General features: G+C 41.8%; 72 protein-coding genes. 59 read left to right on the top strand and 13 right to left on the bottom strand.

Features of this window, described 5'->3' with window-relative positions; genetic code table 11:
- The 12 genes from R2S57_RS17590 to R2S57_RS17535 form a co-directional block, all read left to right on the top strand.
- Window positions 1–479, top strand: a 479-nt coding sequence (locus tag R2S57_RS17590) for a DUF5004 domain-containing protein (RefSeq protein ID WP_316846262.1), incomplete at its 5' end; no start/stop codon positions are given.
- Between the two features lie 9 nt (window positions 480–488).
- Window positions 489–1,490 (top strand): DUF4961 domain-containing protein, encoded by a 1,002-nt coding sequence (locus tag R2S57_RS17585; RefSeq protein ID WP_316846261.1) that lies wholly within the window; start codon window positions 489–491, stop codon window positions 1,488–1,490.
- 164 nt (window positions 1,491–1,654) lie between these two features.
- Entirely contained in the window at window positions 1,655–4,780 is a 3,126-nt protein-coding gene (locus R2S57_RS17580) for a SusC/RagA family TonB-linked outer membrane protein (protein WP_316846260.1), read from the top strand.
- A 17-nt stretch (window positions 4,781–4,797) separates the two neighbouring features.
- Window positions 4,798–6,564, top strand: coding sequence for a RagB/SusD family nutrient uptake outer membrane protein (locus R2S57_RS17575; RefSeq protein ID WP_316846259.1), 1,767 nt, complete (start codon window positions 4,798–4,800; stop codon window positions 6,562–6,564).
- Between the two features lie 48 nt (window positions 6,565–6,612).
- A complete protein-coding gene (locus R2S57_RS17570; RefSeq protein WP_316846258.1) occupies window positions 6,613–9,657 on the top strand; it encodes a TonB-dependent receptor in 3,045 nt (1,014 codons plus the stop codon).
- Window positions 9,658–9,694: 37 nt separating this feature from the next.
- Entirely contained in the window at window positions 9,695–10,612 is a 918-nt protein-coding gene (locus R2S57_RS17565) for a prolipoprotein diacylglyceryl transferase (RefSeq protein WP_316846257.1), read from the top strand.
- 43 nt (window positions 10,613–10,655) lie between these two features.
- The gene (locus R2S57_RS17560) at window positions 10,656–12,110 is read left to right on the top strand and encodes a DUF5005 domain-containing protein (protein WP_316846256.1); all 1,455 of its coding nucleotides are present in this window, start codon (window positions 10,656–10,658) and stop codon (window positions 12,108–12,110) included.
- 158 nt (window positions 12,111–12,268) lie between these two features.
- Window positions 12,269–13,495, top strand: coding sequence for an L-fucose:H+ symporter permease (fucP, locus tag R2S57_RS17555; RefSeq protein WP_316846255.1), 1,227 nt, complete (start codon window positions 12,269–12,271; stop codon window positions 13,493–13,495).
- A 25-nt stretch (window positions 13,496–13,520) separates the two neighbouring features.
- Window positions 13,521–14,540 carry a LacI family DNA-binding transcriptional regulator gene (locus R2S57_RS17550; RefSeq protein WP_316846254.1) on the top strand — a complete coding sequence of 340 codons (1,020 nt, stop codon included), beginning with the start codon at window positions 13,521–13,523 and terminating at the stop codon, window positions 14,538–14,540.
- A gap of 69 nt (window positions 14,541–14,609) precedes the next feature.
- Window positions 14,610–15,476: an ROK family protein gene (locus R2S57_RS17545; protein WP_316846253.1), complete on the top strand. Its 867-nt coding sequence runs from the start codon at window positions 14,610–14,612 to the stop codon at window positions 15,474–15,476.
- Between the two features lie 11 nt (window positions 15,477–15,487).
- Complete coding sequence (locus R2S57_RS17540) at window positions 15,488–16,240, top strand: SGNH/GDSL hydrolase family protein (RefSeq protein ID WP_316846252.1); 753 nt, start codon at window positions 15,488–15,490, stop codon at window positions 16,238–16,240.
- A gap of 65 nt (window positions 16,241–16,305) precedes the next feature.
- Window positions 16,306–18,663 (top strand): alpha-L-rhamnosidase C-terminal domain-containing protein, encoded by a 2,358-nt coding sequence (locus tag R2S57_RS17535; protein WP_316846251.1) that lies wholly within the window; start codon window positions 16,306–16,308, stop codon window positions 18,661–18,663.
- Between the two features lie 166 nt (window positions 18,664–18,829).
- On the opposite strand, the gene R2S57_RS17530 is transcribed toward R2S57_RS17535, so the two are convergent.
- From R2S57_RS17530 to R2S57_RS17520, 3 genes are read right to left on the bottom strand one after another with little or no spacing between them, the layout of a single operon-like run.
- Window positions 18,830–19,753, bottom strand: a complete 924-nt coding sequence (locus R2S57_RS17530; RefSeq protein ID WP_316846250.1) for a helix-turn-helix transcriptional regulator — start codon at window positions 19,751–19,753, stop codon at window positions 18,830–18,832.
- Window positions 19,754–19,770: 17 nt separating this feature from the next.
- On the bottom strand, window positions 19,771–20,700 hold the full coding sequence (locus tag R2S57_RS17525; protein WP_316846249.1) for an SDR family oxidoreductase: 930 nt from the start codon (window positions 20,698–20,700) through the stop codon (window positions 19,771–19,773).
- Between the two features lie 5 nt (window positions 20,701–20,705).
- The gene (locus tag R2S57_RS17520; RefSeq protein ID WP_316846248.1) at window positions 20,706–21,599 is read right to left on the bottom strand and encodes an SDR family oxidoreductase; all 894 of its coding nucleotides are present in this window, start codon (window positions 21,597–21,599) and stop codon (window positions 20,706–20,708) included.
- 249 nt (window positions 21,600–21,848) lie between these two features.
- On the opposite strand from R2S57_RS17520, the gene R2S57_RS17515 reads away from it, so the two are divergent.
- The 4 genes from R2S57_RS17515 to R2S57_RS17500 all read left to right on the top strand — a co-directional run bounded on the left by R2S57_RS17515 (window position 21,849) and on the right by R2S57_RS17500 (window position 25,275).
- On the top strand, window positions 21,849–22,448 hold the full coding sequence (locus R2S57_RS17515; protein ID WP_316846247.1) for an HD domain-containing protein: 600 nt from the start codon (window positions 21,849–21,851) through the stop codon (window positions 22,446–22,448).
- Between the two features lie 41 nt (window positions 22,449–22,489).
- On the top strand, window positions 22,490–23,167 hold the full coding sequence (locus R2S57_RS17510) for a response regulator transcription factor (RefSeq protein ID WP_316846246.1): 678 nt from the start codon (window positions 22,490–22,492) through the stop codon (window positions 23,165–23,167).
- A complete protein-coding gene (locus R2S57_RS17505) occupies window positions 23,164–24,417 on the top strand; it encodes a HAMP domain-containing sensor histidine kinase (protein ID WP_316846245.1) in 1,254 nt (417 codons plus the stop codon). The genes R2S57_RS17510 and R2S57_RS17505 overlap by 4 nt, the downstream gene beginning before the upstream one ends.
- Window positions 24,418–24,483: 66 nt before the next feature.
- Window positions 24,484–25,275 carry a phosphatase PAP2 family protein gene (locus R2S57_RS17500; RefSeq protein WP_316846244.1) on the top strand — a complete coding sequence of 264 codons (792 nt, stop codon included), beginning with the start codon at window positions 24,484–24,486 and terminating at the stop codon, window positions 25,273–25,275.
- Here R2S57_RS17500 and R2S57_RS17495 read toward each other — a convergent pair.
- From R2S57_RS17495 to R2S57_RS17480, 4 genes are all read right to left on the bottom strand, one after another.
- Window positions 25,252–25,605: a hypothetical protein gene (locus R2S57_RS17495; RefSeq protein ID WP_316846243.1), complete on the bottom strand. Its 354-nt coding sequence runs from the start codon at window positions 25,603–25,605 to the stop codon at window positions 25,252–25,254. The two genes, R2S57_RS17500 and R2S57_RS17495, sit on opposite strands and share 24 nt — an antisense overlap.
- Before the next feature lie 141 nt (window positions 25,606–25,746).
- The gene (locus R2S57_RS17490) at window positions 25,747–26,043 is read right to left on the bottom strand and encodes a hypothetical protein (protein ID WP_316846242.1); all 297 of its coding nucleotides are present in this window, start codon (window positions 26,041–26,043) and stop codon (window positions 25,747–25,749) included.
- A gap of 497 nt (window positions 26,044–26,540) precedes the next feature.
- Window positions 26,541–26,951, bottom strand: a complete 411-nt coding sequence (locus R2S57_RS17485; protein ID WP_316846241.1) for a hypothetical protein — start codon at window positions 26,949–26,951, stop codon at window positions 26,541–26,543.
- 430 nt (window positions 26,952–27,381) lie between these two features.
- Window positions 27,382–27,900 carry a hypothetical protein gene (locus R2S57_RS17480; protein ID WP_316846240.1) on the bottom strand — a complete coding sequence of 173 codons (519 nt, stop codon included), beginning with the start codon at window positions 27,898–27,900 and terminating at the stop codon, window positions 27,382–27,384.
- A gap of 451 nt (window positions 27,901–28,351) precedes the next feature.
- Between R2S57_RS17480 and R2S57_RS17475 the strand changes: the two genes are divergently transcribed.
- The 30 genes from R2S57_RS17475 (at window position 28,352) to R2S57_RS17330 (ending at window position 75,615) form a co-directional block, all read left to right on the top strand.
- Window positions 28,352–29,599 carry a TolC family protein gene (locus R2S57_RS17475; protein WP_316846239.1) on the top strand — a complete coding sequence of 416 codons (1,248 nt, stop codon included), beginning with the start codon at window positions 28,352–28,354 and terminating at the stop codon, window positions 29,597–29,599.
- A 2-nt stretch (window positions 29,600–29,601) separates the two neighbouring features.
- A complete protein-coding gene (locus tag R2S57_RS17470) occupies window positions 29,602–30,528 on the top strand; it encodes an HlyD family efflux transporter periplasmic adaptor subunit (protein WP_316846238.1) in 927 nt (308 codons plus the stop codon).
- Window positions 30,529–30,530: 2 nt separating this feature from the next.
- Window positions 30,531–33,563: an efflux RND transporter permease subunit gene (locus R2S57_RS17465; RefSeq protein ID WP_316846237.1), complete on the top strand. Its 3,033-nt coding sequence runs from the start codon at window positions 30,531–30,533 to the stop codon at window positions 33,561–33,563.
- A gap of 57 nt (window positions 33,564–33,620) precedes the next feature.
- The gene (locus R2S57_RS17460) at window positions 33,621–34,628 is read left to right on the top strand and encodes a YncE family protein (RefSeq protein ID WP_316846236.1); all 1,008 of its coding nucleotides are present in this window, start codon (window positions 33,621–33,623) and stop codon (window positions 34,626–34,628) included.
- Between the two features lie 168 nt (window positions 34,629–34,796).
- Window positions 34,797–35,336 carry an RNA polymerase sigma factor gene (locus R2S57_RS17455; protein ID WP_316846235.1) on the top strand — a complete coding sequence of 180 codons (540 nt, stop codon included), beginning with the start codon at window positions 34,797–34,799 and terminating at the stop codon, window positions 35,334–35,336.
- Between the two features lie 52 nt (window positions 35,337–35,388).
- Complete coding sequence (locus R2S57_RS17450; protein ID WP_316846234.1) at window positions 35,389–36,378, top strand: FecR family protein; 990 nt, start codon at window positions 35,389–35,391, stop codon at window positions 36,376–36,378.
- Window positions 36,379–36,495: 117 nt separating this feature from the next.
- Window positions 36,496–39,702: a TonB-dependent receptor gene (locus R2S57_RS17445; protein ID WP_316846233.1), complete on the top strand. Its 3,207-nt coding sequence runs from the start codon at window positions 36,496–36,498 to the stop codon at window positions 39,700–39,702.
- 17 nt (window positions 39,703–39,719) lie between these two features.
- A complete protein-coding gene (locus tag R2S57_RS17440) occupies window positions 39,720–42,224 on the top strand; it encodes a phosphocholine-specific phospholipase C (RefSeq protein WP_316846232.1) in 2,505 nt (834 codons plus the stop codon).
- 9 nt (window positions 42,225–42,233) lie between these two features.
- Window positions 42,234–45,512, top strand: coding sequence for a TonB-dependent receptor (locus tag R2S57_RS17435; RefSeq protein ID WP_316846231.1), 3,279 nt, complete (start codon window positions 42,234–42,236; stop codon window positions 45,510–45,512).
- 150 nt (window positions 45,513–45,662) lie between these two features.
- Window positions 45,663–45,899, top strand: a complete 237-nt coding sequence (locus R2S57_RS17430; RefSeq protein WP_316846230.1) for a hypothetical protein — start codon at window positions 45,663–45,665, stop codon at window positions 45,897–45,899.
- Between the two features lie 174 nt (window positions 45,900–46,073).
- Entirely contained in the window at window positions 46,074–46,637 is a 564-nt protein-coding gene (locus tag R2S57_RS17425; protein ID WP_316846229.1) for a sigma-70 family RNA polymerase sigma factor, read from the top strand.
- A 43-nt stretch (window positions 46,638–46,680) separates the two neighbouring features.
- Window positions 46,681–47,697 carry a FecR family protein gene (locus R2S57_RS17420; protein WP_316846228.1) on the top strand — a complete coding sequence of 339 codons (1,017 nt, stop codon included), beginning with the start codon at window positions 46,681–46,683 and terminating at the stop codon, window positions 47,695–47,697.
- Window positions 47,698–47,728: 31 nt separating this feature from the next.
- Window positions 47,729–51,262, top strand: a complete 3,534-nt coding sequence (locus R2S57_RS17415) for a SusC/RagA family TonB-linked outer membrane protein (protein ID WP_316846227.1) — start codon at window positions 47,729–47,731, stop codon at window positions 51,260–51,262.
- Between the two features lie 8 nt (window positions 51,263–51,270).
- Window positions 51,271–52,671, top strand: a complete 1,401-nt coding sequence (locus tag R2S57_RS17410; RefSeq protein ID WP_316846226.1) for a RagB/SusD family nutrient uptake outer membrane protein — start codon at window positions 51,271–51,273, stop codon at window positions 52,669–52,671.
- Between the two features lie 134 nt (window positions 52,672–52,805).
- Window positions 52,806–54,254 (top strand): TlpA disulfide reductase family protein, encoded by a 1,449-nt coding sequence (locus tag R2S57_RS17405; protein ID WP_316846225.1) that lies wholly within the window; start codon window positions 52,806–52,808, stop codon window positions 54,252–54,254.
- Between the two features lie 20 nt (window positions 54,255–54,274).
- Window positions 54,275–55,387, top strand: coding sequence for a TlpA disulfide reductase family protein (locus R2S57_RS17400; protein WP_316846224.1), 1,113 nt, complete (start codon window positions 54,275–54,277; stop codon window positions 55,385–55,387).
- The gene (locus tag R2S57_RS17395; protein WP_316846223.1) at window positions 55,380–55,949 is read left to right on the top strand and encodes a hypothetical protein; all 570 of its coding nucleotides are present in this window, start codon (window positions 55,380–55,382) and stop codon (window positions 55,947–55,949) included. The genes R2S57_RS17400 and R2S57_RS17395 overlap by 8 nt, the downstream gene beginning before the upstream one ends.
- Window positions 55,950–56,067: 118 nt before the next feature.
- The gene (locus R2S57_RS17390) at window positions 56,068–56,643 is read left to right on the top strand and encodes a Crp/Fnr family transcriptional regulator (protein ID WP_316846222.1); all 576 of its coding nucleotides are present in this window, start codon (window positions 56,068–56,070) and stop codon (window positions 56,641–56,643) included.
- A gap of 67 nt (window positions 56,644–56,710) precedes the next feature.
- Complete coding sequence (locus tag R2S57_RS17385; RefSeq protein WP_316846221.1) at window positions 56,711–57,379, top strand: hypothetical protein; 669 nt, start codon at window positions 56,711–56,713, stop codon at window positions 57,377–57,379.
- A 452-nt stretch (window positions 57,380–57,831) separates the two neighbouring features.
- Window positions 57,832–58,443 carry an RNA polymerase sigma-70 factor gene (locus tag R2S57_RS17380; RefSeq protein WP_316846220.1) on the top strand — a complete coding sequence of 204 codons (612 nt, stop codon included), beginning with the start codon at window positions 57,832–57,834 and terminating at the stop codon, window positions 58,441–58,443.
- A 78-nt stretch (window positions 58,444–58,521) separates the two neighbouring features.
- Window positions 58,522–59,544 (top strand): FecR family protein, encoded by a 1,023-nt coding sequence (locus R2S57_RS17375; protein WP_316846219.1) that lies wholly within the window; start codon window positions 58,522–58,524, stop codon window positions 59,542–59,544.
- Between the two features lie 165 nt (window positions 59,545–59,709).
- On the top strand, window positions 59,710–63,273 hold the full coding sequence (locus R2S57_RS17370) for a TonB-dependent receptor (RefSeq protein ID WP_316846218.1): 3,564 nt from the start codon (window positions 59,710–59,712) through the stop codon (window positions 63,271–63,273).
- Complete coding sequence (locus tag R2S57_RS17365; protein ID WP_316846217.1) at window positions 63,273–65,006, top strand: hypothetical protein; 1,734 nt, start codon at window positions 63,273–63,275, stop codon at window positions 65,004–65,006. The genes R2S57_RS17370 and R2S57_RS17365 overlap by 1 nt, the downstream gene beginning before the upstream one ends.
- Complete coding sequence (locus R2S57_RS17360; protein WP_316846216.1) at window positions 65,006–66,241, top strand: hypothetical protein; 1,236 nt, start codon at window positions 65,006–65,008, stop codon at window positions 66,239–66,241. Before R2S57_RS17365 ends, R2S57_RS17360 begins: the two co-directional genes overlap by 1 nt.
- Window positions 66,242–66,255: 14 nt before the next feature.
- Window positions 66,256–67,365 carry a fasciclin domain-containing protein gene (locus R2S57_RS17355; protein WP_316846215.1) on the top strand — a complete coding sequence of 370 codons (1,110 nt, stop codon included), beginning with the start codon at window positions 66,256–66,258 and terminating at the stop codon, window positions 67,363–67,365.
- Between the two features lie 15 nt (window positions 67,366–67,380).
- Complete coding sequence (locus R2S57_RS17350) at window positions 67,381–68,715, top strand: fasciclin domain-containing protein (protein ID WP_316846214.1); 1,335 nt, start codon at window positions 67,381–67,383, stop codon at window positions 68,713–68,715.
- Between the two features lies 1 nt (window position 68,716).
- Window positions 68,717–69,724 carry a fasciclin domain-containing protein gene (locus R2S57_RS17345; protein WP_316846213.1) on the top strand — a complete coding sequence of 336 codons (1,008 nt, stop codon included), beginning with the start codon at window positions 68,717–68,719 and terminating at the stop codon, window positions 69,722–69,724.
- A gap of 27 nt (window positions 69,725–69,751) precedes the next feature.
- Window positions 69,752–73,063 carry a TonB-dependent receptor gene (locus tag R2S57_RS17340; RefSeq protein WP_316846212.1) on the top strand — a complete coding sequence of 1,104 codons (3,312 nt, stop codon included), beginning with the start codon at window positions 69,752–69,754 and terminating at the stop codon, window positions 73,061–73,063.
- A 17-nt stretch (window positions 73,064–73,080) separates the two neighbouring features.
- A complete protein-coding gene (locus R2S57_RS17335; protein ID WP_316846211.1) occupies window positions 73,081–75,249 on the top strand; it encodes an IPT/TIG domain-containing protein in 2,169 nt (722 codons plus the stop codon).
- Between the two features lie 57 nt (window positions 75,250–75,306).
- Window positions 75,307–75,615: a hypothetical protein gene (locus R2S57_RS17330; RefSeq protein WP_316846210.1), complete on the top strand. Its 309-nt coding sequence runs from the start codon at window positions 75,307–75,309 to the stop codon at window positions 75,613–75,615.
- Between the two features lie 229 nt (window positions 75,616–75,844).
- Here R2S57_RS17330 and R2S57_RS17325 read toward each other — a convergent pair whose 3' ends face one another.
- Together R2S57_RS17325 and R2S57_RS17320 are read right to left on the bottom strand one after the other, a co-directional pair.
- The gene (locus R2S57_RS17325) at window positions 75,845–76,414 is read right to left on the bottom strand and encodes a hypothetical protein (RefSeq protein WP_316846209.1); all 570 of its coding nucleotides are present in this window, start codon (window positions 76,412–76,414) and stop codon (window positions 75,845–75,847) included.
- A gap of 48 nt (window positions 76,415–76,462) precedes the next feature.
- Entirely contained in the window at window positions 76,463–76,732 is a 270-nt protein-coding gene (locus tag R2S57_RS17320) for a hypothetical protein (protein WP_316846208.1), read from the bottom strand.
- A 335-nt stretch (window positions 76,733–77,067) separates the two neighbouring features.
- Between R2S57_RS17320 and R2S57_RS17315 the strand changes: the two genes are divergently transcribed.
- The 6 genes from R2S57_RS17315 (at window position 77,068) to R2S57_RS17290 (ending at window position 84,702) form a co-directional block, all read left to right on the top strand.
- Entirely contained in the window at window positions 77,068–77,733 is a 666-nt protein-coding gene (locus R2S57_RS17315; protein ID WP_316846207.1) for a response regulator transcription factor, read from the top strand.
- Window positions 77,708–78,991, top strand: a complete 1,284-nt coding sequence (locus R2S57_RS17310) for a HAMP domain-containing sensor histidine kinase (protein WP_316846206.1) — start codon at window positions 77,708–77,710, stop codon at window positions 78,989–78,991. Before R2S57_RS17315 ends, R2S57_RS17310 begins: the two co-directional genes overlap by 26 nt.
- A gap of 75 nt (window positions 78,992–79,066) precedes the next feature.
- Window positions 79,067–79,504: a PepSY-like domain-containing protein gene (locus R2S57_RS17305; protein ID WP_316846205.1), complete on the top strand. Its 438-nt coding sequence runs from the start codon at window positions 79,067–79,069 to the stop codon at window positions 79,502–79,504.
- Between the two features lie 74 nt (window positions 79,505–79,578).
- Window positions 79,579–80,562, top strand: coding sequence for a hypothetical protein (locus R2S57_RS17300; RefSeq protein ID WP_316846204.1), 984 nt, complete (start codon window positions 79,579–79,581; stop codon window positions 80,560–80,562).
- A gap of 215 nt (window positions 80,563–80,777) precedes the next feature.
- Window positions 80,778–82,106, top strand: coding sequence for a putative sensor domain DACNV-containing protein (locus R2S57_RS17295; RefSeq protein WP_316846203.1), 1,329 nt, complete (start codon window positions 80,778–80,780; stop codon window positions 82,104–82,106).
- Window positions 82,107–82,239: 133 nt separating this feature from the next.
- Window positions 82,240–84,702: a PAS domain S-box protein gene (locus R2S57_RS17290; RefSeq protein ID WP_316846202.1), complete on the top strand. Its 2,463-nt coding sequence runs from the start codon at window positions 82,240–82,242 to the stop codon at window positions 84,700–84,702.
- Window positions 84,703–84,995: 293 nt separating this feature from the next.
- On the opposite strand, the gene R2S57_RS17285 is transcribed toward R2S57_RS17290, so the two are convergent.
- From R2S57_RS17285 to R2S57_RS17270, 4 genes are all read right to left on the bottom strand, one after another.
- Entirely contained in the window at window positions 84,996–85,973 is a 978-nt protein-coding gene (locus R2S57_RS17285) for an MlaD family protein (protein WP_316846201.1), read from the bottom strand.
- A 2-nt stretch (window positions 85,974–85,975) separates the two neighbouring features.
- Window positions 85,976–86,749: an ABC transporter ATP-binding protein gene (locus R2S57_RS17280; RefSeq protein ID WP_316846200.1), complete on the bottom strand. Its 774-nt coding sequence runs from the start codon at window positions 86,747–86,749 to the stop codon at window positions 85,976–85,978.
- A 12-nt stretch (window positions 86,750–86,761) separates the two neighbouring features.
- Window positions 86,762–87,568: an ABC transporter permease gene (locus R2S57_RS17275; protein WP_316846199.1), complete on the bottom strand. Its 807-nt coding sequence runs from the start codon at window positions 87,566–87,568 to the stop codon at window positions 86,762–86,764.
- Window positions 87,569–87,868: 300 nt separating this feature from the next.
- Entirely contained in the window at window positions 87,869–88,591 is a 723-nt protein-coding gene (locus tag R2S57_RS17270; protein WP_316846198.1) for a class I SAM-dependent methyltransferase, read from the bottom strand.
- Between the two features lie 90 nt (window positions 88,592–88,681).
- Between R2S57_RS17270 and R2S57_RS17265 the strand changes: the two genes are divergently transcribed.
- The 7 genes from R2S57_RS17265 to R2S57_RS17235 all read left to right on the top strand — a co-directional run.
- Complete coding sequence (locus tag R2S57_RS17265) at window positions 88,682–89,560, top strand: LysR family transcriptional regulator (protein WP_316846197.1); 879 nt, start codon at window positions 88,682–88,684, stop codon at window positions 89,558–89,560.
- Between the two features lie 311 nt (window positions 89,561–89,871).
- The gene (locus R2S57_RS17260) at window positions 89,872–90,465 is read left to right on the top strand and encodes an RNA polymerase sigma-70 factor (protein ID WP_316846196.1); all 594 of its coding nucleotides are present in this window, start codon (window positions 89,872–89,874) and stop codon (window positions 90,463–90,465) included.
- A gap of 106 nt (window positions 90,466–90,571) precedes the next feature.
- Window positions 90,572–91,744, top strand: a complete 1,173-nt coding sequence (locus tag R2S57_RS17255) for a FecR family protein (RefSeq protein WP_316846195.1) — start codon at window positions 90,572–90,574, stop codon at window positions 91,742–91,744.
- Window positions 91,745–91,881: 137 nt separating this feature from the next.
- Window positions 91,882–95,439, top strand: coding sequence for a SusC/RagA family TonB-linked outer membrane protein (locus tag R2S57_RS17250; RefSeq protein ID WP_316846194.1), 3,558 nt, complete (start codon window positions 91,882–91,884; stop codon window positions 95,437–95,439).
- A 27-nt stretch (window positions 95,440–95,466) separates the two neighbouring features.
- Window positions 95,467–97,410, top strand: a complete 1,944-nt coding sequence (locus R2S57_RS17245) for a RagB/SusD family nutrient uptake outer membrane protein (RefSeq protein WP_316846193.1) — start codon at window positions 95,467–95,469, stop codon at window positions 97,408–97,410.
- A gap of 28 nt (window positions 97,411–97,438) precedes the next feature.
- A complete protein-coding gene (locus tag R2S57_RS17240; protein WP_316846192.1) occupies window positions 97,439–97,888 on the top strand; it encodes a DUF5018-related domain-containing protein in 450 nt (149 codons plus the stop codon).
- Window positions 97,889–98,022: 134 nt separating this feature from the next.
- Window positions 98,023–98,885 (top strand): metallophosphoesterase family protein (locus tag R2S57_RS17235; RefSeq protein ID WP_316846191.1); only part of this gene is annotated, 863 nt, incomplete at its 3' end.

The following is a 98,885-nucleotide window of genomic DNA, read 5'->3' as shown; positions in this document are numbered from 1 at the left end:
AGTTTTTTTTTTATAAAATATTGATTGTTAACGTTATGAAGAATTTTACAAAAGTACTGGTAAAAACATTTCAACTGTGCCTGGTGATACTGGTGTTTTCTACCTGTAAAAAGACAAGCGTGCCCGTTGCTTTAGAAAGCAATAAAAGTTTAGTGGGCAATTGGAAAATCATCAAAGTATTACAGAACAGTACCGATATCACCACCCAGTTAGACATCAGCAAATTTGCGGTAAAGTTTACCGCCGATAGCTACGTACTCGAAAATCAGCAGGTGCCTTTTATCGTTGCTAAAAATGGCAAATGGGCATTCAACGATCCCAGTTATCCTTTTACGGTAAGTTTTAACCAGGATGGAAGCTCAACTGCGGTAAAATCTGATCTGTTTTTTCCGATAGTGGGCGATAGCAGACAGCTCACCATCACCTTCAATGCCGGATGCGAGAAAAATATCTATCAATACACTTTGGCCAAATTTTAAGCGCAGGATATGAAAAAGAGTTACAAAACAAAAGTGAATTTCAAAAAATGCGTTTTATATAGTTTGCCACTGTGTTTTCTATTTGTATATAACGTATGTATGTACCAGCCTACAGGTGGGGTTATCCAACCCAGTACCATCAAAGCTGGTGAGGTAATGAACATTAAAATCGCGGGTGGACATGCCACGCTGAGGTACGACAAACCTTATCGTTTGGTTATCGGGTTTCTGGTTCCGAAAGGCTGGAGCGCAGATCAGGCAGGCAATACCACCATGACTTATACTTCGCCACAGGTGGGAAGCGGAAGCTTAACCCTTGTGCCTGCAGGTACAAAACCAGATGGTTCTCAACTGGATTATCCAACAGCATTAAAAGGATTGCTCAAAAGTGTTGACCCCAATCTGATCGACGATAATGAATGGGTGGTTTTCTGGTCAGACTCTAAAAACTACAATGCCAATCAGGACGTCACTTTTGATGTAAACATCAAAACCAAGGTTGGTCCTGAAAATATGCTGGTCAAATTAGGCTATTATATCGGTGGTTATCCTGATGGAAGCTGGAACAATGCTGCAGAGAATTATGTATCCCTGTTTTCGAGCTGTTTAAGTGTAACTGATGGAACAGGCGATGGGATCGATTTCTGCAACAAGCCATTGGCCTCGATGTTGCCATTAGCGGGAGTGGATAACGATATCTACAAGGTGGATTTTGATAACGACCTATACACTACAGATATCAGTAACGCTACAGATATCTATATCTGCGGAACGGGTACCACCACTACCGGAGAAACAGTTACCCATTGTACGCCAGATGAAATATCGAAAATGCGTCCGCTAGATCAGAAAAAATTTACCAAGATGATCTGGCCCCGACAGTTTTTCAGCTTAAAAGACGGGCAGGTGCTGGCCAAAATGGAATATTATTTTACGGATGCAGCGGGTCATAAAGTCGGATTTGGCGGATTGTCAAATGTTCCGTTCAAACATCCATTTAAATGTTTATAGAACCATTTAACTAACCGTAACCTGTAAAAAAAAAACTTTCTTGAAATGGGGTAAGGCAAATAAAAATTATTTCCTATCGGGACATTTTTTGCGCTAAATATCGCCATTTGAATAAAGGAATGGGTTACAAAACAAACCAACAAACTATTACTAAATCTGAGTTTATGTTTTATAATTACTTTAAGAAAAGCATTTCAGCATTCGTTCTCCTCCTTTTTCTGGTGCCCCTAACTCTGGTGGCGCAGATAAAAGCAAAGCAGGTTAACGACAAATCATTTGGCCGAAAAGCGATATCGGTTACAGGTACCGTGGTTGATCCCTTTGGCAGGGGTTTGGCGAATGCCCAGGTTACCGTTGCCGGAAAATCAGGCTTAACCGCAGTTTCTGATCAGGAAGGTGCATTCACTATTTCGGTTGAAGAAGGTGATAAACTGATCGTGAATTATCTGGGTTATTATCCTTACGAGAAACGCATTGGTGCCACTGATGCTAAACTGATGGTGCGTTTGGATGAGCGTTATCTTACGGTTACCGATACCACCAAAGTGCTTTATGGAGCTGTAAAAACCGAAGATAACCTGGCATCAATATCAACCATTCATACCAAACAGCTTTTGGGTACACCGGCAAGCAGTTATTCGGCGGCATTGGCCGGTCGATTGGCAGGTTTACATGTAAAACAAAATTCAGGTTACCGTAACCCTTATATAGGGGGATTAACACGAATTGTTGATCAGTTTATAGGTATTGTATCGCCAGATGGCAAATTTGGAAGCAATTTTACCAGTACCGAAAGTTCTGATTTTAGCTTAACCTCTCATTCCCGCACACCAATAACCATCATTGATGGTGTGCAACGCGATTTTACCTCGATTGATTTTGATAATATCGAATCCATCAGCATTTTAAAAGATGCCATGTCTACCATCATGCTGGGCCAAAGAAGTTCGAGCCCGGTATTGTTGATTACCACCACGCAACCCAGTAAAGGTGCACCAAGGATCAGTTTTTCCGCACAATATGGTGTGCAAGAATCATTAAGCGATCCAAAGCCATTAAGCGCTTACGAATATGCCTATTTATATAACGAAGCTTTGTTGGGCAGCGGAAATGCAACCATTTACAAACAGGCGGATTTTGATGCCTACCGGAACAACAGTGATCCGATAGGCCATCCTGACAACAATTGGAAGGATATCCTGCTTAAAAAAACAGCGCCGATTTCGCGTTATAGTTTTAATGTTAATGGCGGGAACAATATCGCTAGGTATGTGGTTTCGTTAGGTTACCTCAGTCAGGATGGTTTGTTTAATGAGTCTACCGTAAAGGATTATTCTACCTCACTTACCTCGAAACGTTATACGGTAAATTCGAGTATCGATGTAAATGTAAACAAGAACTTTAACGTTGCGCTGCAATTGTTTGGACGTATACAAGATGGGAACCAACCAGGCTTGGGTTACTCCAGTTTATACAGCTCAATGATTACTACGCCTTCAAATGCTTATCCGATTAACAATCCGAATGGCACTTATGGCGGAAACAAAAACTTTACCTCAAATCTTTATGCCCAAACCTTTGCGTCGGGTTATACTTTAGACAATGCCCGCGATGTTTTGGCCAACCTGAACATGGTATACAAGTTCGATAATTTTGTAAAAGGCCTGTATGCGCGGATTCAGGGGAATACCACCGCCGGAACTACATCAACCATTATCCGGACTGAAAATTCGATCGTTTATGAACGTGTAGTTGGTGCTACCGGTACCGTAGCTTACAATCCTTTTGGCGGTTCTACTGCACAATCGAATGATTTTAATTTATCCAGTAACTACCAAACTACTTATGCCCAGGCAGCAATTGGTTTAGACAAAACTTTTGGCGACCACTCGCTTAAAAACCTCATACTGGCCGATCAAAAAAATGTAATTACCAATTTTGATTTGCCTTTTAAACACACCAACATTGCAGCCAAAAGTTCTTACAACTATAAAGGAAAATATTTCGCCGAAGCGGCTTTAACCTATAGTGGTTACGACAGGATCCAGAAAGGTTCGCAGTTCGGGTTTTTCTATGCGGGTAGTTTAGGGTATAAAATTTCGGAAGAAAGTTTCATCAAAGACAATGCAAAATGGATTGACCTTTTAAAGGTTAGGCTTAATTATGGTAAAACCGGTGGCAATGATAACATTGGTTATTTTGGCTACAGGGGGTTTTATACCCAAACAGGTGCAGGTTCGTATAATTTTGGAACAGGGGTAGTGAATATCCCTGGCTTAACAGAGCAACCTAACCTCACTACGGTTAATGCTACCTGGGAGAAAGCCCACAAACTGAATTTAGGTGTAGATTTTAATATTCTTAAAAACGCCTTAAACTTTACGGCCGATTATTACAGAGACCGTTTTTACGATCTCAGTATGCAGCGGGGTCAAACCAGTAGCCTGATCGGTAATACCTATCCGAACGAAAATATTGGCATTACGCGTTATACCGGAGCCGATTTCCAGCTTACCTACCAAAACAACAAAAATAGTTTAAATTACTTTATAACGGCCAATGCCTCTTTAGAACAGTCGAAGGTTATTTTTAAAGATGAAGTCATCCAGAAATATGCGTACAACGTAAGCACGGGATATCCTGCCGATGCCATATTCGGTTTTGTTGCCGATGGCCTTTTACAAACCAATGCACAGGCTGCGGCAGCACCAACTTTTCAGGGTGTCCGCCCGATTGCCGGAGATATTAAATATATCGACCAAAATGGCGATGGCATCATCAGTGATTACGACCAGGTATTGATCGGCAACATTAAACCCAAGGTTTATTATGGAACTACTTTAGGTTTCAATTACAAAGGACTCGATTTCAGCGTAATGGTTCAGGGTGTTCTCAACAACCAGATCGCTACAAATGATTATACCGCCTTCCTTGCCAATAACGGACAGGGTTATGAACGCTTACTGGGCAGATGGACGCCAGAAAACGGTGCAAATGCCACCTTGCCAAGGTTAAGGATAGATGGCCAGAATACCATTGATGGTTCTCCTTACGTGATGTCTACCTACTGGTTAAAAGACAATAATTACATCAGGATAAAAAATGTTGAGCTTGGTTACAGCATTCCACGTAACCTGCTGGCCAAAATCCATGTGTCGGGTTTAAGGGTATTTGTGAGTGGTTTAAACTTGTTTACCATCGCTCAATATAAAGATGCAGATCCTGAAATCGGAATAACAAGTTACCCGATCCAAAGGGTGTATAATGCAGGCGTTAGTTTAAAGTTGTAGAATTAGAATTAAAGAACATGAAAAGATATATTGTTAAACTATTGTTTTTTACAGTAACGGCATTAGTTGTTCTTAGTGGTTGCAAAAGATCCTATGAATTAGAGCCGCTTGAGCGCTTATCAGATGATTATGTGTGGGATACCAAAGATTCGTTGGGAACAAATGCAGAGAAATTCCTGGTCAATATTTACAGTAACCTGCCTAACGGCTTTAACCGTGTTTCGAATGATTATCTGGATGCGGCAACCGATGATGCGATATCATCGGCCATCAACCTGGTTCCGGTTACCAACGTGCAATTGGGCGGTGGTTACGATATTTTTGATAATTTCGACGGTACCTGGGCTGCAAATTACAAGGCGATCCGCGCGGCGAATATTTTTTTAAACAATATCGAAAAAGTTCCGGTTAAGGGAACCATCCCTACCGGAGTGCCACTGAGAAAGGCCTGGAGGGCAGAAGCCCGGTTTTTACGCGCTTTTTTCTATTTCGAACTTGTAAAAAGATATGCCGGTGTTCCACTGGTAGGCAATTCGGTTAAAGATATTACCAGTGAAGATGTACTGATTCCCCGCAATACCTTTAGCGATTGTGTAGAATATATTGTGGGCGAATGCGATAAAGCGACTGATAGTTTACGGACAGATCCGGTTGATGATGGCAACTTTGGCAGGATAACCAAAGGCGCTGCATTGGCCCTAAAAGCGAGGGTATTACTTTACGCGGCTAGCCCTTTGTACAATCATAACGGAGACGTTGGTTTGCCAGGCGGTGCCGCGGCACAAAAAGGTTTGTCGGGTTATACCGATTATTCAAAAGACAGATGGAAAAGAGCATCTGATGCCGCAAAGGCACTGGTTACCTACGGCCGGTTTTCTTTGGAAGCAAAATTTAAGGATGCCTTTATCAAACAAAACAGCCCCGAAGTTATTCTTTCCCGCAATGGCGGTGCAGGTTCGTCTATAGAAGTAACCAATGGCCCCATTGGTTTGGGTAATCCTACCGGAAATGGCCGTACCAGTCCGACACAGGAATTTGTGGATGCTTTTTTAACCATTAACGGAAAACCGATCAGCGAAGATCCGATCTCCATTGCCAACCCAACGGGATATGATGTAAACAACCCTTACCTCAACCGCGATAAAAGGTTTGATGCTTCCATTTTCTATAACGGTAAGCAGTGGTTAAATACGCAGGTACAAACTTTTGAGGGTGGGGTAAGTAAACCCGGAACAGGCGTACAACAAACCAAAACAGGTTATTATTTAAGAAAATTCATGGGCGATTACGAAACCGCAGGCAACTACGGCAGTACCTACCACAATTTTAATTATTTCAGGTATGCTGAGGTGCTGTTAAACTTCGCCGAAGCCGAAAACGAATATTTGGATGCACCATCTGCTGAAGTATACAATACCATTGTACAGATCAGGAAACGGGCAGAAATTATCCAGAACAGTACGCCAGCCACAACTTATGGTTATGGTTTAAAGGATAATATGACCAAAGATGAAATGCGTACGGTGATCAGAAACGAAAGAAGGATAGAACTGGCATTTGAAGAACATCATTTTTGGGATATCAGACGCTGGTTAACTGCAAAACAGGTACTTACCGGAACACTACATGGTAAAAAAATCTTACGCGCCAACTCAGGTTTGGTTAGTTACGAAACCAGGGATGTGCAACAGGTAAGTTTTGGCAATGCGAACCGTTACCTGTTTCCGATACCAAATAGCGAAATGATCAGGAACGGAAACCTGGTACAAAACCCGGGCTGGTAAGCTTTGCCGATCTCAAAAAAATAAAACCATCAACAAAATATAACACTGATGAAAAGAATTATTCTACTCTTTATATTATCCGTTGCAGCGCCCTTCATGTTATTTGCACAACAAAGAGTTACTGGAACGATAAGGGATAGCCAGGGACCAATACCAGGTGCCACAGTTACCGAAAAAAATGTGCCCAATAATGCCACAGGGACCAACTCTGATGGAAAATTTACCATTGTACTGCGGGGGAAATCCAACGTATTGGTAATCAAAAGCATTGGGTATAGAACCCAGGAAATAAGGGTTACGGGCGATGTTTTGTCCGATACCTATCTGCAATCAGAAAGCAAGGGCCTGGATGAGGTGGTGGTACAGGGATTTTCGAACAAAACCAAAATTACCAGTACGGGTTCTGTAAGTACTATTTCAGCCGAAAAAATCAGGAATATTCCAACCTCAAGTGTTCAGAATACCTTGCAGGGACGTTTACCGGGTTTCACCTCTCAGCAAAGATCGGGTCAGCCGGGTAAAGATGCATCCGATTTCCAGATCCGGGGGATCAGTTCATTAAACAGCAATGGCAACAAACCTTTGATCATTGTGGATGATATCGAATATACTTACGAGCAGCTATCGCAGATCAATGTAAACGAAATTGAAAGCATTTCACTGTTAAAAGATGCAGCAACCACTGCCATTTATGGTATTAAAGGTGCCAATGGCGTTTTGGTGGTGCAAACCAGAAGGGGAGAAGTGGGTAAACCGACCGTTAATTTCAGGATCGAAGGTGGAGTACAGAATCCTGTTAAAACACCAAAATTTTTAAATGCCTATCAAACCGCCCTTTTAAGAAACGAAGCATTAAAAAATGATGGCCTGCAACCTGATTTTACGCAGGCAGATCTCGACCTGTTCCAAAACGGAAGTGACCCATACGGACACCCGGATGTAAACTGGTACGATGTTGTTTTTAAACCCGCTTCGCTACAGGCCAATACCAATATCGATATTTCGGGCGGTACACCCAATGTGAAGTATTTTATCTCTGCTGGTGCATTAACCCAAAATGGTTCTGTACGCGATTTCTCTGGTCCGCAAAGCGAAGTAAACAGCAATTTCTTTTACCATAAATACAATTTCAGGACAAACTTAGACTTAAAGGCAACCAAAACCCTCGATTTAAGGATCGATTTAACCGGAAGATTTGGCGATATTAATGCACCAAAGGCAAACAGCGGGCTGCTTGGCGAAATTTATCAGTATAACCGGATTTCACCTTATGCCGCTCCGGTACTTAATCCAAATGGCAGCTACTCTTACAACCCTAAATCGTTAGGGGCCGATAACCTGCCTACGATTAACTCAAGACTGGCCACACAAGGATATAACAGAGAAAGAAGTACCGATTTTAATATTTTGGTACAGGGTACGCAAAAACTCGATTTCCTTACCCAGGGATTATCATTTAACGGGAAGGTAGCCTATGCCAGCACCACGAAATTAGAACGTGGTTTGCAAAGGTTTGATGATCCTCCGGTTTACCGTTATAATCCAACAACAGATACCTATGCCATGCGCCCGGGTACGCCAAGATATGTACTTTCACCACTAAGTCTGATCGCCAGACCAGGTTCTACCTATAAATCGGTAACTGTACAGGGAATTTTAAACTACAATAGGGATTTCGGCAACCATAACATCAACGGATTAGCCGTATTCAATCAAAATACCACCAGCGATCTTGCTATCCTGCCTGCCAATTATCGTGGCTATAGCTTCAGGGTGGGTTACGGTTATAAACGTAAATACCTGATCGATTTTAACAGTGCCTACAATGGTACCGATAGGTTTTTAAAACATTATGGATATTTCCCAGCCGTATCTGCTGCTTGGAATATCTCAGAAGAAAATTTTATCAAGGATAAAGCAAAATTCATCGATTTTATCAAGCTAAGGGCCTCTTATGGTCTGGTTGGATCGGATGTGGTTGACGGTAATAAATACCTGTACATCCAGCAGTACGATCAGTCTAGCAGCTATAATTTTGGCGTGAGTCCGGTAAAATATCCAGGGTTTTCAGAGGGAACTCTGGGCAATCCTGATGTTACCTGGGAAAAATACAAAGAGCTGAATATCGGTCTCGAATCTAACTTCCTGAAAGGTAAATTTGCTTTAACCGTTGAATATTACCGCAACATCAGGGATGATCAATTGATCAACAGAAACTCCGTTTCGGCCATTTTAGGTGTTGGTTTGCCAAAAGATAACCTGGGCAGTGTGCTTAACCAGGGGGTTGAGGGTACCTTCAATTATCGCCCGAAAATTGGGAACCTCTTAATGGATTTTGGTTTGGTATTTACCTATAACAAAAACAAGGTATTGTTTAAAGATGAGCCTTTCCCTGATTATCCATACCTGTTAGAAACCGGTAAACCGATTGGCCAGCCATTTGGTTATACCTGGATCGGTTATTATAAAGATCAGGCCGATATCGCAAATAGTGCCAAACCGCTTGGAACGGTGCCGATACAGCCCGGCGATTTAAAATATGCCGATTTAAACAACGATGGTGTAATTAACGATAAAGATAAATCAGCTATTGGAAAACCAAACTTTCCACCGAACCTCACTTTAGGTTTGCCGATCAATTTTACCTATAAAAACTTCTCGGTAAACATACTATTTCAAGGCCAGTTGGGTTACAGTTTAATTTTGGGCAGCAACGCGATAGAGCCTTTCCAAACACAGTTACAGGACATTCACCTGCAAAGATGGACACCAGCGACTGCCGAAACGGCTAAATTCCCAAGATTGTCTACCCTGAATAATTCGGTAAACAGTCCGAGTGCTTTCCCTTCCGATTTTTACCTTGTTGATGCAAAATACATCAGGTTAAAAACGGTCGAGCTGCATTATCAGCTGCCAAGCAAATGGCTTCCATTCGGAATCAATAAGTTAAATGCTTATGTGAGTTCGTATAACCTGGCCACATGGACCAATTATTCGCTCTATCAGCAGGATCCGGAGGTGGCGAGTGGTTCGCAGGGCGATTCGTATCTGAACCAAAGGGTGATTAATCTTGGCGTGCAGATCGGTTTTTAAGTATAAATTTGAAGATATAATTTAAGAAAGGTACAAAATGTTCCCTACGCTTTCCGACCTGTTTGAATATGTATTTGGCTTTGGGATCCCGCTTCCCATTCAAACTTTCGGTCTTTTTGTAGCGTTGGCTTTTGTACTTTCTTATTTTGTTTTTAAGTCGGAATTTAAGCGGAAGGAAAAAGAAGGTTACATCAAACCTTTTATGCGCAAGGGGGTGCTCACACATCCATACCAGTTAATGGATACCCTGATTTTTTGGTGTGCCGTATGTGGATTTGTGGGCGCAAGGTTGTTCAGTTTCTTCGAAAATATAGAATTATTTATTGCCGACCCGATGCCGCAGTTGTTATCGGCAAATGGATGGACATTTTTGGGTGGCCTTGTATTTGGGGCCTTAATTTATCTATACATCGGGCATAAATACGGGATGAAACTGATCGTTCTGGCCGATATTGGTTCACCTGGCATGCTCGTGGCTTATGCTGTTGGAAGAATGGGTTGTCAGTTATCAGGAGATGGCGACTGGGGAATTGTAAATCAACATCCCAAACCCGGCTGGCTATCTGCCCTGCCCGATTGGATGTGGTCTTTTAATTTTCCGCACAATGTATTAAACAGCGGAGTGCTCATTCCAAACTGTACAGGTAAGCACTGCAGGGTATTGGTAGAGGCTGTTTATCCGACATCATTTTACGAAATCATGATCATCTCCACCGCTTTTTTAATCCTTTGGCTGTTCAGAAAAAAGATAAAAAGATCTGGAGTGGTGTTCTGCCTGTTTCTTATCATCAATGGTTTAGAAAGGTTTTTTATCGAAAAAATAAGGGTAAACCATTTTTACCAGATCCTGGGTTTTAACCTTACCCAGGCACAAATCATATCGTTGTTAATGTTTACTGGCGGGCTTTTGGGATTGATTGCTATTTACAGGAAGGCATTAGTAACATCAAAATAAGCTAACCATATACGGGATAATTTTTCCATTCAAAACAAAACCCATGAAAAAAATTCTATTCGCTGCACTTGTGTTTTTTTGCTGCACTTCATGCCGTAAAACCGATGTTGATAACCCACCAAGTCCGGGAAGGGTAATTAAATCTTTTAAAATTGGTAATGCCCAGATCGGGAATGAAGCCATTACTTTTACCAACGATTCATCGAAAGTTTTGGTCACGGTACAAAGAGGAACCGATATATCAGCCATTGCACCTCAAATTACGGTTTCAGATGGTGCCACAATCAGTCCGGCAAGTGGCGTGAAAATTAACCCCACCCTGAGCAATAACAAGGTGGTTTATACGGTTACGGCACCTTCAGGACAAAGCATGAGCTGGTACGTTGAGTTTAAGTTTTTTTCTAATCCTGATATTGATGCAGGCCTAAAACTGATCCCCAACACCGGAAACTGGGATGCAAAGGTTAAGGCCTATCAGGATTTGGCCTACGACAATTTTCTAACCTGTTATACCGGCTGGAATGGTGGAGATGGATGTTTTAGTTTGAAGATGCCCGATGGAAATATTTTCTGGTCATTTCAGGACAGTTTTTATGGTATTGTAGAGGCCAACCGGAACAGAGATCCTGCTAAGAATACCTTTGTACGCAATGCCGCTTTTATGCAGGAGGGCAGCTTACCAACGTCTGCAAAACAGCAACTAAACCCATTGGACGGGGCAGGGAAGGGCAAAACATGGATTACCGTGCCCGGTGCAGCAGATGGCGACAAAGATTTATATTGGCCGGGCCCTGCACAAATTGTTAATGGCGAGGCGCAAATGTTGTTAGACCGTTTAAAGCTCGATGGCAGCGGAAACCTCTACCATTATGCAACCGAAATCGGTGTATTTTCGCTTCCGGATATGAAATTGAAACGCATTTACCAGAACGCTTATATTGGTGCTTTCAGTTTCGATTCCAGCCTGTTCAACTGCTCTGATGGTTACAGTTATATTTATAACAGCAAAAGCACCGGCATCTGTGGCGCAAAAATATTTGTGGCTCGTGTGGCCAATCACGACCTTACCTCGCCTTGGCAATATTACACAAAAACGGGCTGGGTAACTACTGCACCAACAAATGAGGATGATTTTGTGACCATTGCCGAAAATAATGCATCTATGCCAACCGTGTTCGAAGAAAACGGTAAAACTTATATGGTTTCGCAAGGTACCTGTTTAGGTTTAACCATCGATTTATGGGAAGGTACCAGTCCGCTGGGCCCATTCATAAACAAAAGAACTATTTATAAAATACCCGACCGTTATTCTGGTTCATCAGGTCAGAACCCCGAATTTTTAACCTATAATTCATTTGTTCACCCCAGTTTATCGAAAGACGGCGAATTGGTGATCACCTATAACATCAATCCGGTAGGTTTTGGTAATAACTTTAATGCCCCGGGTACAGCCGATAATTACCGCCCGCACGTGGTACGACTGTACAACTGGAAATAACCCTAGATATGTAACATTTATAAATTATTGAATAAACACTTGCTAAATCGATTTAATATATAGATATTAGAATTGTCTTTTTAACAAAAGCAACAGTTAACCAAATATAAAATAGCCGTAAAATATCTTGTTTTCGGCAAAGACCAAAAAACGACCACATGCAAAAGGTTCCTTTTACCGACAAGAAATTTCTGACCACACTGATTTTTGTGACTTCATTATTTACCCTATGGGGCATCTCGATGACTATGGGCGATGTACTGAACAAACATTTTCAGGAAGTATTAAATGTATCCAAAGCCCAGTCGGGACTGGTGCAATTTTCGATATTTGGGGCCTATTTTGTAATGGGCATCCCTGCCGGATTGTTTATGAAAAGGTTTGGCTATAAAAAAGGCGTGCTTTTGGGACTTTCCTTATATGCAATAGGTTCATTTTTGTTTTACCCTGCGGCAAATGCCGAATCGTTTGGGTTTTTCAGGTTTGCACTTTTTATACTGGGCTGCGGCATGTCGACACTCGAAACCGTTGCGCACCCCTTTATGGCCTCGCTTGGCGATCAGCGCACCAGCGATCAGCGGGTAAATTTTGCACAGTCGTTTAACGCCGTGGGTACCTTAATTGGTCCGGCATTAGGCGCTTATTTTTTATTTGGAAACAAAGATGCCAGCGGTGGATTAGGATCTGTAAAGGTACTTTATGTAGCCATTGCCATTGTAATTACCATAATAGCCATTTCATTTTCATTCGTTAAAGTACCCGATACCACGGATCCTCACGTTGTAGCGAGTTTACCCGATGATGCTGTAAATGTAGATCCTACACCTCAAAAATCTTTATTTGCCCATACCCATTTTAAATGGGCTGTTGCGGCGCAGTTTTTTAATGTGGCCGCACAAGGCGGAACCTGGGCCTTTTTCATCAATTATGCCCACGAGAAAATGGGCTTTAGCAACGAAAAAGCAGGGTATTTTATGGTTATTTTCATGGCGATGATGCTTGCCGGTCGCTTTTTAGGTACCTATTTAATGACATTTATCGCGCCCAATAAATTGCTCGCTACTTTTGCTGTAGGCAATATTGTAATGTGCCTCATCGTTGCCCAAAGTTTTGGCCTTTTTTCTTTTATCGCCCTGTTAATGATCAACTTCTTCTTTAGCATCATGTTTCCAACCATATTTACCCTCGGGATCAAAAACTTAGGCAAACATACGCAGCAGGCTTCCTCCTACATATCGATGGGGGTAGTTGGTGGTGCAGTATTGCCGTTTTTAATGGGATTGGTTGCCGTACATGATGTGGCCACGGCCTATTATCTTCCAATTGTTTGTTATATTGTTATTTTCCTCTTTGCCGCAAAGTTTAGTTCGCCTATAAAACGCTAAATTAGCCCCCATTAAAAACCTACCCGTGGAAAAGAAAATATCAATAATTGAAGTTGCAAAACGCCTGGATGTATCGCCAACTACCGTGTCGTTTATTTTAAACGGACGGTCGAAAGAAAAACGCATTAGCGATGAGATCAGGGATAAAGTATTAAAATTTGTAGAAGAAATCGGTTACAAACCCAACTCACTAGCCAGAAGTTTGCGTACAGGTAAAACCAATACCATCGCACTGATGGTAGAGAGTATTTCAGATCCGTTTTTTGGTCATATTGCACGGAATATTGAAGAAAAGGCCTATAAAAGTGGTTATAAAATCCTGTATAGCAGCACCGGGAACAATACCGAAAAGACAAAGGAATTTCTGAAAATGTATGAAGAAAGGCATGTTGATGCCTATATCATCGCCGCACCGGAAGGGATTGAAGGGGAGTTACAGGCCATCATTGATTCTGGAAAACCGGTTCTACTTTTCGATAGGTACCTGAAAGACCTGAAAACAGATACCATCCTGGTCGATAATTACCAGAGCACGGCGAAGGCAGTGGAAGAACTGATTCAATCGGGTTTTAAGAATATTGCGTTTATCACCTTAGATTCGCTGCAATCGCAAATGAACGACAGGCTTTTGGGGTATGAAGAAACACTCAAAAAACATAAACTGCCTCAATACCTGAAAGAGATATCATATGATTTCCCGCCAGAAAAAGTGACGGCACATATTGAAGCATTTTTGCAGCGTAGGGGAGAGATAGATGCCGTGGTATTTGCAACCAACTATTTATGTGTTTATGGATTAAAGGCAATAGAAAAATTGGGATTAATCATTCCAAAAGACCTTGGTATAGTTGTATTCGATGATCAGGATCTTTTCGAACTGTATAAACCACAGATTACCGCAATCGCCCAACCCATTGAAGAAATTGCTAATCAGATTATATCCCTGTTGCTCAATAAACTGAATAACCCTGTTAAAACGAAGAAGATACAAACCATTATACTCAATGCTGAGATGATTATCAGAGGATCATCATCGAGGGCATAATAAAAGGAGTAAAACGGGATAAAAATATTATGAAAATGCTAAAACGATTTAGCTAAAAAAGATCTAAAAATGATTAAAATAGTATTAGGAGTCGATATTGGCGGCTCGCACATTACCTCAGAACTGGTTGATCTAGAAAAGAAAGAGGGCATCAAATCAAGCTGGTACCGGAACAAGATCGATACCAACGGATCTGTAGCGGAGATTATTGATGCCTGGGCAGAAAACATCGAAAAGTCGATCGAAAGTAGTGCGATTAAACCTCAGCGTATCAGCATTGCCATGCCAGGCCCTATGGATTATAAAACGGGTATCTGTAAAATAAAAGACCAGAATAAATACGAAAACCTTTACGGTCAGAATGTAAAGGTTTTATTGGCGCAAAGACTTGGTTATGAGGAAGGAGTGTTTCATTTTATTAATGATGCGGCTTCCTTTCTTCAGGGCGAATTGTTTTCGGGCAGCATCAGTGAGTTCGACGAGGCCATTGGCCTTACCCTGGGTACAGGCCTGGGCACCTCGCATACCGTTAAAGGAGCCGCGCAGGATTCTAACCTTTGGAAAACACCTTTTTTAAAAGGAATCGCTGAAGATTATATCTCAACCAGGTGGTTCATTTCGAGGTTTGCCGAATTGAGTGGAATCAAAGTAGAAGATGTAAAGGATCTGGTAGAAAACCATCATCTTTCACCCAGTTTTCAGCTGGTGTTTGATGAGTTCAGTAAAAACCTGGCTTCCTTTTTATACCTCTTTATCAAAAAGAAAAGGCCTTTAGCAGCTGTAATTGGGGGCAATATTGCCAAAGCAGAACACTATTTTTTAGATAATACCCGTAAATACCTTACTGAAATTATGGGCTATAGTTTTCCGGTGCGCACTTCACTTTTAGGAGAGGAAGCTGCTATTTTGGGCGCTGGTGCCAGTTTTTATAACTAAATTTAATTGCTATGGGATATTTAAGACTTATGATTTGCGGAATATTGTTGGCCGCCTGTTCGATGGGATATGCACAGCAAACCGACGAACAGAAAAAAGCAGAAGACTGGGCCAATTTCCAGAAAATGGTAGAGAAACGTTACCACGAAGACTGGCCCTGGATCAAACGTTACGAAGGTGATAATGAAAAATTGCCCGCACCCGCAAAAGGTGAAAAACGGGTGGTATTTATGGGCAATTCGATTACCGAAGGCTGGATCAATACGGATGCCGATTATTTTAAAAAACACTCTTACATTAACAGGGGCATTGGCGGACAAACTACCCCTCAGATGCTGGTGAGGTTTAGGGAAGATGTAATCAACCTCAAACCAAAAGCTGTAGTCATTTTAGCCGGAATAAACGATATCGCCGAAAATACCGGTCCATCAAAAATCGAAAACGTTGCCGGGAACATCTTCTCTATGGCCGAACTGGCAAAAAACGCGAATATTAAGGTGATCCTATCATCCGTTTTACCAGCCTATGCTATTTCATGGAAACCAGGTCTCGACCCAAAAGACTCCATTGCTAAACTGAATAAAATGCTTAAAGATTACGCTACGAAACATAAATTGGGTTATATCGATTATTTTACCGCAATGGTAAATGCCGATCGGGGACTTAAAAACGAATTGGGGACCGATGGTGTTCACCCTAATCTGGCAGGATATAAGGTGATGGAACCCCTTGCAGACAAAGAAATTGCGAAAGTTTTAAAATGAAAAAAGCTGATCCAATTACCCCCTTAAAATAAACAATACTTTACTAACCAAAATATAAACCATTGATGAAAAAGCTCTACATATTTCTGTTTTCCTTGTTCTTAGTCACTGCCATAGTGCCTTCAAAGGCCCAGGTGATTACTCCTTCCGCAACTTTAAAACCCTGGAATGCCAAATGGATATCTGCCAGGGGCGACGAAGGCAGGGAGTATGGTGTTTACCATTTCCGTAAGAACATCAACCTAACTTCGAAACCAGCTACGTTTAAAATACATGTATCGGCCGATAACCGCTATAAACTTTATGTAAATGGCACTTTGGTTTCGTTAGGCCCTGCCCGTGGCGATACCTATTTCTGGAATTTTGAAACCATTGATCTTGCACCATACTTAAATGTAGGAAAGAATTTAGTTTCGGCACTGGTCTTTAATGAAGCCGAGTACCGTCCCGAAGCACAGCTTACCGTCCGTACCGCGTTTATTCTACAGGGGAATTCTGCCGATGAAGAAATCCTGAATACCAATAAAAGCTGGAAATGTATCAAAAACCGCGGACGTAAGCCAATTCCGGGTTTCTTCTTTGCGGCAACTAAAGGCGAAATGGTCGACATGAACGAAAGTATCAAAGGAGATTGGACCAGTGTTGATTTCGACGACAGCACCTGGCCTGGCGTAAACGAAATGTTCGACGGAAAACTTAAAGGCAGTGGCGATGGTTTCGGCTGGTCGCTGGTACCTTCATCTATACCTCAGATGGAAATGACCAATCAAAGGATTGCAACGGTAAGGAGTGCTACAGGTATGAGTATCCCTAAATTATTTCCTGCCCAAAAAGCACCGTTAACCATTCCGGCCAATACCACAGTGAGTTTATTGCTCGATCAAACCTTCCTCACCAATGCATACATTACACTTGCACTGTCAAAAGGAAAAGGAGCGGGTTTATCCTTAAGTTATGCAGAAACGCTTTACGATAAAGTGAGCGATGGTTACCGTAAAAGCAACCGGAATGATGTAGCCGGAAAAGAATTTATCGGCCGGAAAGACAGCATACTCACCGATGGTAGTGATGCACAGGTTTTTACTACACTTAACTTCCGAACCTACCGGTATATCAAATTGGTGGTGCACACCAAGGCCGAGCCCTTAATTATCGAAGATCTGTACGGCACATTTACAGGCTATCCTTTCAAACAAACCGCTGTGCTGAATACGAACAATCCGGAAATTAAACAGATTCTCGATATTGGCTGGCGTACGGCAAGGTTAAATGCATGGGAAACCTATACCGACTGCCCTTACTACGAGCAGTTACAATACATAGGCGATACCCGTATACAGGCAATGGTTTCGTATTATTACAGTGGTGATGACCGGTTGGCGCGTAATGCCATTAACCTGATGGACCATTCGCGATTGGCGGAAGGCGTTACCTTTAGCCGATACCCCACACACAGCAGCCAGATTATTTCTACCTTCTCTTTGTGGTATATCGGTATGCTCCACGATTATTGGATGTATCGCGATGATAGTAATTTTATCAAAAGCAAGCTAACAGGCGAACGGGCGATCCTCGATTTTTTTAGTCAATACCAACAAGCCGATGGTTCGCTGAAAGATGTGCCTTACTGGACATTTGTAGACTGGGCAGGTAATATGGGCTGGGGACCAAAAGGATCCGACGGCAGTGCAGCGATATACGATCTGCAGTTGCTTTTGGCTTATCAATGGGCGGCGAAAATGGAAGCTAAAATGGGCTTGCCTGTTTATGCAACGTTATATAACCAGAAAGCGAAACAGCTGGCAGAAACCATACAACGGAAATATTGGGATCCGGCTAAAAAAATGTATGCCGATACAAAAGATAAAAACGAATTTTCGCAACATACCAATTCGCTCGCCATCCTTAGCGGAATTGTAAAAGAAGGGGATATCACTCCATTGTGCAATATGATGCTGAGTGATAAATCATTAACCCAGTGTACGGTTTATTTCAAATATTACCTGCACCAGGCTTTGCTAAAAGGTGGTTTGGGCAACGATTTTATGAGCTGGCTGGATATCTGGAGAGAAAATATCAAAATGGGGATGACCACCTGGGCAGAAGATTCGAGTTTATCAACCGTTCGTTCGGAGTGCCATGCCTGGGGAAGTAGTCCGAATATCGAATTTTTCAGGATGGTATTGGGTATCGATAGCGATTCGCCAGGTTTTAACCGGGTTAAAATCGCGCCAAATTTAGGCAGTATGACCGAAATTAGTGGGGAAATGCCCCATCCGCATGGAAAAATAGCTGTAGCCTATAAAATGGAAAACAATAAATGGAAGGTTGATATCAATTTGCCAGAGGCCATAAACGGTGAGTTTATCTGGAAAGGAAAGACTTATAAATTAAAGGCTGGAAAAAATTCATTCCTGATTTAATTGAGATTATACCTTAATGTCGTTAGGTTTAAACAAAGATAATTAGATGCTATCTGTCCCGTTTTTCGGGCGATAAAAAATCTGCACCCAGAAAGTTAGGCAGGAATATGAAATCTGTGTTTATCTGTGTGCATCTGTGGTTATTTAATGCCTTTAACAAAAATTTTCAATTAAAGGAATGTCGGAATTCGATTGGCGAGAGATTGGTTTTGGTTTTGAACAGTTTACTGAACGACTGAAGGTGTTCGAAACCCAGTTCGTAAGCAATTTCGCTCACGGATAGGGTAGTGGTGGAAAGTTTTTCTTTCGCCAGCTCGATCAGTTTATTGTGCAGATGCTGTTGCGTATTTTGTCCGGTAAGCGATTTGAGCAGGCCGCTCAGATAGCCCGGCGAAATATTAAGGTTTTCTGCAATGTAAGTTACGCTGGGCAGACCTTTTTGCGCAAGCAAACCGCTGTTAAAGTAATTGCTAAGCAGATCCTCCAGTTTGATCAGGATTTCATGATTGGCAATTTTACGCGTAATGAACTGGCGTTGGTAATACCTTTCCGAATAGGTAAGCATTAGCTCCAACTGGGCGATGATTACATTCTGACTGAAGCGATCGATATTGGCATGGTACTCTTGCTCGATATTGGCGGCAAGCGCATTGAGTATCGTTTCTTCTTTATCCGATAGGTAGAGCGCCTCGTGGACTGAGTAATTGAAGAATTCGTATTGTTTGATGCTTTTTGCCAGGGGGGTATTCCACAAAAAATCAGGATGGATCAGGATCATCCATCCTTCCGGGCGGTGCAACTCCGCACCCTTTTCAAATTCGACGCCAAACACCTGGCCTGGCGACATAAAGAACAATACCCCTTCATCGAAATCGCTGGCCTGCTGACCATATTTAAATTTGGCGTTTTTCACCCGCTTCATCGAAATCGAATAAAAGTCATAGATCAAACTGAACGAACCTTCGGCCAGCGGCCGGGTCAGGTCGTCCATATGTACCACACTGATCAGTGGGTGCGCCGGTTTAGGCAAACCCGCTGCACGGTGATATTCGGTGATGCTACTGAAACGAAAAAGCTGTTGATTGTTCATAACTATACTAAAGTTCGTTATTTTTTATGATAAGCTTCCGCAAACTCCTTTGCAAAATCAACCATTTTTATCCTACCCATTTTGGGACTGTTCTTGTGGAAGTTTTCCAGTGTTTTGCCACTATGCATCGCTGCCTGCATTTCCACTAAGGTTTCTGCCAGCTTTTCTGGTAATTTAGCCATTTTCAGTCCCTGCAACATTTCCTTGTCGGATAACAATACCCATTTTAACCAGGGTTTGCCCACCGCAGTGCCAATGATTTTTGCGGCTTCGTTACAGGTCATTTCTTCGCTGCCTACATAACGGATGCTTCTTTGCGCGGGTGATTGTAATAACAGTTCCTCTGCAACGGCCTCTGCGATATCGGTTGGCGACACAAAAACAATCTGGTCTTCGCCGCCATAGTTCCCCATCAAAAGACCTGTTTTTCCTGTAAGCAAGGCCCAAAGACCAGAATAGCGCAAGGTGAGAAATTTCCCAATAAAACCTTTGCCTTTGATCAGATCCATCGATTGATAAAAATTGGTGTAAAAGGCCGCAGGGCGCATGATCGTAATGGAGGTTTGTATACCATCAAACAAATACTCCAGGTTTTCAGCTTTAACCAGGTCTGCGGCCCAGCCACTTAACAGTACAATCCGCTTAATATTGGCTTCGGTAAGTGCCTGTTTATAGTTTAATGCGATGCGGTGCATATATTCCCCCAGATCGGGTTCGGTAAAACTCAGGGGAATCATGGCATAAACCGCATCCGCACCTTTAAACGTTTGGGTTAAAAAGGCTACGTCGGCAATGGAGCCTATCGCCGCAGTAGCCCCTAATTTTTCAATAGCTGCCGATTTTTTGGCATCGCTGCTAACAACGGTTACCGTATGACCCTGGGCAATTAATATTTCGGTTAAGGGTTTACTGATGTTCCCTAAAGAACCTGTTACTATAATTTTCATCTTGTTTATGATTGCGTATAAATGCCGTTTTCAATGTCGGTAAGCAAGGTATTGTGTGAAGGGTGCCAGTTCAATTGGTCCTGTGTCCATTGGCTGGATGCCGGACAATCAATCGCAGCCATGTGCGAGAACCAGCCAAAATGTTCGGCAGCTGCTTCAGGGCTTATGGATACGACTGGGAGATTAAGTTGTTTGCCAATTGCCCCGGCTATGGTTTTAACCGTTATCGCTTCTTCTGCAGCAGCATGAAAGCGGGTTCCAGGAGTATTATTTTCTAAAGCCAAGCGGAATAAAAGCGCAGCATCCAGGCGGTGTACCGCGTTCCAGCGGTTTAATCCCTCGCCGATATAGGCAGAAACTCCTTTTTCGCGGGCGATGTTAACCAATATGGGGATAAATCCATGTAAATCATCTTTACCATGTACCGATGGAGATAACCGGATCGCAGCCGTGCGTACACCTAGTGCGGCTACCGCATCAGCAGCTTGTTCCGAAGCCCTTGGCCATGCCGGGTTAACAGGAGGGGTGATATCTTCTGTAGCCAGTTTGCCTGGACTTACCAGTGCTGTACCCGAGGTAACAATGAAAGGACGGTTAGTACCTGAAAGCACCTCACCAATGGTTTCAATGGCTTGTTGATCCACCTTGCACACTTCTGCAAACCGGGTAAAATCGTGGATAAAGCCGGCATGGATTACACCATCTGCAGCTGCTGCACCGCTTCGCAAACTGTCAAGATCTTCCAGGTCGCCGCGGTGAACTTCTGCACCGGCAGTAAGTAATTTTTGAGCGGATGCATCCGAACGGGCCAAACCCAATACCTGATGACCATTATTGATTAATTCCTGCACAATGGCAGTACCAACGAAGCCTGTGGCTCCTGTAACAAATATGCGCATAATTGATTTTCTTTTGTTGATACAAATATCAACAGCTTCAATCAACAGGGTTTATCCAAATCTGCTTTTGATTTAGCCGAAACCACTGATGTGCAAATAAGTCTTTAGAAAAATATAGCGCTATCTGGTAATTTCTGATCAGCCTGGTAATAACCGCGAAAACTTTTGTTTGTGTAAAGTATAATTATGCCCACTACAGATTTTCTCCAGAATTGATTTTTATTATTGCGTTAGATTAACTTAATCTAAATGCATAATATAGTCGATCAATTATTAATTAAGGTAGCCTCGTTTGTGGAAGACCGTTTAAAAAACAGGCTTTCGCAAAAAATGTATTTTCATAACCTGGAGCATACCTTACTGGTGGTAGAAGGGGTACAAGTGATCGGTAGCCATGCCGGGCTTTCGAAAGAAGACCACCTGGTAGTGGTTCTTGCTGCGTTTTTACACGATTTGGGTTATACCGAAAAATATATCGGACATGAAGAGGCCAGTGCAGCTATTGCTGCGGAGTTTCTTTTAGAAAATGGTTTTGATCAGGAAAGAATAACACTGGTACGCGGATGCATTATGGCCACGCGTTTTCCACAATACCCCAAAAATGAACTAGAAATGGTGATCTGCGATGCCGATTTCTATCATTTTTCTTTAAACGATTATCAGCGTTATGCCGAAAAACTAAAAGCAGAATGGGAAGAAAATCTGGGTATTGTATATAACAACATGACCTGGGATACACTGAACCTGGAAATGCTCAGGCGGCACGAGTACTTTACCGCTTATGGCAAAAAGACTTTGCAGGAAAAGAAAATGCTGAATATTCAAAAACTGATGAGCCGTATCACCTAAGCTTTACTTTCAAATCCCGGCATAATTTAATAATTTACACTATGAAAATTTTGGTTGTTGAAGATGAGCAGGCACTCTATGAGAGTATTCTTTCCTATTTTACGGGCGAGGGCAATATCTGTGAGTTGGCAACCAACTTTGCTTCGGCATCCGAAAAAATATCGCTTTACCATTACGACTGCATTTTGTTAGACCTCGGGCTGCCTGATGGTGAAGGACTGGAGTTATTGACCCAACTGAAAAATACCAACAAAAAAGATGGGGTATTGATTATTTCGGCCAGGCACTCGCTGGATGACCGTTTGGCCGGCCTTGATCTTGGTGCCGATGATTATCTGGTAAAACCTTTCCACCTTTCGGAGCTAAAAGCCAGGGTAAGTGCCATAGTAAGACGGAAAAATTTTGAAGGGAATAATCTGATTATTTTCAACGAAATCAAGGTTGATGTAGCCGCAATGAAAACCACCGTAAATGAGCAACCTGTTGTATTAACCAAAAAGGAGTTCGATCTCCTGGTGTATTTTTTTTCCAACAAGAATAAGGTGGTCACCAAAAACGCCATGGCCGAGCACCTTTGGGGCGATGAGATGGATCTTTCTGATGATTTCGACTTCATTTATACCCATGTTAAAAATTTAAAAAAGAAGCTTAGTGAGGCTGGTGCAAAAGATTACCTGCGTTCTGTTTATGGTATCGGTTATAAATTCAGCAGCCAATGAAACTCTCTACCCGTTACAACAGGGTAAACATCATCACCTCCATTATCGTGCTGATTATTACCGGAATTATCTATTACCTGGTGATCCACCTCATTCTGACGAACAAACTCGATAAAGACCTTGCGGTTGAGGAAAACGAGATCAGGCAATACACCAATACCTACAATAAGCTTCCGCTCCCTGCAACTTATCTCGACCAGCAGGTTGCTTACAGCAGCCCGAAGGGCGATACGACCGATGTGCGCGAATTTAACTTCACCACTTATTTTAATCCCAAAGAACAGGAACAGGAGCCGGGGAGAAGCCTGATCACCACCGTTAATCTAAACGGAAAAACGGTGGTAGTGACCATTACCAAATCGCGTGTCGAATCAGAAGACCTTGTACGGATTATCCTCTTAATTACCCTGGGCATTACCATGTTACTGCTTTTTTCGTTATTGCTGATCAACCGTTTTGTACTGAACAGGCTTTGGAAGCCCTTTTATGTAGTACTTAACCGGATGAAGGCTTTTGAGGTAACCCGTATGGATAACATCAAAGAGGAGCCCACACGGATTGACGAATTTAACGAACTCAATAAATCGGTAAATGCCATGGCCGAGAAAGTGAAACAAGACTACAAAGAATTGAAGAGTTTTACCGATAACGCCTCACACGAAATGATGACCCCTTTAGCGGTGATCAATTCTAAACTGGATACGCTCTTGCAAACAGAGTCCTTCACCGATCAGCAGGGCGCATTGCTACAAGATATCTATCAGGCCACAGGCAGGCTTTCGAGGCTGCACCAATCGCTATTGCTTTTGGCGAAGATCGAAAATAACCTGATTTCGGATACTGAGGAAATCGATCTTGAAGAAATGATCAAAGCAAAAATCCGTCAGTTTCAGGAACTGTTTGAACGTGATGGATTAAGTGTAACGGTAAAATTATCGGAGCGGAAAGTAACCATGAGCCGTTACCTGGCCGATATCCTGTTGAACAATCTTTTCAGCAATGCGGTAAGGCACAATATAAACGGCGGAAAGATATTAATTGAATTGACCAGTGAAAAACTTACCGTTTCCAATACCGGAAAAATTCTGAATATCCAAAACCGTATGTTCGACCGTTTTTCAAAGTCGACAGCTTCAGAAGGGTTGGGGCTGGGCCTGGCCATCAGCAAACAGATCTGTAACCTCTACGGATTCAGCATTGAATATACCCATACCGATAAACTTCATTTTTTTTCAATTTATTTAGGCTAAGGAGGATAACTACAGAATTCCTCCATAATTGACTAATAGTTTTGATTAAAATTAAGACTATAGACCATGCGTAGCGTATCCCTTTTTATCCTGATTTTTATCAATACGATCGCGATTTGTTCGGCACAGCTGATCGATTCTACTGCAAGCCTTCCGGTTGATACTGCTGGAAGATGGTATGCCGGAAACCCGGTGCCCAAAATGAAATTCAGGCCGCTTACCTTTATTGCACCTGCAGTACTAATTGGTTATGGTTTTGCGGCGGTTTACGATCATGGCGCACTCAAACAACTTGATGTGAGCACCAAAGCCGAATTGCAGGAAGACCATCCGCTGTTTGCCGCCCATGTTGATGATTATTTACAGCTGGCTCCGGCTGCTGCGGTTTATGCATTAAATCTTTCAGGTATTAAAGGTAAACACAACCTGTTCGATGCCTCCATGTTATATGTTACCTCTGCAGCGATTATGGGCGTTTCTACCCATTTTGTGAAACAGGGCGTGGGCAGAATGCGGCCCGACGCATCAGGTACCAACTCATTTCCATCTGGCCATACCGCTTCGGCTTTTATGGCGGCAGAATTTCTGCATCAGGAATACAAAGATGTGAATCCGTGGATCGGTTATGCGGGCTATTTTGTGGCTACTGCAACAGGAACCCTAAGGATGTACAACAACAAACACTGGTTTAGCGATGTAGTGGCGGGAGCTGGTTTTGGTATAGCATCAACTAAGATTGCTTACCTGATTTATCCTTACATGAAAAGCCTGTTTACCACAAAGAAAGAAGGTAATTTTACTTTGATGCCTTTTCACCAGCCCGGCAGCACCGGATTAATGCTTTCGGGAAGGTTCTAATTGCTTTAAAACAACAAAAAGAACAATAGGAGGTATATTATCGCATTCGTATTTTATTTTGATGCGTTCCGGTTTTATTTTGATGCGTTCCGGTTTTATTTTGATGCGTTCCGGTTTTATTTTGATGCGTTCTGGTTTTATTTTGATGCGTTCTTGTTTTATTTTTATGCGTTCTGGTTTTATTTTTATGTATTCGTGTTTTATTTTGATGCGTTCGTGTTTTATTTTGATGCGTTCTGGTTTTATTTTAATGCGTTCTGGTTTTATAATATTGCCTGTGCTTTTTATATTATCACATCCGCGTTTTATTTTAATGCACTTATTTCTCAAAAACAGCTCACACTAAGGCGCAAGTTTGAGCGCTTATTGCCTTTGCCATGGCCTAACTTGTACTTAAAATAAGATTCTACTAAGTAAAACTTATTTTAGCTGTATTTCGAAAGGCATAAACCTACAAGGAACTTGCAAGAATTATTCTTTCCTTAAATAAACTATATTATCAATTTTTATATCGGAAAAAGGCACTTCCGTATATTCACAAACTTCCTCAATTTCTTCAAAATCTACATCTGCTAGTATTTCCGCCGACACAATACTTAAACTTTCATAATCTATATCGATTGGTTTTCTATCCAAGTGGTAAACAATTTTTAACTTTTTAACCCCATCATTATCAAATGAAACGGCTCTTATTTCAGGATATATTTCACCTAACAAAGCTCTTTGAATTGATAATTTCAATAACGAATTTAAATTTGCTTCTACCATATTATTATTTAATTTGAAGGTTTCGCAGGAACGATATGAGCTCCTGTTTTGCTAGTTATTACAATGCCATTTGTCGTTGAAGTAACAACTCTTGTTTATGGATCAATATAGTTACCCATTCTAACCACCACTAGCGCAAGTCTCAGTGTCACGGCCCCAGCAAAGGCCTCGACTTGTGCTTTCGTTAAATCAATGCATTAATTTTTTAAAAAACTTTAAAGCACAAATCATCCACCTGCCACCTTTAAGAATAAGACATGCCTTGGTGTGGATTACTTTATGAACTTTTCTTTGCAAGATATTAATTTAACCTGGATTGGTACAGAATTAAGAAAGCCTAACAATTTTATGTTATTAGGCTTCTAGTTTAATATATTAAGGCACAAGTCCACCACGACATTGGCCAACCTGGTATGACTTGCGCCAGAAGGGGATAGAATCACTTTTCTAACTCATCCTCGTTACAAATGAGGACGATGAGGGATAGAATATATAAGTTAATCTTCGATTGTTACATGCCAATTTAATTTCTCCAACTGTTCTCCGTTAAAAATCAGACTCTTATATTGTTTTTTATCTATAAGAGAATCAAGATTTATCTTCTCACTCAATAAATCCGCATCAAATATAAAAAGGGTTATCTTTTTATATTTGCTATGCTCTATAAATTTTGGCCACGTTGGTTTACCTGCAGTTAAAAAGGTAGAGTCTCCTTTGACAATGGAAGTATCAAAGATTTTTTGGGTATAATTCTTACTAGGATAAACTGGAACTGTATCCAGACTATAATCTACATAAATTCTAGCGTTTGAATGGTTAATTATTATGAATCTCCTATCCCATTCGTCTAAAATACAAGAAGAAATCAAAAAAATAAGACTAAATAAGATAATGCAGTTTTTCTTCATTTAAAATATTATATAATATTGTTATTGTTGATATAAAGGTATTCCAGTTTCAATCCACCACTCGCGCAAGTCTTAACGCCCAGGCCCAAGCAAAGGCCTCGACTTGTGCTTACGTTAAATCAATACATTAATTTTTTTAAAAAAAAACTTTAAAGCACATATCATCCACTTGTTACCACTAACAATAAGACCTGCCTTAGTGTGGATCACGTTATGGATTCTTCATTGCAAGATATTAATCAAACCTGGATCAGTACACAATTAATAAAGCCTAACAATTTTACGTTGTTGGACTTCTAGTTTAATATATTTTAGGCACAAGTCCTTCGTCACATTGGCCAACCCTCTAAGAATTGCGCCAGAAAGGGAATCCGCTATATTCCACCGCCCAATCAGCAGATCACAGAACCTAGCGCCGTAATCATACTTGCTACCTTAATAAATAATATCTTCCTTTACTAAGAAACTTTATTTTTTTGTTTTTTATAATATATATCCAAATTAAGGGTTCAAAAATTATTGGGGGTTCCTTGTCACCGAACACTTCGTCCCGATTTGGCTGGAGCTTAATAAAATTAAAAGGTTTAAAATGGTCAGATAACTTGAACATATTATTAATGTCTCCAAAGACTAAAACGTTTACCTTCTTATATAAGAAATATCCCTGTAATTTATCTTTCTTATTAAGGAGAAACCAATCGAAATCATTCTTGTGGAGAACGGAAAACCTTAATTCATAATAGTTAATAAATTTTTTCGACCTAATGACAAAAAATTTTTCAGATTTTCCGTCTCCTTCCTCAACCGCTACATTTAGCTTATTTAATATGGCTTCAATCCTTACATCATTGAGATTCAGTTTTAATACCCGCAAGGAGTCATCATTGGTCTGTGCCTTAATACTAAAATTAAATAACAACATTAAAAAACCAATTAAAACACCATTCATATTATTCTATTTTACCATTTTGATTGTATTCCACCACTAGCGCAAGTCTTAGCGCCCAGACCCAAGCAAAGGCCTCGACTTGTGCTGTCGTTAAATCAATACATTAATTTTTTTTAAAAAACTTTAAAGCACAAGTCAGGCCAGCCCTCATTGTCCTAACCGGTAAGACTTGCGCTAGTAAGCGAAACACTTTAATAGGTATTAAATAAGTCCTTCGACAAGCTCAGGATGACAAATTTACAATTATGATACAGCCTTTTCTAATATATTTTAGGCACAAGTCCTGCACACATTGGCTAACCCGCCAAGACTTGCGCCAGAAGGGGTCTGTTCAATAAACTGTGTCATTGATATGCCCCTAAAAAGATAACTACAGAATTCCTTCATAATTGGGTATTAACTTAGCTTATACAACAATTGAAATTCGAATCAGAAAGATTAAAACAATAAAATGAACCTCATCTATAAACAGCTCTTTATCGTTTTGCTGATTGTTTCAGGAACCATGGTGAGGGCACAAGGGCCAATAAAAAACCTGGATTATTATTTGGGGCAGGCTAAATCTTCCAGTCCGGTGCTGAAGGATTTTGAAAACCAGCGTAAAACGGCGGGCATTGATAGTCTTATCGTGCGTGCAACTGCAAAACCACAGGTAACAGGCACTGGTACTGGTTTATATGCGCCGGTGATACGCGGTTATGGTTACGATGAGGTACTCACCAACGGCCAGGCACTGGAAGCCCTGCTGAATGTAAATTATGATCTGTTAAATAAAAAACGGATCAATAACCAGCTTGAGGGCATTAAAATTCAGAGCGATTCGGTAAAGTACGCCTGGCAACTTTCGTTATTCGACCTGAACAGGTCGATTATCGATCAGTATATCACTGCCTTTGCCAGTCAGCAGCAGGTTGATTTTAACCGTGAAGTGGTTACGCTTTTGGATCGGGAAGAAAAGCTTTTAAAAACCCTCACACGCAGCAATATTTATAAACAATCAGAATACCTTACTTTTCTGGTTACGCTCCAGCAACAACAGCTTAACCTAAAACAGGCCGAACTACAGTTTAAAAATGATTATGCAACACTCAATTATCTCGCTGGCATAGCCGATACCACAGAGGTAAGACTTGCAGAGCCCAAGCTACAAAGCGAAGCTTTTGCAGGCGACAAAAGTTTCTTTACCAAACGTTTCGAATTGGATAGCCTGAAAAATGCCAATCTGAAAAACGGAATCGACCTGAACTATCAACCGAAACTCGGTGTTTATGCCAATGGTGGTTATAACTCCTCACTGATGCTTCAGCCCTATAAAAACTTTGGCGCAAGCCTTGGTTTTACCTTTTCAATTCCGATATACGATGGCCACCAAAGGAAGATGCAGTACGATAAACTGGCGCTTTCATCCAATACGGTATCAGGTTACAGGGATTTTTTCACCCGTCAGCAAACGCAGCAGATTAACCTGATCCGTCAGCAGATTACACAAACCGATGCCCTTTTTGGAAAGATTAACGAGCAGATCCGTTTTAGCAAAGGACTGATTGATGTGGATAGTAAATTGCTCCATACCGGCGATTTAAAGGTGTCTGATTTTATTATTGCCATTAACAATTACCTTTCTGCACAAAATTTATTGCGGCAGACCAATATCAACCGACTGAAACTGATCAACCAATATAACTACTGGAACAGATAGCCATGCAAAAATATTTAACACTAACCCTTGGTGCCATCGCTGTAATTTTCTGCTTTTCAGAATGTCACAGCACACATCCCGAGACAGAAACCGATGCTCCAGCTCCGGTTACGCCAGTACAGGTAACCACCACTAAAGACAGCTCGCTTTCCGAATATGTAGAACTTTCTGCCGTATCGGCTTATCTCGAAAAAAGTTTTGTAAAGGCCAATATCAATGGTTATGTAGAGCGAACGGTTGCAAAAACAGGTGAGCAGGTGGGCAATGGAACTTTGCTGTTTACGCTGATTACCAAAGAAGCCCGTTCCATTGGCAATACCGTAAACAAACTCGACCCGGGTTTTAAATTCTCAGGTGTGTCCAATATCCGTTCGGGCCAGGCTGGAACCATTGTACAAGTGAATCACCAAAACGGCGATTATGTGCAGGATGGAGAGGCATTGGCCACCATCAGTAACCGGAATAGCCTCGTTTTTCTACTTGATCTGCCTTACGAACTGAATCAGATTATTGCACAGCATAAAACAATCGATGTGCTTTTACCGGATGGCACAAAACTGGCAGGATCGGTTTCAGGAACCATGCCCTCAGTCGATTCACTTGCCCAAACGCAACGTTACATCATCAAGATACCCACAAGCAAAGATATACCACAAGGGCTTATTGCCAAAGTGAGGTTGAGCAAACTGAGTCATGCGAACGCACAGGTATTGCCTAAATCGGCCGTATTGTCAAACGAAACAGAGGACGAATTTTGGGTGATGAAAATGATCAATGATTCGACAGCGGTTAAAGTGAATGTGAAAAAGGGGATCGAAAGCAGTTCCTTAATTGAGGTAGTGGAGCCCAGATTTGCAAAAACCGACCGCATTATCAAAACAGGAAACTACGGTATTGCCGATACTGCCAGGGTTAAAATACAGAAATAGCCATGAATAGATTCTTTATTTCCCACAAAAATCCCATTCTGGCAGTACTGATCATTATCTTAATTGGTGGCATTTACTCTTTCCAGCAGCTTAAAACAGGTCTTTTTCCGGAGATTACCTTTCCAAAGATCAAGATTATTGCCGATGCAGAACTTCAGCCGGTTGATAAAATGGTGGTTACCGTAACGCGTCCATTGGAAAATGCGGTAAAACAAGTGCCTGATCTGCAACTGGTAAGAAGCACCACTAGCCGGGGCAGTTGTGAGCTTTCTGCTTTTATGAACCCTGGTGCCGATATTGATCTGAGCCAGCAACGCATCGAATCGCAGATTGCCAAAATCTCTGCAACCTTGCCTGCCGGTGTAAATATCTCGGTCGAGAAAATGAATCCCTCTATACTCCCGGTAAGCGGATATAGTTTAGAAAGCCATAATTTCTCACCCGCCGAGCTTAAAAAAATAGCTACTTATACCGTTAAACCTTTTCTCTCACAGGTGGATGGTGTTTCCGAAATCCGCGTAATTGGTGGTAAAACCAAAGAATACTGGCTGGAACTTGATGTACAGAAAATGCAGTCGCTAGGCATTTCTCCAGATCAGATTTCGACAGCGCTTTCGCAGACCAATTTTATCAAATCCAACGGTTATCTTTCCGATAACAATTTTCTTTATCTCTCGGTAACCGATGCCACGGTAAAAACCAAAAGCGATCTGGAAGAACTGGTGCTGGCCAGAAAGGGAAACCGCACGGTACGCATAGTAGATGTGGCCAAAGTAAACATCCAGCAGAGTGTAGAATATACCCGCATCAATGCAAATGGAAAAGATGGGATATTGATCGCCGTAATTAAACAGCCAAATGCAAACCTGGTTGATCTTTCTGCCGAGATGACGGCCAAGGTTGCGCAGCTTAAAAATATTCTTCCGGCAGGGGTAAGCATTAAACCTTATTATGTACAGGCCGATTTCGTTAACGAATCGGTTAAAAGTGTGCGTGATAGTTTATGGATCGGACTGGCGCTGGCCATTATTGTGGCCATTATTTTTTTACGTTCGCTAAAGGCGAGTGTTACCATACTCATTACCATTCCCGTTACGCTCTGTCTAACCGTAATTGTGCTCTATTTTATTGGTTATTCGTTAAACATCATGACACTTGGTGCCATTGCAGCAGCCATCGGACTGATTATCGATGATGCGATTGTGGTGGTAGAGCAGATACACCGTACACACGAAGAGCATCCCGATAGGCCGACGGCACCTTTAATCAGCAAGGCCATGGGTTATCTGTTTCCGGCCATGCTCGGCTCATCCATCAGTACCATCGTTATTTTTGTGCCTTTTGTACTCATGACAGGAGTGGCGGGATCGTATTTTCAGGTAATGACCAACACCATGATCATTACGCTGGTATGTTCGTTTTTTGTAACCTGGATCGGTTTGCCGGTAATCTACCTGTTGCTTACCAAAAATGCACACAACAATGCATCTGGTAAAGGAGCTATCGTGCATGAGGTAAAATCGCAGAACTGGGTGCGTTTTTTTATCAAGCGCCCGTATATTTCTTATGGGTTTATCCTCTTACTGATCGCATCAATTGTTCTGGTATTCCCAAGACTTCAAACCGGATTTTTACCCGAAATGGACGAAGGCAGTATTGTACTCGATTATGCCTCTCCTCCGGGAACATCGCTCGAAGAAACCGACAGGATGTTGAAAGAAGTGGAGAAAGAAATTGTCAAAATTCCAGATGTACAGGCCTATTCAAGGAGAACGGGTACACAGATGGGCTTTTTTATCACCGAGCCCAATACCGGAGATTACCTGATCCAGTTGAAACCGAACCGTAAAAAAACTACCGATGAGGTAATTTCGGAGATCAGGACACATATTGAGCATACCCAACCTGCATTGGTTGTCGATTTTGGTCAGGTAATCGGCGATATGCTTGGCGATTTAATGAGCTCAACACAACCGGTTGAAGTGAAGATTTTTGGTAACGACCAGCAGAAATTGCAGGTATTATCTAAACAGGTTGCTGAGCTGGTTTCGAAGGTAAGTGGCACAGCTGATGTATTCGATGGGATTATCTTATCAGGTCCAACAGTTAATATTCAGCCTGACTTTGCCATGCTGGCCCAATACGGCATTACTCCGCTTTCCTTTCAGGCACAAGTGCAAACCGCAATGCAGGGCAATGTAATTGGCGATCTGTATGATAAACAGCAGCTTTCGCCCATCCGAATGGTGTATCCGGGAAGCCGGACTTTTGGTGTATCAGATATTTCAGCACTTAAAATCTTTCTTCCTAACGGAACAGCTGTGCCCATCCAGAATTTAGCGAAAGTCGATCTGCAATCGGGTAATGCCGAGGTAGAACGTGAAAACCTGCAGACTATTGGAGCCATTACCGCAAGACTGGATAACAGGGATCTTGGAAGTGTGATGAAAGATATCCAATCGGCGGTAGGTTCAAAGGTAAACCTGCCATTGGGTTACCACATCGAATATGGTGGAGCGTATAAAGAACAGCAGCAGTCGTTTTCTGAGCTGTTAACCATTTTAATTGCTTCGAGTTTATTGGTGTTCAGTGTAATCCTGTTCCTTTTCCGGGACTTTAAGATTGCCTTTCTGATCCTTCTGATTTCGGTATTGGGCATTTCGGGAAGTTATCTTGCCCTACTGCTTACCGGTACACCTTTAAATGTGGGCAGTTATACCGGCCTGATCATGATTGTGGGCATCATTGGAGAGAATGCTGTATTTACCTTCTTACAGTTTAAAGAATCGCTGAATGAAAAAAATGTAACCGATGCCATCACTTTTGCCATTTCGACAAGATTAAGACCAAAATTAATGACCGCTTTAGGGGCAATTATAGCCTTAATGCCTTTGGCACTTGGTATAGGCGCAGGAGCACAGTTGCACCAGCCACTGGCCATTGCGGTTATCGGTGGTTTTATTGTTGCACTGCCGCTTTTGCTGATTGCGCTACCCAGTTTAATCAGCAGGTTGTACAGCCAAAAAGAAGAGTGAAATGCGTTAGCATAGTTAAAATTTGATGCTGATCCTTTAATTATATAAAAAAATAAAATGAAAAAAATATTCTTCAGTGTAGCCTTGTTTTTGGTTACGATCATCTCAGCTTCTGCACAGCAGAAAACAGGAGTACATTTATTGGCAAGCCACAAAATCCAGAGCGATGGTGGTTGGGATTATCTCACTATTGATCAAAAGAATAATAACCTATATGTTTCGCATGGTAACCAGGTAAATGTTCTCAACAAAAATAGCGGCGATTCGGTAGGGGTAATCCACAATACCCTCGGTGTGCATGGCATCGTGATCGCCAATCCATTTGGCAAAGGTTATAGCACCAATGGCAAGGCTGGTACCTGTACGGTGTTCGACCTTAAAAACTTGATGGTTAGGGCCACAGTAAAAGTGGGACAAAATCCCGATGCAGCCTTTTACGACGATTTTTCGAAAAAAGTAATTGTTTTTAACGGGAAGAGCAGCGATGCAAGCATTATCGATCCGGCAACCGATAAGGTACTTTCAACAATTGCCCTTGGCGGAAAACCCGAAGCGGGTGTTTCTGACGGGAAGGGCAGCATTTACGTGAATATTGAAGATACTGGCGAAATTGTTCGCTTCGACATCAATACCTATAAAGTGCTTTCGAGGTATAAATTGAAAGGTGGCGAAGAACCTTCAGGTTTGGTTATAGACCGCGTTACTTCGAGACTTTTTACGGTTTGTGCAAACAAAGTGATGATTGTGCTTGATGCCAAAACAGGGAAGCATATTGCAACATTGCCGATCGGAGATGGATCAGATGGTGTGGTATTCGATCCCGTTACCAAAATGGCGTACAGCGCTAACGGAGAAGGTACCATTACTGCGGTTAAAGAAGTTTCGGCTGATCAGTTTATTGTTCAGGAAACAATTAAATCAGAAGCAGGTGCCAGAACAATAACCCTCGATACAGTAACGCATCATATCTTTCTGCCAACCGCAACATTCGAAAAAAATACTGACGCTGCACAACGTCCAAAAAGAGTTTCCGGAACTTTCAGGGTACTTGAATTTGGGAAATAGTTTTGGGCAAATTTAATGAGTTTCAGATCGGTTACATCAAAAACCGATCTGTATATCTCAAACACAATAAGATAAGGCATTTCTTCGCCTGGCGTAACAAACATGTTGTTCAGATAAGCTTAACAGTGGCTTAATAATCGATTGGCTAGTTTTGAGCCATTAATCGATATGGGCAACAAATCTGACATTGAGCTTTTAAAGGCCATCCAGTCTGGTGATGACGAAGCATTTAAAAATGTTTTCGATGTTTACTGGAAACGGCTCTATTCAGTAGTGATGAATCTGGTAGGCGATGAAGATCACACCAAAGACATCCTTCAGAACACCTTTATCACCTTCTGGAACAAAAGAAACACTTTGATCATTGCTGATTCGCTATGGCCTTATCTGATCAAGATTGCACGCAATGATGTGATCGATCAGTTCAGAAAGAATAAGGTACGCCTTGAAGGCGCTGAACTTCTGATCAATGATCTGCAGTATTATGATACGGTAGAGGAGGTGATGATCAGTCGGGAACTGCAAACCGTTATCGATTCTGAAATCGTAAACATGCCCCTTAACATGAAATTATGCTTTGAGCTGAGCCGGCACGAAGAAAAATCTATCCGCGAGATTGCCAGCGAACTCCGCCTTTCAGAACAAACAGTAAAGAACAATATCTCCGAAGCACTGAAGCGTTTACGGCAACGTGTAAAGTTAACATAAGCTTAATATTCGCTTAAAGTACTTTTTAAGCTTTCGCACGCTTTATGGATGAATGAAATCCAAAGCACGAAAATTCCTTTCCAAACAGCTGTCCGACTATCAATCGGGTACAGCCGATGATGGAAATAAAAAAATCATTGATGGGTGGTTTGCCTCAAAAGAAAAGGAGAGTACTGATCAACAAACACAGATCAGACCAGAAATGGGAGATGAGCTTTTCTCCCAGGTCACCTCCAAAATAGCAAAACAGGTACAAAAACCCAAAGTAAATAAAACCTATTGGGCCATTGCAGCATCTATTGTTGTCGTAATAGGCTTTGCCTCCTTTTTCATGTTAAAAAGTAAGGTTAATCAATTCTCTACACAGGAGCTGGTTTATGATACATTTACCACGGGCAATGGCGAAATCAAAAAGATTGTATTGCCCGATGGTACCGCCGTATACATGAATGCCAGCACTATCGTTCGCATACCCCATAACTTTAAAGGCGCTGCAAAACGAAACGTGATGCTCGATCATGGCGAAGCTTTTTTCGAAGTAAAGCGAGATACGTTACGTCCGTTCAGCATTGTTACGGGTTTGTATACCACAACGGTATTGGGAACTTCTTTCAATATCAACGCTTATCCCGAACGTAGGGGTTATCAGGTTGCAGTTAGAACAGGGAAGGTGCGGGTAGAAAAAAGAGAAGGCAAACATATACTTGTTCTTGGCGAAAAACTCATCAAAAATCAGGTGTTGAGTTACAGTAGCGAAAACCATCAAACCAGCATAGTGGATGAACCCACTGCCAGGTATGCCGATTGGCGGACCGACCGCTCTACCTATATCGATCAGATGGATCTGGTGCAGATTGGTCAGGTGCTTTCCCGACAGTACAATATTAAGGTGGAAGTAAAAACCGATGGCAGTAAGCTCAGCAAATATAACCTTTCGTTAAAATATTCAGATCTCCGGCAGGTACTTGCTTACCTGGCCATTAAAACGGGGATGAACTATCAATTAACCGATCATTCATTAATCATCAATCCAGCAAAATGACATAGCCTTTAAAAAAGAACCGGATTCCTACAGCCATAGGAACCCGGGGGTACGATAGTACTGAAGCAGCACTACCGCGTTTTAATCAATTCCGAAAAATCAATTAAGCAAATAAATATGCGACATTATTACCATTTTATTAACCTTTCCAAGAGAAAAATTTTGTTTTTGGCACAATTGCCACTAATCTGTCTGTTGTTACTGGCCTTTAGCGCCCGTACTTATGCCCAATCTACCGATGCCTCGATCAGGGGAAAGGTGACTGATGAAAAGGGAATTGCCGTCCCAGGAGCCTCTGTAGTGGTGCGCAATGAGTCTACAGGTTTTAGAACAGTAACTTCCACCAATAAAGAAGGTGCTTACGCCCTTATTCAATTGCCGCTGGGCAAGCCTTATAGTGTTACCGTAAGTTATATCGGCTATCCTAAACAGAGCAAATCAGATCTGGCCTTAAACCAGGGTGATAATATTGTTGCTGATTTCCGCATGAGCGAATCCAATACCCAGTTGAGCGAAGTAAACGTAAGTGCAAATTCACTCACCAAACGTATCGACAGGCTTGGATCGAGTACGGCAATTACGGCCCAGAACATTCAGCAGCTGCCTACACAGAACAGGAACTTCAATAACCTATCTGCATTGGCACCAACCACCAATGGAACCAATATTTCGGGGCAAAGGGCTTCTTCTACCAATTACCTGATTGATGGAGCGAGTGCAAGAAACAACCTCACATCAGGTGCAATCGGAAGCGGACCTTATTCCTTATCGCTCGAGGCGATCAGAGAATTTGAGGTAGCCGCCAATGTGTACGATGTAAGCAGGGGCCGTGAAGGCGGAGGTACAGTTTCGGCTGTAACCAAATCGGGAACCAATACCCTTACCGGATCCGTATTCGATTATTACCGCTCAGACTTTCTGGCAAGTCCTTACGACATCAGGGGAAATAAACGTCAACAGAAATTCACCACCAATCAATATGGCTTTAGCCTTGGTGGACCGATCATTAAAGATAAATTACATTTTTTCACGGCATTAGACCGCCAGGATGAAAGTATGCCATTTTTTATTGCCGATATCAGGGAAGATGCCGATGCAGTTAGCTTAGGCATCAGTAAAGGTGCATTAGACAGTGTAATCAATATCGGAAGGGCCAAATATGGTCTTGGAAACGGTCCGCAAGTGGGCGAATTCAAAAGGAAAACACTTGCCAACACCTTTTTTGCAAGGATCGACTGGCAGATCAATGATAAACACAGGTTAACCATCAGAAACAATTATAGCGACTGGTTAAACCCGATAAGCAATAGCGATAACTCTAATATCAGTCTTTTTGAGGTTTGGGGAGATTTTAAATCGAGCGAAAACAGCACACTCGTATCGTTGCGCTCTCAGCTTAGCCCATCCTTTTTAAATGAGTTTAAGTTACAGTACCAAACGGCAAGCCGCGATTATGTGCCGAATAGCGAACTTCCTTCAGCAAATATCCCAAGGGCAATTGTAACGGTCCGTTCTACATTGCCAAATGGTACGCTTGGAAACAAAACCGTTCAGCTTGGTGGTCAGCGTTTCTTTCCTGAAAACAATCTTGAAAACCAGTTCCAGTTGATCAATACTTCATACTATAACCTGGATCAATACAAGTTTACCTTCGGTACCGATAATACATTGACCTATATGGATACTTACATTTCGAGTGAACAGAACGGTAGGTTTATCTTCAACAGTTTATCCGATTTCAATAACCTGAATGCATCGAGGTATGCAAGAGAGGCACCGATCAACGGTATTCCCTCAGTGCAGCAATATATTCTAAATCTTTCGCTTTTCGGACAGGTTGAGTTTGATCTGGCAAAAGACATCAATGCGATGTTCGGGGTGCGTTACGATGTAACCAGTTTCCTTACCCAGGCAGATTATAACCCTGTTGTAGAGCGTACGCTTGGTTTGCGTACCGATAGCAAGATTACCGATGCGGGCAAAGTACAGCCACGTTTCCAGCTGACATGGGATATCAACAATGAGAAAAAAGATATTATCCGCTTAGGTGGAGGTTTATTCTCGTCTTATCCGGTAAACTATGCACAGGTAAACAACATTCAGAACAGTGGGACGAAAGTAGCCTCTATCGATGTTTCCAGACCAGCTTCAGGACCGAGTTTGGTACCTACACCTGATTTTCCTTTGTACCGCAGGGATCCTTCGGCAGCACCTGGTATCATTGCAGGTGTACCCTATGTTTCGACCATCAACCTGAACGATCCAAACCTTAAAATGCCTTCGATTTTTAAAGCCAATTTGAGCTACAACAAAATTATCGGCGACCGTTTAAGGCTTGGTGTTAACCTGTTGTATTCTTATACGAAGAACAATTATGTTTATCTGGACAAGAATATGGTAGATAATCCATATTTCACCCTTACAAACGAAGAAAATCGTGGTGTTTTTGTTCCTGCAGCCTCTATTACTGCTTCGGGGATTACCAATAACGTGCTGGGAAGGAAAACAAATGAGGTAGGTAGGGTATTAATGCTCACCAACGGCGCTACCCTTGAGCAGAAAGCCATGATCCTGGATGCAAGTTTCCGTTACCTTAAAGATGGTTATATCAATGTGAGTTATACCTTGAACGATGCGAAAGACAACTCATCGTATAATGGAAACGTAGCCAATACATCAACTTTCAGACCGGTAAAATCAGATCCACGCGATCTTTCTCAAGTGGTGTATTCTGATAACCAGTTCAGAAACAAACTGGTGGTTTACGGAAGTACGCCAACCTGGAAAGGATTTTCTATGGCGGCTACTTTTAGGGGAATCGGTGGAACACGTTACTCGCTGAGTGTGGATGCCGATATTAACGGCGACTTTGTGGGCGGTCCGGGTAATGATAACGACCTTGCTTTTGTTTTTGATCCGAACAGTCCGCTTACCAGTGCAGCCAACAAAGCTTCGATGGAAAAGGTGCTGAACAATCCTGACAACAGGGCTAAAGAATATATTCTGAAAAGCCTGGGCAAAATTGCCGACAGAAATGCCGGTATCAATCCATTTTCCGGAACTTTTGATATCCGTGTACAAAAGGAGTTCAAAACCTATAAAAGCCAGAAGCTAACCTTAAGTTTTGATGCCTTCAACTTTGCCAACCTATTGAACAAAAAATGGGGTGTAAATTATAACCTGGGTGATCAGACCCTGTTAACAGTAACCAAATTTGACCAGGTTAAAAAACAATATGAGTACCGTGTAAACGAAAACGTTGGCGTAACCCAGGCAGCAGGAACACCTTATCAGATCCAGCTGGGTGCCAGATATTCATTTTAAAAAACAGACCATAATTGATGGATTCACGTAGAGATTTTATAAAAAAGGCAGCCCTCCTATCAGGAGGCGCTGCCTTAACCGGTGTATTGCCCCCGGCAATACAAAAGGCATTGGCCATCGATCCGGCATTGGGCAGTACCTTTTACGATGCGGAGCATGTTGTTTTCCTGATGCAGGAAAACCGTTCTTTTGACCATGTTTTTGGCCTGATGCAAGGCGTGAGGGGTTTTAACGATCCAAGAGCCATTGATCTGCCCAATAAAAATAAAGTTTGGCTGCAATCGAATAAGGAAGGCGAAACCTATGCACCCTGGCACCTGAACATCAAGGATACAAAAATTGCCTGGATGGGCTCTACTCCGCACAACTGGACCGACCAAACCGATGCCCGCAACGGTGGAAAGTACGATAAATGGCTGGATGTGAAAAAAGCCTATAAGCCAACCTATGCACATATGCCCTTAACCATCGGTTATTGCAAACGTGAGGATTTCCCATTTTATTATTCACTTGCTGATGCCTTTACCGTGTGTGATCAGAATTTCTGTTCTGTGATAGCGGGTACCCATCCAAACCGTTACTATTGGATGACGGGTACCGTGAGAGAAAACAATACGCCCGATGGAAAAGCACACTTATGGAACATCAGCAATTATGATAAACCTACCTTAAACTGGAAAACCTATCCCGAACGCCTGGAAGAAAATGGTGTATCGTGGAAGATTTACCAGAACGAACTGACCATGGGTTTTGGTCTAAATGGCGAATCAAGCGCGTGGTTAAGCAACTTTGGTACCAATGTGATTGAATATTTTGAGCAGTACAATGTGCGCTTAAATCCAGGTGCCATTGCCAATCTGAAAGAAAAAAAGGAGTCGCTATTAAAACAGATTGCCGATTCATCAAAAGAAAACCTCAGCGAAGAAGAACGTACCAAAGTTGAAGCGTTGCGGAAACTCCTGCTCAAAACTGAAAATGAGCAAAAAGAGTATACCATGGAAAACCATGCAGGCCTTTCGGAAAAAGCTAAAAACTTAAATGCAAAGGCTTTCAGCGTAAATGTCAATGATCCGGATTTCCATTCGCTTACTGCAATGAAATATGATGAAAAGGGTGTAGAGAGAGAACTGAACATTCCAAAAGGCGATATTTTGCATCAGTTCAGAAAGGATGTAGATGAAGATAAATTGCCTACGGTTTCGTGGTTGATGACCCCCGCAAACTTTTCTGATCACCCTGGGGTGCCCTGGTTCGGTTCGTGGTTTGTAAGCGAGGTAATGGAAATCCTGACCAAAAACCCCGAGCAATGGAAAAAGACCATCTTCATTATGACTTATGATGAGAATGATGGTTATTTCGACCATGTGCCTCCATTTGTACCACCACATCCTTTTAAAGAAAATGCGGGAAAGGTGTCGAAAGGGCTGGATACTCTAATGGATTACGCGGCGAAAGACCAGCAGACCAATCCATCAATGAAAGAAAGCAATATCCGGGAAAGCCAGATCGGACTGGGATACCGCGTGCCGATGGTGATTGTATCACCATGGACCAGGGGAGGATACGTCTGTTCAGAGGTGTTCGACCATACTTCTTCGCTACAGTTTTTAGAAACTTTTCTTGATAAAAAATATGGGAAAAAGGTAATTGAAGAGAACATTTCGCCATGGAGAAGAACAGTTTGCGGCGATTTAACTTCGGTATTCAGACCGTATAATGGCGAAAAAATAGCCTATCCAAAAGGCCTGGAGAAAAAACCTTTTCTGGAAAAAATCTATTCGGCCAAGTTCAAAGATCTGCCTGATAATTACAGAAAACTCAGTGCTGATGAAATTAAGGCCATAAATGTCGACCATGCTACATCTCCATATTTTCCACAACAGGAAAAAGGAATCAGGGCATCATGTGCGCTCCCTTACGAACTTTATGTTGACGGAAAGTTTGAAAACGGAAAGTATCAGGTAGAATTTTCTGCTGGCAATACCGTATTTGGTAAAAAAGCAGTTGGATCACCCTTTACCGTGTATGCCATGAACCCTTACAAAGATGAAGTGCTTAGCGTTTGGGATTATACTGTAAAAGCCGGAGACAGCATACAGGACGAGTGGCAGGTGCAGGATTTTAGCAATGGCCAATATCATTTGCGCGCTTATGGACCAAACGGGTTTTTCAGGGAGTTTAAAGGAAACAATCAAAATCCGGCAATAACGGTAAAATGCACTTATCAAAAAGATTTATCGAAGACTGCATTAAATGGAAACGTAGTGGTTGTATTGCATAACGAAGGGGCTGTAGCGCTCGAGTTAATGATCGAAGACATGGCGTATAAAACGGGTAAACGTTTGGTTAAAGTTGCTGCAAAAAGTAGTGCCTCATTGATGCTAAACCTGAGCAAAAGCCATAACTGGTACGATTTTCAGGTAATTGTTAAAGGAAAAGCAGGTTTTATGGAAAGATTTGCCGGAAGGGTAGAAACAGGAAAAGAGACCAAAACGGACCCATTAATGGGCAAAATGGTATAAAATCAAAAAATGCGCATCCTGATCATTTTATTTACCTTATTTTCCTCCGCCGTTCTTGCGCAGACCACAAGAACGGCGCTGTATGGCAGGGTAAGAGATGCTCAGGGTGCTGCACTTTCAGGCGCGACCATTACCCTTACTCATACGGCCACAGGTACGGTGTACGGTTGTGCAAGTAATGCTGCGGGAGGTTATCAGGTTCCTGGGGTGATGCCCGGAGGGCCATACCAACTAACTGTAAGTGCAATAGGACTTGGGAAATACCAACAAACTTCCCTTTATTTTAAACTTGATGAACCCATGGTAATCGATGTGGTGCTGAAGGAAGAAATTTTGGTGTTGGCCGATGTAAAGGTTCGTGCTGCGAAAAAGGATACACTGAAAAAATCTTCTGGTAGTGCCGGCGCTTTTAATATTGATTATCAAAAACTAATGTTATTGCCCACCATTAAACGTGGAATTTCGGATTTTACAAGACTTGTGCCGCAGGCTTTTGGATCGGCAATAGCCGGAGGCAATTACCGTCAGAATTTTATTACCATCGATGGTTCAGAATTTAATAACAATTTCGGTGTCGGAGATAATCTTCCCGGTAACGGTGCCCAGCCCATTTCGCTTGATGCCATTGCTGAGATTTCGATAAACAATGCACCCTATAATGCCATCTGGGAATCGGGTTTTATCGGAAGTGCCCTGAATATTCTGAGCCGCTCAGGTAGTAACCATACAGAAGGGGCGGCCTATTCCTATTTCCGTGGCAGCAGAAGTTACGGGTACAAGGTGGGAGAACAACTGATAGACGAGAAACCCAATAGTTATTGTCTTTTGGGTTCAAAGATAGGAGGGCCCATCATCAAAAACCGTCTTTTTTATTTCTTGAGCATTGAACGCGAAAAAGAGGTTTACCAGTCGCAAACCTTTAGCGCGGCTACCAGCAGTCAGGATTACGGTAGTGCCCCTAATATTGCCCGGCCTACTGCTACAGAACTCGATGCGATGCGTTCGTATCTGGCCAGCCGTTACGGTTACTTAACGGGGCCATATCAAGGTTACGATTTCACGGCAGCAAGTACCAGGGTTCTTGCACGTTTGGATTGGAATATTGCACGAAACAACACCCTCAGCATCCGCTATAACCAGTTAATTAGCAACAGACCTGAATTGGTTAACGCCTCAAGAAGTCCGCTTACGCCCTTTGCAGCAAGCGCCGGAAGAAGGAGCATCAATGCGCTACCTTTTAGTAACTCGAATTTCGACACCCGTTCTAATTTTTATTCGCTTGCGGCCGAATGGAACAACCGACTGTCGAATACCCTCGCCAACACCATGCGGGCCTCTTATACCCATCAAAACGAATACCGGACATCCGAAAGTCAGCTTTTCCCATTTGTGGATATCCTGAAAGATGGCCTACCCTTTACCTCCTTTGGTTATGAGCCTTTTTCGCTGAACAACAAAAGAGCGGTAAGCTTACTTTCACTAACCGATATCCTACATTGGAAGCCAGGGAAAAATAGCTGGGATTTTGGTTTTCAGGCAGATTATATGGATACCAGTAACAGCTATATGCCCTTTGGTACGGGTTATTATACCTTCTCCTCATGGGATGATTTTATCAGTGGGAAAAAACCAGTCGACTACGCCCTTACTTATGCTACAGATGGAAAAGAAACATCACCCAGCTACACATTTGATTACCTGAATTTTTCTGCTTTTTTACAACATACGATAAACCTGGGTACAAAGGTTGTGCTAAATATCGGTCTTAGGGGCGATATATCGGCTTATACCAAACATCTTCCTGATAATAAGGCCTTATCTCAGCTTATTTTTTCAGAAGCACAACAGGTAAACACTGCTTTTCTGCCTAAGCCAGCGCTGCTACTGTCGCCAAGAATAGCTTTTAAGTACTATCTTTTTGGCGACAATAGTTATGTATTAAAAGCAGGAACGGGAATTTTTACGGGGCGGATTCCATTTGTTTGGGTCATCAGCCAGGCAAGATATTCAGGCGTTGGTCAGATCAGTCAAACCTGGCAGGGTCAATCCAATACCCCTACAGCCTTCGATCTCGATGACCGCCAATCGGCTGTACGTAAAGGAAGTGATGTACTACCGTCGGTAAGCAGTATTTTATCCAGTGATTTTAAAATGCCGCAGAGCTGGAAGTCGAGTATTGGTGTAGATATGGCACTTCCTGCAGGGATACAAGGAAAAATGGAACTGGTGTATAACAACGATATCAGCGGTATCTTGTTTCACGACCTCAACCTTGTCAATCCCGTTCCGTTAAATATTCCGGGATATCCGGATCACAGGCTGGTTTATCCAAGGGCAAACAGGGAGAAATTTATCAATCCGTTAAATGCTTCCGGTCAACGCGATTTAATGGGCAATTCGGCCATGAATGTGGTTTCGATTTCCAATTCTTCAGGCGGGTATTACCTGTCTTTTATGAGCAGCTTGAGCAGGAAGTTCAAAGATGGACTGGATATATCCATATCTTACGTGAGGAGCGGGGCAAAAAACTACAATGATGGAGATGGCGACCAGACACTATCGGCGCTTAATGCCACGCCATCGGTAAATGGGATCAATAACCCCGCTTTGGGATATGCCGGATATGTGCCACCAAACCGGGTCGTCTCTTCTGTAACCCTGCCATTAAAAGTTTCCCGCACAATAACCTTAAATTTCGGACTGGTTTATCAGGGCAGTTCAGAAGGCAGGTTTTCATACACCTATTCGAAAGACCTGATAGGAGATGGCACCAACAGATCGCTCATTTATATCCCCAAAAACCCTTCCGAAATCACTTTCTCTCCACTAACGGTTTCAACGGCTAATGGAAACCTAAGCTATAGTGCAGAGGAGCAGAGTGGTGCTTTTTTCAGTTATATCGATCAGGATAAATACCTCAGGTCAAAAAAGGGGCAATATGCCGAACGCAACGGAGCACTTTTACCGTGGCGGCACCAGATTGATTTAAGGTTCAGCAGCGCATTCGGACTCAAGGGGAGAAATAAAAAACACAGTTTAGAGTTGAGTGCCGATATATTGAATGTAGGTAACCTGCTCAACAGGCAGTGGGGATTAAGAAAACTGGTAAACAGCAGTTCCATTCTTATTCCGGTAAATCTGGATAAGATACAGCCCAATGGAACAGTTATGCCATCTTTTCAACTGGCTACAGTTGGCGGCAGGTTGCTAAACGAAACCTTCAGGAATGATTACAGCATTAATTCTACCTATTTGATACAATTAGGCATCAGGTATGCTTTTGAGTAAATGAGTTTAATGTTTTTTAACCATATACTAATTTTCAATTGGATTGATCGGCCTAACAGGAACTCGACTGTTAATTAATTATTAGCGGATTAATTAACGTTAGTATAACAATAATTAAATGTTTGCTTTTTATTGTGTTAACTTTGCGCGGTGAATTTCCCGCTCTACATCTACTACGAACTGCTGATCCGTTTATCTGAAATTGAAGCCGAAATCGGCCATTATGTATCCTCCACTGCCGATCATGAAGTCTGCATTATCCGAACCACAAACGGGACGGTTAAAGTGCCTGTTAATGTTTTAAAAAGACAATTTGAAGATCCCAACCTGATCAGCAATGAAGAACTTATGCTGTTAATCAAAACATTCAGGCCAAATTATTTATAGTTTAGCCTATTGGTTTAAGATTGGGATGAAGATTTTTCCAACCTAAATAGTGTAATGCTGATAAGATAATGACTGATTCGAAATGAATAGTTATATTTGTGTTTACCAGTACATAATGTGTCTCGTTAACCAAAAATCCAGAAATTATTAATCCCAGTCCCATAACTCTTTATAATGAATGTGAACCGCACGGATGCTGAACTTTGGAAGTCTTTTTGTGCGGGCGACGAAAAATCGCTGGTGATATTATATGAACATTACTATAACATTTTTTTTGTTTGGGGCTGTAAATGGCTCAATGGTGAAGCTGATTTTGTAAAGGATCAACTTCAGGATTTTTTTATTTATATCTGGGAGAAGAGAGCGAAACTATCACTTGATGTAAATGTAAAAGCTTATCTGTTAACCTCTTTTCGCAGGCAACTGGTTTATCAGTGGAAAAAATATCAGAAAACCCAAGCCACAGAAGAACTCGTTAAATCATTTGATTTGTACGATTCCGAATTATTAGATGCAGAGCTGATCACTGCGCAATTTTCTAAACTTGAAAAAGCACTTCTCTTGCTGAGTCCGGCACAAAGAGAGGTTGTAGAGCTCCGGTTTCTGGAAAATAAATCTATGCAAGAGATCGCCGACCATAAAAATACAAGCATCAGAACGGTTTATAATTTGCTCCATAGGGGCATCCATAAACTCCGTTCAGAAATAAATGAAAAAAACTTTCTTTGGCTGTGGTAAATTTCATAAGTGTTGTTCTCTGTATTAAAAAGAGCAAACAAATATGGAGTTTAATTCTAGTGATGATTTTATAGAAGACGAGTCTTTCGTAGATTATTGTCTTAATATAAATGAAACGCATACCACTTTCTGGAAGGACTATGCCATTAAAAATCCTGAAAAAATACAATATATGGAAGAGGCAGCAGAGCGGATCGAAAATCTGCAGCTGCTGTTATTGGCTGAAAAATTGAAACCCCAGGCCGTTTCTTCGCTAAAAAAATACCTAAACAAAAAGAGGTCGAGAACATACCTATGGAGGTATGCTTTACCCGCTGCTGCCGCATTACTGGTTTTCACTGCCGTAACCTTTGTAATTTACCGCTTGCAGAACCGGGTGGAAGATACTGGTCTGGCCAGATTTTCTGCTCATAAATATTTTTATCAGGCCGGGCCTACCCAGCGGAAAGCCATCAATTTGTGGGATGGTAGTTTCGTCATCCTTGAAAAAAATGCCGCATTATACATCGATTCTACTTTTGGTCAAACAGATCGTTCCATGCATTTATCAGGAGTGGCTTACTTTAAGGTGGCTAAAGATAAAACACATCCATTTAAGGTTTACACTAACGATTATGTAACTACCGCTGTTGGCACCGCATTTAAATTAGCGGCCAATAACTCACTCAAAAAACTCAAAGTAGAATTAGAAGAAGGTAAAGTTACCATTGCAAAAAGAAAGGGGAAACTCTGGAATTTGATTGCCACCTTAAACCCTAAAGAAAGTGTAAGTTTTGGCGATCGACTCAAATTACTTCAAACGGAAAGATTTTCGCTCCGGAACTTTAATAATTGGAAAGCCCAGGAAATTATTTTCAAGGACGCGCCGCTTAACGAAGTGCTTCTACAGCTCGAAATTTATTATAATGTTGCTATTGATGTGGAAGATAGCGACGTAGGCAAAGAAACTTTTAACGGAACCTTTAGGCATGATTCTATTAAATCTGTAATGGAAATGCTGTGCTTTTCTGTGAACAAACATTACAAATTTACCGATCCCAACCATATTGTTATTTATTAACCAAAAAACCAAACAACCAACCAAACATTTCATGAATTTTAAAAAATTAAAATGGAGGGCGCACAGTCAAACCCCATTAAGTAAATTGCTATTGACCATCTGTTTATCTCTGATGCTTTGTTTAAGCGCATCTGCACAGGTAAAAAAACAGATTGCATTTAATCAGTCGCAGGTAGAAGAAACTTTTTCTAAGCTCGAAAAAGAATTTAATGTTCGTTTTTTTTATTCGCCTAAAAATATCGACAAAAAAGAAACGGTTAACATGGCTTCCAAGATGCGTTCCTTAACCGAGGTTCTCGAATATTTGAGCGAGGCCTATGGTTTTGTTTTTAAAACCAATGGCAATATGATCGGGGTAAGTAAAAAACAAAATGAAAACAGCTCAGGCGCTACCTTGCAAAAACCAGATTTTGAGATAAAAGGTAAGGTCGGACTGATTGAAGGAGATCATATTATTTATGTTGCCGGCATTACTGTTCGTGAAACGGGTTCAAACAATGCTGCCATAACGGATGATAAAGGGAATTTCAGGATCAAAACCAATTTACCGGCCGCGAGGCTATCTATCAGTTATATCGGTTACAAGACTACTGAGGTTGATGTTTCAGCCAATGCGCAACTGGATATCAATTTACAGGTTGATGCAAATACGCTGAAGGAAGTTACAGTGGTATCGAATGGTTATCAAACACTGGCCAAGAAAAATACAACCGGTAGTTACGCTACAATTTCATCAGCAGATATTGAGCGCAGGAGCAGCCAAACACTCGATCGCATATTGGAGGGCTCAGTACCGGGCCTCTCTGTATATAATGGTTTTAGGTCGGTAAATGGCGTTAGGACACAAATAGGGTCAGATATCCAGGTAAGGGGCGGAAGCGCGATCCAAAGCGAGCGCAATACTCCTTTGATAATAGTAGATGGTTTTCCTGTTAACCAATTGCCCGATAACTTTAACGATGTTGAAAAAATAGACGTATTAAAAGACGCATCTGCTTCCGCAATATGGGGTGCCAGGGCCGCCAACGGCGTAATTGTAATCACCACAAAACGCGGTAAAAAGGGGCTTTTGAGTATTGATTTTTCATCTAATTTATATTTCACTGCAAAAGATGATTATAGTGTGCTCAGACGTGCCAGCTCTGCTGATATGATCAGTGTAGATAACGAAATTTACGCAAAAGGATACTTTAGCTCTGCATTTTTTCAGGGTACACAAGGAGGTTTTTCCCCATCCTTTGATTATATCCTGCAAAAAGAAAAGGGATTGATTTCGGCCGGAGATCTAAGCCGTAAACAAGACTCACTTTCAGGCCTGTCCAACCTTCAGCAGAATAAAGACCTTTTGGCCCGCATAGGTGTACGCCAGAACTATTACCTGTCGTTGGCAGGTGGGGCAGAGCGCTATCGTTTCAGGTTTTCAGGTTCTTACGATAACAATAAATCGAACTTTATCGGAGACGCGTCGCGTGCGATACAGGTGAATATGCGTAACGATTATGAAATTACGCCCTGGCTACATGCTGTTGCAGATTTAAACGCAGTTTTTAACAACCAGGACATGGGCACCGATATCCGATCGCAGCTTTACGGGCTTTCACCATATCAGATGCAGCTGGATGCAAATGGTAATTATGTCTATGATTACAGTTCGTTTAATAAAAACACAAATGCCACTTTAATGGCCAAAGGCTACTACGATAATGGTAAAAATGTTTTGCAGGATGCAAGCCTGGCAGATAATAACTACAGTGTTTTCGGTTTAAGAACGAAAATTGGTATAGAAGCTACATTGGCCAAAGGTTTAACCTTTAATACTTATTTTTTGTACGATAAAATGAAAACCACCAACAGGCAGCTGGTAGATGAATATTCAAGTTCGGCCAGGTCACTTTTAAACAGATATGCCAGTTTAGATGCCAACGGTAAAGCATTCTTTAACCTGCCGAAAGGAGATTATCTGAATTTATCAGAAACCACAAACGACAATACCTCCGTGCGTTCGCAGGTTAATTATACCAACCTGTTTGCAGGTAAACACTTTGTTAATTTTGGTGGGGGATTAGAAGTTAAGCAATACTTAACCAATGGCTTTACCAACCGTAAATACAATTATAACGACGATTTGCAGTCGTGGTCGCCAATAAACCAAATTCTACTTCTAAATGGTGTAATTGGGCAAAGCGGATCTAATACTGTTTATGACGCCACACAATACGATAAGTTTAGCTATTTAAATACCAGAGAAGTTTCTTTTTTTGCTACCGGTACCTACACTTATGACGACAGGTATACTTTACAGGGCAGTTTGCGCTTTGATGAATCCAATCTGTTTGGTGTGGATCCAAAATCCCGACGTACGCCATTATGGTCGATCGGTGGAGCCTGGGATGTGAGCAAAGAGCAATTTTTTCATGTCGATTTTATCAATCTGATTAAGCTACGCGCCACGGTCGGATTAACCGGGAACTATGATCCAACAACCACCCCTTTGCTTGTGGCCACACGCGCTTTTCAGGCCGCAACCTCCGATTACCGTTCGAGGGTTGACGTAAACAACCCTTACAACCCAAAATTGAGATGGGAGCGTACAAAAACCTACAACCTTGGTGCAGATATTGCTTTTTTAAAGAACAGGTTCCAGCTAACGGTAGATATGTACAAAAAGGATGGCTATGATTTGTTAGGTACCCAATTACTCGACCCAACAATCGGATTCACTTCAACAAAAGTAAACGGGGCCAAAATGACAAATAACGGTTTAGAAATAACGCTTACGGGCAGGGTATTGCAACAGGGGAGTTTCTCCTGGACAAGTAACTTTAACTTTGCTTACAACACCAATAAAATTACCGAAAATAAAATCGCAGAAAGTAGTCCGGTTATTGGACGTGTTACCGCTACAGTACCCTATTATGTTGAAGGGTATCAGCGCGAAAGCCTATGGAGTTACAAATGGGCAGGTTTAAGCAGTACCGGCGATCCTCAGGTTTATGACGGTAACGGCAATAAAGTGCTGGTGCCTGTGTTAGGATCTTTAGCATACAGTGGCTCATACCGGCCGAAATATACCGGTGGCTTTACCAATATTTTCAATTATAAAGGTGTTTTTGCAAGTGCAGTGCTGATCTATAATTTCGGTGGCGTATTCCGCAGGGAAATGCCATCTATGAACGGTTACGATTGGAGCCCGGTGATCAATTATCAGGTTGCCGATAGGTGGAAAACAGCTGGAGATGAAGCACGTACTGATATTGCGGCTTTTCAGGCAACCCCATCATCATTATATGATGGCCGCGACCGTGCAGCGAAATTTTCGAGCAACAGTGTCGAAAGCAGCAGTTTTATCCGGTTGAGGGAAGTACAGATCGGATATAAAATACCATCCTCTGCATTAAAAAATACACCGGTAAAAAGCATCACCATATCGGCACAGATGAATAACATCGCCATCTGGACAAGAAATAAATACGGTATAGATCCCGAAGCCGTGGATGCGCAAACCGGGGCGTATTATCTGCCATCACCTAAAGTTACAACCATCAGCCTGCGGGCAGGTTTCTAATTAAGAAAATGAAAAATAAGATCATGAAAATCAAATTGATTATAATCGCAGCAGTGATCCTAAGCACCTTTGGATCTTGCAAAAAATACCTGGATGCCAATCCGATAAAGGGCAAAGTGGTGCCTAAAACACTTGCTGATTATGAAGAGTTTTTAAACGACATCTTACTTAGCCAGTCGGGTTATGTCTATCCCGAGTTTATGGCAGATGACATATTGAGTGCTACAGTTACCTCGCCTACAGCAGATAGAATATCCAGATCATATACCTGGCAGAAAGATATTTTGTTTGCAACCGATGATGACAGTGAATGGAATGCACCGTACAGCTACGTTTATACCTGCAACCTGGTCTTGGATCATTTAGAGACGGCAACTGAAGGAAACGATCAGACAAGGAACCGCTTAAAAGCAGAAGCTTTAACTCAACGAGCTTATTATCTGTTTACACTGGCCAATTTATATGGAAAAGATTACGTGCCGGCAACCTCTGCTACCGATCTGTCAGTCCCAATTATGCTTCAGCCCGATCTCGAAACCAAAGCCAAACGGGCTACTGTGCAAGAGCTTTATGCTCAGGTGACCAGTGATCTGGAAACTGCTATTTCCATGGCAGATTTCCCTGATGCTGGCCGCAATTACATCCATCCGGGTAAATTGGCATCGAAAGCTTTACTGGCAAGGGTTTGTCTTTTTAAAGGCGATTATGCAAATGCATTAAAATATGCTAATGATGTTCTGGCAACAAAAAATACACTCTTTGATTGGAATACGCTGAGTTTTAGTAACCCATTAAAACCCACCGCCTCCACCATTGTGAACAACCCGCTGCCACAGAATAATGTGGAAAATATTTATTACAAAAGTGCTTCAAATTCTGGGTTGTTGACACGTTTTATGGCCAGTTCGGATCTGTTAACGGTTTTGGACCAAAAAGACCTGCGTTATGTTTTCAATTTCACACGTTTAACTTCGGCGGGGCTGCCAAGCCCAAGTGTTAATCCTGATTATTTGGGCACCACTCCAAATTTTAGTATCGGGGTGCCTGAAATGATGTTGATAAAAGCCGAATGCCTGGCCAGATCTGGTGATAAAGATGGGGCGGTTTCTGTTTTAAACGCATTGCGTGTAAAGCGTTTTAAGCCGGTTGATTATGTTGCTTTATCAGCGGCTTCTGCAGATGATGCCCTGGCAAAAGTTTTATCTGAACGGAGAAGGGAACTACTTTTTCGTGGCATCAGGTGGTTTGACCTCAAAAGGTTAAACCGTGATGAACGGTTCAAAAAAACACTGAGCCGGGTAGTTGGTGGACAAACCTATACGCTCGAACCCAATAGCGAACGGTATTTACTCCAGATTGCACCAAAAATTATATCCATCAACCCCTTAATTATTCAAAATCCAAGATAGCCGCTATTGATTTAATACGTGAGGATGCTAACAGAAATTCAGGTCAGATGGCCTGGGTAACGCCATTCTCATGTATTTACCTATCAGCTTTGCTTTAATATTTATTGACTTATTAGCTTATCAATTCATTCATTATGAAGTATTTACTTTTTACATTTATTATGCTGCAGGCATTTATTGCAGGTGCCAATCCAACTGTGTTTTCGGGCCGTTTTACCGGCCATCAACCTGTTACCGAAATAAAAGCTACGCTCTGGGATATCTCAGAAGGATACCGGAATGTTGCATTGGGAACGGTGAAAAAACAGGAGCTGGTCATTGATGAAAACGGTGGTTTCAAATTATTGCTGAACCCTAAAAAATACGGGTTTTATAAATTGACCTATGCTGTAAAAGGCCGTCCGGGGTCGATTGATTTTTTTGTCCGGCCCAATCAGGATGTATTTGCAAAGTTGTCGGTAAGCGACGCTGAAGTAGCCTTAGATCTTACAACCGGAATTAACGAGGAAACAAAAAGCCTCTATAATGCAAATCATGCTGTTGGTCCCATCATCAGAAATATTTATAAGGGCAATAAAAATCCCGACTCAGTAAAACTGGAGCTCGGCCAGATTAAACAATTGTTTGCAAAGGTAAAGGCTGATTATAAGGGGAAAAGCCCTTTTGTAAAAGAATATCTGGATTTAGCAGCGTTCTTCCAGTACACTTCAGTACTATATGATTATCCAGGTTTTTATAAGGCACAAAAAAAGAATAAAGAAACTACCTGGGTAATGCAGGCCTCTTATTACGATGATGGATACGATTATAAAAAATATTTAAATCATGAAGGAGTGATGTTACAACTGGATGCCCCTATATTTTGGTTGGATCAGTATATAAAAGTAAATAAAAAAACAGCTGATGATACGGACAAGGCAAAAGTATTGGATGATGACCTGCAGAGCGCCTATCTGTTGGTTAGTAACCAGAATTTACGCGATGCCTATTCTTTTTATAAGTTGAAGGCTTATATCAAAGCAACAAAAGGGATCAGCTTTAATGAAGAAACAGAGAAAATAGTATTTAATAATCTGCATAAGATCAAAGATACGGCATATTCAAACGCTATTCTTGCCAATCTTCAAAAAGCTAAAACCATGTTAGCGGGTGCCGAAGGATTTAAATCTGCACTTGAAAATACCGATGGAAAGCCAGCTTTTTTTAAACAATATGCAGGTAAATATCTGTACATCGATGTGTGGGCTACCTGGTGTGGTCCTTGCAAACGCGAACGTCCTTATCTTGATGAACTGGCGGCACGTTACAAAGGCAAAAATATCAGCTTTGTTGGGGTTTCGATAGATAATCCAAACCAGAAACAAAAGTGGCTGGATATGGTGAAAGCAGAAACCAATAATAACATTGATCAGCTTTTTGCAGGAAGCGCTTCGGCATTTGTAAAATATTACGACATCACCGCTATCCCACGGTTTTTGATTTTTGATCGGGAAGGGAAACTATTGCAATACGATGCACCCCGGCCCAGCGATACAAAAGTTACGGTTTTATTAGACCGCTTGCTGGAAACCAAAAATAATTAAGGAAATTTTAACTGTAGAATATGATTGTTTCTTTAAAAAGAAGTTTTGTTGTCACGTTTATCACAGTTGTTGCAGGTATAGTTACCGCAAAGGCGCAATCTGAAGCACAAGTGAGCATGGATATCGAATTTAGTTCTGCCCTGCACCAACAGGGAGCTAAATTAAAGTTATACAGAGAATGGCCCAAAAGAGAACTTATCGATACCGGTAGTTTGGATAACCAGAACAAATATACCTTTCACCTTAGCAGTAGCCAGCCAGCAGTTTTTACACTATCGGCCAGGAAACCTTTTGTAGATCGGACCATCATATTGGATAAGGGCGTTTGCAAGATTATATTAAATGCCGATTCTCAGTTAACCGTAAATGGTGGTGAAAAACAAGCCATTTTGGAGAATTATCTGAAGATGATGAAACCCATGGAAGAAGAATGGGCTGCATCAGGCAGAAAATATATAAAAGCAGCCAATCTTGAGGAGAAACTATTGGCAGAAAAGGAAAACCAGATTCAGGCCGAAAAAGTTCAGTCGGCCAGATTGGCATTTGTAAAAAAGAATGCAGATAATATTATTGGTCAGTGGCTTGCACACCACAATATCAATCTTTGGCAGGATAAAGATCTTCCTGTACTAAGGGAGGCTTTTTATGCTACCCGAAAAACGAATATGGTGTCCGATGAAATCGAACAGAAACTTTTGCTGGCACAGGGCAACCAGTTTATTGGTAAAAAAGCGCCTTCGTTTAGTTTGCTGTCGCTTCAAGGCGATACGGTTTCGTTAGCGCAATTATTGAAGAAGAATAAATTTGTACTCCTTGATTTTTGGGCCTCATGGTGTACACCATGCCGGGCCACCAATAGAAATATTGCCCCAATGTATGCTGATTTAAAAAGCAAAGGAATAGAAGTTGTTTCTGTTTCGGTTGATGAAAATAAAGATTTATGGAAGAAAGCTGTAGCATCTGACGCCATTCCCTGGATACAAGTGATTGTTCCAGCTGCAATGAAATCAGCAACTGTAATCAGTTATCAGGTAAAAAGATTGCCAGCTACTTTTCTTATTGATCAGCATGGAATAGTGGTGAAACAGAACATAGAGGTGAAGGAATTAAAAAACATACTTAAAAATGAGTGATCGTGAAAAAAATAGCATCGGGGAGGTAAGAATGTTTTTGGCATTTTTATTCTCCATTGTCGGGGAATCTGAAAGTCAGGCAATAAAGGAGGTCTTCAGGCTTGCCGAAATCCTTTCTGTTACTGCCGGGGATAATGTACGGGCAGAAAAGATGAACAGACAGGGCAGTACAATTGTCATCGTTCTTGATGGCCTTGTAAGTGGCTTTCTTGCTAGGCAAACAAATCATAGAACTGATATTTGGCTGGGTAAAACCAGAAGTGTATTGATTAACGATGGATCATTACAAAACCTTGAAGCCTTCAATATAGAGGCTATAGAAGATTCACTTTTGATGCTTATTTCAAAAGAAAAACTTGAAGTGATTTGCCAGACTTATCCTGTTCTAAACCGGCTTTTCGCCGAATTCATTTTTCCAGCTACGATTAAAAGTCTTGAGTATCATTCCATTCTCAATAAAATTGATCATCCTGCTAATAAGTTCAGCTACTTTAAGCGTGCTTTTCCGAAAGTTTGGTATAGTGTACCCATTAGGATATATAATTCCTATGTTGGGAATTGAGGCAATAGCAGACATTGCTGATCGTTTTGATGGGTAAACCCTTTTTAAGTCAATTTGTTATATTTATAGCTAAAGCATTCAGGAAAGTAATTTGATGCGAAGATAAACGGATGTAGATATGCATGGAGTAAGCAAAAATTTTATAGATTTTGTGAATAGCCTTTCTGTATTGGAAAAAGATACTGCCGATATACTGTCGAAGCAGTTAGAAACCGTTTCATTTAAAAAAGGCGAGGCCATAGTAGAACAAGGAAGTATATGCAGATATGTATACTTTATCAACAACGGACTGGTTAAAACTGGGTTTGAAAGTAAGGAAAGGACTTTTATTATGCGTTTCTTCGCCGAAGGTACTATGTTTACCGTTCTCGACAGTTATCTTACTCAGCAGCCTTCTGCTTACAAGGTAGAGGCTTTAGAAAACACGGTGGTTACGCGTATATCACGAACAGAAATGGATAAACTTTGCGCCCGTTTTCACGCTATGGAAACTTTTTTTAGAAAACTGGTTTCTATGGCTTCGGTTAACATGATGGCAAGGATTGGTGAAATATTGGAAGAGCAAGCCTCGGCACGTTACGAAAACTTTTTAAAGGAGAACCCGGACCTCGTACAACGGATCAGTCTCGGCGATCTGGCCAGTTATCTCGGCATTACCCAGGTTTCTTTAAGCCGGATCAGGGCTGGACTATAGTTTTTTATCATTTGATAAATTTTCGATGACATAGATAGGCTAATTTTGATATACTAATTTAAAGGTTATGATAACAAAATTCTCTATCCTGCAAAAGCTGAGCCTCGTCATTGCACTTTTATTTACCCTTGTTGCACCGGTAATGGGTTATTTAGCTATCGGATTGCCTCCCGTTATTATAGTGGGTGGATCTGCATTAATCGGCCTGGTTTGCTGGTATATCACTTATCTTAAAAAACCGGTCGACCCAAAAATTATTTTACCGCTTTTTCTACTTACTGTTGCAGGTCTTCAGATCCATATTATAGAAGAATACCTTACGGGTTTTGCTCCTGCAATGAGCAGGCTCTTTGGCATTCCATGGAGTGAAAAAAGTTTCCTGATGGTTTTTGCACTGGTTGGCCCTACAATTTACACGCTTACGGCACTCGGTCTTTATTACAAAGTTCCAATTGCTGGTTTTGTTGCCTGGTTTATTTTTATCGGCCCAGGGGTAGCGGAGTTTACACATTTTATCTTTCCGTTGATCAAGCCACAACTGGACGCAACAACATTGGATCCGCTTACTGCTTCTATCCATGGAAAACTGATTGTCAATATGCGTAATTATTACCTTGGCGCTACCGGAAATTATTATTTTCCAGGCATGTGGACAGCAATATTGCCTATGATACCTGGGATTTATGCCATTTATCGTTTGTTTAAACTAAACAGATTAGAAAAGGCGCAGGCCTAGTATTATATTATTAAACTGTTAAGCTTTTGCTTTGCACTTTTAAATGTCATCCAACTTATTACTTTTGCGGCGATCAATTGAAAACGATCGATGTAGAGCGCTTTTTTGGTAGCAGGCCGAAGGTTCGATTCCTTCCTCTACAACTCCATTAACCATTACGGTCATTATTTAATTACTCAGGCCTGATCTGGATCTAAACTTCATTTTTTGTTCATGTTTAGTTTCTAGGTTTGTGCCATAGATATTGGTTATATCTATTAGGTTTTGGTTAGATAAAAATAAGCCACGGCGGATGCTGTGGCTTATTTGTTTTTATTGTCGACCGTCCTCCACATCCAAACCTTTGACCTGAAATAATCAATATTGATCATGTTCAATAACTTAATATTGCCTTAATATAAAGCGTTGTTATAGGTTTTATTTTTGCTGCACAGAGATTCTCTTCGCAAGGCATGTTCAACGAAATAAAAGATTTACCGGATGCAGTACTTTTAGAAAAGCATAAAAACGGAAGTTCAGCTGCCTTCGACCTGCTCTTTAAACGCTACTATTCTGCCTTATACCGTTATGCCTTAAAAAACAGTAAAGATACTTTTGTTGCCGAAGAACTGGTAATGGATGTGATGCTCGGCCTGTGGAAGAAACAAGGTGATATCTCGGTAGAAACCAATCTCGGCCCATATCTTTACCGCGCTGTAAAAAATGCGCTGTACAACCATTACCGAAAAAAAATACTGGCTACGGTTCAACTTGATGAACAGCTCGAAACCAATATGGTGCAATCGAGACCTGCAGACGATGCATTGGTTTATGCACAACTCGAAGAAATTTACCGTGAAAAACTGGCGGAGCTAAGCCCCGCACGCCGAAAAGTATTCCAGATGAGCAGGGAAGAAAATAAAACCTATGCCGAAATTGCCACTGATATGAACCTCTCGGTAAATACGGTCGAAAATTACATGGTTGCTGCATTGCGCTTTTTCAGACAACACATAAAAGAGCATGCCGATTTCACCCTTTTTTTACTTCTGGCACCCTATATTCTCCTGTTTTTACCTGCTTAAATAAAAAATATATTTTTTTTCCATTGAATAGGTGGTACACTTAAAAACTTGTGTTATGACTATTGAAGAACAACATCAATGGATCGTAAAACAGAAAAAAAAGCACTCATCAGAAAATATATTAACGGCGAATGCACAGCGGAAGAAACTGCTGAACTGAAATCGCTGCTATTAACCGATGATCTTTCTGTACTTTTTGAAGAGGTGATGGACGAGATCGCTTCAGCAAACACTGATTTATATAACGAACCGGATCTTGAAGATGCACTTGCCAAATTTCACAAAAAGCAATCGGCCGTAAGCATTAAAGGCAATGAACCGAAAATTTTAAGCTTAACACCAAAAAAGAAAAAACTCCGCAGGTATTTATCGTATGCGGCAGCTATTTTGGTACTGGTGGTTTCCATTTCAATATTGATCCCAAGGCTGAACAAAACACCTCAACAAAATGTACAGGTTCAGCATTTCGAAAACCCAAATGGAAAACGTTCCAGAATCCTTTTGCCCGATAGTTCTGTAGTATATCTTGGTGCAGGAAGTACACTTTCTTTTCCTTCAAAATTCGCAGCAAATGTACGTGCAATATCATTAAGGGGAGAAGCTTTTTTTGAAGTCACTAAAAACCCGAAAAGACCATTTATCATCCATACCGGAAATATCGTGACGAGGGTATTGGGTACTTCCTTTAAAGTCGATGCTTTTTTAAATCAACCGGTTAGTGTTTTGGTGAGTACCGGAAAGGTAAGGGTAGATCATGAAGTAAACAAAGTATTACATCCCATTGCCGTATTGTTACCTGGCCAAAGCGTAGTATGGAATGAGAAAACCAGTCAGCGGGAGTTGGGTAATACACCCGTTAAAGATATTCTCGACTGGAAAAACGGAAAACTGGTGTTCAGGAAAACAAAACTGGCTGATATTGCTGCCATTTTGGAAAGAACCTATAATGTGGCCATCCAGATTAACAGCCCACAACTTGCCAACAGGCAGATCAGGGTGAATTTAACCACCGATATTCCAGTAAGCAAACTTGTTAAGATACTCAGTGTTGCAGGCAATTTTAACTATAAAATCAATCAAAATCATGTTAGCATTTTTTAGAAGAGAAAGGATGGGGATGTAACAAACAGACTAAAATAAAAACGTCCTCCTTTAAGGGAGGACGCGTAAATCATCAACGGACTGGCTGTTTTCGAAGACCCGTCAGCCCACGATAAAGTATTCATAATATCCGCCCAAAGGCGAAAAATCATAATGATCAAAAATATGCAAAAAGTATTACATCTGCATGTTTCTTTTCGGTATGCAAGGCAATGTGATAAAGCCTTGTACCATATTAAAAGGAAACTGAGGCAGATGGCTGATAACAATCTGTCCGCAGATAAAATTTATTTCTTTATGAAATGCTCTTTTCTAGTGATCCTTGCAAATCTTACCGGCTTAGGTGTACTCTTTGCCAGTAATGTATCAGGTCAGGATCTGAATCGGAAAATCAAACTCAAACTCGAAGCCGCAACGATAGAAAACAGTTTGGCTGTGGTAGAGAAGCAGGGCAATATCCAGATTAATGTAGCCGTAAACCTGCTCAACAAGGTCAGCAAAAAGGTTAACCTCAATAACGAAAACATTACCGTTGGCGAGGCTTTGAATACTATCTTAGCCAATACCAACCTCAAATACAGTGTGGTAGAAGGTTATGTGGTCATCACCCGAAAACCTGTACCAATTTTAGTTACAGGAACGGTTTTCGACGAAAAGAACAAGGAAACACTCATTGGTGTTAGCATAAAGGTTAAGGGTGGAACTGCTGCGGCTTCGACCGATGTGAATGGAAATTTCAGGATTACCGTTCCCGAAGGTGGCGCTACTTTGGTTATTTCATATATGGGTTACATTAGCCGCGAAATTAAGGTAGATGCCAGTACGAAAGCATTGAATATTGCTTTAAAAGCCTCATCGACACAATTGAACGAGGTAATGGTGCAGGCCAGGAGAAAGGCAAATACCGAAGTGGCCGTATTGGAAGAACGCAAAAAGTCGTCGATTATCCAGGATGCCATATCTTCCCAACAGATTGAACGCACCGGAAGTATTACCACCACCCAGGCTTTGCAGCGTGTTTCGGGGGTTACCGTAACCGACGATAAATATGTAGCCATCCGTGGTTTAGGCGATAGAAGTGTAATCGGACAGTTAAACGGTGTACGTTTAGCTTCCTCTGATCCCGACAGGAGCACCATACCCTTAGATCTGGTTCCGGCATCACTGCTCGATAACATTACCATTTATAAAACCGTAACACCCGATAAACCGGCTGATGCTGCTGCGGGTATTGTAGAACTCAAAACCAAATCTGTTCCCGAAAAGGAAACCTTCGAAATCATCGCCCAATCGGGCGTAAACTCGAATGTAGGTATTGGCGGACAATACAATAGCTTTTGGAACAGCGACATGGGGGCTTTTGGCAATAAAATCAGTCAGAAAAACCTAAGCAGCGACTTTAAAAATCTGGCCAGTCAGTACCCGAATGGCTTGGGATCTATACAGAATATGATTGCCAACAGCAATTACAGCCCAACAGCCTATCAGGAAGTAAACCGCATCAACAACATCATGCAGTCTTTCGATCCGGTAATGACTACCCAGTACAAAAAAGCCCCTTTAAACCAGCTGTACTCCGCTACCTATGGCAATAGCTTTAACATTTTTAAAAAACATAAACTGGGTTTAATCATGGGCGGGAATTATTATCGCCGCATTACCGACATTAGTGGTGGTGATTTAACCCAATACAGTATTTATCAGGGCGTAGTTACGGGTAATCCTGATGTTTATAGTCCGCGGAACATTCCAAATTATATTACACCGAACAGTTTGTATATGGGTAAATACCAAACCTATAAAGAAAACACCGGTGTAGAAACGCTCAATTATGGAACGCTGGTGGGGCTTACCTATCAGTTTAACCGCCGTAACGAAATCAGTATGCAATACCTGGGCAGCTGGGGCGGCGAAACCAAAGCCACTAATTTAGCTGGCCGTTACGAATATACAGGTTTGCCAGGGGAGGTGAAAACGACAACATATTCGTTAAAACAAACTTTCCGCAACCTGAACACTTTTAACCTCCAGGGTGAGCATAAATTTTTTGATAAAGAATTATCTCCACGTTTAAGTTATAATGTGGCCAGTTCGAGATCAAAACAAAACGATCCTGATTTCCGTTTCGCCAGTTTGGCCGATTATATCCCAAGGGGTGGCGGTTATTATACGGTTGGAACAGGCAGTAATGCGGGTGCAACGGTTTACAGCAAACACCTTTATGCCTTAACCTCTGGTTATGTAAACGGTTTTGGTCCTTATGGTATTATACAGGCCGAACCCAATGGGAGAAGATGGCGAAACCTGGATGAGAAAAATTACAATTACAAGGGCGATTTAACTATCCCTTTTAAACTCTTCGGACAAAAACAGGAGTTAAAAACCGGAGTAAATTATTTGTTTAGAGACCGCGATTTTAGTGAAAACCAGCTTTTCCTGCCGGGATCTAACTTTACCAGCAACAAGGCCTTACCACTTTATGGTGCCGAAGGCAACCTGAACCGTCTGGTAAGCAGCGAATTTATCGGTGTTAAACTTCCTACCGGAAATCAGGGTGAAGGCATGATGCCGGTTGGCGGGTTTTTATACAATAGCCAAAAGTCGCCCAATAATTATACAGGTTATTTCGAAACCAATGCTTTTTATGGTATGCTCGATTTAATGCTGACCGAAAAGTTGCGTATTGCAGGTGGTGTCCGCTTCGAAATGACCAATATTGGTTCGTCTGTTGATACTGCTGGCGTGTTTTTAGATCCTTCGCTTACTGCCGGAGGCGCAAACGGAGGCAAAATCCCGTTAAATCCGATCAATCCAAACTCGGTATATAAAACTGGCTACAAGCCATTTTACTCGGTTAATGCAACCTATACGCTAAACGATAACATGAATTTCCGTAGTGCTTACAACACTACACTGGCACGACCAGAGTTAAGGGAAATTACCAATGTTTTCGAATTTGATGCCTTTCAGATGGGTTTAGTGGTGGGTAATCCAAACCTTAAAAACCAGTTTACCCAAAACCTCGATTTCAGGTGGGAATGGTTCCCGGCAAAAGGAGAGGTGCTAGCTGTTTCGGCATTTGGTAAACGTATAGAAAATCAATTGGTCAAGGTATTTAGCTTGCAAACGGCTGGTTTAGCCGCTACCTATCCCGAATTTCCTACCATCCAGTTCCAGAACGATCCTAACGTGGGCCGGGTATGGGGACTTGAATTAGAGGTAGTAAAAAGCCTGGGCAATATCTGGGATCCGTTGAAAAATTTCTATTTCGGTTCTAATTTATTGCTGGCACAGAGCGACATTAAAAAGACGCCTGAGCGTTATGAGGCCATTCGCTCGCTCGACCGTTATACCCCAAAAAACAGCCCGCTTTTTGAGCAGGCACCCTATTCCATCAATGCCTGGTTAAATTATGAAAATCCAAAATCGGGATCTGATTTTGCGCTAACCTTTAATGTGGTGGGCGAACGTTTGGTGCAGATTAACCTCACCGGCGAACCCGATTTATACACCCGTCCGGTACCCGTTTTGGATTTTGTATTCAGTCAGCGCCTCACTAAAAGTGTCAAGTTTAAAGGTTATGCCAAAAATATCCTTAATCCTGATATCAAAACCGTGTATGCCAATCCGCAAACCGGTGGCAAATGGTATGGCAACGAATACCTCAACAGAAGTTATACCCGCGGTGCCGAAATTATGTTAGGCTTTACCTATAATCTATTTAAATAATGAATAAGATAAATTATAAATGCTTCAGTCTGCTCTGCTTTAGTACGATACTGCTGTTTCAGGCCTGTAAAAAGGATAAGGCCGATTTCGAAACAGATAACAGGGTTTTAACCCAGAACCGCACCAGCTCAACAGCACGCATTATCAATATAGCAGGTTTTAACCAGGTGATTGCCAATGGCGATAGCCTCACCAATTTTATCGTGCGGGAGCCTAATAAACCGAACAGCCAGCAGTATCCGGGTACTTCGTATTTCCCTTCAAACGGACAATTGGGGAAAACCTGGTTTGTTCCGCAAGATCTGTTTAATACACAGGAAACCGCAAAACTGGATTTTACAGTGAGAAGTTATGGCCCTGTATTCGTTAGCGATGTAAAACTTGATGTAAAAAACGATTACAGCAACCCGACAGATTATTTTTTGTTGCCAACTTTTGCAATGGATGGTCAGCAAGAAGTGGTTCCCGTAAAAAGAGGTGTTTCAGTAGCCTCGAAACCTGATTATTTTAAAATCAGGATAGTAAACCTTTCCGGTACCATTAAAAACCCTGGATTTAACAGCAATGGCAGGCAGGAAGATTTAAGCGGAGACGTATCGCTGGCTTATGCCGATGGAACTTTGGTTGATGCGAAAACCAATCATATCAGTTCGGCAACCAAAACGTCCGAATATATAGAATTGCCTTACGGAACCTATCAGTTTAAAATATTGATGGCCGATGGCAGACAGATGCCAGCCTTAGGCACAGGTTTAGATGCCATTACGCTGATCGATCCGCCAACATCAAGCATCCCCGAAAGTTTGATGAATTCGACCAAACAAACTTATGCGCCCATCCAAACCTTCCAGCCCGGAGGTATTTATACCATTTTAATCGCACCGCAAAAATTTGATTACTTCATTAACGAAGTTGATGAAACTTCATCAACCTATCAAAATTCCTTTCAGGTGATTAGCGATAACAGTCCATCGGCCAACAATACTTATTTCAGGGTACAGGGCGTAAATGGTCTGGCGGGGCAAAGTGTAAGTTTTAAGGTAGATGGCAAAACCATCGCCGGCAATTTGGCCTTTGGCACTGCGGGAGCCTATGCAAACCTGATTCAGGGCAGCCACACGGTTGAGGCTTTGGATGCATCGGGCAAAACCATTGCCAGTGCCAGTCAGGTACTCCGCCCCGCGCAAAATTATAGTGCATGGTTATATCCCGATCAATCAGGAACGCCTAAGGTACTGCTTGTAGCCAACGATTTAAGTGGTACCACCTACCTCGGGGCAGAAGACGATGCCACTTACAGCCGCAATCAATACTCTTATTTCTTTTTTAAAAGATTTTTAAATCTTTCGGTAGGTAACCCTTATATCACTTTTACCCAAAGTAACGGGCAATCTTCGGCCGGAGGGAACGACAATGCAAATGCAGGGGTTAACCTGCAACCTGGGCAGCCTTTGTTCGAACGCCCTTACATCAGCAACCTCTATACACAAAAAGCATTCGAGATTATGGCCTATCGTTCTAAACCGAATGTGGTACCTGGCTTATGGGCGAACGATATTGAGGTGTTAAAAAGTGAGGCCTTTATTGCCGACAAAAACCTTTATCAGAAAGCAGGGCGGGGATTGCCTGTACAAGAGCCCGGAATTTATACCGTCGGCCTTATTGGCCAGTCGGGCACAGGCAGTACAGCCGCAAACAAAGCAAGAATGATCATTATCAAACACAACAAATAATGAAAAACGAGAGATTAAATAAGAGAATGATAAAAACCGGATTTGCACAGTGGGCATGGCTTTTTGCTGTTTGTTTGCTATTGCTTAATTCGGGCTGCGTTAAGGTAGAATACTCGAAGATCGACGATCCGGCATATTTAAGGGTATTTAATAACCTTAATTATATACAAACGCTTGGCAGTAAGGATAATAAAGTACCGTTTTTTTGTATGCTCATCAATCCGGTGTTGGATGCTAACGGCATGCCAACAAGCGCCGAAATTGTAGGCGACTTTTTAGATCAGCGCGATGCTTATGCACCGCCATATCCATCACACGTTGGTACCAGTACCTCGGTTAACAATCCCGAATATCCGGGTAAGGAAAATGTATTGGTTGGACCCATTTTAAACGGTTTCGATTTAAGCAGCTGGGCACAGGTTCCGTCGGGCAAAATGCGGATCATGTTTGCTTACCGCCCGAAAAATACAGTGCCCTTTTTCCAATTGGAAAGTCAGCTAAAAAAAGATATCCTGATCGATACCGTACTTAACCTGACCAGTAAAGAGGTGTACACGCTGCATGTGTTACAAAAAGATTTTGTAACCAAAAGAACCGGGCTTTTACTCCGCCAGGAGGTTTTTCAAAAGCTGCCTTTATCTGATTCGCTTACCTATGTGAACTTTTACAATATGAGCGCTAAAGGATATTGGGAAGCCGATAAGTCGCTTAAAGCCGAAGATTACCTGATGGCCAGTTTTCAGGGCGGAATGAAAGATGAAATGAATGTTTTCTTGTCGCTTTACGAAAATCAAAGCATTTTAAGTACTACGGGTGCCACTATACCTGGTTTCAAAGGGAAATATCTGGCCAATGTTAAACTGAATACGGCAACAAGTGAGGTTAGTCCTTACGTAAGTTTCCCGATCTGGGCAAGTAATACCGGCAATGGCATCACCACCAATATGTGGCAAAGGTTCGATTTTTTTGTGCCGGGGATGGATATTACCAATAATCCTTTTTACGAAGCCTCAACCGATAACGGGGGCAACTGGGTTTCGGTAAACTGTTTACAGAATGGTAAAGTAAGAATGACCAGTAACGATAATGCAGCTATACTGCCCAATTTGCTGGTCAACATCCATTCGGGTGTAAATAACCCTAAAACCTTCGCCACGGTAAATACCATCGAAGTGGTTAATGGCAGAGTTTATTTAACCACCGTTCAACGAAAATATGCACCGCCCATTTATTAAAAAACATGATTTCAATGAAAAAACTAAATAATGTAAAGCATCGCAAGACGGTTTTACAAATGGGAAAAATACTTTTTGCATGGGCAATTGCTGTACAGCTGCTTTTTGTTGCAGGCTGTAAACACGATGATTTATCGGTAGCCTTACCCAACGAAAACATTCGTCCGGCAGGTGATTTTGTAAAGAACAATTATGAAATGCGCCTTTTTTATGCCGCACTCAAAAAAACAGGATATACTGAACAGTTAAATGGTGCCGGACCTTTTACCGTGTTTGCACCAACCGACGAAGCTTTTAACCGCCTGGGTATTTACAACACGACCGATTTTGATAAAATGAATGTCGACAGTTTAAAGAAAATAATCGGTTATCATATCCTGCCGCGTAAACTGATGGTAAATGACATGCCCAGCAATGGGGTAGATATCCGATACGCTACATTAAGTGGTTCGGAATTATACCTTTCGCGTGCGGCTTTTAATCCCAATGGAGGAGTTGTAGATGAGCTTTACATTGATGGGGTTGAGGTAATCAGGAAAGATGTGGTGGTAGCCAATGGTATACTGCATTTAATGGATAATGTAATGAAACCAAATTTTAACAAAACGGTTCAGCAGTGGCTGGCAGAACATGCCGATTACAGTGTGTTTGTTAAGGGCCTAAAGAAGTTTAACCTGTGGGACCAACTGGCTACCGGACCAACATTTACCATTTTTGCGCCCAATAACAAGGCGCTGGAAGATGTGGGCATTACCGAAGCTTCCTTAAATGCATTAGAGACCGATAAATACATTGGTGACCGCCTTTTTGGCGCTTACATTTTATACGACAGGCACTTTTTTGTCTCTGATTCGCAGGTGTTTTCGCTGATCAATAATAACGGGGCCTATAACTATTACCTCAAAAACGACAGTCACTATATGAATTTTGGAGGTGGAAAATTATATCCTGAATTTAAGCTGGGTTATTCCCTTACGCTACGAAGCGGTACAACCATTTATGATGTCATCCTAAACTCGGTAACCAGCAATTTAACAGCAAAAAACGATAACCTGTGCAGCAACGGCATCGTCCATCATCTAACTAGTGGATTGGTTACACCTGATCAGGCGCTTAAGAAATAATATATCATCATGAATATGAGAAATTTAAAAAACTTTTGGGTATTCGTTTTATGGGCCAGTATCTTTTTTTTAGGTGCCTGCTCCAAAACGGAATTTATGCCCGATCCTGAAGGGGCACAGGTGCCGTTTCAAAGCGATGCCACGCAAACGGTAGAGCAGTTATTAACGGCTTCGCCAGCCAAACTGTTTTACAGTGCATGGCAAAAAAGCAATATCAAAAACATCCTAAAACAACAGGGAAACAAAGTGGTGTTTACGGTTTTCGTGCCAAACGATGCCGCCATGCAAGCCGCAGGTTTAAGCGCCAGTGCCATTATTCAGCTACCTGTAGAAGAGTTGGATAGTTTGATGATGTTTTATACCTCCATTGGCCCGGTAACCAAAGATGAACTGAAATTGCGGAGCGATAACTTTATGGTCAAAAGCCTGCTGCTCCATCCTGGGTTGTATGTGAAATATTATGAAAATAAACAAAGCAATAATCAGTATGATTTATACTATTACAGGCATTATGTAGGCATAAAAGGCGACGATTTACTGGTGAATGGTAAAAACGTAGGTAAAGTGAATTATTTGCCTGCAACCAACGGTGGTGTTTATATTATGGAAAAAACGGTTGAAAGGCCCGTAAAAACCATGTTAGACGCTTTAAAAGCCGATGGACGGTTTACAATGTTCATAGAATCGCAGCGTCTGGCAGACGAGCTTTTCCTGAATAAAATTGGCGACGATATCGAGGCCATTTTTGGAGTGAGAATAGAGCCGGAGGATATTATGCGGGATTATGCCTACAACCGCCTTTATTATAAAAAGGATTGGGGCATAGAAACACCCCCGTATCCTGGTTATACAGGACCTAATATTACCGTATCTACTTTGTTTGCCCCAACAGACGAAGCTTTTCATCAGGCCGGATTTCAAACCGTTGCCGATATCCTGAAATTTAACGAACGCAGCATGGATGGAGTCTTTTTTGATGAAAATTCTTATACTGCAACAGGTGCTTTCCCGATGGATACCGTGTACAATTTTCACCGCAACTGGGGCAGGATGTTCCAGCCAGCCACTTCAGGAGGAGATAAAACATTAAATAATGCTACCGTATTTTATAGTAATGATTTGAAGCCCGCGCTTAATTATTATCCGGTTAACATTGGTGGAAACCCTCCGGTAGAATATGCCTATACCATGCCGCTCGAATTTTCGCTGGGCAGCAACGGTGCTCAGCTTAAGGTAAAGGGCTCCGAATACCCTGCTGCAACCGTTGTCGATACCGATATCAATACCCTTAACGGACCAATACATGTGGTAGACCATCTACTTTTTCCTAAAGGATTTAAACTTAAATAACATGGCACAGCAAATAAACCGATACCATAAGAATACCTTATTTTCTTTATTGCTGATGGCCGTTTTGGGCGCATCGTGCAGTAAAGATGAAAATAAATTAAGTGATTACGACAACAATAAAATCAACCTCGTTATTGCCGATAACTTTAATCTTTCGTCTTTCAGTGCAGCGCTAAAACGTAGCGGTCTGGATAAAACCCTGCAAGAGGGCGCAGGACCTTACACCGCGCTGGTACCTTCTGATGCCGCATTTTCATTGGCAGGTTATGCAGGTCCGGTAAGTGTGCTCACTGCAAATCCCACCATTATTTCGCGTATTGCCCAATACCATACTTTGGATGGAAAATACGAGCTCAATAAACTGCCTTATCTGTTTAATCAGGAGTTGCGCTCGCGTGGGGGTAAATTATATGCCACACACTGGATCAAAGGAACCGATACCGTGCTTACCTTAAACGGTTCGCGGATCATATCGCAGAATATTCCGGCTTCTAATGGTTTGATCCAGGTGCTTAACCGGGTATTAAGTCCTTATCTGCACGATTTACTGGGCGATGCCGTTTCGGCCGAATCGAACATTACCCTGTTTGCGCAAGCTTTAAAAACTTCTGGTCTGCTGGAAACCATTAATGGTGCAGGCCCTTACACCATTTTCGCTCCGAACAACCAGGCCATGCAGGCCATGGGTTATGCCAGTGTAGAACAGATCAACAATACCGATGTGGAAGTATTGAAAAGCCTGGTGAATTACCATATCGTAAAAGACAGGAGGTTCATTTACGATTATATCCTCAGCACAGGTTCTTCTAATACCAGCCGCCAGGCCATGCTCGATGGCAATTCGGTTACCATGACCTTAACCCCAGATCCAGGCACTCCGGGCAGTTTTAATGGCATTACATTAAAGGGAATTGGAAATACGACGGCGGTAAAACTGGTTAAACAGGATATCCTCGCTGGAAATGGGGTATTACATATTATAGATGGCGCCTTACGGATTACCCAATAAGAAACGTAGGCAATTAAAATTAAACTGATGAAGAAAAATATATATCCAACACCCGTCTTTTTGCAGGAGATGTTTTCACTGCAGCAGGTTGGGCTAAAAATAATCATATTCTGCGTTTTACTATTCATATCCTTTTATGGCATGGCGCAAGAAACCAGCGGCTCTTTAACCGGGCAGGTTAAAGATGCCAGGGGGATTTCGATACCCAGCGCAACCATTGTGGCTATCCATACGCCTTCCGGAACACGTTATGCCATCTCTGCTGATGCCGATGGGCGCTATTTTTTAAATAATTTACGTATTGGTTCACCCTATACGGTAACGGTTTCTACAACCGGGATGAAAACCGAGGTGATGAATGATGTATCGGTTCGTTTAGGCGGCAGTCAGCAGCTCAACTTTGTACTGCGGGAAAATGCACAGGAACTGAGTACCGTAATGGTATCGGGTAGGGCCAAATCCAAACAAAAAGCCGATAATTATGGTACGGGTAAAAATATCAGTGCCGAGCAGGTGAAAAATATGCCCACCATTAACCGGAGTTTAACCGATATTACGCGCTTAACCCCACAGGGAAGCCGTGATAACAGTTTCGGTGGAACCAATTTCCGTTACAACAACGTAACCATTGATGGTGCAGTAAACAACGACGCTATTGGTTTTAGTCCTTCGCTGGGAGGTCAAACCGGTACATCGGGCATGAACGGGAGCAGTACCCGTACCAATCCCGTTTCGTTAGATGCCATTGAAGATATGCAGGTATACCTGGCTCCATTTGACGTTAAAATCGGGAATTTTACAGGAGGAGCAATCAATGCGGTAACCCGTAGTGGTACCAATAAAGTGAGTGGATCGGTTTATGGTTTTGGCCGGAATGCAGCCATTACGGGCAACGACCGTGTAGGCAGTTTGGGTAAAATGAACAAAGACTTTGAAGACTACCAGGCAGGTTTTCGTATCGGATTTCCAATTATTAAAAACAAACTTTTCTTTTTTAGCAATGAAGAGATTACCCACCGTCAGGATCCTACCCAATTGTATGTAGGTACAGCAGAAACAAGCCATATTTTAAGCGTAGCTGATGCCGATTTAATCAGCAATGCCGTTAAAACCCGTTACGGCAATGTTTTCGATGCCGGTACCGCAGGCGTATACACCAATTCGAACAAATCGCAAAAATTCTTTAACCGTTTAGACTGGAACATCAGCGATAAACACCAATTGGCCGTTAGGAACAATACGATTTTTAGCAAGGCCACCCACATGGACCGCGATCAGCAGGATTTCCGTTTCAGCAGTATGGCATTCCAACAGGAAAATAACCAAAGCAGTACCGTTGCCGAGTTAAAAAGCCGGTTCAACAATGAACTTTCCGGAAATGTATTGGTGGGTTTTACTCATGTAAGCGATAGCCGCGATCCTTTAAGCGATCCTACATTACCGCAGGTACAGATTATGGGCCGTACACCCGGTACCACCATTTATCTGGGTACCGATCGCGAAGCGAGTATTTTCAACATGAAACAAAAAACATGGGAATTTACCGCAAACTTAAACTGGACCAAAGGACGCCATAAAATTTTGGTGGGTACACATAATGAGTTGTATAATATCCAGTATGGTTTTGTTAATGCCTGGAACGGCCGGGTTGATTATCAGAGTATTGAAGATTTTATCAGCAACAACCCATATCGGGTTAGGGGCAGTTACAATTACACCAATAACAGCCGCGATTATCTCTTGGCCAATCCAGCAGCCGATTTTAATGTAAACATGTACAGTTTGTATGTGCAGGACGAAATCAGGATTAGCGATAAATTAAGCATTACGCCAGGTTTGCGCGCCGATATGGTGAATTTACCAACCATGCCAGCCTTGAGCGATAAGGTAAAAGATATTATGGCCGATCCAAATTTTGGCAATACCTATACCTACACACCGCTTAACCGCATCGAAAATAAATTTTTAAACAAGGTGCAGTTGTCGCCGCGTTTAGGTTTCAGGTATGATGCCCTCGGTACCCAGAAGCTGATTGTAAGGGGAGGAGCGGGTTTATTTACCGGCCGTATTCCTTTCGCCTGGTTAGCTTACGCCTATTACAATACAGGCAATAACTTTGGTGCTTTCGATCAGCGGGCCGATCAGCAGCCTTTTGCGCCGGGCAGCGATGCCATTAAACCGAGTCCTAACGGGATAGGGAATTTTATTGAGCAAAACGGTGCCGTAATCAATAACCCAAACAGTGGCCGTACACAGATCGATCTGGTGGATAATAATTTTGTGATGCCACAGGTATTCCGTGGAAGTTTGGGCATCGATTATGAAGCCGATAACAACTGGCGTTTTACCGTTGAAGGCATGTACACCAAAAGTTTAAAAGATGTACTCTTTCAACAGTTAAATACCAAAGATAACCCCCTGTATTATGGTTACGATAAAGAAAAACAGCAGCCCGTGTATAGCGGAACAGTTGATCCCCGTTTTTCGAACATCTACTTATTGAGCAATACCAGTCAGGGCTACCGTTACAGCCTTACCGGATCAATCACCAAAACATTTATTAAGGCTTTAAATATCACCGCCTCTTATACCTATGGCGAATCGAAAGATTTAAGCAATGGGGTGCGTAACTCAATGGAGAGTAACTGGCAGTTAAACCAGGCATTGGTACCCAATAATCCGGCATTGAGTTATAGCAATTTCGATACCCGCCACCGCATCGTGTCTAGTATTGGCTATAACCATGTTTGGGAAAAAGCCGGAAGAACAACGGTAAGTTTATTCTTTAGTGCGCAATCGGGCAGCCCGTTTAGTTATGGTATTGTAAACAGCAGTATCCAGGGTTTATCGCAACAGGTAAGTTTGGCCTATATTCCATTACGTGAAGAAGCCATCCGCTATTTTAAAGATCTGCCTACGCAAACCGCCGCTCAACAGGCGGCAGCCTTTAACCAGTTTATTGATGGCAACAAATACCTGAGCAGCCGCAGGGGTGATTTTACCGAGCGTAACAAAGGCCGTACCCCATGGAATGTTCAGGCCGATCTGCATCTGGCACACGAGCTGTTTGTAAATAGCGATAAATCGCAGTCGCTGAGTTTAAATGTAGATATCATCAACCTCACCAACCTCATCAACAAAACCTGGGGCGTACAGTATTTCTCACCCAATACTTTTAACTCTACCAGCAGCGTAGGTTTAACGCCAACTTTGTTCCCGCCACAGCAAAATGCAGGCAACTATCCGGTATTTACCTTCAATAACCCTGGTCAGCCTTATAGTATCGATTATTTTAGTTCGAGGGTACAGATGCAACTGGGATTAAGGTATAGTTTTTAACATCAAAGATAAATCTTATGATCATTCAACATAAAAAGAGTTTAAGTATCGGATTGATGCTTTTCCTGATGCTCATCATCGGGGCCTGTAAAAAGGACAAAACCGAAGTTCAGACAGTGGCGTTTAAAATAGAAAGTTATTACCCAAACAGCGGTAATGCAGGTACTTTGGTAACCATTACCGGAACAGGTTTTGGTACCGATATCAAACAATATTCGGCCACCATAGGCGGCAAATCAGCAGAGGTAATCAGTGCAACCACCGAAGCTTTGGTAATCCGTATGCCCGAAGGCGGTGTTACAGGTGCATTGGCCTTAAAGTACGATACCCAAAGTTTCGATATCGGCCCATATATCTATCAGGATTTAACCATCGCAACGGTATTGCCTGCAAACGGACCTGCAGGCGCACAGATCAGGATTACAGGAGCAGGTTTTAGCAGTACAACTGCACCTGCCAACGTTTTTATCAATGGTAAAGCCGCTTTGGTAGTAAGCGTATCGGATAACCTGATTGTTGCAGAAGTACCCGCCGATGCGGGTTTTGGTGCCATCATGGTAAAAGTGAATGGAAAAGAAGCAAAAGGGCAGAACTTTACTTACCAGGCTATTGCCAGTATTAAACCCTTAACCGGAGGTAAAAACACCAAAGTGACCATTGCCGGTACAGGATTTGAAGAACTTGTTGCAGGCAATCTGGTCGATTTTAATGGCACCACCGCAACAGTATTGGAAGCCAGTAATGAAAAACTCGTGGTAATGGCACCAGATGGTGTAAAAACAGGTCCGCTATCGGTAAATATAAACGGACAGAAAATTACCGGACCAATATTTACCGTGGTTGCACCGCCATCTGTTGGTATCGTTACCCCATTGAGCGGACCAAAAGGTACCGAAATGACCATATCAGGTACATTATTCAGTAGCGTGGCCGACGAAAATAAAGTGTTTATCAACGGTGTTGCTGTTCCGATTACATCGGCATCGGCAAATCAGATTAAATTAACCCTACCAGGTGGAACAGGTAGTGGAAGCGTAAGGGTAGTGGTGAACGATCAGCCTACTGATGGGCCACAGTTTAAAGATCAAACGCTCGGTATTCTTTCCGTTAGTCCGGATAATGGTTTGGCCGGAACTACCGTTACCATTAAGGGGTTTGGCTTTAGTAACACAGCTGCCGATAACAAAGTTTATTTTAATGGTGTACTGGCGACGGTAAAAACCGCAAGCGAAAATACATTGGTCTTGGATGCACCAACAGGTTTGAGTACAGGCGATTTAAAAGTGGTGGTTGCAGGTCAGGAAGCTTTAGCTCCGCAGGATTTTAGAAGGGCAGGCATGATTACCTTAGCAGGCGGGCCTAATAGCAATACTTTTGGAGCTTTTATGGCCGGTATTGCAGTTGATCACAGTGGGAATGTTTATGTAACCGACCGGATGAACAAAGTGGTGAAAAAAATTGCACCGAACGGTACGGTAACCGTGTTACAGGCCAATGGCGCCGATATTATTTTTGATACGCCTTACGGCATTGTAATCGATAAACAGAACAATATTTTTGTATCTGATATCGGCCGTAATCAGATCAGGAAAATTACCCCATCTGGGCAAAATACCGTTTATGTTTCTGGTTTTTCGCCAGGTTTGATGACATTTGACAGCGCAGGTAACCTGTATGTAAATATTAATGGCGCCTTTGCAGGCATGAACAAGGTAAATGCCATTGGTGGCTTTACCAAAGTTGCCGGACCGCTTTGGCCAACGGCGCACCAATTTGTGGATGCTTCGGGCAACCTGTATTATGTAGATTCGGGGTCTGCAAGCAATAATGCCATTTCATATATCGAAGCTGGCGGATCAAACCTCACCAACTGGATCGGTTTTACTGATCCGGGATATCAGGATGGGGTTGGTACCCAGGCCAGGTTTAACAGCATTGCAGGCGGTTTAATGCCGTATGGTACCGGGAAATTGATTGCCGGCGATCGTTTTAATTATGCGCTCAGGGAGATTGATATTGCCAGCAAAAGTGCTTCAACCCTGGCTAAGTTTTCTCCAGGTTTTGCCGATGGAACATTGGCAACAGCGAAAATTGGTTCTATGGACGATATGGCTGTAGATCAGGAAGGAAACATCTATATTTTAGATGCCGCAAATAAAGCAGTTCGAAAAGTATTTTTAAAATAAATTGATCTGATGATTAACCCGGGGAACATCATATTCCCCGGGTTTTAACCAAAATAAATGCAGGGGATTAATAGAAGCCAGCATGAGCATTTAAAAAGCCTGCTGATCAAACTGGAAGAAAACCTCAGAATGGAACAAACTTGCCCAACAGACGAAAATGGTCTTCAGTTGCTTGCTGAACTTGAAGCCACGCGGTCTAAGCGTTTGCAGATGCAAGCTTTGTACATTGAATACCTGAAAAAACTCGCAGATATTGAAATGCATATTGCGCTATATAAGACAGTTTATAACGATGTGAGTATCAATTTTGTAAGCAACCGGATTCGGAAATTAAATAAAAGTGAAAGATTAAAATGCAATAAATAGGCTTGAAGAAACAGCCTCAGGTATTCTTCTTAGATGATGTGATGTTGAGCCTGTTTATCGGGAAACTATCACTGACAGATTACATCAGAGAGGTTCTCATCCGATAGCTATCGGATGACGATAATTCGAGAAAATTTATTTCCTTTCAATTCCTCCGTTATTCATGCTAATTTTTATATCATAAATTGAGCCCTGCTACATCCCGATCTGATGAAAGATCTTTTTTTAATCAATAAGTCATGATATGGCCACTTCTCTCAAAGTAGATGATGTTATTGTCGAATTTTCCCTGATAAGGATTTCCTTTTGGCCTAAAACCATTGCCCATCAAAAAACGCTGACTGCTGGGCGTAGCCGTAGTGGAAAACAGAATACCCTGGTGATCGCTGATTTTTTTGAGTAACATCCGTTTTAAGGTACTGCTGATCCCCTTTCTGCGGACAGATTCGCGGGTAAAAGAATAACCGATCTCCAGAAAAGGCTGATGGATGCCATTGGCAATGCCGGCTTTTTGATGTACATCTTCCAGATAGGCCAGGTTGGGTCTTTTTATGGCTGAAATGCCTACCAGTCTTTTGCCATTATAACAGAATGCAAGAAACGCTGCACTGAAAATCTTTAGTGGCAAATCTACAGGCGAAACCTTGTTTCCCTTTCTCAACAACATATAAAAGTGGTGGAGCTGTGTAATGGAGCAATCTGCTGGCCTTTTGATCTCAAAATGGCAGTTGCCAAGAAAATTCGGCTCATGATAGTGATCCTGGTAAAATACCAGTCCGGTAGCGATATGGTGGTTCATTAGAATAGGTTTAGGTGAAAGACGGAGCTTATTTGCTTTTAGGCGAGCTTATTTGTTTTTGGCTTTTAGCGAGTCCTTTAGTGGCCCGGATAAGGAAAGCATTTCACATACCTTATCATTCCAGTCAATGAGCGCATCCTCGGGGGAGGTTCCAAGACCAGAAACATCCTGTTCCTCTTCGAAGGATAATACGGCGTAATAACAATCACCATCCTGATAAATGGAAGGTTTGAATTGCATTACAAATGTAGGTAGCTTGTACCTGTTATAATCAAAATCCACAAGTCTTCCCGGGATCGTTCTGGCCTGCTGTTTCATAAGGTATCCGTTTTTGTTGAAACATTGTTGTTAGCCGGCTCTGTTTCCGGCAAACAAACGTATTTCTAAATTAAGCGGTCCATGTTTCCTTAAGGTTAGCCAGTTATTGTCTGTTTGTTAAGTTGTTGGTTAATTAGCTTTATTGGATGCTGCCAAGACTATGCCGTTTAAAATGAACCTATCGTATACGTTTTAGCCTTACTACTGATTAAAACCCTTTAAGTAAAAAACTGCCTAACAAAGCGTTATAATCATTGTTACATTTAAAAACAGTGCTTTGGAGCGTTTTTGTGCGTATCCAGAATCTTTCCAGTTTTTATCTGTAATTTTTGACCATGAAAATCCTGATCATCGAAGACCAGTCCGAACTCCGCAACGCTATCCGGCAATCGCTGGAAAAGGAAAGTTATATTGTAGAAGAGGCTGCTACCTTTATCCAGGCGATGGAAAAAGTGGCCAGCTTTGATTACGACTGCATTTTGCTTGATATTATGTTGCCAGGGGGAAACGGACTGGATATTTTAAAGGAGCTTAAAAAAACGGAACGGGATGATAACGTGATTATTCTTTCGGCTAAGGATTCTATTTCCGATAAAGTTTCTGGGTTGGAACTTGGTGCCGACGACTATCTGGCCAAACCTTTTCACCTGTCGGAGCTTACTGCAAGGGTCAAATCCGTATTGCGGAGAAAATCTTTTAGTGGTAAGCAATTTGTAACGCTTGGGGAATTGGATTTAGATATGGAAGGAAGAAGGGCGCTTTTCGGAAAGACCGACCTTCAGCTCAACCGTAAAGAGTTTGATATTCTCTGCTATCTCTCGCTAAACCAGAACAGGTTAGTAAACAAGTCTGCACTTGCCGAACATGTGTGGGGAGATTTTATGGATCAGGCAGATGATTTTGAATTTATTTATTCCCAGATCAAAAACCTTAGCGCTGTGGAGGGCTCCGTTCAGATTCAGGCAGTATACGGACTTGGCTATAAACTCATCGTACAATGAAGCTACTCAACCATACCTTAAAATATCTATCGCTGACACTTTTAGTGGTTATTGGTTTATGGGCTTTGCTTTTTTATCTGCGGATGATAAGAGAGGTCGAAGACAGTTTGGACGATGGCCTTGGAAATACCAAGATGGTGGTGATCCAGCGGATGGCCGCGACCCGGGGATTGCTGACAGGTCTGGCTTTTCTGAACACAGTTATCAGATTAGAAAGATAAGTGAAAAATCGGCGCTGAATTTTAGGGATCATTATCAGGATACGCTGATGTATACCTTAAATGAGAAGACACTGGAACCTTTCCGGATGCTCAAAACTGCTTTTCGTGAGCAGGATGAGTATTATCTGCTTACGGTGGTCGCATCAGCCGTTGAACAGGACGACTTGTTGAGAAACCTACTCTATAGTATTGTACTGTTATATCTCCTGATTTTGGTTAGCGTTTTTGTAATCAATAACCTGTTATTGAAAAAGATATGGACACCATTTTATGTGTTGTTAACTAAATTAAAAAGATTTCGTCTGGAAGATCAGAAGCAGATCTTATTGCCCGTAACAAATGTGACTGAATTCCAGGAGCTATCAAAAGGTGTTAACGAACTGGTCGTGCAAGCCATAAATTCATACACTGGGCAAAAACAGTTTATCGAAAACGCATCGCACGAACTCCAAACCCCGCTCGCTATATCGCTCAGCAGACTCGAAATGTTATCAGAAGAAGCAGGCCTTTCTGGTCAGCATTCGGAACTCATTGGGCATGTAATTTCCGATCTGAAGCGTATGGGGCGGTTAAACAGTTCGCTGTTATTGCTCACCAGGATCGAAAGCCGGCAATATGCGGAGGTGGAAAAGATCGAGGTCGGCGGAATAATTGATAAGCTGGTAGATGACTTTAGTGATTTTGCGGCACTCAGGAATATTTCGGTTAGGGTAGCTAAAGATGAAGAATTCCAATTGTTGATAAGCCGGGATCTCGCGCAGGTGCTATTTTCCAATCTGATCAAAAACGCGCTGGTACATAATAAAAATGGTGGAACGCTTGGAGTTGAAATAAAGGATGGGCGGGTAAGGATAAGCAATACCTCCGAATCTGGGGCGATGGACCCGGGCAAAATATTCCGCAGGTTTGAAAAGGGTGGCGCGGAAAATGTGGGTACCGGACTTGGGCTTGCCATTGCAAAATCCATTGCAGAGTTATATGGTTTTGCACTTACATATGAGTACGATGGTATGCATCATTTTTGCTTTTCGAGTTAATTTAAGTGAATAGCGCGATTCCCAATTGTTTCCAGTTTTGGATGCGAACTTTGGTCTACATTAAATATTAAGACCATGAAAAATTCATTTTTATTATGCTCAGCACTGCTATTCAGTGCAACGGTTTATGCACAGGATATTCATAGCGATCAGGTTCCTTCTGTAGTGAAAAATACTTTTAACCGATCTTATCCAAATGCTAGGGATGTTGAATGGGAGAAAAAAGGCGACCTTTATAATGCGGAATTTGATCTTTCCAGGGCAGACCATGAAGTTTGGATAGATGCCAAAGGTGTTTTGATTAGAGAAAAGAAAGATATCACCAAGGCGCAGCTTCCGGTTACTATCGCCGCTGCAATCAAAAAACAATATCCATCGTTCAGAGTCGACGACGTAAACCAGTATAAAGAAAACAAACAGGTGTTTTATAAAGTTGAGCTAGAAAAAGCAGGAAAAGATTCACATGTAGTCTTTGATGGGGCCGGTAAAGTATCGGCTAAAAGATTTGATTAAATCCAAGCGCCGGGACTTCATGTTCCGGCATTTAGATTTTAATAGCTGTGTATTCAAAAATTAAAAATTAGCTCATGAAAGATTATAGACTTGCACTTTTGCTTATAGGTTTGGTAGTAATTGTTATACTTGGTTCCGGAATTTATATTTATTCTGAAAAAAATACCGCAACAAGCGTACAGGAAATAAATATCAAAAAGGTTAAAAAGACTAAAAATAAAGATTTAGTACCTGCTTCGGCCACTAATGCAGCCTGTGTAGGGGGGCGGCTTGTTGAAACTGCTTCCTGGTCAATGCCAGATGAACTCTTTGAGATTTCCAGTATTGCCTGGCTGGGTAAAGATAAAATTGCGGCGGTTCAGGATCAGAAAGGAATCATATATGTTTATGATCTTGCCAGTAAAAAAGTGGTAAAAAGGATCAACTTCGGTAATGATGGAGATTATGAGGGAATCGCCTTTGCTGGAGGACACTTTTTTGTGATGCGTTCTGATGGCTATATGTTTGAGGTGGAGCAATCGGGAAAGGTGCTTAAAGAATATGATCTGCCCCTTACCGCGAAAGACAACACCGAGCCATTTTATTATGACGCGGCCAAAAACAGGATGCTGATTGGTCAGAAAGACGGAGAAAAAGGTTTGGCTTCGAAAAGCTTTTTCGCTTTTGATCTCACCACGAAAAAGTTTAATCCGAAGCCTGTGTATTCCATTGATTTAAAGGATAATATTGTGTCTTGCGGATCAGTTACTGCTGTGGATCCGGGCAAGGGTAAAAAATCCGGAAAAAAGAAAAACAGTAAAGGGAATGCTAACATCAGGCCATCAGAGATTGTGATTGATCCAAAATCTGGAAACATTCTCGTAGCTGACGGTCCTGGTCAGCGTATCCTGGTACTTTCACCTGAAGGTAAACCCAAATACTATCTTTCGATGGATAAAAATTCCTTTCCTCAGGTAGAAGGCATGCTTTTCACACCATCTGGTGAATTTTATATTTCTACCGAAGGCGCAAAAGGCCAGGCTGCTAAGATTAGCAAAGTGCGTGTTGAGCTATACTAATGCCATATTGGTGCGATTCCTGTCGGTTAATGACCTTACGTAAGCTGATTATTTCTATAAGTTGAACGATTTAGGGCCAGGTGTTTACCTTTAGCCATTGCCATCGTTGATCCAGGATCAAGCTGCTAAAATTAGTCTTCCTCAAACCTCTTTTTTTTGGTGGTTGCGCTCAAACTATTCGTTTATCAAGATGTTTAAAGGTAAACGATATTGATTTGGAAAATTCACGCCCGATGGACCTTGCGGTCCTTGTAGAGAACAAGTTAAAGCTTACACGGGGAAGGCTGCCTGTTCCGGAAATTAAGGTGTTGGAAGATCTCTTCGATTGTCTTTTTTATTCCAGCATGTGCAAAGAAGAGAGCGATCTGATTAAGGTTACCATAACCTTTATTGATCCGCAGAATCCGGATCCCAAACCTCCGAAGCATATTGTGCCCGAAAGATGGAGCTGTATTCCATTTGAAACCCATATCCCAATGAATACAAAAGCATTGGCAAAACTTTCGAAGGCAGCAGATCCTTCCAGTTCTTCGCTTGCAGTATATTATGGTGAAAAAGGGGAACTTTATATCTGGGGCATGATCGATCAGGCCATGCATTACCAAAACTTTCTCAACTACGAGTCTGATACGGACTCCGAACAGCCGGGGCTATTTCAGGTTTCTGTAAGTGATATCGGTACACTTTATGTACTTTTCGACTATGAGTTGCTGGCCACCCTGAAGCAGAATGTGCTGGTTAAACGTTATCTGGATGTATTAACCATCGGACCAATCTCTAAGATATTGAAGCGGAATGCAGAATTTTTGAAAGTGGCCATGCGCGAATACCTTCACAAAACACATCCATCAGAACAATACGGCGATTGGGAAGAATATCTGGATGGCCTCTGGATTCAAACTTTTTCGAGGCTTTTGCTCAAGATTCAAAACTATCAGCATGGGGGCGCCATCCTCATTGCCGACGATAGTGCCGATCTGGATGTGAAATACAGGATCCACTATGAAAGGTTAACGCTGGCCATGATTGCACATGCGAAATCGGCAATCGACAATTTTGTTTCTGAGGGGACTATTGACGGGCAGTTCGAAATAGGCCGGCGATCGATCAGCAGGCGGTTATACCAATTGGAAACACAGTCTTTCAATGCTAAAAAAGGTACTGGTGATGAAATTAAGGGTGCAATCAGCTTTATTGCCTCGCAAAGCTGTGTGGATGGGGTAGTGCTTTTTAACCGGAATATGGTTACAAATGGTTTTGGCGCCGTACTTAGAGCGAAGAAAATGCCCCGTAAAATTTTTTTCTCCTCCACGGCTACAGCTACTCCAAAATCGCTTAAACCCTACGATCCACGGCATTATGGCACCAGGCACAGATCAATGATTGCCTATTGCTGGAACCATCCCGGATCTTTGGGACTGGTGATTTCGCAGGACGGTGATATCAGGGCGTTTTCCAAGATCGAAGATAAGCTGATCATGTGGGAGAATATCAAAACCCAGCAGTACATGACCAATAAAGCACAGCGTCAAAAAAGCCTGTAATATGCTTATTTGATAAGAAAATGCCCGGAACAACTCAGAATTAAACATATTTAATCCCTGAGCTTGTAAGGGATTTGTTATTGTATTAAACTTCTTAACTTTAACCTGCGAACAATTTATTTCGTATTTCTACATGTACGCCAGTAAGTCACCATCTCCTGATACGCTTCGTGCGCTTGAAACCGCACCTGCGATGTTTCTGGTTTTGTCGCCTAATTTTGATATCCTCACCGCCAGTGATCTCTTTCTTGAAGCAACGGCTTCTGTTAGGGAAGATATTGTTGGAAAATACATTTTTGATGCATTCCCGGATAATCCAGGCCTGCCCGAAGCAGATGGTGTGGCAAATATTCGCTATTCCCTGCAATATGTTGTTCAACATGGAACGAGTCATAAAATGCCGGCACAGCGTTATGATGTGCCAGATATCTCCATTCCGGGTGGCTTTGCTTTAAGGTATTGGGAACCTCAGCATTCACCGGTTTTTGATCAGGAAGGAAAACTGTCTTACATCATACAGTCTGTAAATAACGTTACTGAACAGACGTTAAACCGGATGGAGGCGGATGCGTCGCGGAATGAAAACAAGGCTAACCTCATCCAGGTTGATCTGCTCAATAAAGATCTTGCCGAGGCACACCGCGACTTGCTATACCTGAACTTATCGCTTGAAAATGACGTGGCGAAACGAACAGAACAACTTGCACTCAGCGAAATAAAATACCGTAACCTGATCGAATATAGTCCGGTGGCCATGCAGGTGTTCAGAGGGGAACACATGACTTTTGAGCTTGTGAATGAAGCCATGTTACGGTTTCTGGGCAAAACAGCCGATATTATTGGAAAGACACTTTTTGAGGGTGTGCCCGAAATTGTTGGTCAGCCTATTGTTGAGGCCCTTTATGGCGTTTACCGCACGGGTGAGCCATTGGAAATTTATGCTGAAAAAGTTGTCTTGGAAAGGGATGGGCAACAGGAAACTGGTTATTATGATGTGATCTATCGGGCACTGCATGATGAAGGGAAGATCTCAGGGGTATTGGGCATCGCAATAGAGGTTACTGCCCAGGTTTTGGCCCAACAATCGATTGTAGAAAGTGAGGCACGTTTCCGGACGATGGCCGAAAATAGTGATATACTTATCTCCTTAACCGATGAAAAGGGAAGACTGGAATATTTGAATGCCGCATGGGCAGCACTTACCGGATGGCCACGTGAAAATTTGAAGACATTTGGATGGAGTGAGTTTGTACATCCGGGAGATCGGGAGATGGTGGCAAAGAATTTTTTGGAAGCGGTTGAACAACAACGCGAGTTTACGAATGAGTTCAGGCTGTTGAGCGGAGAGGGGAATTACAGATGGCTGAGAGTACGCGGAACGCCACGAGTTGATGGTGATCAATCTTTTAATGGTTACATCTGCTCGGGTATCGATATAACGGATGAAAAACAACGTCTTTTGGAGATCGAGCACATCAACAAAGCCCTAATTTTTTCTAATGAGGAGCTGCTTAAAACAAATCTGAAGTTATTGGAAAGTGAAGAAAATCTCCTCACTGCATTTGATGCCGGAGATTTGGGGAGCTGTAGTCTGAACCTTAAAACCGGACAGGCAGATATGTCTGAGCGGTACCGACGCCATTACGGGCTGCCGCTTGATCAGGAAATATCCTGGGAAATGGTGCTGGAAGCGGTAGAACCCGAATTCCTTGGAGAAGTAAACCTGGTGCTCGAAAACGCAGTGAAATTTGGAAGTCCTGTAGACAGTACCTATGCCATACGCCACCTGCTTACGGGAGAACGCAGATGGATGCGCGTGGTGGGAAAGGTTTATGAGGATGCCGATGGTATAAATGAGCGCATTTATGCCATTGTAATGGATGTAACCGATCAGAAAGAGGATGAGCAGCGGAAAAACGACTTTATTGCCATGGTGAGTCATGAGCTCAAAACGCCACTCACTTCCATCACCGGTTATATCCAGTTGCTGCAACTGAAGGTAAAAGCCATTGACGTATTCGGTGGGCAGGTTTTTCTTGACAAGATACAGGCACAGCTGAGGAAAATGACCAACATGATAAATGGCTTTCTAAATATTTCGCGTCTGGAATCTGGAAAGATCCAGCTCTGCAGAAGCAGATTTGATATCAGCACACTCATTGGGCAACTGAAAGAAGAATATAGTACACTGGTATCCACTCATCCTATCCGCTATATCCATGAGGCTGAAATCTGGGTGAATGCAGATGAAGATAAAATTTCGCATGTGGTTAATAATCTGTTGAGCAATGCCGTTAAATATTCATCACTCAATTCAGATATTTTGATCAAGTGTGATGTAATCGGAGAACAGGCGATCCTCAGTGTTCATGATCGGGGCTTAGGAATAGCTGAAGAAGATATCCCAAAACTCTTTGATCGGTATTACAGGGTTCAAAATGAACGGACCAATACAATAGCAGGTTTTGGGATAGGCCTTTATCTTTGTGCAGAAATTGTTGAACGGCATGGTGGTAAGATCTGGGTGGAAAGTAAAATCGGGGTAGGATCTGTTTTTTCTTTTAGTCTGCCCTATGCTCCGCGACTTGCCTCTTAGATGCTAATGAATGGGGCTAGAATTGAGTAACCCATGTAGCCGGAATTTTAGCATTATCTGTATAAAGAATACCTTGAGGATTAAAAAAGAGAAAGCCCCATATTGCTAAGGGGCTGTAACTATTATGTTTTATTAACATCCATTAAATAAAACTAACCAAACAAACTATTTAAACAGACAAACTAATCTGTAAATTGTTTTAGAAAGACGGCTGTAATTCCTAAAGGTTTTAAATTATTTAAATTAATTCCATTCGCAACAATCCTTTACACATCTTTGTGAAAACCCGGCAACTATTGTTGCTGTCTTTTTAACGAATCTTTTGCCCTCTTCTTGAAAAAACCACGGAGCAGGAAGTTGCTTTGTACGGCCTCCAAATCTTCGTCCAGTTTTTTACTGCTTTTCTCGAGGTTCAACATGATTGCTTTTACCTGTTCGGCTGTTTTCTGGTCGTTTAACAACAATCCGGCAGCATTATCCGAAGTTTTTAATTTTGCTGATGCGGCATCCAGGTTAGCGGCCAAACTTGAAGCCGACTCTACAGATTTTTGTAAAGTGGCAGCAGAGCGTTCCAGCTTTCTAAATATGGCAGTATCGGTCAGCATTTTATTCATCAGTCCGTCTTTTGTATTCAGCGTTTTTCCAAAACGGCCGAGGAGCTCGGCACTTTGCGCTGTGGCAATAGAGGTACGGTTCAGGTTTGCCACCATCGATTTAAAGTTGATAGCAAGCTCCTGGTCGGATAATAATGCACCAGCGGCACCTTTTCCATCAATCAGATTTCTGGCCAATATTTTAAAGTCGCCGGTTACATCTACCAGATTTTTATTGTTCACCTGCAGGGTTTTCATGATGTCATCCGTAGAAAGCGAAGTGTTCACTTTCAGCTGATCGCCATCTTCTACAAAAGGGAACTTCGGATTGCCTCCGGTAAGTACCACAATCTTGTTTCCGATCAGTCCATCTGCACCAATGCTTGCGCCTGCATCTTTGTGGATATATTGGTGCATATCTTCCTCTATACTCAGGTACACTTTTACCTGAGAAGTGCCAAAAAATTCTATTTTCTTTATCGTACCGATCTTTACGCCCGAAAACCACACGTTATTGCCTTTTTTCAAGCCTTGGATGTCGTTAAATACCACACTTAAAGTAAAACTTTTCACAAATGTTTTCTTTTGGCTACCCAGGGTAAATATGCCCAATACAAAAATCAGGATACCTATGGCAATGAAAATACCTACTGTTATTTTTTTTCTGTTTTCGTTCATAGTTATTGTATAAAATTGTAATCGTAAAAGGGTTGTGCCTGTTGGTCGCCTGAGTTAAACACCTGGTCGAAGGAGCCTTGCCGCTCAAAACTCCGTTCAATGAGCATCGCTACCCGGTTGCCTACTTCCTTTGCGCAGGTTAGATCGTGGGTAATAACGATGGCGCTGGTATGATACCGTTCCTGTACATCATTGATAAGTTTGTTGATTTCGCGCGAGGTAATCGGATCCAGTCCGGCGGTAGGCTCATCATAAAGCATAATTTCAGGCCTTAAAATCAAAGTCCTTGCAATACCGATACGTTTTCGCTGTCCGCCTGAAAGCTCTGAGGGCATTTGGTTGATGGTTTGCGACAGACCTACTGCATCCAGCATTTCTTCAACCGAGTCTTTTACTTCTTGTTTGCTCAGGTCTTTCCGGTTACGCACCAAAGGAAACTCGAGGTTTTCTCTCACGGTCATGCTATCGTAGAGTGCACTGTTCTGAAAGGAAAAGCCAACCCTTAAGCGGAGTGCCAAAAGTTCTTTGTATGAAATTTCATCCACCACCTGGTTCAGTACGCTTACCAGTCCCGAATCGGGTTTAAGCAGCCCGATGATAATTTTGATCAGTACCGATTTACCTGTTCCGGATTTACCCAAAACCACCAGGTTTTCGCCTTTATATACGTCAAGCGATGCATTTTCAAGTACACTATAGTTTCCAAAGGATTTGTTTAACCCTTTGATTTCAATCACTTTTTCCGCTTGTTGATCTGTAAATGGTTTTTCTTTCATCACTGGCGGGTTTTATGTATTAAATAAACTAAATATCTGCACACAAACAACTTCCTCAACGAAAATGAGGAACATGGCAATAACCACCGAAGAGTTGGCCGCTTTACCCACGCCTTCAGTACCTTTAGAAGAGTGGTAACCTTGATAACAGCCTACAATGGCGATGGTGAAGCCAAAAAGTATTGCTTTAACGGTGGAGGCAATAATATCTAAATAGGTGATGCTTTCGAGTGAACTTTGGAAAAATGTAGTTGCGCTTGTTCCCTCATTCACCGAAACATTGAGTAGTGCGCCCAACATCCCCACCATGGCGGTGTAAAAAGTAAGGATCGGCATGGTGATCGTGGCCGCCAAAACACGGGTGCTGACCAGAAATTTAAATGGGTTGGTTGCCGAAACTTCCATTGCATCTATCTGTTCGCTCACCTTCATCGAACCCAGTTCGGCGCCTATACTCGAACCCACTTTCCCGGCGGCAATAAGTCCGGTAAGCAAGGGGGCAAGCGTTCTAAGCAGCGCTATTCCAACCAATGATGGAAGCCATGAGGTTGCGCCGAATTCGGAAAGCGATGGCCGCGATTGTTTGGTAAATACCAGTCCGGTGATGAAACCGGTTGTGGAAATTAGTAAAGCAGAGCGATAACCGATTTCATAACATTGCCGAACCAGTTCTTTGAACTCGTAGGGTGGGAGAAAGGCTTCCCTGAAAAACCTGCCGATGAACCTAAAAACTTCGTAAAGGGATATAAACCAGGCCGCAAGCCGTCCAACAGGTTTCAGTTCATTCTGCCCGGCATTTAACTCTTTTTCTGTAGCCATTATAATTTTGTTCCTGTTTTCAATCTTTGAATACTATTTAAACTCTTTTTCGACTTCATTTGAACTGCGAGCGTTTATTATCCTAAGCAATACATAAAAGTGTGCAAATTGTTTGGTTTTAAAACCTTTGATAGTGTTAAATAATGGTAAATTAAACAATATTGATTTGGGAAATCTGTTCAAATACATTTAATGCCTTTCGGCGAAGAAGGTGTTTTTCGTGTCTTTAATGTTTTTTAGGCGGTTTATATTTCTGTCCCATGGCTAAACTGTTTGAGCCATAGAACAGAAAATTTATTATTATTTAATCGCACCAAAAGCGGCAAAGTAAGAGTTTTTATGTAACACTTCGGTAACGGTAAAACCAACTTTTTGCAACAGGTTGAGCTGATAATTAATGGATCGCGGGGTATCCTCGTAAGCAATATAATCAAATACCTTTTGTCTGTATTCGGCTCCGCCCAAAGTTTCCAGATAAGCCCCGTATGTACTGCGGAAAAGACTATCTATAAGCGGTGAATCATGGGCGATGAGGTCTGAAATCCAGATGCTGCCGCCAGGTTTCAAAGCGCGGTAAATTTTGCCAAACATCAGCTCCCAGTCTGCATCACTCCGCAAATGGTGAAATGCGGCAGCAGAGAGGATAATGTCAAAATGATCATCAGGCAGGTTGAGGTTGAGCATATCATCCTGTATTAAATTCACACTGCCAGTTGTTTGGGCCGATATACGCTCCTTTGCCTTTTCGAGCATCGGTAGGCTAAGATCGTTTAACGTACAGTTGAGGTCTGGGATTTTGCTTAGCATTTTTAAGGTGTAATTGCCAGCACCACAGCCAATATCGAGCAGTTCTTTTGCGCCTGGGTTAATGTATTTTGCGGCCTCGGTGCAAAGTTCCATGGTTAGTGGAGCGTCGATAGTGGTCTGTTGACCGGTTTCCAGGTTAGAGAAACGTGCTACATCCTGATCGAAACGGCTTCTAATTTCTTCAATGCTTGCCTTCTGCTTGTCATCTGTATTCATAAAATATTTTTTTTGTTAAAGTTAACATCGCTTACCATATTTGTAAAATATCAATTTTTGCATAAATTGATACTTACTAGGTATTATAAAATGGAACTCAGACATCTTTTGTATTTTAAAACGGTTGCGGAAGAACTTCATTTCACCAGGGCGGCGAATAAACTTTTCATTTCACAGCCGCCATTAAGCCGGCAGATCAGGGAGCTTGAAGAAGAACTCCAGGTTCAGTTGTTTGAGCGGAATAACAAACGGGTAACATTAACCAATGCCGGAAAGTATTTTAAAGAGGAGGTAGATGCGCTGTTTTCTAAATTGGAGGAGAGCAAGGAAACCGTACGTCAGATCCACGGCGGGATTAGCGGAGAACTGAAGATCGGTTACATCAGTTCCGTATATCAATCGCACATGGCTGAAATCTTAAAATCCATGCAGATTGCCTTCCCTTATTTAAAAACCAGTCTTTTTGAGGTGCCCACGCTTACCCAGATCAAGGCATTGGAACAGGGCAAACTGGATGCAGGCATTTTGCGGGCCCCGGTTTTATCCGAAAAACTAAAGGTCGAATCTTTGTTTTTCGATCCTTTTGTTGTAGTTATTCCTTTTAGGGATGAAACATTAGAAAAGATAAATTCGCTTGGCGATTTTCTTAAAGAACGCCCCTTTATTTTTTTTAGTAAAGATTATGCTCCCCAATACAATGAAAAGCTGATGGAAATCTGCCAGAGATTGGGATTCTGTCCGGATATTACCCACGAGGCCAATAATGTACATTCGATATTACAGCTGGTTGAGGCGGGTTTGGGGGTATCTATACTTCCACTTTCATTAAAAAAACAGTATACCGGCATGAAGGTATCTTTTGTGGAGCTGGAAGGTATCCCGGTGAATACCGAGGTTGTACTGGCTTATAAAGCATCTAACAAAAATCCTGCATTAAAATGGTTTATTGAGCACTATCTACAGGCATAAAATTAATGTGTTTTTGCTGTATATGGCGAGGCCTTAGACCTGATTTTAAAGAGGAAAAAGCTTTTTCGAATTTCCATCGAGGTTAACAGATATGGATTGGATAACCTGAACTTATCCTGTCCTCTATGCCTGTAAAACTTATAACGTATTTCAATTTGTATTTGCGCTACCCGACGGGAAAGTGATTTACTATCGTGATAACTGAAATTTAACAAAGAATTGTTTTGATTTTAATAAACATAGTTTAGTTTTGCTAAACAAAATAAATTATTATAATCCCTCAGTTCCTGATCGATAGATTTTAATCCCTAATGAAAAATCACGATAAACTTTCTGATTATGATTTGATTATCCAATTGCGGTCGGGCTGTAAAAGTGCATTTACTGAAATTTACGACCGATACTGGGGAATTCTCATCAATGCCGCTTATCAGCGTTTGCGTTCGAGAGAAGATGCAGAAGAAGTGGTACAGGAAGTGTTTGTAAATCTTTATTCCCGCCGAAGTGAAATTGAGCCAAAATCTACGCTGGAAGCTTATCTCAAAACTGCACTTAAGTTTAAAGTGATCGATGCCTACCGTTTGCAACAATTGCACTACAGACATATTGACCATCTGGTTGCAGAAACAAATTTATCACCTGTAAGGCCCGATGATCAGCTGGAAATAAAAGAATTCAAACGGACTATCCTCTCGGCCTCTAGAAAATTGCCCGAAAAATGCCGTGAAGTATTTATCATGTTCCGGTTCGAAGAATTATCCCACCAGGAAATTGCCGAACGGGCAGCAATTTCGGTCAGTACGGTAAAAAAACACCTCCACAAAGCCATGCTTTTCCTTAGGGAAGAGTTTAAAGGAAGCAAGACCTTTTTGATGATTGCCTGTCTGCTTTTCTTATCAAAATAACTTTCTGATTTAAAATTATAGTGCTATTATTCAGTTGTTTATAGTTTTGTTGTAATTTTTTTCGATTTAGGGTAGAACCTTTTTCCTTTTGCTTCGAATACCTGATATGAGCAAGAATGAAAATGCGTTCGATAAACATCTGCTTGAGTTGATGACCAGGTTTCATAACGGACAGGCTACATCGGCCGAGATCAGGGAAATTGAACTTTGGTATGAAAATCAGGCGTCGAATGAAGGTTATACCGATCGCCTGTCGACAGATGAACAGCAGGAGGCCAAACAGAAAATGTTGCTGCAGATTAATGAGCGCATACAAAAAGATGTTACTCCGGCTACTAAGCTTCATCCATTTAAAAAATTAAAAGCATTTGCACTTGCCGCAGCTATACTACTGGCCATTGGTACCATATTCTATTTTGGCTTAAATGGACAAAACACACAGAAAACGGAGCAGGTAAAACTTAAAGATATTGCACCAGGAAATGATAAGGCAATTTTAATACTGGCCAATGGCAAAAAAATCAGTTTAGAAAGTTTAAGCAATGGTGAAATTGCCAGTCAGAGTGGCATTAAGATTTCTAAAACTGCTAATGGTCAGTTGATTTACGAGACCATTGCAAACACAGAAAATACAGGTACCAAACCCGAATTTAATACCATCGAAGTGCCAGTTGGCGGGCAGTGGCAGGTTGTGCTTCCCGATCATTCGAAAGTATGGCTAAATGCATTATCGCGCATTACTTACCCATTACATTTTACCGGCAACGAAAGGAATGTAGAAATAACTGGTGAAGCTTATTTTGAAGTGGCGCACAATGCTAAAATGCCATTTAAAGTGCATTGTGGTACACAAACTGTTGAAGTGCTGGGTACACATTTCAACATTATGGGTTATAAGGATCAGGAACAGATCAAGACTACGCTGATAGAGGGCTCAGTGAAGGTTTCGGATGGCAGCGTTACAAAACGATTGATTCCTGGAGAGCAGGCGCAGGTAGGATTAGGGAAAATTATGGTAACCGATAATGTTGATGTTGAGGATGTGGTGGCGTGGAAAAACGGTTATTTTAAATTTGACGAAAACCTCGAAGCCATTATGACAAAGGTGGCCCAGTGGTACGATGTGGAAGTCGTTTACCAGTTTAAGCCCGATCCAAACATTGTTTACGCGGGTAAAGTTTCGCGTTCGAAAAATATATCTTCCTTATTGAAAATCATAGCGTTTGATGGTGATGTACACTTTAAAATCGAAGGAAGGAGGATTATCGTGACCAAATAACTGCAACAGCCATGGTAAACCAAAAAAATGGTCAAAGGTGTTCGAGCACCTCTGACCGGATGTTGAGTTTACCCATTCCGATCAATCGGAATAAAAATCTAAACGAAGAATTAAACCGAAACCCAACACTCAAATTTATGAATTTAAACTTACATAATCGGTATGGTGAGCACCGCCGTACCTTTTACAAATTTCTGCTGGTGATGAAGATTACGACATTTTTCTTACTGATGACCATAATGCAGGTTAGTGCGACCTCGTTTGCACAAAAGATAACGCTTAATAAAGTTAATTCGCCCTTATCGTTGATTATTAACGAAATCCGAGATCAAAGCAATTATGATTTTTTTTACAACAAGAAGGCGCTGAAATTAGCTAAATCGGTTACCATTAATGTAAAGGACGCCACGCTTGAGGAGGTGTTGAAGATCTGTTTTAAAGATCAGGCCTTAGAATATCAGATTACGGATAAAACCGTAATGATAAAAGGGAAAGAAATAAAATTTAATTTTTTTAATCCATTTCAATTCACTGCCGAAAAGATTAGCGGTAAGGTGGTTGATGAGCAGGGCATGGCCATTCCGGGTGCGAGCGTAACCGAAAAAGGTACTAATAATGTGATCCAGACCAATGGCAATGGAGAGTTTACCATTAATGTAAAAGATAATACAGCCAGTTTGGTGATTTCTTTTATTGGTTATCAGAGTAAAGAAGTATTGGCAAAGGATGTTAAAAATGGTAATGTAATACTTGCTGTTTCGCAGGAAAACTTAAGCGATGTGGTGGTTACGGCTTACGGTAAGGTGAAAAAAAGCAGTTTAACAGATGCCGTTGAAACCATTAATGGCGAAAAATTAGCCAACAGGCCGATTCGGAATATCACAGATGGATTGATCGGACTTGCGCCGGGATTAAACATCCGGATGAGCAGTGGTGCACCCGAAGCCAACGCTTCAATCAATATCCGTGGTTTTACTTCCATAAATGCCAGCGCTGCGCCCCTGATCCTGGTTGATGGTATAGAACGGCCACTTCAGGATGTTAACCCAAATGATGTAGAAAGTATTTCGTTGCTGAAAGATGGGGCAGCCACTGCCATTTATGGTTCGAGGGCACCTTATGGCGTATTGTTGATTACCACCAAAAGTGGTAAAGAAGGTAAAGCATCAATAACGTATTCGATGAATACCAAAATAGGTGAAATGGTATTGGCTCCAACCCAGCCAAATTCGCCGTATTGGGCACGTTATATCAATATCGCTCAAAAAAACGGACAGCCTAATGGAACGGGTACCGATGGTGTTGATGCGGTTACCATAGCCAGAATGGAAGCCTGGCTGAGACAAGACTGGAACGATCCGTCGTTTGATGCGTTACGGACCCAGTTTGGTGATAAAGCACAACAATATATCGAAAACGGACAATTTCCAAGTGGTAATGCGGCTTATAAAGGCTGGACGCGTGAACAGTCGTTCGCGACAACAAACCTGTATGATTCTTATTTTAATAAAAACGATATCAGTCAGCAGCACAACCTAAGTTTTAGCGGCGGTACTGATAAACTACGCTATTTTTCAAGTTTTGGCTATAACAATACCAAAGGTTTGTTAAAGGGCGATTTAAACTATAATAAACGTTATAATTTTCAAACCAAATTAAATTATAAAGCTACAGATTGGTTAGACTTAAGGACTGATGTTAACTATGTAAGATTTGGAAATCAGGGTCCGAATTTTTCGGGTGCAGGAGGTACAGTAGCCAACTACACCAATATCTTTAGCAATATGATGCAATATTTCGCAACACCTCTAAGGGTTCCTTCGGGCAATGCTTATTCGTGGATATTGGGTGCTGCGGGCATTTTAGGAGAAGGTGGCCTAATTACCAATGGCCGGAATGAAATGGTATTAAGTGGGGGTGCAACTTTAAGACCTTTTAAATATTTTGAGATAAATGCCGACTACTCCAGAAGACAAAGTTATACCGATAACACCACCGTAACCAAAATTGCGTATACCGAACTGCCTGATGGTACCAAAATACAGAATAATCGCTCGGCCAATGTGAGCAGTATTTCAAAAACAAATGGAACGCAGGAATTTGGAGTAGCAAAAATTAGTGCTCAATATAACCGATCGTTTAATGGCAAACACAACTTATTTGCCCAATTTGGTTTTCAGTCTGAAGAAAACGATTATAAATCTTTAACTGGCAGCCGTACCGATCTGTTTGCTCCCGATGTAATTGAGGCTTTAAATGGTGCGGCAAATAACCAACAGGCCAATGATAGCATGTATTCCTGGAGCACACTGGGTTTTTATGGCGTAATTACCTACGATTATCTGGAAAAATACATGATCAAGTTTGCTGGTAGGCAAGATGCCAGTTCGCGCTTCTCGCCTGAGTCGCGATGGAGTTTCTTTCCTTCAGTATCAGGTGCCTGGAATGCCGCAAAAGAAAACTTCTGGCCATTAAAAGATTTTATCTCTGATTTTAAACCACGGGTTTCCTGGTCAACATCGGGTGATCTTACCTCAGTAGGCGTAGATAATTATTATACTTATCTACCAACGCTCGGTTTTTCGGTGAATAAAAATACATTGTTGGGGGGAACCTATTCGAATGTGGCAACAGCACCTGGCTTAGTAAGTTCGACACTTACCTGGGCAAAACCCACGGTATTGAACTTTGGTTTGGATGTTTCTGCATTGAACAGAAGGTTAAATGTAACCTACGAATGGTACCAACGTACTGTAATCGATCAGATCGGCCCACCAAACCCGCTTCCTCAGGTATTGGGTACCTCGGCACCAAACCTGAATAATTCTGTTTCTGAAACACGCGGATGGGAGCTTTCGGTTGGCTGGAATGATCAGTTTAAAGTGGCGAACAAGCCATTAAACTATTCATTAAAGTTTAATATGAGCGATTACATTGGTTATGTAACCAAGTACGCCCAAAATAAAACAGGTGTAACGAGCGGCGTTTGGACACCGGGAGAGCAATTTGGCCAGAATTTTTTCTACGATGCAAGGGGAGTTGCTCAAAATACCGCCGATCTGCGTACCGGAACATTAAACGGTACTTACAACTATCCCGGATACATTTTATACAACGATGTGAATGGTGATGGTTACATCAATTCAGGAAATGGCGGTTTCTGGTATAGCCGTGGAGATGTGATTAAAGACGGGTTTAATTATCCGCGTAAAAGTTATTCCATTATTCCGACCATTTCGTGGAACAACATTTCTTTTTCTGCTGTATTGGATGGCGTAATGCAATGGAAAGTGTACAATACATCCGATTTGGTGTGGGGCACACATGCGGGTAGCGATCTGGCCTATTTTTATACTTCTGCATACAAGGAAAGTACAAGTTTGGGTTATTGGAGTCCAGACAATACCAATGCCTTTTTCCCTGCATTTAATACAGGCAGTAGTTTGCCAACAAATAAATACGCGCTAAACCTTGCAAACCTGCGGATCAGGAATATTACTGTAGGATACGATTTACCACAGAACTGGTTGCGAAAGGTTAAAATTAAAAAGGCCAATATTTACCTCAGTGGAGAAAACTTAGGCTTCATTTATTCAAAATCAGTTGTAAAATATGATCCGGAGTTATTAAGCGGAGGTGTAAATGGATATCCTCCATTGCGCTATTATTCTATTGGATTGAATTTAAACTTATAAAAACCTATCATTTTATATATAAACGATATGAAAGCTTACAATAAACCAGGCAGGATAATATTCGCACTTTTTGTGGTGATGAACCTTATTGCCTGTAAGAAAAACTTTTTGGATAAAAGTCCATTGGATTCTGTTAATTCAGCTAATTTTTTCAAAACAGCATCCGATCTGCAAATCTTTGTAAACGGATTTTATAGCCGTTTGGCTCCTCAATACAACACGCAGGGAGGTACAGGTACTACCTCTGGAGGCAACAGTAATTTGGCACTGGATGCCAATACCGACATGATGATTGTGCAAACAACCGCAACCAGCAGTTTGTACAGATGGGATGTTGCTTCTGTTGCAGGAGATACCAATACCAGTTGGTCAGGAGGTTTTACCAATATCAGGTCGGATAATTATTTTCTTTATTATGCTGGCCTCAATGCTGAAAAAACAGATGCTGCCAGTCATTATATTGGAGAAGGGTATTTTTTTAGGGCGTGGGATTATTTTGCGTTGCTAAAGAATTTTGGCGGAGTACCCATTATTACGGAACCACTAACGGATAGCGACCTGGATAAACTATTTGTACCTAGAGCTTCGAGGTATGATGTAGCCAAACAGATCATTGCCGATCTTGATCTGGCCATATCAAAACTGAACTGGAAAAGTGAAGGACAAGGTGCCATTGCAGGTAGAATTAATAAAGAAGCAGCCTTAACCCTAAAAGCAAGAGTTGCCTTATACGAAGGCAGCTGGGAATATTACCACAGCAAAAAAGCCAGTCCTTATGCCATGCCTGGGAAAAATGGTGTTGAATTTTTGGAAATGGTTGAGCCAACAGTATCGCAGCTGATCAACAGACAGGGCACCAGAATATTTACGGCAGCCGGCGACAAAACCATTGCTTACAATCAGCTATTTGCGCAAAAAAATGCTTCGAATATCGATGGTGTATTTCTCTATAAAGTGTACGATGCTACCTTACTTGCACTAAGCCATAATTTCTTTTTCAAAATTCTGGATTCAGGCCCATCTATAACCGACCATTTGGTTGACATTTATTTAAATAACGATGGTACACCACAAGTTTTTCCGGCCGTGTATCCCAATACACTGAATCAGTTAAGTACCAATTTAGATCCGAGGTTTAGACAAACCGTATGGACGCCAGACAGAGGTCCACTTAACCAATTGGCCGGTCGCGGTGGTGATGGAAACCCTTTCAGGTATCCGGTTATTGCCTCTCAGGCACCATATACTGATATAGGTTTTACTTCTACAGGTTACCGGAATTTTAAGGGCGCTGTTTTAGCCCAGGAGGCAACAAAAGGAGAAACCGATGATGTACTGATGCGTTATGAGGAAGATTTATTGTCACTGGCTGAAGCTAAGGCTATTTTAGGAACGATTACGCAGACCGATATCGATAAAACGGTAAATGTAATTAGAAACCGTGTGGGCATGACACCTTTAAATATGGGTGCAATTGCTGCCGGAACATATAGAGAAGACCTTGGTTTTGATCTTGCTTCTACACCTATCGTAAATGAAATAAGAAGAGAGCGTACCGTAGAATTTGCTTTGGAAGGTTTTCGACTGGATGACTTGAAGAGGTGGGGAGTATATGAAAAAGTGATTAACGGCTATCAACCACAGGGTGCATTATTGCAGGAATTCCTTAATTATTTTAACCGTTCTGCCAGTCAGGTTGCTTTGGATAAAGGCTCCGACCCGACTTTATACAGCCAGATTAGAAAAGATGGTTATGTACTTAATGAATTTAACCTGGTGCCCAATACCAATCTAGCCAGTTTTGCTAACGGAAGAATAAATCCGCTGTTTAAAGTGGCCGATTTCAGGGCTGGGGGCAGAGGACTTTATATTAACCCAACAAGAGATTATTTAAGTGCTATACCCTTGCAGCAGATCAAACTTTACCAGGCAAACAATGCAACGCTTAGCCAAAACCCAGGATGGAATTAATCTTTTAATTTTTACCATAAGCAAATAGATGATGAAACGTATAAAAATATCAAACTGCCTGGCACTGGTTCTATTGCTGGCATTTTCCAGCTGCATGAAACCAAGAGTAGAACTCGATGATACCCAGTGGGGCGATAATGCCAATATTACTGCTGCCGTATTGTTTAAATATGAAGAAGTAAAAAATCAGCTGGGTTATAACGAACCCGTAACCGGTTATCAGAATGTGAGCATAGCTACTCCTTCAAATGTGGTTGATAAAAGCCAGGCTACCGTGAGGATCGTCGCTGCTAAGGGGACGGATTTAACCAAGATAGGCATCCGCTTTTCTCACTTTGCAAAATCGATAGAACCTATTAATGGAGCACCTGCTGCGGGTATAATTGCCGATTTTTCGAAAGGAGAATTTACGTACAGGCTCCATTCGGCTGATGGAACTGATCGTGATTGGAAAATATTAATCTCAGTAGCACCTTAAAACTACAGCATGCATGTACCTGGTAGGGGTTATTCCTGCCGGGTACTTTTATCACAGTTCAAAACAAATTTAGCCGAATCAATCATCCTGAATTGTTTATTGATCAGGTTATTCAAAAATATCATTAGCAAATAATGAAAAACTTAAATAGAAGAGAATTTATCGGTGGCATGCTTGCCACAGGTATTGTGCTCCAGATTCCGGATGTAGCGCTTGCCATGTTCCTGCCAAAAGCAAAACCAATCAAAATAGGTATAATTACCGATCTGCATCAGGATGTAATACACAATGGGCGCGAACGTTTGGAGGTTTTTTTAGATCATTGCAAAAAGATTAATCCCGATGCAATAATGCAAATGGGCGACTTTGCCTATCCGAACGAAAAAAATAAGGGACTAATTGATCGTTTTAACGATGCACACCAGGAAACGTTACATGTAATTGGTAACCACGATACCGATTCGGGGCATACCAAAGCGCAATGCATCAGTTACTGGAAAATGCCTGCCAGGTATTATACCAAAGAAGTAAATGGCATTTGTTTTATTGTTTTAGACGGAAATGACAAAGGATCGCCAAAACATAAGGGAGGTTATCCGGCCTATATTAACGATGAACAAAAATTATGGCTGCAACAGCAATTGAAAGAGATTGATAAACCCATTATTGTGGTGAGTCACCAGCCACTTGCCGGTGCCCTTGCTGTAGATAATGCTGAAGAAATTCAGGAAATACTGAGCTCGGCAGCTGATAAAATTTTATTGGCGATAAATGGTCACACGCATATCGATTGCCAGTTACAGATCAATAACATCAATTATGTTCATATCAATTCGGCCTCGTACTTTTGGGTTGGCAGTAAATACAAACACAACAGTTATCCGGAAGCGGTACACCAAAGCCATCCATGGATATCGAGTACATGTCCGTATCAGGATGCCTTATTTACAACCTTACATATCGATCCGGCTTTAGGCATGGTATATATCGATGGTAA

Source organism: Pedobacter psychrodurus, from assembly GCF_032678585.1.
GTDB lineage: Bacteria > Bacteroidota > Bacteroidia > Sphingobacteriales > Sphingobacteriaceae > Pedobacter > Pedobacter psychrodurus_A.
The sequence above is the reverse complement of the archived record's forward strand: the minus strand, read 5'-3'. Positions and strand labels throughout refer to the sequence as shown.

What these genes read in the sequence shown, in the direction of transcription:
- R2S57_RS17585 (WP_316846261.1), top strand. Translation starts at nt 489, where the DNA reads ATGAAAAAGAGTTACAAAACAAAAGTGAATTTCAAAAAATGCGTTTTA.
- R2S57_RS17340 (WP_316846212.1), top strand. Translation starts at nt 69,752, where the DNA reads ATGAAGAAAAATATATATCCAACACCCGTCTTTTTGCAGGAGATGTTT.
- R2S57_RS17275 (WP_316846199.1), bottom strand. Translation starts at nt 87,568, where the DNA reads ATGGCTACAGAAAAAGAGTTAAATGCCGGGCAGAATGAACTGAAACCT.
- R2S57_RS17525 (WP_316846249.1), bottom strand. Translation starts at nt 20,700, where the DNA reads ATGAAAATTATAGTAACAGGTTCTTTAGGGAACATCAGTAAACCCTTA.
- R2S57_RS17535 (WP_316846251.1), top strand. Translation starts at nt 16,306, where the DNA reads ATGAAAAAGCTCTACATATTTCTGTTTTCCTTGTTCTTAGTCACTGCC.
- R2S57_RS17355 (WP_316846215.1), top strand. Translation starts at nt 66,256, where the DNA reads ATGAAAAAACTAAATAATGTAAAGCATCGCAAGACGGTTTTACAAATG.
- R2S57_RS17270 (WP_316846198.1), bottom strand. Translation starts at nt 88,591, where the DNA reads ATGAATACAGATGACAAGCAGAAGGCAAGCATTGAAGAAATTAGAAGC.
- R2S57_RS17400 (WP_316846224.1), top strand. Translation starts at nt 54,275, where the DNA reads ATGATTGTTTCTTTAAAAAGAAGTTTTGTTGTCACGTTTATCACAGTT.
- R2S57_RS17265 (WP_316846197.1), top strand. Translation starts at nt 88,682, where the DNA reads ATGGAACTCAGACATCTTTTGTATTTTAAAACGGTTGCGGAAGAACTT.
- R2S57_RS17570 (WP_316846258.1), top strand. Translation starts at nt 6,613, where the DNA reads ATGAAAAGAATTATTCTACTCTTTATATTATCCGTTGCAGCGCCCTTC.
- R2S57_RS17560 (WP_316846256.1), top strand. Translation starts at nt 10,656, where the DNA reads ATGAAAAAAATTCTATTCGCTGCACTTGTGTTTTTTTGCTGCACTTCA.
- R2S57_RS17450 (WP_316846234.1), top strand. Translation starts at nt 35,389, where the DNA reads ATGAAATCCAAAGCACGAAAATTCCTTTCCAAACAGCTGTCCGACTAT.
- R2S57_RS17475 (WP_316846239.1), top strand. Translation starts at nt 28,352, where the DNA reads ATGAACCTCATCTATAAACAGCTCTTTATCGTTTTGCTGATTGTTTCA.
- R2S57_RS17240 (WP_316846192.1), top strand. Translation starts at nt 97,439, where the DNA reads ATGATGAAACGTATAAAAATATCAAACTGCCTGGCACTGGTTCTATTG.
- R2S57_RS17420 (WP_316846228.1), top strand. Translation starts at nt 46,681, where the DNA reads ATGGAGTTTAATTCTAGTGATGATTTTATAGAAGACGAGTCTTTCGTA.
- R2S57_RS17380 (WP_316846220.1), top strand. Translation starts at nt 57,832, where the DNA reads ATGTTCAACGAAATAAAAGATTTACCGGATGCAGTACTTTTAGAAAAG.
- R2S57_RS17415 (WP_316846227.1), top strand. Translation starts at nt 47,729, where the DNA reads ATGAATTTTAAAAAATTAAAATGGAGGGCGCACAGTCAAACCCCATTA.
- R2S57_RS17480 (WP_316846240.1), bottom strand. Translation starts at nt 27,900, where the DNA reads ATGAATGGTGTTTTAATTGGTTTTTTAATGTTGTTATTTAATTTTAGT.
- R2S57_RS17325 (WP_316846209.1), bottom strand. Translation starts at nt 76,414, where the DNA reads ATGAACCACCATATCGCTACCGGACTGGTATTTTACCAGGATCACTAT.
- R2S57_RS17365 (WP_316846217.1), top strand. Translation starts at nt 63,273, where the DNA reads ATGAATAAGATAAATTATAAATGCTTCAGTCTGCTCTGCTTTAGTACG.
- R2S57_RS17520 (WP_316846248.1), bottom strand. Translation starts at nt 21,599, where the DNA reads ATGCGCATATTTGTTACAGGAGCCACAGGCTTCGTTGGTACTGCCATT.
- R2S57_RS17285 (WP_316846201.1), bottom strand. Translation starts at nt 85,973, where the DNA reads ATGAACGAAAACAGAAAAAAAATAACAGTAGGTATTTTCATTGCCATA.
- R2S57_RS17505 (WP_316846245.1), top strand. Translation starts at nt 23,164, where the DNA reads ATGAAACTCTCTACCCGTTACAACAGGGTAAACATCATCACCTCCATT.
- R2S57_RS17260 (WP_316846196.1), top strand. Translation starts at nt 89,872, where the DNA reads ATGAAAAATCACGATAAACTTTCTGATTATGATTTGATTATCCAATTG.
- R2S57_RS17575 (WP_316846259.1), top strand. Translation starts at nt 4,798, where the DNA reads ATGAAAAGATATATTGTTAAACTATTGTTTTTTACAGTAACGGCATTA.
- R2S57_RS17445 (WP_316846233.1), top strand. Translation starts at nt 36,496, where the DNA reads ATGCGACATTATTACCATTTTATTAACCTTTCCAAGAGAAAAATTTTG.
- R2S57_RS17500 (WP_316846244.1), top strand. Translation starts at nt 24,484, where the DNA reads ATGCGTAGCGTATCCCTTTTTATCCTGATTTTTATCAATACGATCGCG.
- R2S57_RS17460 (WP_316846236.1), top strand. Translation starts at nt 33,621, where the DNA reads ATGAAAAAAATATTCTTCAGTGTAGCCTTGTTTTTGGTTACGATCATC.
- R2S57_RS17390 (WP_316846222.1), top strand. Translation starts at nt 56,068, where the DNA reads ATGCATGGAGTAAGCAAAAATTTTATAGATTTTGTGAATAGCCTTTCT.
- R2S57_RS17315 (WP_316846207.1), top strand. Translation starts at nt 77,068, where the DNA reads ATGAAAATCCTGATCATCGAAGACCAGTCCGAACTCCGCAACGCTATC.
- R2S57_RS17330 (WP_316846210.1), top strand. Translation starts at nt 75,307, where the DNA reads ATGCAGGGGATTAATAGAAGCCAGCATGAGCATTTAAAAAGCCTGCTG.
- R2S57_RS17245 (WP_316846193.1), top strand. Translation starts at nt 95,467, where the DNA reads ATGAAAGCTTACAATAAACCAGGCAGGATAATATTCGCACTTTTTGTG.
- R2S57_RS17280 (WP_316846200.1), bottom strand. Translation starts at nt 86,749, where the DNA reads ATGAAAGAAAAACCATTTACAGATCAACAAGCGGAAAAAGTGATTGAA.
- R2S57_RS17465 (WP_316846237.1), top strand. Translation starts at nt 30,531, where the DNA reads ATGAATAGATTCTTTATTTCCCACAAAAATCCCATTCTGGCAGTACTG.
- R2S57_RS17360 (WP_316846216.1), top strand. Translation starts at nt 65,006, where the DNA reads ATGAAAAACGAGAGATTAAATAAGAGAATGATAAAAACCGGATTTGCA.
- R2S57_RS17405 (WP_316846225.1), top strand. Translation starts at nt 52,806, where the DNA reads ATGAAGTATTTACTTTTTACATTTATTATGCTGCAGGCATTTATTGCA.
- R2S57_RS17320 (WP_316846208.1), bottom strand. Translation starts at nt 76,732, where the DNA reads ATGAAACAGCAGGCCAGAACGATCCCGGGAAGACTTGTGGATTTTGAT.
- R2S57_RS17545 (WP_316846253.1), top strand. Translation starts at nt 14,610, where the DNA reads ATGATTAAAATAGTATTAGGAGTCGATATTGGCGGCTCGCACATTACC.
- R2S57_RS17350 (WP_316846214.1), top strand. Translation starts at nt 67,381, where the DNA reads ATGAGAAATTTAAAAAACTTTTGGGTATTCGTTTTATGGGCCAGTATC.
- R2S57_RS17370 (WP_316846218.1), top strand. Translation starts at nt 59,710, where the DNA reads ATGCAAAAAGTATTACATCTGCATGTTTCTTTTCGGTATGCAAGGCAA.
- R2S57_RS17250 (WP_316846194.1), top strand. Translation starts at nt 91,882, where the DNA reads ATGAATTTAAACTTACATAATCGGTATGGTGAGCACCGCCGTACCTTT.
- R2S57_RS17300 (WP_316846204.1), top strand. Translation starts at nt 79,579, where the DNA reads ATGAAAGATTATAGACTTGCACTTTTGCTTATAGGTTTGGTAGTAATT.
- R2S57_RS17410 (WP_316846226.1), top strand. Translation starts at nt 51,271, where the DNA reads ATGAAAAATAAGATCATGAAAATCAAATTGATTATAATCGCAGCAGTG.
- R2S57_RS17455 (WP_316846235.1), top strand. Translation starts at nt 34,797, where the DNA reads ATGGGCAACAAATCTGACATTGAGCTTTTAAAGGCCATCCAGTCTGGT.
- R2S57_RS17540 (WP_316846252.1), top strand. Translation starts at nt 15,488, where the DNA reads ATGGGATATTTAAGACTTATGATTTGCGGAATATTGTTGGCCGCCTGT.
- R2S57_RS17305 (WP_316846205.1), top strand. Translation starts at nt 79,067, where the DNA reads ATGAAAAATTCATTTTTATTATGCTCAGCACTGCTATTCAGTGCAACG.
- R2S57_RS17435 (WP_316846231.1), top strand. Translation starts at nt 42,234, where the DNA reads ATGCGCATCCTGATCATTTTATTTACCTTATTTTCCTCCGCCGTTCTT.
- R2S57_RS17510 (WP_316846246.1), top strand. Translation starts at nt 22,490, where the DNA reads ATGAAAATTTTGGTTGTTGAAGATGAGCAGGCACTCTATGAGAGTATT.
- R2S57_RS17530 (WP_316846250.1), bottom strand. Translation starts at nt 19,753, where the DNA reads ATGAACAATCAACAGCTTTTTCGTTTCAGTAGCATCACCGAATATCAC.
- R2S57_RS17345 (WP_316846213.1), top strand. Translation starts at nt 68,717, where the DNA reads ATGGCACAGCAAATAAACCGATACCATAAGAATACCTTATTTTCTTTA.
- R2S57_RS17290 (WP_316846202.1), top strand. Translation starts at nt 82,240, where the DNA reads ATGTACGCCAGTAAGTCACCATCTCCTGATACGCTTCGTGCGCTTGAA.
- R2S57_RS17335 (WP_316846211.1), top strand. Translation starts at nt 73,081, where the DNA reads ATGATCATTCAACATAAAAAGAGTTTAAGTATCGGATTGATGCTTTTC.
- R2S57_RS17485 (WP_316846241.1), bottom strand. Translation starts at nt 26,951, where the DNA reads ATGAAGAAAAACTGCATTATCTTATTTAGTCTTATTTTTTTGATTTCT.
- R2S57_RS17565 (WP_316846257.1), top strand. Translation starts at nt 9,695, where the DNA reads ATGTTCCCTACGCTTTCCGACCTGTTTGAATATGTATTTGGCTTTGGG.
- R2S57_RS17440 (WP_316846232.1), top strand. Translation starts at nt 39,720, where the DNA reads ATGGATTCACGTAGAGATTTTATAAAAAAGGCAGCCCTCCTATCAGGA.
- R2S57_RS17385 (WP_316846221.1), top strand. Translation starts at nt 56,711, where the DNA reads ATGATAACAAAATTCTCTATCCTGCAAAAGCTGAGCCTCGTCATTGCA.
- fucP (WP_316846255.1), top strand. Translation starts at nt 12,269, where the DNA reads ATGCAAAAGGTTCCTTTTACCGACAAGAAATTTCTGACCACACTGATT.
- R2S57_RS17515 (WP_316846247.1), top strand. Translation starts at nt 21,849, where the DNA reads ATGCATAATATAGTCGATCAATTATTAATTAAGGTAGCCTCGTTTGTG.
- R2S57_RS17395 (WP_316846223.1), top strand. Translation starts at nt 55,380, where the DNA reads ATGAGTGATCGTGAAAAAAATAGCATCGGGGAGGTAAGAATGTTTTTG.
- R2S57_RS17490 (WP_316846242.1), bottom strand. Translation starts at nt 26,043, where the DNA reads ATGGTAGAAGCAAATTTAAATTCGTTATTGAAATTATCAATTCAAAGA.
- R2S57_RS17375 (WP_316846219.1), top strand. Translation starts at nt 58,522, where the DNA reads ATGGATCGTAAAACAGAAAAAAAAGCACTCATCAGAAAATATATTAAC.
- R2S57_RS17580 (WP_316846260.1), top strand. Translation starts at nt 1,655, where the DNA reads ATGTTTTATAATTACTTTAAGAAAAGCATTTCAGCATTCGTTCTCCTC.
- R2S57_RS17425 (WP_316846229.1), top strand. Translation starts at nt 46,074, where the DNA reads ATGAATGTGAACCGCACGGATGCTGAACTTTGGAAGTCTTTTTGTGCG.
- R2S57_RS17255 (WP_316846195.1), top strand. Translation starts at nt 90,572, where the DNA reads ATGAGCAAGAATGAAAATGCGTTCGATAAACATCTGCTTGAGTTGATG.
- R2S57_RS17470 (WP_316846238.1), top strand. Translation starts at nt 29,602, where the DNA reads ATGCAAAAATATTTAACACTAACCCTTGGTGCCATCGCTGTAATTTTC.